The organism is Gryllotalpicola daejeonensis (genome assembly GCF_039538145.1).
Classification (GTDB): domain Bacteria; phylum Actinomycetota; class Actinomycetes; order Actinomycetales; family Microbacteriaceae; genus Gryllotalpicola; species Gryllotalpicola daejeonensis.
The window spans coordinates 1-111,535 of the sequence record NZ_BAABBV010000001.1 but is presented as its reverse complement, the minus strand read 5'-3'; the positions used below and the strand labels follow the sequence as shown (position 1 = coordinate 111,535).

Genomic DNA, 111,535 nt, shown 5'->3' with positions numbered 1-111,535 from the left:
AAATCGTCGGCGTGTTATTCCGGCTGATCGGGCCCTAAATCGGCTGCGTGGACAGCAGCGGATCGGAAGATGCAATGTGCAACTCCTTTACCGCGAGTCGCGCGGCCTGCCACCCCGACTGGCCGTGCACGCCGGGCCCCGGCGCGGTCGATCCGCCGCACAGATACACGCCCGGAAGAGGCGTGCGCCACGGCGACCGGCGCGGCAGGGGGCGCGCCACCAGCTGCAGCGTCGAGGTGGCCCCTGAGGCGATGTCGCCGCCGATGAAGTTCGGGTCCATCAACTCGAGCTCGCGCGCCGAGGTGGCGGTGCTCGCAAGCACGGTGTCGCGGAAGCCCGGGGCGAAGCGCTCAATCTCGGCGGTGATCGCCTCGGTGCGGTCGGCCTCGCTGCCAGCCGGCACGTGCGAGTAGGCCCACAGCACGTGCTTGCCCTCCGGTGCGCGCGTCGCGTCGATCACGGTGGGCTGGCTGAGGAGCAGATACGGATGCTCCGGCAGTCGCCCGCTCGCCACCTCGCCTTCCGACCGCGCGATGTCGGCGCGGGTTCCCCCCGCGTGGATCGTCACGGCATCGCGCAACTCTGCCGCAGCCCACGGCACGGGGTCGCTGAGCGCGAAGTCCACCTTGGCGATGCCGTCGCCGTAGCGGAAGGCGCGCATGGCAGCGAGGTACGGCGCGGGAAGTCGCTCCCCCGCGATCTTCGCGAAGGCGCGCGGCGTGATGTCCAGCAGCACCACGTCGGCGTCGGCCAGCTCCGCGATGTCTTCGATTTCGACCCCGGTCTCGACTCGCCCGCCGTGGGCGCGCAGGTCGTCGACCAACGCCTGCGTGATCGCCCCGCTGCCCCCGCGTGGCACCGGCCAGCCGCGGGCGTGGGCGAACGCCGCGAGCACGAGGCCGGGGGCGGCCGCACCCAGGGCCGGCAGCCGCTTGTTGGTGTGGGCGATCACGCCCGTGAGCAGCGCGGGCGCGGCATCCGTCATGAACGCCGTGTTCCACAGCTGCGAGCCCTGCTCGAGCCCGCGCAGGCCGAGGCGCAGTGCGACGACGAGGTGCGGCGGCGGCAGGAACGAGCCCCCGATGACCTCCGCGACGCGGTCGGCGTCTGCCGCCAGCGGCCAGAGCAGGCGGCGCCACGTCGAGGCATCCGGCCCCAGTCCCTTCGCCGTGCGCTCGAGGTCGCGCCACGCGAGCGCAGCGGTCGCGCCGCCCTTCTGCGCGGCGTCGCCGAGCGCGTGGCCGTACGACAGCTCGGGCGTCAGCAGCTCGACGCGCTGGTCGAGCCCGAAGCGCCGGAAGAACTCGGAGTGCACCGCCATCGGGTGCACCGCAGAGCCGACGTCGTGATGGAATCCCGACAGCGTGAGCTCGCGCGTCGCGGCTCCCCCGCCGATGTGCTCTGAGCGCTCGAACACCGTCACCGCGAGGCCCGCCCGCGCGAGGGTGACGGCGCCCGCGAGCCCGTTCGGCCCCGAGCCGACGACGATCGCGCGGCCGCTGGACATGCCCCCACCCTACGGTCGGCCCCGCCGCGGGTGAAGGGGTGTCATCGCGCGGCCGAGCGCGCTACGGTCGCCCCCGTCATGATCTTCAGCTGGCTGGGAACCGGGGACTACGACGTCGCGCGCGAGGTGCTGCAGCGCGGAGTCGCCGCCGTGTTCCTGATCGCCTTCCTCTCCGCGGCCGATCAGTTCCCGGCCTTGCTCGGCGAGCACGGCCTGCTTCCCGTGCCGCGTTTCCTGCAGCTCGCGTATGCGCGCAAGCAGCCCACTGTCTTTCGCTGGCATTACAGCGATCGGATGCTTCGCCTCATCGCGTGGGCAGGGGTCGCCGTCTCGGCGAGCCTCGTCGCCGGGCTGCCTCAGCGCATCGAGCCGTGGCTGACCACCGTGCTGTTCCTGCTGCTCTGGCTCGCCTACCTTTCGATCGTCAACGTCGGCCAGACGTTCTACGGATTCGGGTGGGAATCGCTGCTCTGTGAAGCCGGCTTCACGGTCGCCTGGCTGGGATCGTCAACGACCGCGACGCCGCTCACGACCCTGTTCCTCACCCGCTGGCTCGTGTTCCGGCTCGAGTTCGGTGCCGGAATGATCAAGATGCGCGGCGGACCGGAGTGGCGCGATCTGACCGCGCTGTACTACCACCACGAGACGCAGCCCATGCCCGGGCCGCTCAGCCGCCAGGCGCACCTGCTGCCGAAGTGGTTCCACCGCAGCGAGGTCGTCGGCAACCATTTCGCGCAGCTCGTCTGCCCGTTCTTCCTGTTCGCCCCGCAGCCGATCGCGTCGATCGCCGCCGCGGTGATGATCGTCACGCAGCTGTGGCTGATCGTGACGGGGAACTTCGCGTGGCTCAACTGGATCACGGTCGTTCTGCTGTTCTCGGGCATCAGCGACGGGGTTTGGCACACGGTGACCCCCTCGTGGGCGTGGCCCGTCGCCGCGCACACCGCGAGCACGGGCGGGATACCGCTCTGGTACGCGGTGCCGGTGCTGCTGGCATCCGCCCTGCTCGTGTATCTGTCATGGTGGCCGACTCGCAATCTGCTCGCGCGCCGCCAGCTGATGAATGCGAGCTTCAACCGCTGGCACCTGGTCAACGCGTACGGCGCGTTCGGAAGCGTGACGAAACGCCGCGACGAGATTGTCATCGAGGGCACGGATGACCCGGCCGGGCAATCCGGCTGGAGGGCATACGAATTCCACGGCAAGCCCGGCGACCCCGCTCGGGTGCCGCGGTGGTTCGCGCCGTACCACCTGCGACTCGACTGGCTGATGTGGTTCCTCGCGCTGGGCGCAGAGGGCGGCGGATGGTTCGACATGCTGCTCGTGCGCCTGTTGCAGGCCGATCGGCCGACGCTGCGGCTGTTGCGCGTCGACCCGTTCGCCGGTCGGCCGCCGGCTTTCGTGCGGGCGCGCGTGTACCGCTATCGCTTTGCGCCCCGCGCAGAGAAGCGCGAGACGGGGCTCGTGTGGATTCGCGAGGACCGCGGCCTGCTCGTGCCGCCGGTCGGCGCCCGCGCCGCGCGCTAAGCGGTCGCGCGGCGGACAGACTCGTGCCGAGCCGCAGCCGCACGTTCTCGCAGGCCACGGCTCAGGCGGCAGCCAGGCGATGACGCTTCATCGGACGCAGGCTGCCGCCCCGAGCGGAACTGCGTGTTCGATGGATGCCTTAAGCGGCTGTGGTGAGGTCGCGTTTCGGGGTGTGGACGGCTTTGACCCAGTCGGTGGCGTGGCTGCCGAAGACCCAGCGGATTTCCGGTGTCCCGTCCTCGCCCATGCGGAGTTGGTAGGGGCCGGTGTCGATGTCGTGGTGGTGGAACCAGCAGAGCAGGGTCAGGTTCAAAATGTCCGTCGGTCCGCCGTCGCGATCGGGTTGGATGTGGTGGACTTCGCACCATCGGGCGGGCATGGCGCAGCCGGGGATGATGCAGCCCTTGTCGCGCACGGCGAGGGCTTTGCGCTGCCAGGGCGTGGCGCATCGTTTCGTGTCGCCGAGGTTGAGGATCTTCCCCGCCTGATCGACCTGGACTTCCTGGTAGCCGCCGCTCTCGGCGATCCGCTTCGCCGTCTTCGCGCTGATGGGTTCGTCTTCGCCGTCGATGCGGGCCGCCCCGTGCCCTGAGTCGAAGTCCTCCTTCGGCACGACGACGAGGATCGTCGGGTGCGCCCCGCCCATGCTCGGTGTTTGTGGCGCCCGTGCGGCGGCGGTGAAGACGGCGTGCATGACATCTGCCCGTTTCTGATCCGGGGTGCGCATGTCCGTCGGCGGCTGCGTCTCGGTCGCCACGAGCATCGGCTTCTGGTCGCCGAGTTCGACCTCATCAGAAGAGTCACTGGTCGGGGTGAGGGCCACCGATGCGCCGGCTCTCGGGTTCACGTATGCGTCCAGTACGGCGCGGATGGCGGCGGCCTGCTCCACGGGCAGGGCGCCGGAGAACTTCACGAGGCCGTCTTTGGCGCGCCCGAGCCGGAAGAACCGTTTCTCGACCGCGGCTTTCTCCACCGGTTCCACCCCGTCGGGGTCGAGCACGAGCGCCCACGCCTGGGCGGCTTCGACGACCGCGGTCGCCGGCAGGACTTTCGACAGGTCCACGAGGTTCTCGCATGCCGCCTCCACGAGGGCGGTGTCGGCGCGCTCTGTGGCCGGCAGCAGCGGCTCGATGATCGCCGCCGCCTGCGCCCGGCCCAGCACACCCTCGTCGACCGCGGTCTCCAGCACGGGCAGCTTCGCAAGCCGGCGCGCCTCGGCCACCCGCTCGCGGGCGTCCTTCGCGGAGGTGCGGGTCACCGTCTCCAGCGCGCCCCAGGGCTTCTTCGCCCCGAGCTTGCGCGCCAGGGAGTCCTCAGCCAAAGTCTCGTCCGTGCGGTTGTCGACCTCGCGGGCGATCGCCAGTTGCATACCCTCGACCTGGCGGGCCAGATCCTCCACCGCCTGCGCGGCGCCGACCAGCTGGTCATCCGTCAAGACCGCGCACGCAAGCGGCGCGAACGGCGCGACAGCCTCAAGCGCCTCGCGCAGACCCCCGCCCACAGCAGCCACAGCTCGACCCCTCCCGGTCAAACTCCGAACACAGCACAGGCCGGGCCTGCGGTGCTCGTACTCTCATCCTCGTGGCGCGGGGACTTACGAATAGTGTAACACAGATTCGATGCCTTAGGAAGATTCTTCCAACGGCTCTCGAACCTGTGATCTATTCGATACTCAACCGGTCGGGCACCTCGAACTGCAACTGCGTCAACCACTTCGGGAACGCATCGGGCCATGGGCGGGCCGTCGGCAGGCTGCGCAGTTGACGCCGCACCTCACGCGACGACGCAGGCAGCGGAAGCACCCGCGTCGGCGCTTTGCTCGACAAAGCCCCGAACCACCAGTGCCGCCAGGTGCCTTCGACGGCCTCTGGGTCGAGCACCAGGTAGTAGTCCGGCAACTGAGCGCGGCCGGCTTGCAAGGCATCCGCCGCCACTTCTGCCTCGATCAGCAGGGTCTCAAGCGACACCTTGTCCTCATAGAACTCGACCCACGCTGCGGCGACGTGAGCGAGGGGGTCGGCGTCGCTCACCACGTACGACGCCTGCGAGCGTCTGATGCGCCGCGCGGCGTCGGCCTCGTCGCCCGCGACGGCGAAGGCGTCAACGTTGTGCAGAGCATTGAGCTCGTCGATCAGCTCGGTCGATCCACTCCCGACGAGGGCGACCACGGTTCCACTCGATGCGGCCATGCCTCAGCGTAAGCACGCAACGGCGAAGTGCGCCGGAACACGCGGGATCAGTGCTTTCCGTGTCCTTTTCCGTGGCCGTTCCCATGGCCGCGCGCGGGTGCCGGCGCACCGGCCTTCTCTTGAGGTCCGGCGCCGGTCTGCACAGAAGCCTGGCCGCCGCCGGCAGGCGGCGCCGCGGGCTGGACCGTCTTCGTGACGACCGGCTGCGGAAGGAAGCGCGTGACGGTCGGGGCCGGAGTCGACGACGGGGTGGATTCGGCTGGCGCACTGACGCTCGGGTGCTGGCCCGTCGTCAGCGCCAGCGCCAGCGCCCCGGCAGCCACGAGGGCGGTGGCCCCCGCTGCGGCGAGTGATCCGCGGCGGCGGCGTGCATCGACTGGGTCGCGGCTGCTCACGACACGGCCCGAAGCGGCGCTGGTGAAGCCCGTGGTTGCACCGGCGCCGGCCGCTCCAGCCATTCCGGCACCCCCGGCCACGCCGGTCGCCCCTTCCAGCGCCAGAGTCTGATCACTCATCGACAGAACCGCCGTCTCGGCATCCCCGGCGCCGCCGACCGCAACGCGCATCAACGCAGGCAGCCCGCTCACCTGTGCTGCGACGGTGGCCGCGCTCGGCCGCTCCCCCGGCGCGCGTGCTGTCATCCCCGCGAGCAACTCGCGCCAACCCTCGGGCAACTCGGTGGGGACGGCGGGGTCGCGTGTCATTCGCGCGACGGCCGTCTCGATCGCGCTGCCGGGGAAAGCCCGCGCGCCGGTGAGGGTCTCGAGTGCGACGAGCGCGAGGGCATACACGTCCGCCGCGGCTGTCACCTCTGCGCCGGCGACCTGCTCGGGGCTGAGATAGGCGGCGGTGCCGAGCACGGCGCCCGTTGCCGTGAGGTGCTCGTCGCCGATGAGCTGCGCGATGCCGAAGTCGACGAGCTTCAGCCTGCCGGTCGCGCCGTCGACCAGGATGTTCTCGGGCTTCAGGTCGCGATGCACGATGCCGCGCTCGTGCAGGTAGGCGAGCGCCGCGGACAGCTCGACGACCACGCGCTGCGCGAGTTCGGGGTCGGCCCCGATCCGATCGATGCGCCGACGAAGGGATTCCCCGTCGACGAGTTCCATCACCAGGAATCCCGGCTGCGGTGGCGCACCGTCACCGGCGCCGACGGCTCCGGCCGCCTCGGCCGCCGGCCAATCAGCGTCGAAAAGCGTCACCAGGTGCGGGTGGTTCGCGCCGGCGAGCAGGCGGATCTCGCGAAGCCGGCGTTCGCCATCCTCCGGCGAGCCGTCGCCCGTGGTGAAGACCTTGACGGCGACCTCGCGTTGAAGCCGCGTGTCCCAGGCGCGGAAGACAGTGGCCTTCGCACCGCGCCCGAGGGCGTCGCCGAGCTCGTAGCGATCGGCGATCAGTGTCATCCGGCTCCCTCAGCTCGTCAGGTGGGTCAGGCTCGTCAGGTGGGTCAGCTGTAAACCATACGAGCGCGCGGCTGAGCAGTCAGGGGCTGGCGGAATGACCGCAGATCTGATTACGGGGCCGCCAAGCACGCCGGTCAGCGGCGACTGACGGCCTCGTCGATCTGATCGCGGCGTGCGCGCACCAGTTCGTCGAACACGGCGAGGGGCAGCGGATGCCGCGTGGTGAAGTGCACCGACCCACTGGTGGTCTCGAGCTCGGGGTGCGCTCTGGCGACAGCCGAGACCGCCACGCCGCTGAAGGGGTACACCGAATAGCCCGCCTTCGTCGGCTGCAGGCTGACGAGCGCCTTTCCGCGGTAGGTCAGCGCCGGCATCCCATAGCTGCGGCCTTCTTCAAGCCCCTCGATGAGCTGGCGCGCCCGCTCGAAATACGGGCGCAGCACCTTGGCGCGCCCCTCATCGATCGAGGCCAGATAGTCCTCGACGTCGCGGCACCGCTCGGCAGCCGGCTCGGGCATGCGAACAGTGTGCACCTCAGCGCACCGCGCGCAACAGCTTCGGCAGGTCTCGATCCGCTACCGTCGTGGCGTGAACCCGCTCTGGCCCTCGCAGTATCCACGCCCGGAACAGCTGATCGTCCACCTCTCCGACACGCACTTCACCGCGGGCCGCGCGCCGATGTTCGGCATCGTCGACTCGGACGAGATCCTCGCGCAGGCGCTGCGGCAGCTCTCGGGCGCCGGCCTCTCCCCCAGCGCGATCGTGATCACCGGCGACATCGCCGACACCGGCGCCGACGACGCGTACGCCCGGGTACGCGCGGCGATCGAACCGGTCGCCGCCGAGCTCGGCGCCGAGCTCGTGTGGGTCATGGGCAACCACGACAACCGCGCCGCGTTCCGCAGCGGGCTGCTCGACGTCGAGGGCAGCGACGAGCCTTACGACCGGGTGATCGACCTCGACGGCCTGCGCCTCGTGGTGCTCGACTCGACGGTTCCCGGGTTCCACTACGGCGCCCTCGCCGACGAGCAGCTCAAGTGGCTGGCATCCGTTCTCGCCGAGCCCGCGCCGCGCGGCACGCTGCTCGCGCTGCATCACCCGCCCATCCCCTCGCCGCAGATCTTCGACGAGCTCATCGAGCTGCGCGATCAGGCGAAGCTGGAAGAGGTCGTCCGTGGCACCGATGTGCGCGGCATCCTCGCCGGTCACCTGCACTACTCGACCCACTCGACGTTCGCGGGCGTGCCCGTGTCGGTCGCGTCTGCCACCTGCTACACGAATGACCCGCTGCTGTCGCAGACGGGGCTGCGCGCGCAGGCGGGCGGGCACGCGTTCGACATCGTCCACGTGTATGGCGATCGGATGCTTCACACGACGATCCCCATCGGTGAGTGGCCCACCGTGTACGAGGTCACGGCCGAGCAGGCCGCGCAGATCTTCGCGCTGCCGGAAGAGCAGCAGCAGGAGCTCGCCCGGCGCTACGTCACGGTCGGTGAGCTTTCGGGGCCGGCGGAGCTGTAGCGCCTGTGCAGCACCCCAGCGACCGTTGCTTGCCGCCTGCTAAGCACTTCCTGCGGATGAACCAAGCGTTCTTCTAGCGGGAAAGTGAGGGCGAGTGTAACTTCCGCGGCATGACCAAACCCACCATCGTGCTCGTCCACGGAGCATGGGCCGACGCCTCCAGCTGGAACCCCGTCGCCACCGCCCTTCAGTCGCAGGGCTTCACCGTCCTCGCCCCGACCAACCAGCTGCGCGGCGTGCACAACGACGCGGACTACATCGCCTCGTATCTCGCGCAGCACACCCGCGGCCCGGTGGTGCTCGTCGGCCACTCCTACGGCGGCTTCGTGATCACCAATGCGGGCTCGCGCGGCGGCGATGTGAAGGCGCTCGTGTATGTCGACGCCTTCGTGCCCGACGAGGGCCAGTTCGTGTTCCAGCTTCTCGGCGGCTCCGGGTCGGCGTTCGACGTGCCCGATCCGAGCGCGGTGTTCGACATTCTCGGCTATCCGGGTGCCCCCGAGGGCGACGCGGAGGCGTTCCTCAAGCCCAGCACGGTGCACACCGCGTTCGCGCAGGACCTGCCCGAGGCCGACCGCTGGCTCATCGCCGCAGGCCAGCGCCCGATCACGCTGCAGGCCAACACGACGCCGTCCGGAGTGCCGGCGTGGAAGACCATTCCGAGCTGGGCCGTCGTCGGCACCGAAGACAAGGTCATCCCGCCGGCTGTTCAGCGCAGCATGGCCGAGAACGCCGGCGCGACGATCACCGAGGTCGCCGGCTCGCACGTCTCGATGATCAGCCACCCGCAGGTGACGATCGACGCGATTCTCGCGGCGTCCGCGTCGATCGAGGCAGCCGAGGCGTCGCCCGAGGCGACCGCGGCACCCGCCGCCGTCTGAGGCGTTGGCGCGCGGTTGCGCCACTGGCTTCCGCTATGCGCTCCTCGGATCCGAGGAGCGCACAGCGGATCCTGGTGGCGCAACCGGCCGTCAGCTCGAGCTGACCTCGCGCAGTCGCGCGGCGAGGAACGCCGCCTCGACGTCATTCGCGGTGAGCAGCAGCGCCTCCTGATAGGCCTCGGCCGCGGCATCCGTCTCGCCCAGCCTGCGCAGCAGGTCCGCGCGAGTCGCCGCGAGATACGGGTAGCTCGCGAGCGCGGGCACATCTGCAAGCTCGTCGACCGCGGCGAGTGCGACTCGCGGCCCCGCCGTGAAACTCAGCGCCACCGCCCGGTTGAGCGCGACGACCGGCGACGGCCATCGCTCGAGCAACAGGTCGTAGAGCGCCAGGATCTGCGGCCAATCCGTGGCCTCCCAGCTGGGCGCCTCGTCGTGCAGTGCCGCGATCGCCGCCATCAGACCGTAGCGGCCGAAAGACCGGGCGGCCCCCGCGGCCGGGCGCCGCAGCGCCGCCTCGACGAGCGCCTGGCCCTCGGCGATCTGCTCCTGGTTCCACAGACCGCGGTCTTGATCCTCGAGCAGCACCAGCGCACCGGACGCGTCGACCCGCGCCGCCCGCCGCGCGTCGCTGAGCAGCAGCAGCGCGAGCAGCCCGCTCACCTCGCCCTCATCAGGCAGCAGCTGCCGCAGCATCCGTGCGAGCGCGATGCCGCGCTCGGCGAGTTCCGGCCGGGTGAGCGCGTTGCCGGCGGCCGCGGTGTATCCGCTCGTGTAGACGAGATGGACGACATCGAGAACGGATGCCAGGCGCTCCGGCAACTCGTCCGGCGACGGCACCCGGTACGGGATCCCGGTGGCCACGATCTTCTTCTTCGCCCGTGTCAGGCGCGCCTGCATCGTCGTCTCGGTGACGAGCAGCGCGCGGGCGACCTCGGGTGTGGCCAGGCCGCAGACGAAGCGCAGCGTCAGGGCGATGCGCGCCTCTGCGGCGAGCGCGGGGTGACAGCACGTGAAGACGAGCCGCAGGCGGTCGTCGGGGAATCCTGCTGCGTCGGCAGCCTCCGGCAGCACGTCGACGGGGTCCGGCACGAGCAGCGGCAGCTTCCGCGCCGCCGTCGCCGCCCGCCGGCGCCCCTCGAGTGCGCGCCGCGTCGCGACCGTCGTGAGCCACGCTCCGGGCTTCCCGGGGACCCCGTCGCGTTCCCAGTGCTCGAGTGCCCGGGCGTAGGCGTCTTGCACGCAGTCCTCCGCTGCATCCAGATCGCCGGCGACGCGCGCGCCGCTTCGGCCCCGGCATCCGTCATGGCATCAGCCCAGGTCGACGAGCGGCCTCAGCTCGACGAACCCGCCCGGCGCCGGCACGTGCTTGGCGATCTCGAGCGCCGTCGCCTCGTCATCGGCCTCGATGACGTAGTAGCCGCCGAGCGCTTCCTTGGTCTCTCCGAAGGCGCCGTCGGTCACGGTGTACTCGTCGCCGGTCGTCCTGATCAACTTGGCGGTGGAGTTCGGCTTCAGCTGCCCGCTGCCGACCAGGTGTCGGCCGTATTCCTCGTGGAAGCGGCCGTACTCGCTGAGGATCGCGCTCGTCGTCGCCTCGTCGCTGTTCAACCAGACATCCTCGTCGCCGAAGATGAGCGCCACATATTTCGCCACTTTCATTCCCCTCTGCCGGCGCCGTCTTCTAGTGCTCGATCGTGAGGTCGTCGGCGGGCTCGCGCTGCGGCCAGACCTCGATCGCGCCGTAGAGGCTCGGCACCTGCTTGGCGAGCGCGAGCGCCTGGTCGTAGTCGGGCGCCTCAATAACGTAGTAGCCGCCGAGCACTTCCTTCGTCTCAAGGAAGGTACCGTCGGTGACCGTCGCGCCGCCCTCGGTGTGGCGGATCGTCGTCGCCGTGTCGCTCGTCGTGAGCTGCGCGCCGCCGACGATCGCGCCCCTGTGGTTCGCGATGAACGCGACGTGCTTCTCGTGCATATCGGCCATGACCTCACGCGGCGTCTCGGCGAATCGCTTCTCGTCGTCGTAGATCAGCACCAGGTACTTGCCCATCTCGGTCTCTCTTCTGCTTGCGTCCCGATCGCTTTTCTTTCGGGATCTTCACTACACCGATGCACGAGCGGGCGTGAGATCGACAGACCGACGGATTTTCATCGATTTACCCCATTCCTAGGCGGGCGCGCCTACCGTGTGCTCATGGCGGGCCGTCGCGCTCTGCGTCGTCTGATCTCGGGCCCCCGCGCGACACTGACGGTCGCCGGGGCACTCATCGCCGTCCTCGTCCTCGTCATCGGCGTTCTGGCGTTCCGCCTCGGCGGCGCGACCGCCGGCGCCGAGCCGCCGCACACCCCGACGCCGACGCCGTCTGCCACCGCCCCGACGGTCGCGCAGCTGTACCGCCTCGCCGGCCCCTCGGTCGTCGTGGTCGAGACCGCGAAGGGCGAGCTGGGCACCGGGGTCGTCGCCACGAAGACCGGCCTCATCCTCACGGCGAACCACGTCGTGGCGGGCGGCGGGGCGATCACGGTCACCTTCTCCGACGGCACCTTCGCCACGGCATCCGTCACCGCATCCGACCCCGCCAACGACATCGCAACACTCAGCCCCAGCAGCCCGCCCATGCCGCTCGTGCCCGCGACGCTCGGCGGCGACACCACGGTCGGCGCACCCGTCGTCGCGATCGGCAATCCGCTCGGGCTGTCGTACAGCGTCTCATCGGGCATCGTCTCGGGCCTCGACCGCAAGGCCGACACCGACCAGGGCTCGTTCTCGGGGCTCATCCAGTTCGATGCGAGCGTCAATCCCGGCAGCTCGGGCGGCCCGCTGCTCGACCAGCGCGGCGACGTCATCGGCATCGTCGTCTCGATCGCCGACCCCGGCCACGACGGCGCGTGGGCGGGCGTCGGGTTCGCGGTGCCGATCGGCGTCGCGCTCGGGGGCAACGAGGACGGCGAGGGCCTGCAGGGCCCGCAGATCTGACCACGCGGTGTGAGCGATACGGATGCCTGAACCGAAAGGACCACGACAGTGACAGACCTTCCCGCGCACCCCCTCGAGCACGTGCTGTTCGAGGTCAAGCGCACCATCGTCGGCCAGGACGTGCTGCTCGAGCGCATGGCCGTCGCGCTGCTCGCCGGCGGGCATCTGCTCGTCGAGGGCGTGCCCGGCCTCGCGAAGACGCTCGCGGTGAAGTCCCTCGCCGCGGCGATCGGCGGCCAGTTCCAACGCGTGCAGTTCACACCGGACCTCGTGCCGGCCGACCTCGTCGGCACCCGGGTCTATCACCAGCACACCGGCGAGTTCGAGACCGTGCTCGGCCCGGTGTTCGCGAACCTGCTGCTCGCCGATGAGATCAACCGCGCGCCCGCGAAGGTGCAGTCGGCCCTGCTCGAGGTGATGCAGGAGCACCAGGTGACGATCGGCCGCGAGACCTTCCGCGTACCCGAGCCGTTCCTCGTGATGGCGACCGAGAACCCCATCGAGTCGGAGGGCACCTATCCGCTGCCGGAGGCGCAGGTCGACCGCTTCATGATGAAGGTCGTGATCGGCTACCCGACGCCGCACGAGGAGCACGCGATCGTCGAGCGCTCGCTGCAGCCGGCCCCGCTCACGCAGGCGATGCTCACGCCGGAACGGCTGATCGAGCTGCGCGCGCACGTCGACCGGGTCTACGTCGACCCGGCGATCACCGACTACGCGGTGAGGCTGGTCGCCGCGACGCGATCACCGGGGCTCGTCGGCCTCGGCGAGCTCGAGCGCTACGTGTCCTACGGCGCGAGCCCCCGGGCATCCATCGCGCTCGTCCTGGGCGGGCGCGCGCTCGCCTTCCTGCGGGGGCGCGGCTACGTCCTTCCGCAGGACCTCGCCGAGCTCGCCCTCGACGTGCTGCGGCACCGCGTCGTGCTGAGCTATGAGGCGCTCGCCGACGATCTCGACGCCGACGCGGTCGTCTCGCGGGTGCTGGGCGCCGTGCCTGCGCCCGAGGTGGTCCTGCAGAGCAGGTAGTCATGACCACCGCGACCGAGAAGCTGCTGCTGCGCCTGGAGTGGCGGGTGATCCGCCGGCTCGAGGGCCGCATTCAGGGCGGCTACCGCACGGTGCACCGCGGCACCGGCATCGACTTCGCGGGCCTGCGTGCGTATGTGCCCGGCGACGACGCCCGGCACATGGACTGGAATGTGACCGCCCGCCTCGGCGAGCCGCACGTGCGCGTCTTCAACGAGGACCGCGATCTCACCGCGTGGCTCGTGCTCGACCGGTCGGCGTCACTCGGCACGGGCACGCGCGGCGCAGATGGCCGCGGTATGGACGACACGCTCGCCGAGCTCGCCCTCGCCCTCGCGCGGCTCTTCGGCCGCGGCGGCAATCGCGTCGGCGCGCTGCTCTATGACGAGGGGGCGACGCGGGTCGTGCCGCCTGGAACCGGCCGAGCCCACGCGCTGCGCATCGGCGGCGAGCTGGCGCGCAGTGCGGCGGGCGGTCTGAAGCCGAGCGCGGCTCGGGGCGCGGTCGCGGGTCCTGCTTCGCGCCCCGGGTCCGCAGCGCGGAAGCGGGCGACACGCCCCGGCGCCACCACCGACCTCGCCGCGATGCTCGACCGCGTGGCGGGGCTGGCGCGGCGGCGCAGCCTCATCGTCGTCGTCTCGGACTTCATCGGCACGGGCGACTGGCCGCACGCGCTGCTGCGGCTGACGCAGCGCCACGAGGTCGTGGCGCTGAGGGTGACGGATGCCGCGGCCGGGGAGCTGCCCGAGGCCGGGCTGGTCATCGTCGAAGACGCTGAGACCGGTGAGCAGCTCGTGGTCGACACAGCCGACCCGGTGTTCCGCGCCGGCTACCGGGCAGGCCTCGACCGGCACGAATCCGAGGTCGTCTCGGGCATGCGGCGCGCCGGCGTCACGCTGCATCGGGTCGGCGCCGAGCGCGAGCTCGACCGCGTGCTCGTCGAGCTCGTGGCGGCCACCCATCACCCAGCCCGGGCAAGCACAGTCGCTACCGCGAGGCTGCCATGACACTCGCCTCTCCCCCGCTGCTCGTCCTCGGCGCCGTCGTCGTCGCGGCGCTCGCCGTGGTCGCCTGGGTCTACGGCCGTCGCCGCGCGGCGGCGCTGGCGCGACTCGGGGTGGCGACACCCCGCCCGGGGCGGCGCGGCACCGGCATCCGCACCACCGGCATCTGGCTCACGATCTCGGGGGTCGCCCTGCTCGCGGTGGGCGCGGCGGGGCCGGCGGCATCCGTCCCCACGCCGCGCGCATCCGGCACCGTGATCCTCGCGATGGACGTGTCGCAGTCGATGATCGCCGACGACGTCAAGCCGAGCCGCATCGCCGCGGCCAAGAAGGCGGCGAAGCAGTTCATCGCCGCGCAGCCGAGCTCGGTCGACATCGGCGTCGTGGCGTTCGAGCAGGGCGCCCTGGTGACCTCTCGACCGAGCGGCGACCACACCCGGGCCGAGAGCGCGATCGACGGATTGACGGTGTCGGGCGGCACCTCTCTCAGCGCCGCGATCATCGGGTCGCTCGGCGTGATCACGGGCAAGACGCCGACGGTCGGAAAGAACGGCGAGCTGCCGCAGCTCGGCTGGTGGGGCAGCGCCACGATCGTGCTATTCAGCGACGGGCAGAACATGGGCGCGGGTGGGGGCTCCGGCGGCGCCGATGTCGACGCCGCAGCGCAGCTGGCCGAGCAATCCGGCGTGCACATCGACACGGTCGGGGTCGGCACCGAGCAGGGCACGACGGTCGAGGCCGACGGCTACCGCGTCGAGACGGCCCTCGACGCCGACGCCCTGAAGGCGATCTCGCAGACGACGGGCGGAAGCTACCACCCGGCGTCCGACGCGCAGCAGCTCGGCAGCGTCGCCGGGTCGATCGACCTGCGGCTCACGATCGTGCACGAGCCGCTGCCCCTCGCCGCCGCGTTCATCGCGGTCGCCCTCGCGTTGCTGCTCGCCGGCGCCATGCTGACCGTCGCCGGCACTGGGCGGGTGGTGTGACATGACGTTCACCTGGCCATGGGCGCTGCTCGCGCTGCTGCTGCTCCCCGCGATCCTGCTGCTCGCGTGGTGGCTGCGTCGGCGTCGCAAGCGGGCAGCGGTGCAGGTCGCGTCGATCGCGCTGGTGCGCGCGGCGCTGCCGCAGCGCGGCGGCTGGGTGAGACGGATTCCTGCCCTGCTGCTGCTCACGGGGGTCGGAGTTCTCGCCGTCGGGGCGGCGCGGCCGCAGGCATCCGTTCACGTCCCCTCGCGCTCGTCGACGATCATGCTCGCGCTCGACGTGTCGGGCTCGATGTGCTCGACCGACGTCGAGCCGAATCGCATCACGGCGGCCGAGAAGCAGGCCACGTCGTTCGTCGAGTCGCTGCGGGGCGGACCGAAGGTGGGGCTCGTGACTTTCGCCGGCACCGCGGGCGCGCTGGTGCCGCCCACCGACGACACCGACGAGCTCACGAAGGCGCTCACGGGGCTCACGACCTCGCGCGGCACGGCGATCGGACAGGCGATCATCACCTCGCTCGACGAGATCTCGAAGGTCGACCCCTCGGTGCCGCCGACCGGCGTCAACGTCGCGCCCCCGCCGTCGCCGCCGTCGCCGAACGGCGGCGGGTTCGCCCCCGACGCCATCGTGCTGCTGACCGACGGCGCGAACACGCAGGGCGCCGACCCGCAGCTCGCCGCGCGTCTCGCGGCCGGCCGCCACGTGCGCGTGTTCACGATCGGGTTCGGCACCACGAGCCCCGCGCCGCTCGTCTGCCCCGGCGACCAGCTGAACGACGGCTTCGGCGGCGGCGGGTTCGGCGGCGGTGCGTTCGGCGGCCCCGGCGGCGGCTTCGACGGGCGCGGCGGCCCGCTGCAGATCGACGAGGACGCTCTGCAGCAGATCGCGAAGGCGACCGGCGGCACCTACCACCGCGCCGAGAGCGCGAACGAGCTGAAGAGCGCGCTCAGCTCGCTGCCCAGCAAGCTCAGCCTCGTGAAGGAGCAGGTCGATCTCGCCTCGTGGTTCGCCGCGGGCGGCGGCCTGCTGGTGGCGGTCGCGGTTGGTCTGTCACTGTGGCTGGGCCGCGTGCGCCGCAGCTGACGCGCCGCGTCACCGGCCCCTGCTACGTTCCCTCCGTGCCTTCCGACACGCCGGCCGCACCGCCGCCACCGACGCCGCCCGCACCGCGCGCCCACCCCGGCACCGCCGTCGAGGTCTTCCGCGTGTTCCTGCGCCTCGGCCTGACCTCGTTCGGCGGCCCGGTCGCGCACCTCGGCTACTTCCGCGACGCGTTCGTCGTGCGCCGCCGCTGGTTCTCCGAGAAGGCGTACGCCGACCTCGTCGCCCTCTGCCAGTTCCTGCCCGGCCCCGCGAGCAGCCAGGTCGGCATGGCGATCGGCCTGCAGCGCGCCGGGTTCCTCGGCCTGCTCGCCGCCTGGTGCGCCTTCACCCTGCCCTCCGCCATCCTGCTCACGGCCTTCGCGTTCGGCGTCACCGCGCTCGGCGACGTGGCCGGCACGGGCTGGTTGCAGGGCCTCAAGGCCGCTGCCGTCGCCGTCGTCGCGCAGGCCGTGCTCGGCATGGCCCGCACCCTGGCCCCCGACGTCGCGCGCGCCACCATCGCCGTCGGCGCCATGATCGCCGCGCTCCTCATTCCCAGCTCGCTCGGCCAGGTGATCGTGATCGCCGCGAGCGCGGTGGCCGGCCTGCTCTGGCTGGTCGCGCCCGAGGCGAGGACGAGCATCGATGAGACGGATGCCTTCGCCGTCCGCGTCCCGCGCGGGGTGGCGATCGCCGCCCTCGCCGCTTTCTTCGCGCTCTTGGCGGCGCTACCGCTCGCCTACGCCGCCACCCACGACGGCGGCATCCGGCTCGTCGACATCTTCTATCGCGCGGGCGCGCTCGTCTTCGGCGGCGGCCACGTGGTGCTGCCGCTGCTGCAGGCCGGCACCGTGCCGACCGGGCTCGTCAGCCACACGGACTTCCTGGCCGGCTACGGGGCGGCCCAGGCCGTGCCCGGGCCGCTGTTCACCTTCTCGGCCTTCCTCGGCGCCGTCACGACCTCGGGCCCGAGCGGCCTCGTGGGCGCGGCGATCGCCCTCATCGCGATCTTCCTCCCGGCGTTCCTGCTGGTCGTCGGCGCGCTGCCCTTCTGGGACACGCTGCGCGGCGCCCCGCGCGTGCGCCGTGCCCTCATGGGAGTGGGTGCGGGCGTGGTCGGCATCCTCGCCGCCGCGCTGTACACCCCCGTGTTCACCTCGGGTGTCGCCGGCGCCGGCCACCCGGCGCTCGCCCTGGCGGTCGCGGCGGCCGCGTTCCTCGCCCTGCAGTTCTGGAAGGCGCCGCCGTGGGCCGTCGTCATCGCCGCGGGGGTGATCGGCTTCCTCATCCTCTGATTCGCGCCGCGCCGGACTGACGCCTCAGCCGCCGAGCGCCTCGATCAGCGCCGCTGCCTTGAGTTTCATCTCGGCGAGCTCCGCCTCGGGGTCGGACGACGCCGTGATCCCGCCGCCGGTGCCGAACGTCGCGCGCTCGGCATCCACGACGATCGTGCGGATCGTCGTGGCGAAGTCCGCCGTGCCATCCGCCGCGAAGTAGCCGAACGCACCCGCGTATGCCCCGCGCGCCACGCCCTCGAGCTCCGCGAGCAGCTCGACTGCACGGCGCTTCGGCGCGCCGGTCATCGAGCCGGCCGGGAAGAGCGCGGCGAAGGCATCCACCGCCGTGAAGCCGGGCGCGAGCCGCCCCGTGACCGTGCTGACGAGCTGATGCACCGTGCGGTACGACTCGACCGCGAACAGCTCGTCGACGGTCACCGAGCCGAGCGCGCTCACCTTCGACAGGTCGTTGCGCACGAGGTCGACGATCATCAGGTTCTCGGCGCGCTCCTTGTCGCTCGCGACCAGCTCTGCGGCGAGCGCGGCATCGGTCGCCGGGTCCGCACCGCGCGGGCGCGTGCCCTTCATCGGCCGCGTCACCGCCACTCCCCCGGCGCGCACCTCGACGAAGCGCTCGGGCGACGCGCTCAGCAGCTCGCGGCCGCCGAGGCGCAGCAGGCCGCCGTGGTGGCTGGGCGCGAGCCGCCGCAGCCGCCGGTAGACGGCGACCGGGTCGGCCGGCCGCGGCGCCGACCACTGCTCGGTGAGGCAGAGCTGGTAGGCATCACCCGCCGCGATCCGCGCCTGGCAGGCGCGCACGAGCGCGAGGTACGCGGCATCGTCGTGCGCACGTGAGATCTCGAGATGGCCGGTGAGATCGCGCGGGTCGGTGAGATCGGGCGGGCCGGTGAGATCGGGCGGGCCGGATGCCTCGGCCGGGCTCGCGTCGAGCACCGCCAGGGTCGCCTCGACCCATTCCTCATCGCCGGCGCGCGCGACCACCCGCACAGTGCGCGTGCCGTGGTCGAAGACGACGGCGCGCTCGACGAGCACCGCCTCGGCGAGCGCTGCGTCGCCCGACGCAGCGCCGAGCCCGAGCAGCGCAGAGCCGAACTCATGCGAGAACCAGCCCACCCACGCAGGAAGCAGCCCGACGCTGCGACGCGCGGGAGGCGCCGTACCCAACGCGGCGAGCATCGGTGCGGCATCCCCTGCGCTCGCCGCACCCCGCCGCCGTGCGCGCGGCCCCGGCCACCCGATCAGGCTCATGCCCGATTCGGCATGAACTCCGGAGTCGAGCCACGCCACCTCACGCGTCCCATCGTCAAGCGCGAGGAACACCGCCTCGGGATCGGCCCAGCGATCGGCGCCCCGCTCGATCAGCGGACTCTGCCCAGGCATCCGGCGCTCACCAGATCACGCTAGCCGCACAGCCGTCGCCGGTGGCGAGAGATGACGAATACCCAACGCGGCGAGTGCTGTCAACGGCCTGTCGCCGCTCAAGGCGCCGACCTACTTTCATCGTGGAGCAGCGCTGCTCCTGGAGGGGAAGGACGTGCGATGAACAGCCAAGCGGTGTACCGGACAGACGCGGGCGACTGGAAGATCGAGAAGCAGACCGAGGGGCTCTACCGCGTGACGAGCGCGGCGGGCAGCGCGCGCCGCAGCGCGGGCTACATTGAGCAGGTGGGGTCTGTCTGGGTCGCTCTCGCAGGGAACCGTCTCGACCACTGCGTCGAGGTGGGGCAGTCGATCACCTTCGACCGGGCCGCGGCGCTGCTGTTGAAGCACGAGGCTGCGTGAGCCCGGGCCACGACTTCGCGCGCCCGTCGCTCGGCGTCCAGCTGACGGGCGACGGCGCCCAGGTCGCGGTCTACAGCGAGAACGCCGATGCCGTGCACGTCTGCGTCATCGGCGATGACGGCTCGGAGACGCGCACCGAGCTCGACCGGCGCACCGGGCACATCTTCCACGGCTTCGTGACGGGCATGCGCCCCGGGACGCGGTACGGCCTGCGCGTGCGCGGGCCGTGGGATCCGGCATCCGGGCTGCGCTTCGACGACGGCAAGCTGCTGCTCGACCCGTACGCGACGGCGACGGTGGATGCCGAGGACGGGACGATCCTCGGGGTGGTGACCGACCCCGGCTCCTTCGATTGGGGCGGCGACCAGCCGCCGCGCACACCGCTCGCCGAGACGGTCGTGTACGAGCTGCATGTGAAGGGCTTCACGAAGCTGATGCCCGGGGTGCCCGAGCAGCTGCGCGGCACCTACGCCGGCCTGGCGCAGCCCGCGGCGATCGACTACCTGCGCGAGCTGGGCGTCACCGCGGTCGAGCTGATGCCGGTGCACCGCTTCGTGCAAGACGGGCACCTGCTCGACAAGGGTCTGCGGAACTACTGGGGCTACAACTCGCTCGCGTTCCTCGCGCCGCACCCCGAATACGCGGCGGCGGCCGACCCGCTCGAGCAGGTGAACGAGTTCAAGGGCATGGTCGCAGCGCTCCATGCCGCCGGCATCGAGGTGATCCTCGACGTGGTCTACAACCACACGGCCGAGGGGAACGACCAGGGGCCGATCCTGAGCCTCAAAGGCATCGACAACCCCTCCTACTACCGTCTCGTCGACGACAGTCCAGAGCACTACTTCGACACGACCGGCACCGGCAACAGCCTGAATGTGGGGCATCCGGCCGCCCTCGCGCTCATCATGGACTCGCTGCGCTACTGGGTGACCGAGATGCACGTCGACGGCTTCCGCTTCGACCTCGCGACGACGCTCACGCGGCAGGGCGGCGACCCCGATGTGCACAGTGCGTTCCTCGCGCTGATCCATCAGGACCCGACGCTCGCGCCGATCAAGATGATCGCCGAGCCGTGGGACACCGCCGGCTACCAGGTCGGCGGATTCCCCGCCGACTGGTCGGAGTGGAACGGCCGCTTCCGCGACGACGTGCGCGACTTCTGGCGCGGGGCCCCAGGCATGCTCGGCACCTTCGCCCAGCGCGTTCTCGGCAGCCCCGACGTCTACGAGTCGTCGCGCCGCTCGCCGCTGTCGAGCGTCAACTTCGTCACTGCCCACGACGGCTTCACCCTCGCCGACCTCACCAGCTACAGCGAGAAGCACAACGAGGCCAACGGCGAGGGCGGCGCCGACGGGGAATCCGACAACCGCTCCGCGAACTACGGCGCAGAGGGCCCGACGGACGACGTCGAGATCAACCGGCTGCGCGCCCGCCAGCGCAAGAACCTGCTGGCCACCCTGCTGCTGTCGGCCGGGGTGCCGATGCTCCTCGGCGGCGACGAGCGGGCGCGCACCCAGGGCGGCAACAACAACGCGTACTGCCAGGACAACGAGATCTCCTGGTTCGACTGGGAGCACGGCGACGACGAGCTCACCGCGCTCGTACGCGCGCTGCTGAAGCTGCGCCGCGAGGAGCCCGCGCTGCGCCCCGACTGGTATCGGGGCGCCCCGGGCACCGGCCCGCGCACCGTCGACCTGCGCCGCGCCGACGGCCGGCGCTTCACGAACAGCGACTGGCACCGACCGGAGCACCGCGCGATCCAGTTCGTGCTCGGCCACCAAGGGCACGCCACCTTCGCGCTGCTCATGAACGCGGCCGAGAACGGCGTCGAGTTCGCGCTGCCCTACCAGCAGCGCCGCGTCTGGCGCCTCGAGCTCACGAGCGACGACCGGCTCGACGTGGACACCGCGCGGAAGCTCACGCTCGCCCCGCGCTCCTTCGCACTGCTGCGCTCGACCCGCTGACGGTCACGACGGCTACGGTTAACAGGTGAACGATTCAGCTCAGGATTCCGCGCAGACCGAGGCCGACGAGGCCCGCGACGCGACGCCGCCCTTCTCTGAGCTCGGCCTCAGCGCGCCCGTGCTCAAGGCTCTGAAAGACGTCGGCTACGAAACCCCGTCCGCGATCCAGGCGGCGAGCATCCCGTTGCTGCTGGAGGGGCACGACGTCGTCGGCCTCGCGCAGACCGGAACGGGCAAGACCGCGGCGTTCGCGCTGCCGATCGTCTCGCGCCTCGACGTCTCGCAGAAGAATCCCCAGGCCCTCGTCCTCTCCCCCACGCGCGAGCTCGCCCTGCAGGTGTCCGAAGCGTTCGAGAGCTACATGGCGCACCTGCGCGGCGCGCACGTGCTGCCGATCTACGGCGGCCAGGGCTACGGCACGCAGCTGTCGGCGCTGCGCCGCGGCGTGCACGTCGTCGTCGGCACGCCCGGGCGCATCATGGACCACCTCGAGAAGGGCACCCTCGACCTCTCCGAGCTCAAATACCTCGTGCTCGACGAGGCCGACGAGATGCTGAAGATGGGCTTCGCCGAAGACGTCGAGACGATCCTCGCCGAGACGCCCGACGACAAGCAGGTCGCGCTGTTCTCGGCGACGATGCCCGCGTCGATCCGGCGCATCTCGAAGACCTACCTGCACGACCCGCAGGAGATCACGGTCAAGACGAAGACCACGACCTCGGCGAACACCACCCAGCGCTACCTGGTGGTGTCGTACCCGCAGAAGGTCGACGCCCTCACCCGCATCCTCGAGGTCGAGAACTTCGACGCGATGATCGTCTTCGTCCGCACCAAGAACGAGACCGAGACGCTTGCCGAGAAGCTGCGCGCCCGCGGCTACACCGCCGCCGCGATCAGCGGCGACGTCGCGCAGGCCCAGCGCGAGCGCACGGTCGAGCAGCTCAAGTCCGGCAAGCTGGACATCCTGGTGGCGACGGATGTCGCAGCCCGCGGTCTCGACGTCGACCGGATCAGCCACGTCGTCAACTACGACCTGCCGATCGACACCGAGTCGTACGTGCACCGCATCGGCCGCACCGGCCGCGCGGGCCGCAGCGGCGCCGCGATCAGCTTCGTGACGCCGCGTGAGCGCCGCATGCTGACCTCTATCGAGAAGGCGACCCGCCAGCCCGTGACGCAGATGCAGCTGCCGAGCGTCGAGGACATCAACTCGACCCGCCTCAGCCGTTTCGACGACGCCATCACGGCGGCGCTCGAGCAGACCGACCGCATCTCGGCGTTCCGCGACATCATCGGCCACTACGTCGAGCACCACGATGTGCCGGAGGCGGATGTCGCCGCTGCGCTCGCCGTCGTCGCGCAGGGTGACGAGCCGCTGCTGCTGTCGCCGAACGACGTGCTGACGCCGCCCGCCGAGCGCGGGGTGCGCGACCGCGACGGCGACCGGGGCGGCCGCTTCGATCGCGACCGTGGCGATCGCGCGGACCGCTCGCGGCCGGGTCGTCAGGGCCGCGGCGAGCGCACCGGCTCCCTCGCTCCCTACCGCATCGAGGTGGGCAAGCGGCACCGGGTCGAACCGCGGCAGATCGTCGGGGCGCTCGCGAACGAGGGCGGCCTCAGCCGCGACGACTTCGGGGCGATCAAGATCTTCCCCGACTTCTCGATCGTCGAACTGCCCGCCGACCTCGGTGACGCGCTGAACCGTCTCGCGGACACGCGCATCAGCGGCCGCCTGATCGAGCTCAAGCCAGACCAGGGGCGGAAGCCGCGCAAGCCCCGCGCTCCCCGCCGGGAGTATTGAGCCACTGAGCGCGCGACCGAGCGCTGAGGCTAGGCGTCCGGCGGCTCCCGTGCAGGTGCGTCGGCCGAGGCATCCGACCGCTTCTGAAGCTCGAGACGCAGCGAGCGGATTTCCTCACGCAGCTCATCGAACTGCAACGCGGTGATCGCCTCTTCCTCCGCCTCCTCCTCTTGCGTGACGCGCTCGACGATCCACGACGCGAGCGTCGCCGAGACGACACCGATCAGGGCGATGCCGCCGAACATGAGGCAGACGGCGACCAGTTTGCCGACGACGGTCACGGGCACGCTGTCGCCGTAGCCGACCGTCGTGATCGTGACGATCGCCCACCACAGCGCGTCGCCGATCGTCTGCACCGCGCCGCCGTGGCCGTACTCCGCCTCGAGCTCGGCGAGCGCCGCGACGTAGATCAGCAGCGCCGCGGCGCCGATCGAGAAGATCACGATGCGCCCGCGCAGGGCGGTGCCGACCCGGCGCTGCAGCACGGTGAACGCGGCGGCCACGCGCAGCAGCCGCAGCGGGCGCAGGATCGGCAGCGCCACGATCGCCAGGTCGACGAGGTGCGTGTAGAACCAGCGCCACCTGGGGTGCGCCAGCGCGAGGCTGACGACGTAGTCGACCGCGAACGCCGTCCAGCTGATCCATTCGACGATCTCTGAGATGCGGCGGGCGACGCCGTGCAGCTCGCCGATGACCTCCCAGGAATACGCGATGAGGAACAGGATCGCGAGCCCGGCGAGCGGCCAGTCGGTCCACCGCCGCCACTCCTGCTGCGTGATGCGCCGCGCCCTGCGCTCTGCCATGCGGCGACTCTAGCGCCGGCGCCGCGTGCCTAGGCTGGCGACATGGCCACCGTCCTGCTCGTGCGCCACGGGCGCACCGACGCGAACGCCCGCGGCGTGCTCGCCGGGCGCGCGGGGGGCGTGGGGCTCGACGAGGTCGGGCGGCAGCAGGCCCTGCGCACCGCTGAGCGGCTGGGGGCCGTGCGACTCGTGCGGGTCGTCTCGAGCCCGCTGATGCGCTGCCGGCAGACGGCGAGGCTCGTCATCGAAGCGCAGGGCGAGCGCCCCGAGGCACCCGTCGAGCGGGGGCTCACCGAGGCGGACTACGGCGACTGGCAGGGGCGCCCCATCAGCGAGCTCGCACGCGAGCCGCTGTGGCAGGTCGTGCAGTCGCGCCCGTCGCAGGCGGTGTTTCCCGGCGGCGAGTCCATGCTCGCCATGCAGGCTCGCGCGCTCGCCGCGGTGCGGCGGCACGACGCCGCGGTCGAGGCCGCGTTCGGACCGGGCGCCGTGTGGGCCGCCGTGACGCACGCCGACCTCATCAAGTCGGTGCTCATCGATGCGCAGGGCCGGCCGTTCGACGAATTCCAGCAAGTCGCTGCCGCGCCGGCATCCGTCTCGGTCATCCGGCATCACGCGGGCGGCGCGCGCGTGCTCGCGTCCAACTCGGACGGCGCGGGCCTTGCGCGCCTGCTGAGCGAGGCAGAGCGATGACGGATGCCGCGGCAGAGCTTCCCTCGGGCGAGCTGCGGCTGCTCGCCCGCATCCCCACGGCATCGAACGCGGCCTTCCTCGCGGCAGTCGGCGAGACGCTCGTGATCTACAAGCCGAGCGCGGGCGAGAAGCCGCTGTGGGACTTCCCCGACGGCGATCTCGCGCAGCGCGAGGTCGCCGCCTATCTGGTCTCCGAGGCTCTCGGCTGGGGAATCGTGCCACCCACCGAGCTGCGCGACGGACCGCTCGGGCCCGGCATGGTGCAGCTGTGGCGCGAGCCGGTCGACGCGCCGCGCGCGGTCGAGATCGTCGCGCCAGACGTCGCCCCGGGCGAGCGGCGGCGCGTGTTCGAGGTCATCGGCGACCCCGAGTTCCCGGTGGCGCTGCTGCATGAGGACTCGCCGCCGCTGCGCCGCATCGCGGTGTTCGACGCGATGGTCAACAACGCGGACCGCAAAGGCGGCCACATCCTCGAGATGGCCGACGGCCACCGGCACGGCGTCGACCACGGCCTCAGCTTCCACGTCGACGACAAGCTGCGCACGGTGCTGTGGGGCTGGGCCGGCGACGAGCTGGCTGAGGCCGAGCTGGCCGGCATCGAGCGGGTCAGGTCTGGGCTCGCGGGCGCCTTGGGGGCGGAGCTCGGCGAGCTGATCAGCCCCTACGAGCTCGAGATGTTCGAGTTCCGGTGCGAGCTGCTGCTGTCGGAGGCGCGCTTCCCGATGCCGCGCGGCAGCTGGCACGTGGTGCCGTGGCCGCTGATCTGAGCACGCCCAGAGCACGCGCGAGCGCGCAGACTGGACCCATGCCTGAGCTCTCCGCCGTCCTCGGCGACATCACCGAGCAGCGCGTCGACGCGATCGTGAACGCGGCGAACAACCGGATGCGGGGCGGGGGCGGCGTCGACGGCGCGATCCACCGCGCCGGCGGCCCCGCCGTGCTGGCCGACTGCATTGCGCGGTTCCCCGGCGGTCTCGCCACCGGCGACGCCGGGTGGACGACCGCGGGCGAGCTGTCCGCGCGGTGGGTCATCCACACCGTCGGCCCGAACTGGGCGGCCGGGCAGCGTGACCGGGCACTGCTGGAATCCTGCTATCGCGCTGTCTCGAGGTGGCCGACGAACTCGACGCGCGCAGCATCGCCTTTCCCCTGATCAGCGCAGGGGTCTATTCGTGGCCGCTCGACGATGCCGTCGCTGCAGCGGTCGACACGATCAGGGGCGCCCGCACACGCGTCGATGAGGTCCGCATCGTCGCCTTCCAGCAGCACCTCTTCGACCTCGTCGAGGCGGCGGTCGAGGCATCCGCCTGAATCGCCGCGCACTACGGCCGATGCTGCACGCCCAGCGGGTACCGTTCGGGTATGCGTACGAAAACCTCGAGAGCGGCTCTGTTCATGACTGGGGCGGCGCTGGTCGCGCTCGCGCTCGCGGGGTGCGCTGGCAACTCATCGCCGGCCGCGACGGAGACCGTCACCCCGTCGCCCACGGCGTCGCCCACGCAGACCTCCGTCAACCCGACGCCGACCCCGACCCCCACCTCGACGGCGGCGGCCGGGGACCTGTGCACGACCGACCACCTCACGGGTGCCGTCGGCGAGCGTGACGGTGCCCCCGCAGGCGCGGGCGACGGCATGAACCAGAAGAAGGAGGCGATCATCGTGACCAACACGGGGTCGACCACCTGCACCCTGCAGGGCTGGCCCGGTCTGTCGCTCGTCGGCAAGGGCAACGGCACCCAGCTCGGCGCCGCCGCGCAGCTCGACCGGACGACGCCGCACCCCACCGTCACACTCGCTCCCGGCGCCAGGGCGCAGGCGCCGTTCACTTATAGCAACGCCCAGGTGTACGCGCCCGAGGAGTGCAACCTGACCGACGCAGACGGCTTCCGCGTCTACCCGCCGGGCAGCACGACCTCGCTCTTCATCTCCGACCTGCTGCAGGCCTGCACGCTCACGACGCACGACCTGCTGACCGTCGGGGCGTTCGTCCCGTACCCGTAAGCCCTCGCCCCCTCACTTGGTCACTTTGATGTCCATGTGATTGACGAGGATGCCGTCGCGGATGCCCGTCGGCAGGTGCTTGTTCAGGACGAAGAACAGCCGGCTCTGGCTGTCGATCTGGTTGAACAGCTTCGGCTTGTCGGCGGGGATCCGGAGATGCGGATGAGTTTCCGGCCGCCCGGCTGCCGACCGCGCAGCCGAGTCAGCCATCGCTCGTCGCCGCGAGCAGCGGCACGACCACGTCGCTGATCGGGGTGGCGACGCCCAGGGCGCGGCCAACGCGTTGCACGACGCCGTTGCGCACGTCCCACTCGAGGGCGCGCCCCGACTCACGGTCGGCAAGGATCGAGGTGCCGCGGTCGATCGGCTGGGCACGGAACCCATCGAGGATCGCCTGCGGCGTCTCGTCGTCGAGCTGCGCGCCGGCGGCTCGGGCGACCGCAAGGCACTCGCGCACGTAGTCGAGCGTGAGCGCGGCGATGTCGTCGCGACGGAATACGCCGGCGCGGCGACCGGTCAGCGCCATGAGCCCAGCGGCCGCGTTCTGCAGCAGCTTGCGCCAGGCCACTGAGGTGAAGTCGCCCGCGGTGTCAACGATGCAACGGGTGCCGCGCAGCGCGTCGAGAACCGTCTGGCTCGCGGGCCTGTCCGGCAGCGTGAGCCGCGCCTCGCCGTGCAAACGGACGGAGCCGTCGGACTGCGTCTCGGCGGGGAACCACACGACTGCCGGGATCACGGTCGCGCCCGCCGCGAGCGGGGTCACGGCTTCCTCCTGCTCTACGCCGTTCTGCAGCACGCAGACCACGGTTTCTGTCCCGCACAGAACTTCGAGCCAGGGGCGCGCGGCTGTCGTCTGGGTTCCCTTGACTGCGAGGAAGACGAGGTCTGCCGGGCCATCGACGGCGGCGGGTTCGGTGAGCACCGGGCCGGGAACCACGATGCGCGTGCCGGCCGCGTCGAGTGCGAGACGATCCCGAGCGGTACGCCCACACAGCAGCGGCGCCCGGCCGGCCTCGTGCAACGCCGCAGCAATCGTCGTGCCGATTGCGCCCGGGCCGATCAGTGCGATGCGTCGGCCTTCAGGCATCCGATCGGCCCTCGCCCTCGTATTTGTCGAGGAACGCCTCGGCATTGAGCGTGCGGAAGTCGAGGAGCCGGGCGTGGAGCGTCTCGTGATCCCAGTCCCACCAGGCGAGACGCTCGAGTCGTGCCGCGATCTCTGGCCGCTGGCGGAACCGGATGATGCGGGCCGGAACGCCGGCGACGATGGCGTAGGGCGGGACGTCTTTGGTGACGATCGCACCCGAGGCGACGACGGCGCCGTTGCCGATGACGACGTCGGGCTTGATCTGCGCGGCGTGGCCGATCCAGGTGTCGTGACCGATCGTGGTGCGCCGTGCGCGGCGCTTGGCGAACCATTCGGCATCGTCGGGCTCGCCTTCCCAATACTTCGCCGAACGGTACATGAAGTGGTGCAGGCTCGCACGGTCGAGCGGGTGGTCGGTCGCGCCGATGCGCACGAAGCTGGCGATGTTGGCGAAGCGCCCGACCGTCGTGTTGGCGACATCGCACAGGCGGTCGCAGTAGCTGTAGTCGCCGAGCTCAACGGCGTCGAACCGCGACCCCGCGCCCACTTCGGTGTACCGCCCCAGGACGCTGTCGACCATCGTCGCGCCCTCGTGCACAAGACCGTCTTCCGGCAGCTGTGGCGTCATCGTTGTTCCTGTCTGCATCGGTTCAAGTTGTCCAGATGACTATACAAATCTCCGCATGACCCAAAGTGAACGTTCGATAGCTGGAATCGAAAGCGATGTGCTTACGCGCGCCCGTGCAGCGTGACGGCGTAGCCGTCGGGGTCGCGGAAGGTGAACATCGGCCCGAACGGTCTGGGCGCGGGCGGCGCGACGATCGGCACGCCAGCGGCGACGAGTTGCTCGTGGGCCGCTTCGGCGTCTTCGACGACGAGCCACAGCACGACGCCGGCACCGGGCGCAGGCTGCACGGCGGCGGGGTCGAAGCCGGGCATCGGCTCGCGCACCGCGAACGGGATGGGCGAGGTCTCGAAGACGACGGCGTGCGGGGGTGCGGCGTTCGAGCGCTTCAGGCCGAGCTGCGTCTCGTAGAAGGACGCTGCGCGCTCGAGATCCGAGACCTGCAGGGCGAGGAAGCTGGGGCCGGTGACGTTCATGATGATCTCCTTTTGATATCAGGCTCCTGATATTCCTCAGTATGTGTCAGGATCTTGATATGGCGCAAGACCCTGAACGGATTCCCCTCAGCGAGAACCTCGGCTACGTGCTCAAGCAGGCCCAGAGCGCGCTGCACTCGGCGATGGACGCCGCTCTGCGCCCGCTCGGCCTCACGGTCTCGCAGTACTCGTGCCTCGAGCAACTGAACCGCGTCCCCGACCAGACGAACGCACAACTCGCGCGCGGCACCTTCGTCACGGCGCAGTCGATGAACGACGTGCTGCGCGGCCTGCAGCGCCGCGGCCTGGTCGAGCGCCCCGACACCGCGCCGGCGGGCCGCGCGCGCCCGACTCGACTGACCGTCGCGGGCCAGGCAGCGCTGGACGATGCACGTCAGGCGCTCACCCCGGTGGATCAGATCATGGATGCCATCGCGGGCGCCCCCGAGAACGCCCACCTGGTCGCAGGCCTGCAGTCCATCGTGGCGGGCCTGGGGCCGGGTGCCCCGGACGATTCCAGCGACGCATAAAGGCCGACATGGTCGGGCACCCCGAGTCGCCCGCGCAAGCCCGTTGATACACCGCCTCCCGCGCCGTCGAATATCAGCAGGGCTTACGGAAAGGAGACCATCGACATGACGGTCCGACTGAACGAAGACGCGCTCTCTCACGCGCGAGGCCTACTCCGCAGCGGCGACTTCGTCGCAGACGAGCGCGACGACTGGAGCGAAGACGCACCCTCGGCCGACGACGGCAATGCCTTCATCGACAAGCACGGCATGAAGGAATACACGAGATGGTTCCTCGGCGAGGACACCGACGAGACAGAGGGCACGAAGGGCCGCTACAAGTTCCCCTACGGCGACTTCAACAAGCTGCACCGCTGCGCGGTGATCTCGGGCGAGAGCCGTGCCGGCCAGTACAAGCATCCGTCGATCGAGAAGGCGTACCGGGAACTGCTGGACGCGCTCGACCGCAAGTCGGGTAACTGATCCGAGCGATCCGCGAAGCCGCCCGTGGCAGAGAAAAGGCCCGGTAGGAAAACCTTCCTACCGGGCCCTTCGCTGGTCGGGCTGACAAGATTTGAACTTGCGACCCCCTGTCATATGTTCAGAACCCCACCAAGGTGCGGTAATCCGCACCCCGACTGGGAACTCGGCCCGTTGTCGCGGAGATCTCGCAGCCAGCAGCAAGATCCTCCCGACCGCGTATTACCGGCCATTCCGTGCCATTTCCGGTTGATTATGCCGGGTTTACGCCGACTAATAGTGCTGCTTGATGTACTCGAACGCCCTATCGAACAGCGGCCCGCTCACCGGGAAGCCGTGGTCTTTCAGTGCTCTGCGCAGCGTGCGCTGCACATCGAGAACCTTCGCGCTGGCTTCGCCGTCGGCCTGCCAACCAGGGAACGTCTTCTTTCTGACGATGCCGTCGATCTCTTCGACGGCTGGCCGAATCTCGGCTGGCGTCTCTGCTGTCTCGAGCTCGACGAAGATCTGCGTCAACGCGCCGACGTCGGGGTTCAGAAGATTGTCGAGCCCCTCCGCCCCTGACTTCTCTTCGGCGTCTTCGGCCGCGGTGAGGTCGCGGGCGATCTCGAGCAGCTCACGCAGGTATTCGATGGAGCTCTGCGCTCGTTCGTCGGCAGCCTGCCGCAGGCGCTCAAGGCGCTCGGACAGCGTGCGGTACACGACGTGGCCGCCGGTCGCGTCAATCCTCTTCCGCAGGCGGTCCGCGATCGAGTCGATGATCTCGTCGGGTGTCTTCTCGATGATCGGTGAGTCCGTGGTCAGCAGGCCGCGGGCGATGAGTTCTCGGATCGTGTCTGGGCCGGCGATCTGAACCGAGACACGGGGGTTCCGGATGCCGTCGATCACGGTGTGCTCGTGGACGAGGGCCAGTGTCTTATCGAGGAGGTCCGCGTCGAGCGGTGTGCCCTTGGGAAGTGACGCCTGGAACACCTGCGCCAGCCACCGATAGTCGTCGGCGTATGGAGCGAGCTGCCGAGCGGTCGGCCACAGCTCTTCCCACAAAGCCTGCGCGGCGCGAAACTCAAGTTGGAACTTGTCGCGGTGAGGGCCCTCGGGAATGCGCGCCAGTGCCTGGGTGAGCGCGTCGGCAGAGGAATCCTGCTTGTCGATGCCGACAAAGCGAACGTCGAGCGCGTCAAACGCCTCTTTGAAGAGCGCCAACATGTGGTCGATATCGAAGTCCTGCGTCTTCCCGTCGGGGTCCGCAGGGACCATCGCACGCGCGAACCCGTCACCCAGCCCGATGTAGTCGACGACGAGACCGAACGCCTTCGACTGCCCGGTGACCGGGTGCTCCCAGGTCCGGTTGGTGCGCGTGATCGTCTGGAAGAGCGTGTGCAGCTTCAGCGGCTTGTCGAGGTACATGACGCCCTCGATCGGGGCATCAAATCCCGTTCCGAGCTTGGACGTCACGATGAGGAACCGCAGGCGGTCGCTGAAATCGCGGAACCGGTTAAGGAGCTGCTCCTCTTCGACCGGATTGAGGTGGAAGCGCTGCCACTCCTCCTCGCCCTTCTCTGCAACGTTCATCACGACCGCAGCCTCGTCCGGTGTCTCACCGAGCCGAGCTGCGCGCTCCTCGAGCAGCTGCGTCAGCTTGTCGTAATACAGCGCGCAGAGTTGTCGCGAGCCGACGACGATCTGCGCCTTCATGCCGAGCGGAGCAACGTTCGCGTAGTAGTGGTCCACGATGTCTTGGCAGACATGCTCGATGCGCTTCGGGTTGGAGAGCAGCGTCTCTACCCGCGTCGCCTTCGACGTCAGGACCTCTTTCTCGTCCTCATCGAGCTGTTCTTCCGCCGCGAGCTCATCGAACGCGTCGTCAAGCTGTTGCTTCTCCAGGTGAGACTCCACAGACCTCGCGCTGACCTTGATCGGGACCGTTGTCCCATCGTGGATGCTCCGGTCGGAGTTGTAGGTGTTGAGCGCCGATCCGTCATCGTCCGGATCACCGAAGAGCTTGTAGGTGTTCTGATTGAGGTTGGCGATCGGGGTGCCGGTGAACCCGAACCAGAACGCCTTCGGTAATGCATCCCGCATGTGAACGCCGAGCAGACCCTCTTGGGTGCGGTGGGCCTCATCGACGAGAACGATGATCTTGTCGCTCTGGTTCAACTCCCCCGCGTCCTTGAACTTGTGCACGGTGGTGAAGATGACGCCACGCTCCGCCGGAGGCGAGAGCAACGACCTGAGGTGAGATGCGGACTGCGCCTCTGTGATCGTGGGCATCGCCGCCGCGTTGAACTGGTTGAAGGCCTGCCGGACGAGCTGCACCCGGTCAGCGACTACGACGATCGTCGGCCGGCCGAGTGCCTCCGCCTGGTTAGAGAGGTTGATCGCCGCCCAGAGCATTGACAGCGTCTTGCCGGCGCCCTGGGTGTGGTAAATCAGCCCGCGGTGTTTCGAGCCGTCGACGACGCGGCTGACGATCCGGTTCACCGTCTCGTATTGGAAGTACCGTGGGACGAGCTTGCGGGGCTGCTGGCCCGGGCGGTTCTCGAACATCGTGAAGCGACGCAGGAACTCGAGGATGGTCTCCGGCGCGAGGAGCAGCTCGGCGGACTGCTTGACGAGGTCCGGACCTACAGGCAGTGGAGCCTCGGTGGTGTCGCCCCATTGCTTCCATGATTTGACGGGCTGGCCGATCGCGCCGTAGCGGAAGTCAAGACCGTCGGTTGCGAACGAGAAGACGTTCGTAGCGAAGAACGCTGCGGCGTGCGGCTCGTAAGTGTCGTGAATGTCCCGAGCACCGTCGATCCAGGATGTCTGCTGGGCGACAGGGGTCTTCGTCTCCCCCACGACCAGCGGAACTCCGTTCACCCAGAGGACGATGTCGAACCGGTAGTCCTTGGCCCCAGAGCGGTACGTCACTTCGTCAGAGACGATCAGCCGGTTGTTGCCCGGATTCTCGAAGTCGATGAAGTGCAGCGGCTGGTCCAGCAGCGGCGGGGCGAACAGTTGGCTACGCTCACCGCGCAGGTAGGCGATCAGCTCCTCGTTCGCCGCGAAGAGACCGGTTGAGCCGGCTGCACCGATGATGTGCTGTCGGACGCGCCGCACCGCTTCGTCGAGGCGATCCGTCTCAGAGGCGAACGCCGGCGTGAACCGGACCAGCGCATCCCGCAGGTCCGGTTCGATGAACGCGTCTTTGAGGTCGCGGGAAAGCTGCGCACCCGGGATGTACTCCCATCCTTGTTTGGACAGCTGCGCAATCAGCGGGGCCTGAACGGTGGCCTTCTCAGAGAAGCCCATCTATGCCTCCAAGAGAGCGTCGTATGAAGCGGGGATCTCATGGTCGCCGGAGAGACATGCCGTGAGGAGCTCGGCGCGGAGGGCGCGAAGTGCCGACACCGTGGTCTCTGCGCTCTGAAGCATGCTCTTGTGTGATTCGAGGCTCGATCCGACAGAGTTCCGCCGTTCGTGACCTGGCCACGGAACTTCCATTACTCCCCATGCAGACTTTGAGACGATGGGCATCGTTGTCTTGCCCGCTCGCCCTTTAAGGCGACTCTGGAACGTTGGACTAGACATCGCACTCGCGAGGAAAACGGCGTCGAATCGGGTACCCAGTGATACAGCGTTGATTTGCTGGTTGTACAGAGCCTCCCCGTGGTGTGTTCCGACCTTACCGATGGTGGCTCCGATGCAGACCTGCAGTACGGCGTGGCCGCGGAGTGTGCGTTTTGATGCTTTCGCAGCTGACGTCGAGACCTTGCGGCTCGTCGATTGCACCTCGGTGCCGAGTCTGTCAACGTCGCCCGGCGTGATAAAGGGGACATCCTCCGGGGTCCAGTTCGCTGGATTCGATGACGCCGGGGTCTCGCCAGTGAAGAGATCGCCCAGCGTGCGAATCTGAGCTCGCTCCGGAACGTCCCAGAGTGACTCCGAGATCGCGACGAGCGACTCGGTTGCGGCGCGGCGCTCTTCGGCTGCCGCCTCGATCGCGTCATCGACGGCGGCGATCAGATCGACGATGCGGCGCTGCTCGGAGATGGGCGGGAGTGCGACTTCCACGTCGGCGATGGCTGATATCGAAAGGGATACGTTCGCAGTCCCCTTCATCCGAGACACGAGAAGCTCGTTGCGAAAGTGGCTTAGAACAAGGTGCAAGTACTTCGTGCTGTACCGCGCAGAATCCTTCACCTGGACCGCGGCGATGATGTTCGCGACAGCGAACTTTCCAGAGGCGTAATGGACTCGCTTGAGGGACGCGTGTCCATGGCCCGTCGAAGAGACCAGCGGGACGCACACTGCTTCGCCCTCTAACTGATAGTCCGCGCTGCTGGCGAACTCTTCGCCTGTGACCACGAGAGGGTACGGCCCGGGAACTGCCTTAAGCGTCGGCGTCGTGCCTTTTGTAATGGTGCAGAAGTCGCGGACACGAACCGTCATCCACCCCTCACGCATCGAAGCCGGCCGCCTTCAGCTTCTCGTCGAGCGCTGCGCGCGCGGCGTCGAGCGCGTCAGCTGCTTCCCGCATGCGGATGATCGCCTCTTCCACGTTCGCTTCAACCGCGGTTTCCCGCTTGATGTAGAGACCGATGTTCAGGTCGTATCTGTGCTCGGCGAGCTCGGTGCGGTCGACGAGGCGCACATCAACGCCGTCGGGCCCGTCCACATCGAGGCCGGTGTGATAGCCGATGGACACGGTTTCGATGTCATCATCGGACATCGTGTTCTGGTTCTTGCCCGGAACGAAGCGCCGGTCAGCGTCGATGAACAGCACCTTGCCGAGCCGCTCAACAGGCTTCTCCGCGCGGAACACGAGGATGCAGACGGGGATGCTCGTCGAGTAGAAGAGGTTCTTCGGCAGACCGATGACCGCTTCCAGCAGGTCCCGTTCGATGAGCTCCTGGCGAATCTTCTGCTCGGCGCCGCCGCGGAACAGGACACCGTGCGGCATGATGATCCCGGCGCGACCGGTGCCGTCCTTCATGGTGGACACCATGTGCTGAATCCAGGCGTAGTCGCCGTTCTTCGCGGGTGGAACGGCACCCAGGGCTCGTCCCCATGGGTCTGCGCTCCATCCGTCAGCACCCCAACCTTGCAGCGAGAACGGCGGGTTCGCTGCCGTGACGTCGAAGCGCATGAGTTTGCCGTCGACGGTGAGTTTCGGGTCCCGGAGCGTGTCGCCACGGTAGATGTGCGGGTCGATTGCCCCGTGCAGGTACAGGTTCATCTTCGCGATCGCGGAGGTCGTGAGGTTGATCTCCTGCCCATACAGGCGGAGCTGCGCCGGGTCTCCCCCGCCCGCTCGCACAGCGTTGGACACCTCTACGAGGATGCCTGCAGAACCACACGCGGGATCTGCAACCGACTCACCTGCCTTCGGGTCCAGGATCTTGGTCAGTAGATGCACAACCGAACGCGGCGTGTAGAACTCGCCAGCCTTCTTACCTGAGGCCTCTGCGAACTCTCGAAGCAGGTACTCGTAGGCGGACCCGAGCACGTCGCCTGAAATCGACGATGGGTCCAACTTGATTCGGTCGAAAGCGTCGAGTAGCTCGAGGAGCGCGGACTCCGGAAGCCGTTCCTTGTTCGCCCAGTTGACGTCCCCAAAGACTCCATCGAGCTTCTCTGGATTCGCTTCCACCAAGCGCAGCAGAACGTCAGCCAGTTTGGCGCCGACGTTCTGCGGAGTGTTGATCACGTCAGCCCAATGGGCGCCATCCGGGATCTGAAAGGTGTGGTCCTCGACGAAGTCCTCATCGAACTCGCTTATCGACCGGTTGTATTCGTAGATCCACGTGTCGCAGATCCACTTGTAGAACATCACCGGAAAGACATAGGCCTTGAAGTCGCCCGGATCGACGGGGCCGCGAAGCGCATTCGCTGCGTTCCAAAGCGCGCGCTCGAGCTGCTGCTGCGTGAGGTGCTGGGGCTGCGTGGGGATCAGTGTCACACGGGGCCTTTCGGGAGTGTTTCTCTCGCGAGACTACAGGCGACGCGCGCCGCTTCATCAGGCGCAAGACCACCCCAGATCGCGCCACGGCGAGCCGTCAAAGCGACCGAAGGTCAGGCTTCGGTTCGCACGCTGAGCAGCATCTCCCGCTCCGCCACCTGGGCTTCGACCGCTGCCCGCGCTTCCGTATAGCTGCCGCCTTCACCAACTACTTCGCGTGTCGCGATCGAACGCGCGAGGACTTCCAGAGTCTGCGATTTTTCGCCAACGCCATGCACACGCACGGCCTCGAACCCGGCCGGGACGCTCGCCAGCAGCTCTGTGCGCAGGCTGCTCTGATCGGGTCCTGATGCCTCCGACGTCCACGTCTCCTTCGACCGAACCACACCCACAACCCGCACGATCATCCACCCTACGAACCGCGGGCGCCGCGGTGCGGACAGGGTCGCAGCGTGTCTTCGCCGGGTTGTGAATCTCGCACGCGTGTTCTACGTTAACCGGGTCGACGGGCGCTTATAGCCCTTCAAGTTTCGTAGAGTTGTGCAACTTCGGAGGTGCCTGATGATCTCGCATGTGGGTGAGCCGGTTCATCTGATTCTCGATGGCGGCCGCCCGGCCCGGTTCTACTGGCATGAGCGGTGGACGATCACGCAGGCGACTGCTGATGCCTTCGACTGGTTGGGCGATGACAGCAGGGTCGCGTCGTGGCACGTCGCCGCTCAGACCGAGGATCTGAGCGACGCGGCAGAGTTCGAGCTCACGCGCGACTACGCGGCCGGCGGTTGGCTGATCGACTCGGTCACCTACGCCTGACGGTGGGCGGCCAGACCCGCTACCCCTCCCGGATCGACCAGGCGATCATCCGCGGTGAGATACGGCCACAGCCCGTCAGCCTCCCTGAGCGGATCAGCGGGCCGCTGCGTGAAGTGCGCCCGGTCCGCGTGTGGGTCACGCTCGAGTTCCTCACACCCCGCGGCCCGACCTGGGTCGAGATCGAAGCGACCGCCCAGCGCTGGAACAAACGCTTCGTCGAGGTCTCGGCTGTCATCCCCGGCGGGGACGCTGTCACAGCCATCGTCTTCGCGTCCGCCTGCCGCCGCTACGACGCTGACGAGGAGTTGGCGAAGCGACGCAAGGCGATGGAGGACAACCGATCCAGGCGGCGGGGACGATGACCGCAGTAGCCTGATCGCACCCGCGAGGAGGTGGTCAATATCTGCGGACGTTTCGCCCTTGACGACAAGGTCAACGCCCTGATCACGGAGTTCGTGCGCGCCGGCGGTCGCCCGAATGACTGGCAGCCCGGCGCTGAGGCTGATGATCCAAGCTCGTGGCGTCACGCGTTCAACCGCTTCAACGTGAAGCCGACCCAATCAGTCCCGATCATCTTCGAGGGGAAGGTCGGCGACGACGAGGTTCAACGCCGTGCAGAGCTCGCGCGCTGGTCACTGGTCCCGTCGTGGAGCAAGACCCTCACGAGCAAGTACCCGACCTTCAACGCCCGCATCGAGACTGCTGCAGAGAAGCCAAGCTTCAAGGCGAGCGTCAAGTCCAAGCGGGCGATCATCTTCTCGACGGGCTGGTACGAGTGGCAGGACCAGGGCGGCCCGAAGAAGGTGCCCTACTTCCACCACGCTCCCGACTATTCGCCGCTCGCCTTCAGCGGCCTGTACTCCTGGTGGAAGGACCCGGCGGCCACGGGCGAAGACGACGGGTGGGTGCTCACCGCGACGATCCTGACCACCGACTCGATCCCATCACTCTCCGTCCACGATCGCGCGCCGGCACTACTCCCTCGATCACTTCGCGAGCACTGGATCGACCCGACCGTCGTGGGCGACCAGCAGCTCCTCGACGAGGTCCGCGACGCAGCCGCAGCGGAAGCCGAAGCGATCATCGTCGATGAGGTCGCGCCGATCCCGGCGAACGGGGACGGGCGAGAGTTGATCGAGCCGGTGCACGCGTCGTGAGTGCCGCCGGGCCCACAAGAGGAGACCTCGACTCGCTCGCGAACCTTCTCAATGTCCATGCGGATGCCGGCAGAATCCTCGTCGATCGAGCGCTGAACAACGCACCGACCCCCGGTTCCATTCGGCAGCAACTTCTGGACCACCAGCGGATGCGCGAAATCTCATGGACCGGTGTCGGGACGGTCGGCAACCGGCTCACGGTGAACTTGATCACAGCGTTCTTTGGGGCGCTCGATCACATCCGCGCGCTCGCGATCTACCTTGCTGGCGCGGAGCGCATCGGCACTTCGCAGGCAACCATCGGCCGAGGTGCAGTGGAAGCTCTCGCCAGAGGCTGGTGGCTTCTCAAAGCATCGGGTCCCGACGACCTCGTCTGGCGAGTCACTTTCCTCGAGCGAGACGACTTAAGCCGGCTGGCAAAGATTGACCCCGCCGGGTCGCTGCAGACGCATGAGAGCCGAACGCTTGACGCGGACGATCTGATCAAGAAAGCAGACGAGTGGGCAGCTGCGCAGCAACTCGGAGCACTCACTAACCGAAAGCGCGGCTCCGGGCCAACTGCTCGCGTCGACGGAATGATGAGTGAACTCGTCGGGCAACTCGGGAACGCCGCAAAGGACCGCAGCCGATTTGCGGTCCGCTACTACCACGACCTCTCGGGCGCGGCCCACTCCATGTCCCACGCTGTCGCCGGCTACCTAAACCATCGCGGGCCCGGCCCAGTGGCGTCGAATCACGTGCATCTCGAGGCCACGCGCTCGCTTGTCATCGACTCAGTCGACACACTCATCCACGTCAGCCGCTTCGTCCACAACGGACTGGCTGCGCTGAGCGCCCTCGACGAGGCGACGATGAAAACGTGGAATGCCGAGCACGACAAGATCTTCGCGACGATACGAGCGCTGCGCGCCTGACCTGTCACACTGGCACGTCGCGGTGCTGAGCCGCGCCGCGGTCTCCGGGATCGGCCAGAAGTCGCTGTCGTGGGCTCGCGTCCTTCAAGCCTCTGGCGGGGAAGTCGGATGGCCCGATCTCCCGACAGCTGTCCGTCGCGCCGCGGAAGAGAACCCGCCGACCCTACCGTGACGCGCGGGCAGCGTCGCCGATGCCCCAGGGAACCAGTTGAGCGGCGCCATGAACGTAGAGCGGATGCTTCGGTGAGCCGTCCTGGTTCGTGCCGAGACACAGCAGCTCACGCCCTGCGGCGAGCTGGCTGAACTCGGTCACTCGCCGGGCTGCGGCGTGCCCACCCCATGCGCACACCATCATCGGCGCTGTCGCCAAGGCTTCGACCAGGTACCGGTCGTTCTCGAGACCGACGGGGTCAGCCGCACGCTTCATTACCCGCGGATTCGTCGCCCGGTAGGCGAACAGATTCACGACGTCGATTCCGCCGTAGCCCCAGCGATCAGCGAATCCCATGCACCGCCCGATCGTGCGGTCGTCTACGAGCGCGTCGGCCACGCTTGGGTTCAGCATGACGAACGTCACTCGGCCAAGTGCGGCATCCCACTCCCTGGTCAGCCGGTACCGGTACGCCCCGTCGGCAGAGAGCTCTGCGGTCCGCACGATCTCGCGCTGCCCGGACTCCGGCTCAGTCGAGGGCATGCGGGTCCATCAGATTGGGTGCATCCGATCGCTCCGAAGCGCGCCTCCACCGCAACGCGCTCAGATCGTCCGCCTCGACCTCTTCACGTCCAGCCGCAGCGAACGGATCGCGATCAGGGTCCTCGGACTCGACAATCGGATCAACGCCGACAACCCGCTCCCTGATCAGCTGCGCGAGCAGCTGAGTCCTCTCCCGCGGCGCCATCGCCTTCACGAGTGCCCGGATCTCCGCATCGAGCTCCCCCGCCTCCACCTCGCGCAGCGCATCGAGTCTCGCTTCGACGTCGACCCGTGCGCGGATCGGTTCGGAGGCCTGGATCAGCTGCTCCCGCTCAGGTTCAGGGCGCGGGGTGATGCCGAGGGCGACCATGGCATTCACGTAGGCGTCGACGATGCGCCGGAACTCGGCCTGGCGGCGCTCGGGGTTGAGCGATCCGAACGCACGAGCTGAGGTATGCCGGACTTCAACGACTCGGAGATCGCGGGCCTCAACCAGCTGCTGGAAGGCGGGGCGCTTCCGGGCACGGCGCACGACGTCGGACGCATTTCCACCGTGCGCGACGACCCAGCGGATGCGGGGATGCAGCTCGAGGAGACGGATCAGCGGGTCGACGCCTTCCTCGCGCTGTGCTGCGGAGAGGCTGTTGTCACCCCCTTTGTCCTCGTGTTGGTACCAGGGGAAGCCGTTCCACGGGCACACATCGTCGAAGGTGAGGCCAGCGGCGTCGAATGCTCGGCCGAGACGCCGCGCAGATTCGTCGTCGTTGCGCACCGACAGCACACCCGAACCTGCACGGCCGGATGCCATCGGACCGGGGTCGGAGAGCAAGCTCAGGATCGCGGCGCCGCTGGCGTCGTAGATCGGATCGACATAGGGAACCGTGGTGCCCGGTCGCTCGGCGCGGAGCTCGTCAACGAAATCATTGACGGCCTGGACGCGCGGCACATGGAAGCGGTCGCTCATGCTCCCAGTTCTCCGAGCCGCTCCACGATCTTCGACGGCAGCTGCGCAGCTGACAGCCTGAACGGCGACCACTTGTCAGCGCTATCAGCTTTCAGGGATGCCGAAAACCGGTAGGTCTTGTTCGTAGTCATCGAGCCCTTCATCGCGTCGAACTCGACGCTCGGAACCAGCCACGCTCTGTCGATCGCACCACGCTCAATATCCACGAGCACGAACAGCATGTCGAGGTCGGCGCGCGGTCGGAACGTCGCGTCGCGAACGAAGGCCATGAACCGGCCTCGGCCCACGACTGCACCGTCGGACATTCGGGCTTTCACCTGCACAGCAAGGGTCGCGGTGGAGTCACGGCGGTGGAAGACGAGATCTACGCCTTCGTCGTCGACCAGGGAGGTCGAGACGTTCAGCTGTCCGCGGGTCCCCAGAATGCAGACCGCGGCGACCAGGAACTCTGCTGCCTTCCCCATACGCCCGGAGTCCGGTGACTTCGTGAGGTAGCTGTCTTCGTCGCTCACGCCTTCATCCTGCCTGCGACCAGCGACACCACGATCAGCGCACGGCGGTGACGACGTGGACAGCGCTTCCTGCAGGCGCCTCTACCGTCAAGCCGCCATCACCGTCGAGGGTCACCGTATAGTCGCCGACCACCGCGCGACGCACGCCGTCTTCGAGAATCTCAACAGCAGCTTCCCCCGTCCGCACGACATCGGTGTCGACGTACTTCACGGGTCGTGCCTGACCGCGCGTCCACGGCGCGACGGGCGGCTTCTGGCCGATCAGCTTCTCGAACTCGACCGACTCGACGCCATCGAAACGGACGCGGCCTTCCTCCACGCGCGCCCACCCCGTGGTGTCGTAGGCGGAGACCACCTCGTCGCCGTAGACGCCGATGACCACGTCTCCGAAGCGCGCCGCAGCCTCGTCAGAAACGCCGGCCCAGTTACCGAGCGTGACGTCTTCCAGCGTGCGGGAACCGTTCTGAACATCGGGGTAAGAGCGTCGCAGGTTGACAGCAATCATGGTGACCTTATCTTTCTCGTTAGTTCCATCATCTTGTTGCTACTATCGGACATTGTCAAGATGTCGCATCTTCGGTGGAAGATGACACACTGGGCCAAGGAGGACCACGCATTGACCGCTTCAGCAACCACATGCCCGGTCTGCGGCCGTTCGACGACCCGCAGCGTCGCGATGGTCTACGCCCAGGGCACCCGCAAAGGCACCGCGAGCTACGCATCCTTTCGCGGAGCCACCGCCACCAGTTGGGGAGTCGCAGACACGTCGAGTTCCTCCCTTCTCGCGAAGTCGGTCGCACCACCGCCGCGCGCCGGAAGCGGCGCGTTCCTCGACGCGTGGCAGCGGAAGGAGCCTGGCAGTCGCCTCATGGTGTGGGCGGTGCCGCTGCTGTTCCCGGGAATCTTCGTCGTGATCCCTGCAATCGCCGGCATCGTGCTGGGCTGGGTCGGTTACGCGCGCTGGCGGCGGTACACCCGCGAGTACAACAGCGCAGTCTGGCCGAAGCTGTACGAACAGTGGCAGCGGCGCTGGGTGTGCACGACGTGTGGGGCGATCTGGACACCGGAGCCCTTTTACGACGCTGACTGACAGGCGCTCTCGTACTCCGTATTCGCGATCGTCTGCTCGCTGTCGATCGTCGCCTTGGTTCTGATCGTTGGCGCTGTCGAGATGGTACTGATCGGCCCCCGGTCGAGCATTCTCGCCCCGGTCGCACTCATCATGTCGATTCCTGGGATCACAATCATGCGCCGCCGGCTGACGCTTCGTCGCGCGATGCGTCAGCGCGTCGTCAGCTGACGGCGCGAGCTGCTCGGCTTCCCGCGACTCCTGCCCAGACAAGGGACAGCACCAGGAAGAAGACGACGCCCCAATACGCCGGGTTGAAGAACAGCCCGGTCAAGGCGCTGGCAACACCACCGGTGAACCCCACCCACGCCGCTGGAATCGCTGCAGCATGCCCCGCGGCCCACGTCTCGTCGCTCCGCATGAGGGCCGGCAGGCGCAGGCCAACCGAGCTGTTCAGCGGGATCGACCCGCGACTGGCGAGGGTGCAGATGAGTACGACGAAGGCGAGGAGCGCGCAAAACACCCAGCCGAGAATCGCCAAGCCGCCCGCGCTGTCGTCCGCCACACGGTCAGCGTCCAGCGGATACCTATGCATTTGCCGACAGCGAAGCGCCCCGAGCCGATTCCTCGACTCGGGGCGCTTCATGAACAGAACACCAGTCTTGATCTGGTTGTGTGCGGGGCCTACGCCGTTTCTGCGGCCAGCCGCGCCCGCAACCTTGCGCCACTCTTCCGTGACTGCCCGAGCTTCTCCCCGAGCACGGGCCCGCTCGGCCACTCCCCCGTCTCCGCGAATCGCTCCTTCGCCCAGGCGATCACCGTCTCCTTCGCCACGGTCGAGGCCATGCCCCGCGGCGCCACCGATGCCGCCTTCGCTTCGACCCGAGCATCGGGCGTCTGCGCTGCGGCGCGCTTCGGCCGCGTCGCGCGCACGGGCGCCTGGCGACCGATCATCCTGACGACGATCTCCAAGCTCGCGAGGAGGCTGACGGGCGGGCAAGCGCCGACGACCATCCTCGCGATGACAGGTAGATGTTCCGCGCCATCCGCGGCGTGGATCGCGTTCGCCGCAAGGCTTATGAGCACGGTGCCGCCGGTCACCGACCAGGCGAAGAGCCGGGTTCGAGCCTCGCGCTGCGTGGAGCTCTGCACGGCAGCAACCGCGGACAGGCAGCCGACGCCGTCGAGGATCAACGGGTACGCCCACGCCAGGTGCGGCGAGATGTTGGAGGCGATCGCCAGTTGGGTGAGCGCATCGAACGACAGCGCGAATGCCAGACCCGCCGTGATGATCAGTCCGATTACAACGGCGATGTTCGAGCGACGCATGAGAACTCCTCCTTGTGAGACGCAGACTGACTCCTATGCGCGGCAGATCGCGGCGGGTGCGCTTGGGTCGTTTCTCTCGGCTCGTATGCTCGCGTCATGGCCGAGCACATCCATCTGGTCTTCCGTCGAACGGACGGCGAGCTGTTCCCCGTCGATGTCGATGCGAACGGAACGATCTCCCCGGGCGCGGCGAGATCGCAGCCCCCGCTTCCCGGCCTTCCGAGATACGAGAGCTCACGCATCATCGGGTTCTCCTCAGACGGCGACCAGCTCGACATCAGTTGGCGGTTCGTCACCGAGTTCCCGGGCCTGGCCGTCGGACTCGTCCCTATCGTCGAGGGTGCGATCCCCTCTGCGACATCCGGGCTGAAAGCGTTGCGACTCGACAAGAGGTTCGAGCTGCCGAAGTAGAGCGTCACCTCGTCAGCCCGCCCGCCCCAGAGCTCGGCACCGCCCACCCTTCGGGCAGCGCCATGCTCTGCTCGAACTTGCCCTCATCGAGTGGCGCATTCGTCTTCGCGTCGTGTCCGAAATCGACGTGCTGATGCGTGCACGAGTCGTCGCCCTGGGTGATGTTGGTGAGTGGCAGCGTCACCCCGCTCGCTGCCTTGCACTGCACCTGCCCGGCCCATGCCCCGACCGCCTTGGGGACCATCGGGTCGAGGATTTGCAAGAGCGCGGCGCTCCGAGCGTCACCGCCGGTCAGGTACTGCCCGCCGAGCTCGCCGAAGTCGACTGCCATCCCGACGAAGTGGGCCGACTGGATCGAGGCATCCGTGCCGTCGTGCTCGCATGTGCGGTTGAGGTCGTTGACTTGGACCGAGCCGAACGCGTGCTGTGCGACGAGAATCGCCTCGAGCACGCTGGTCCCAAGGAAGCAATCGCTGGTCGCCTTCCCGCTGGCGATGTTGTCGACCTCGCTCTTCAACGGGACTGACGAATCCGGGTTCGCCCAATACGACACCTTCCCCTGACCTTCGAGGGTCACGATCTGCTCGGCCAGCGCCTTCTGATCGGTCGCGACATCAGCTCCCGGAGCCCCACACACCGACGTCGAATCGCCCGCCGACGCGCCGTTCGACCCGGTGGACGGTGCGCCGGCGGGGGTGCCGGCGGTTGCGAGCATGGAGTCGTCGAGCGCCTTGATTGTGGTGGATGGGGTGGCTTTCGACCAGAGCTCGTCGACGAGCGACTCTGCGGTCGCGACGTTCGGCGTGTATGCGGTCGGATACGCGGAGACTTCGACTGCCTGCGACGCGGCGTCGGGGGCCAGCGTCACCCAGCCGGGCTGGTCGAGCAGTGTGCTTGTGGAGTGCTCGTCGGCAGGCTTGAACGGGCCGCCGAGGTAGCGGATGACGTTCTGGTCCGCGTCCATGAGCTCGGCGACGGTGCCCCAGTTGCCCCCGTTCGCCCGCATCTGGAAGAAGCCGACCGAGTCGTGATCGGAGCCGACCGCATCGTGCGGGTAGTTCAGCGAGTCGGGGACGGTGGAGTTGGCGTACATCTTCAAACTGCTCTCGGTGAGCGCCGAATCCAGCGCGTCGATGCTCGCGGTCCGTGCCTCATTGTCGTCCGTCAGCAGCCCGCGGATGTCCGAGATGATCTGAGTGGCGTGCGCGATCTGGATCGAGCTGAGGCCGCCGGCGCCTGAGCCGCCCGCCGAGCTCGACGTGGTGCCCGTGTCCGCCGGGCACGAGTTCACTTCACCCGTGATGAGTGCCACCGTCTGCGCCCAGATCGTCGCGGCATCCGCGCCGGAGACGGAGAGGGCCGATTCGAGAGCGGCGCTCCACAGCTTGCCGACTGCATCGACGTCGTCCTTGTGCGAGTCGTCGATCGTCATCGAGTCGTCCGAGACGGTCAGGTAGCTGGTCAGGCTGAGGTCGAGGTTCTTGTCGGAGCTGACACCAGCGGCAAGGTCTTCCGCCTGCGCGTGCGTCATCGACTTCCCCTCAACCTTCGCGTAGGCGAGAGCGAGTGCGACAGGAACATCGGTGTTCTCGACGGCGTCTTCGGCGTCACTCACCTGATCAGCGGTGAAGCCGTTGGTCTCCGCAGCGTCGATCTGCTGCGACTGGATGGATGTCTGCGCGTTCGCGACGAGGGACGTGAACGCCTGACCGATCACCCCGACGACCAATCCCATGGCCACCAGGGGGCTGAGGAGTCCGATCAACCATTTCCTGCCTGCCTTCGAGGTGACCAGCGATTTCGCGGCGCCGACAGCCGCACCGTGAACGCCACCAACCGCGGCACCTTTGATCGCGCCTTTCAGCGCCTCCTTTCCGGCCTCCGCCGCGTCAGACTTCGGCTCGCCGTTCTGGGTGACGGAGTTCACGCCCTTGCTCGCGAGGGCGCCCACCTTGTCCGAGACGCTGCCTCCCTGGCGGCGACGGATAGCTGCAAGCTTCTTCGCTGCTTCGCGCGGGTCGAGAGTGCTCACCGCTGACCGCCGTTCGGATCAGCCGGGCGTGCCGCCTGGGCCGGACGCTGAGCGGTCGGGTTCACGCGCCCGGCGACCGCGGTGCCCTGGTTTGGCTTCGGCTGAGGCTTTGCGGCCGGAGCCTGAACGGCGCGACCGGGCGCGCGCTGAACTTGCCGTTGCTGCGGCATGGCCTGCTGCGCCGGAGTGACGGTCCGCTGTGTGGGCGCCTGAGTTGGCTGCCGAGCAGAGGACTGCGTTGCCCCCTGCGTCCCGGTGGCCTGCGTCGGCGTCTTCGGCTGAGCGCTCGGTGCCACCTTCGGAGCGGTGCGCGGCGTGGGTCGCATCGCGTGCTGTGCGAGTCGCTGCGCCGCCGCTGCGGTGAGCTTCGGACGTGGGGCCGTCGACGCAGCACCGAGGGTCTTGCCTGCCAGGCCGGCGGCAGCGAGCACCTGACCGGTCGTGCGAATGTTGCCGAGCGGCTTCGCCTCAGCGAGCGGCTCGCGAGCGCTGCGCGCGGGCAGTGAAACTGGCTGGCGCCAACCAGGCTTCGCCGCGCCCTTCGCAAGAGGGAGGCCGAGCGCCGTGTGACGCGGGTTCGCCGCGAGCCTGCGGGCCGGTGACTCCTGCACGATCGCCGTAGCGCCGGAGGTGCCTGGGCCCATGATCCAGGCACCGGTCCCGTAGTGGCGCTCGCCGGGCTTCAGCGCCGGACCGAATGCAAAGACCCCATCCTTACCGCGGGTCCCGGCCTCGGTGGGCGCAGGCTTCGGCTGAGGAGTGGGTGCCGGCCCCGGCTTCGGAACCGGCACGTCCTTCGGCTTCGGCTTTGGCGCCGGCGGCATCTCGCCCCGGCGGCGATTGCGGAAGGCGTTCCATGCCGCACCTGCGCCTGCGGCGATCGTGCTGCCGGCCGCCTGCGCACCCTTTGCTGCTCCCTGCCCTGCCGCTTTCGCCCCGGCCTTCGCGACCCGGCGCCCCGCGGCCGCTGCGTTCGCTTCATGTCCGCGCGCGTGGCCCGCGCCAGCTGCGAGCAGAGAGCCGCCGACAGTGGAAGCCGCCCCGCCCCACGCCATCGCCTCGGATACCTTGAAGATGCCAGGCATCCCCATTGATTTGAGCAGGAAGGAGAGGCAGACGAGACCGAGGAGCGGCGAGAAGCCATTCCAGAGCTCGAGCATCGGGCTACCTGACGTGAACAGGGAGCGCCCGAAACCACTCATCATCTGCGCGAAGACGACAATCAGGGACAGGACGAAGGTCGTGGCCCAGGCCATGATCATGCCGCCGACGGCCTTCTTGGCGAACGTCGAAATCTGCTGTGCACCTGAGTCGCGGGCCAGGATCGACTTCACCAGGATGAAGAACAGGGCGATCATCGACAGGACGCTCATGAGCTTCATGAGGCAGGTGGCGAGAGAGATAGCGCCCAAGCCTGCGAGGGTCGCAAGGCCGCCGATGGCGTAGCCGGCCGAAGCGAACCCGGCCCCACTGGCCGAGCCGGCATTCCCGTGAAGCGCGTTCACGAAGTCTGTCGCCGCGGCGACCTCAGCCTTCGTCGGGCTCGACGTCGTCGGTGCGGGGAAGTTCTTGTCGACCTTGTTGCCCGGAATGTCGAAGGGCTTCAAAGTGTCGCTCGAGTCCGAGTCGTTGGCCGCGAGGCCGTCCTTCGACCACCACGACTTGCAGTCGTTGAGATCGGCCACGACCTTCCAGGCCGGCCGGATGCCGGTGACCGAGTCGGTCTTCGGGTCCACGATGCAGGCGGCCCAGGCGACTGCTGCCTGGTCGACGGCGTCCGGGTCGCTCGCGTCGAAGTTCCAGGCAGCGGAGTCGATATTGACCTTGTACTTGGGCCCGATTCCGACCTTCGAGATGTCGTAGCCGGCCCATGCCATCGCCGTGTCGACGGGGGCGATGCCTGACTGGCGGTCCAGTAGCTGGCAGAAGACTTCGCTCGAATAGGGCGTGCCGTCTGCCTTCGTTCCCTCGCGCGCGTCTCCGAACTGTGCGTTCTCGTAGGCCTGCAATCCCCCGACGACCCAAAGTTCAGAGACGGCCTGAGGAATCGCGCCGGCGTTGATCGCGTCGGTCCCGGCGACGGATGCGTACCCGTTGTCATAGTTCGCAGCGAGCTGCGTCATCTCCGTGGAGCACGCCGAGCCCGGGGCGGCGACCTCCTTAATCGTGGAGGCGACGGTTGTGCTCTGGGCGGCGACCGAGGGCAGGGACCCGGCGATCGCCACGGTCTGCTCGGTTTTCTGAATCACCCACCATGGGGACAGGAAGACCGGCTTCTTGTCGGCGCTGTAGACGCCCTCCGAGGCCTTTCCCGCGTCCTCGGCCGCCTCGGACGCGCTCGCTGTGACCATTGTGAAGATGACTGCGAGGAGCGTCGCGAGCCCGAAGAACCGCTTCCACGGGAACTTCTGGGTCTTGCGGGTCTCCCAGAGGGAGGTGGCGACGACCAGCATCACGAGCACGCTGATGACCGAGGCGGTGGTCGCCGTGCTCGTGGTGATCAGCTGGCCGATGGGGCTGATGATGCGGGCGTCGATCTGGAACCCGAGCACGTCCAACGGGTTGAAGACCGTTGCCATCTGCACGAGGTCCCCGGCGATCTTGTATGCCCAGTTGCCGATCGCCATCGCCGCCGAACGGACCACCTGGCCAAGCTGCGCGACCGAGTTCGTGAGGATGTTGCCTGACAACCGCGAGTGCAACTGATCGGTCGCCCCCGACCACCGGTTGAGGGGCAGGTCGACCGACAGCTGGTCCCAGATCGTGCAGCTGCTGTCGCCCTTCGCGCAGGTGTCGGTGTCGACGTCCCCTGTCGCCTTCGCAACCGGCGCCGCCACCACGACGCTCGCCGCAACCTCATGCCCGCCCACAGTCGCCGCGTCCGCCGCGCCAGCGCCGAGGATCGCCCCGCCTACGGCGATGGTCAGGGCGACCGCGAATGCGGTGAGGCGGTGGGCGAGTTTCATGGGGACGGTCCCTTTCGATTGGCGACCGGGCGTCCCCGATCTGAAAGGTTCAAGGCCCGCGGGCGGTAGCACCGACGTCGCCGCACACGACCCAACGCTCAGCTCGCCGTGGCATCTGCGGCCATTCACGCCAAGTTGCGCCGCCCGTTCGCGCCGCGTTGCGCCACGACCCGGCCGCTCGTTTGGCCGCGATCGGGCACGTGTATCGACCCACGCAGGGTCGGCTCGGGCTGCGGCGCTCGCCCGTAGACATGCGGGCGCGAGAGTCCCAGCCCATCCAGCGCGGGAGACGCATGTCGCCAGCCAACCGCCCCTTAATCGCCTCGACCTTTCAGGTGGATTGGAAAGGGGAAGGGTGGGGCTGTTGGAGTCGAAGGTGCCGTAACCCGGAGATCGTTCGGGACGGAGGTCAGCGTTGCTGGTGTCAGGTGTCCCATGGGACATGTCTGTTTCGGTGACGACGTGACAATTCTCAGGTTCCCGTGGTCTCTGTCACCGGGTCCCGGCTTCGCCGTGCCCCGGATGGCCCGTCCTGTGGCCCGTCACGCACTCCTCCGGTCGGCCCGCGTAGCGTCTCGTGTCGCGGCCGTTGAGCGATGCGTCCCGTCGACGTTTCCCGGTTCGCATCCGTCGAACAGCGTGACGGGCCGCCACCGCGCCTTCGGCGCGAGGCCGGCGGTTCCCGCCTCTCGCGAGCTTCGCCCGCTCACCGGCCGACCGTTGGCCGCCCGCGTCAACGTTTCGTGGCCGTCCCGGGGTCGTGTCGAGCTCGGCGGCTCGCACCGGCTACGTCACGCGTGCCGTTTCGACGGCGGGTACCCGCCGCACGTCGACGTGACGGGACCGGCACGAGCCGCTCCGGTCCTCAGGCGACGAAGTCGACTGATCGCGCCGAAGGCGCGGGGAACGATTCGTGACCGGCGCGAAGCCGAATCGCGGTCGATGCTGCTTCGCGGAGCGGACCGCTGACTGTTCGCCGTAACGCGTCGCTGACGCTGGGCGACCGAGCAGGCGAAGCCTGCGACGGAGAACAGGTGAGCGGGCGAAGCCCGCGAGAGGCGCGAAGCGCCGGCACACATCGCACCCCGACTACGCGCGCCCCGGGCCCCGGGGCGCTTGTCCACCTCGGATACGCCTATCGGCGGGCCGGCGGCGCGCGAGCGCCGGGAGGTTGCTGACGCGAGGCGGCTATCGCCAGACCCACGGCACGCGGGTGTCGTAGGAGCGTTGGCGCGCGATGGCAGTCGCCAGCTACCGCTGGCGGGCCTTGACTTCGGCATGATCATCTCCGATGTCCAGGCCGCCGAGATCTCCGGTTCGGCTCCGGTCTCGGCGCTCGAGAAGCTCCGGGAAGTCGAGCGGCGCCGCGCCGAGCTTTCGAGCATCGAGAAGCGAACCGATCTCATCCGGCGTGCTCTCGCCGAAGGCGCGACGGCAGAGGACATCGCGCGGATCTACGGCACGCTTCCGGCCGTGATTCGTCTCGCCTTCCGCTGAAGGTGTCCGGCCGCGCTACCACTCTCGTCCTTGCGCCCGAGGGGACACGGCCCTCACGCCTCCCGCCGCATTTGAGGGGGTGTCGAAGGGCAGTCGCCAGCAGCAGCGCAATCAGCGCAGCGGCTGCTCCAAAGGGAAGCAGAATGTCAGATCTCTCGCTCAGCGAGCAGTACGAAGACGGGGCACCGGTCACTGAGGTCGCGGTGCTTTCCGTAGAGCAGGAACTGGAGAGGGCGGAGCTCTTCGCGGAGCTGTGGTCGCTGGTTGACGGGCTCCCCTCGAAGCCCAGGCAGGCGCTGCTCATGACGGCAGATGGCGCGACCATCTCAACGGTCGCCAACCGCACTCACTCGACCGTCGAGCAGGCCGCCGAGTGGCTCGATCAGGCGGCCAGCGCACTGCGCGTTGCCCTCCTCCAGCGGACGGCGGTCCTCGCATGGCTCTGACCCAGATGCAGGAACGGGTTCGCGACCTGGTCGTCGAGCTCCGCGAGTGTGACGAGCGTCGTGCCTCGCGTGTCACCGGCGAGGTCATGGCCTTGCTGATGGAGGCCGTCGAGCGGGAGTCCCGCGGGTGGTCCCGCGACGTCGGCGACTGGGACGGAATCGAGCGCGAAGACCTCGCGGCTGCCGGCCTCGAAGTGATCCTCGAAGCGCTTGCAGACTGGCGCGCTGGGCGCATCGACTTCGGCGACGGCGCCAACCCAGCGGTATGGCTGCTGCGCCGCGCCGGGAGGGTCGTCGCGAACCGTTCGCGCGGACGTATCGGCAACCACGGGCGCACAGGCACAACAAGCGCCGCCCGTCGCGAGAAGACGATCGCGATCTGGGTCACAGCGAAGCTCGAGGGCGCGTGGCTCTCGGACGGCCGCGTACACCTGGCTGATGGGCCGACCGTTGATGCGGACGGTCTCCTCACGGAGTTCAACGCTCAGATGCGCGCGGGCAACACGGACGCGGTGAAGAACGGGGCGCTGGCATCCGCGGAAGAGATGCGGGCCGCGTTCTACCGGGGCCGTGCCGTGCTCCCTCCGCACCCGGCGAACGTCATCCGCTACTCCCAGCGGGCCTTGGAGCAGGTATGAGCGGAATCGTCAGGCGGGTGCAGGAGCGTCGTCTCGGCGCTCGTCTCGCCGACGACCGCGGCGACACCGACGCCATCGGCGTGGTCGCCGGCATGGTCCTCACCCTTTCGATCCTCATCCTGACGACGGTGATCATCGTCGAGAACATCCACGGTCTGACCCATGACGCCGTTAACCGAGCCACCGTGCAAGCGCTGGAATCTCATCTCACTGCATGGGAGACGGAAGCATACGGCGCCGCTGACCACGCAGCGACATCTTCGCCGCGGCCGATTTCCCTGACTATCGGCAAGCGCACCGTCAGCGGCGTCGAGAAGGTGACGCAGGACTCGGCCGGTGTGCGCACGTTGACCGCGGCCGCGCCCCGCGCGCTGGAGTCTGGCGTCAGCTGCGTCTCAGCGCTCACCACGATGTCGCCGAGCTGCGTGACGTTGTCCGCTGTCTCGTGGCCGTCTGCGACTGATGTTCTCCCGCCGACGCCGTCGGGCGTCACGCTGGGGGTGGCTGCCGCGAGCCGCGGCGTGGAGGTGGCGACCCTCTCGATCAGCAAGCTGCAGGCAGCCGGCGCCCTCGATGTACGGCTCAGCGTCAAGCCGGCGGCATCCGTGAGCGCGGCAACCCTCTCGACCTGGCGCGCGTCGCTCGTGTGCGCTGGTGGCACGGCGCTCACTTCGACCGTGCCTGACGCGCAGCTCTCGCCTGAGGTCTCCGGGTGGTCGAGCGCGCGGCTCACCGTGAAGAAGGTCGCGGGCGCCTGCCCGACCGACGCCGCGCAGATCGACGTGTGGTCGACGAGCTCGACACAGCCGAAGGCAGCGCAGGTCACCTCACCTCACGTCTTCCGAGTGGCAGGAGCAGCCCAGTGAGCCGCATCATGGAGCGCCTGCGGGCGGACGACGGGTTCGGGCTGACCGATGCGATCACGATCATGGTGATCTCGTTGCTCGCGATCAGCGTGATCGGCGGCATCTCTATCGTCGCCACGCTCACCTCGGCGCAGACCGCCCACCAGGCGCAGGCGCGTGACGCCATCGAGCTCGATGCGACCGCGCTCCTACAGAAGGCGAACACGCAGGGCGTCGGGTCGGTCAAAGCTGGCGGCGCACCCGTCACCTACCCGGCGCTCGACGAGAGCGTGTCACTCACGTCGTGGGCTTTGAACTCCAGCGGCGCGATCGTCGCCAAGTTCAGCGCAACCACCACTTCGCTCGCCGGGCGCCGCACCGAGACCGCGACCGTCACCATGCCGCTGACCACCGTCTCGCAGTACACCGGGGCCAGCGGTTCACGTCAGACGTGGACGAGCTCGTCGTCGAGCGCGCCTGCTATCGCCTACCGGGTGCTGCCGCCCGTCGAGCTCCGAGGAGAAAGCAAATGAACGGTATCCGTGAGCGCGTGGCGCGCACTCTTCGTCGAGAGACCGGATCGAGCGATCCGATCTTGGTCCTCGGCGTTATCGCGACCGGACTCGTCCTCATCTCGTTGACGTTCGGCATCGTGAAAGAACTGGTTCAGTTCACCGCGAACTACACCGCTACGCAGCAGGCGTCGACGACATTCGCTCAGGCGCAGCGCGCGTTCGCTGATGAGATGGCCGGCTCCACCTCGGTCACCGTCGCTGATGGGAAGAACGGCGCCGGGCAAGCTGTCACGATCTTCACGCCAATGCCCGCGAACGCCGCAGGCGACGTCTGCCAGGTGAGCACGTGGCAGGCGACCTCAGAGGACGCCGGCGAGCAGGCCGGGCTCGGCCAGGACAAGAATCTGGGCAAGCAGATCGTGCTCGAGGAAACCGTGCGCCTGTCTAAGTCGTCAGCGTGCAACGCTATCCCGTCGGGCAGCGGTACGAGCGTCCTGCGGATTCCCGGATGGACGGCTTTCCCTACATGGACCTTCAAGAACCCCGTCGGCTCGACCGTCACGTGGAAGGCAGGTGCCGTCTCCAAGGTCACCGCAGACGCCGCGACGAAGAAGCAGGGTTACGCGACGGCCGCGGAGATGGCCGACAAGCAGTTGGCAACCGTCACGATGAGCGGGACGCTCGATCTGCCGATCGGCAAGAAGACGACCGAGCAGCTGTCCGGGCACGGCGCACGGAAGCCGGTCGTCTCATCGAGCCCTTCGGCCCCCGAGACGCTCCCTGGACGGCTCCTGTTCGCGCCACAGGGAACGCCGACTGCGAAGGCGGCGACCAGCGGTTTCGCGAAGGTCGCGGGCGAGGTTCAAGGGATCAACGTCGCGGCGACCAGAGGCGCGCCGAGCGAGTGCGGGGCGCTCCCCTACTATTCGGTGAAGCTAACGGTGACCCCCGTGACCCCGAGCGGCACGGCGACCTCATTCACTGCCTCAGACGCCTTCGACGCGACGAAGACGAAGGGCTCCGTGGGACTCGGTGCCGGAGGCCGCGTGAAGGTCGCTGAGACCTTGACTTGCCCACCAGTCAGTGACGGCGGTAACCAGAGTGGGACGCCGAAGGCGGTGACCGTCACCTACACCCAGCCGCTGCCCGCACCGACGGTCACGATCACCGAGATCTCCCCGTCCAAGTGGAAGGCCAGCTGGGACAAGGTCAGCTCGCTGACCACGACCTTCACCATCACCGAGAAGGAGGCCGGGTCGGCGTTCGCCACGGCGACGACCAGCGCGACGTCGGTCACGTTCACGACGCCGGCGCCCGCATATGGGACGACCGTCAGCGTCACCGTGAAGGCGGCGGCGGGCGTGCTCACGTCGAGCGGGTCGGCGAAGAGCGGAGTCGTCAGCTGGCCGGCCGCCACGTGGTCCCCGACCCTGCACGACACGGGGGTGACCGGGGAGCAACCTCAGAACCACAGCCCATATGTCACGGGCAGCGGCTGCCCGAGCGGGACCGGGACCCAGGTCGAGGCCTTCGACAGCGGAATCGGCGCATACTCCGGCTGGGTGAGCGGGACGAGCGCCGGCTACTCGATGAGCGAGGCATACTCCACGAGCTACCTCGCGGTCGGCGAGGTCCGCTGCGCCACCCCGTATTCGATCAGCGGCGAGACGACCACCTCTGTCGCCTGGACAACGCACGCGCCGCCGCCGCCTCCCCCGGTGGCCCACTACGGCGTCGGCGGCGATGTGTGCGCCCCACCGAACTACATCCCACCGAGTGACACACGTGAGCGCCTCAACGAGGTGAACCACGAGTGCTACGTCCAGACCGCGAAGCAGACCTATGACCAGTTCGGCAATCCGCTGGGGTGGAGCGACTGGGAGCCGAGCGATCCCGGAACGCCGGTCGGCCCGTGGCTGTGCAGCGGGGACGATCTGACGGCCGGAGGCTATTGCAAGAACGACTAAACGCAGAGGGGCGCTCGCACGATGCGAGCGCCCCTCTGCGTCTGGCGTCGAGTCAGCCGATGAGGAAGACGACCTTCTTGCCCTCGTAGTTGATGTCGCCGACGGTTTTCTCCTGAGTGTGGGCGATGGCTGCGACCTCGCTCTGCTCCCAATCCTCGTCTCCGCAGATGTGGTGAGTGGACAGGGGCCCGGCCACCTCCCAGTACTTCTTCCCGGAAGTGTCACCCGGGCACGACATCTGAGTGACGTAGGCCAGAACGACGTTCGGCCCGATTCCCTGAGCGATGGTCGCGAGCTTCGCGTCGTAGGCGGTCTCCTCCATTCGAGGAAGAGCGGCAACCTGCGCGGTCACCTGCGCGTACTTCGCGGCGCTCATACCGCTGGCCGTCAGAGCAAGCTGCTTGGGGTCAATCGGCTTCGCCGGCGTGGCGACGGGCTTCGGCGCCTGCGTCTTCGCGGGCGCAGCGGCCGGCGTCGCAACCTGGGTGGCGACCGCCTTGTGCTGCGGCTCGACCTTCGCGGAGCTGCCGGCTGCGGTGCACCCGGCGAGGGTGGCGATGGCGATGGCTGCGGATACCGCGGCGATGGCGATGCGGGTGTACTGCTTCATGGGATGCTCCGATTCTGTCGTATCCGCCGGTTCCACCCGGTGGGGGTATCTACGAGTCGGAGGCCCCTGGCTGCTCATCCCGGTTCGTTATGACCCCTATGCGCGGCACCCCTGACTCGCTGGGATATATGCGGTCAGGGGACACGGCTCCCGCGCCTTCCCGCTACCAGGAGCGGGCCTTGAAACCGATATGACCGTTGAGATCGACATCAGGACGCTGCACAGCGCGGTGCCCGACGAAGCTCTCCGCTCCCACCAGCTCCTCGATCCGGCGTTCGATGGTCTCTGGAACGGCGACAGCACCGGATCGTGGCTGACCGCTGACGAAGCGCGACGCCGTGCACGAGCTGGCGTGCAGAACTTGCCCAGCTGGCTCGATCAGGACCCGGAGCTCGTGCTCCAATCGGTTGTCTCGCCGCGGCGCCGTGAAGCGAGACTCGACGTGCTCGGTGCGGTCGCGCAGTTTCGCACGCTGTCTGTCGACCAGCTGGCTCAGATCACGGGGCGCCCCGGGCTCCTGCGCGAGCACAACGAGATCCTCGGCGAGTTGTTCGCTGCCGGGCTGATCGACCTGGGGACCGCCGGTGGTTCGTCGCTGCTCGGAGGAGTCGGGCGCTCGCTGCTTGTGAGGCCGGCGCGAACGGACGTCTACGACAAGAAGGTCGCGCCTCTGCTGACGCGGGCTGAGAACGCCGGGATCACCGGGGGCAGCGGATGGGCGTCAGATCAGCAGTATCCCCGCCACAACGCGCTGGCCACGACGACGCTCCTCCGACTCGCGGAGTTCGTGGAGACGGGTGGCGTCGCCGGAGAGCTGCTCTCGTCATACGGCGACCTCGCGCAGGTGCGAAGCGGCCTGCCCCGACCGGCATCGCCGGCATCACCCGATGGAGTCTTCCTCCGCTCTGACGGCGTGGCCGTCGCCCTCGAGTTGCAGATCAGCGTCGGCCCCAACGTCCGCTCGAAGATCAGGCGCATCGCCGAGCTTCTCCACTCCGTGCGTCTCGCCGACAGCGGACTCGTCGTTCTCATGGTTACCGCGCGGCGCCGGGCTGCGAGCGGTGACGTCCACCGCCAGCTCCGCTCATGGGTTCGCGAGGCCGTGCGCGACTTCCCGGGAGCCCGCGGTGATCGCACCGCCGACCGCTTCTTTCTTGCGGCTTACGAAGACTGGTTTCCAGACCGCCACCAGGTCTTGCCTGAGTTCCTCGAGATGGTCGCGTGGCGCCCGAGCGGTCCCGTCAACGACCCGTGGACCCAGGCATCCATCCTCGACGTCGTCGGCGACCTGCCATTCGACCCGGCGGACCCGAGCCGAATCGAGGCGGCGCTCACGAACGTGCGCACGCTGCGCGGCACCCCGTACTGGCTGCGAGGCGGTCAACGGCCACCGATCTGGGCGAGCACCGTCGTCGCAGCAGGGTTCCCCAACGGCATCCCTCGGCCACCACTCGCCCGCCCCGAACGCCCCGGCGGCCAACCTGTCGGCTCGGCGCGCGGCGCAGCCGGCGCCACCCAAATCCCCCGACGACTTCGATGAGAGGAATGGCATGAAGACGAAGCGACCTCCGACGGAGCGTGTCACCGTGATCCGCACGGGCATCGACCGACACGCCGCGGCACCCATCGGCGGCGCGTTCATTGCGATCGCCGCAGACGGCTGGTGGACGACCACCGACAAACCCTGGAAGCAGCTGATCAAGCACGCCGAGAAGCAACGGGCCGAGAAGCCGACAACCTCGGCTGAGGCGGTCACCCTCATCCAGTCGATCGCTGACGAGCGCGACGACCTGCTCGAGATCGTCGAGGTGCGCTGATGTGCCGCGCGCGCCACTCAGGCGGCCGCCGCTGCCCGAGCTGTCTCCTACGCGCCGTCCGCGACCGCGCACGGGCCGCCGTCAAACGTGTGAGCGCCGAGCTCGAAGGGGCTGCGCTCACCGCCGCCGTCACCGCACAGGTCAAGAAGATCCTGGCTGGCCAGTCGCCGGCCACCGCAGAGAGTGCGGCGCCAGCCGCTGAAGGAGAAAGCCCGATCGTGGGAACCATCGACGACATCCAGAAGACGATCGGCCGTGGGCCCGGCGCCCGCCTGAAACTGCTCCGGGTTGAGAACCCCGGCGTCGAAGACGGGAAGCTGGTCGAACGCGTCGGCGTCGGCCACGTGATCGTCGAGCAGCTGACTGACGGTGAAGGCGGGCTTGTCGCCGTGATCCTCGACGACGGAACCCGCATCGGCCTCGACAAGCCGTCGTTCCGACAGGGACTGCTCGTACTGCCGGTGGACGGGGACCCGGAGACGCGCGCGGTGTACAAGCTGTTGCCGCCGGAGGAGAAGCTCGCGGTCGTCGATCGCAGCGGACTCGACCCGAAGACCGCTGCGCGACTCGACGACCACCGCGAGCTCGTGGCATCCGTGTCACGGCTCGCGGTCGATGAGACCAGCAGGACGGCCGGGAGCCCCGACGAGCTGCGCGAGCTCGTCGAACGACAGCTCTCAGCCGTCCATCACGAGCTGGCGCTGTACCGAGGGGCCGCCGCCGAAGCCCACGGCGGAACGGCACCCAAGGATGCCGTCATCGACGAGCTCGCAAAGCGCGCGCACGACGCCTGGCGCGAGAAGGTGCAGAAGATGCGGTGGAAGATGAGCGAGCGGCAGGCAGAGTTCGTGAAGAAGTCAGGTGCGGAGAACCCGAAGCTCGCGACGTGGCTCGGTGAACTGCAGTCGATCCAGGACTCGATCGAAAAACAGACGATGCTGATCTGACCGGCGCGGACTGAGCTGCATCAGCTGCGCGGCCGACATCAGTCAGGTTCCAGGATGTGAAAGCGCGACGAAGCGGCGGCACGCTCGGGCCTCGTCACAATGCGTAGCCAGAATGCGTGCTCACGGACATATCGGAGTAGTTCAGTTGGACCGCTCGCATCGTAAGGGAAGGGCGTCGCTCCGGACGGTCGTCCCGCCATGAGCGCGCTGTACTGCCTTCGACGGAGACCTTCACTGTAGGCCACAGCCACCTGCCACGTCGCGAAACCTACAAGGAGGACCAGAAGGCCAGAGCCCAGCATCAGCCAAGTCCGCCCGACTGGCCACCAGCTGAATCGAAAACTCCAAATGGCGGCCTCGATTCCCGCAAGCCCGATTGCGAAGCCGTAGATCGCGGCGACGGCAGTCCACGGCGGGAATGGAATGCTGTTCCTCAGGATTATCAGCGCAGCGTGTCGCGCGATATCCGCGTTCAGCGCATCGCGAAGATGCTGCGGGAGGTCCGCCTCCAGCAACTTCTGGTTCTGCCGTATTCGTAGCCGCGCACGGCTGTTTGCGCTGATCGGGACCCCAGCAGCTGCGAGACCGCCCGCACCTATCAGCACTGAGGCTGCGGTGGCCACCGAGCTAACCCAATCTGCGCCGGTTGCCGCGCTGCTGGTCGCGAGAATGAGCATGGCTCACCGTAACCCGTCCGTGGTAGGGGCGGAAGTGTTGGCGGCCGGAACTGGGCGCCAACGAAACATGTCGCGGTGCGCGGAGGCGTGACGGGAACGTGCCGATGGGCGGGTCGGCGCCGATGCGTGCGAGGCCGCGAAGCGGGCGAGACCGGCCGCAGCGAAGCGGAGGCCGGTGACACGCGCCGGCGAGGGTTCCGAGTTGCGGTGCGTATTACATGACATCATGTATGTATTACTGCAATACGTGCTTTACGAAAGGAACGCACATGGCCACGATCACACTCCGCATCCCTGATGAGCTTCGCGACGGCCTTCAGGCGAAAGCCGACGCCGAGCGACAGTCGCTCAGCGAGTTCGTCCGCGATCGGCTCCAGGATGTCGTCTTCGACTTCCGAGCTCCGGAGAACACTGGGAATAGCACTCAGCCGGAGTCGCTGACCTCGATGGAGCGGCACACGCTGTCGCTGCTGCACCGCATCCTCGCGCGCGTACTTCCCGAGGATGCGAACGATACCGACGGCGACACGGAGTACCAGCTTGAGCGTGCTCGGGTTCTCGAGGAGGGCTTCACCAGCGAGTACTGGGTGGAGTTTGCCGGCCTGCACAGCGAGCTCACCCCGCGCCAGTGCGAGTTCGTCATGGACGTCCTCGATATGTTCAGCATCGTTATCCGCAGCGTCGAGCGTCTCGAGGAGAAGGGCGGCGAGCTCGAGAAGATGACGAAGTACGTACTGCGGTTCCGCGGATTCGATCACAACGATGCAGTCGAGGGGCACATGTCGTCGTTTGTTCAGCACCTGGTCGAGGACGGCCGGTGGGAGGAGCACCGGGAGTTCGTGCTCGGTCGCGAGCGTGGGAACTCGCACTCGCAGATGTTCGAGGCGTACTCGCGCATGCTCACCGCGTATCGCGAGGTGAAGCAGCGCCGCCCACGCTCCTTCGATCCGGAGAGCTATCTGCTGAGCAAGGACGAACTCGAATACGTCGCCCAGGCGCACACGCACCCGTCGAACCGCTAACGCTGAGGCCCGCCGGGGTCAGACGGCGGGCCTCTGTCGAAAGCGTTCCAGCACAGCAGTTGCTGGGAAGGTGTGTCAGCTCCTTCACCTGTCCTATGCGGCAGGTGCAGGGTCGGCTGGGTTCAACGCTTCGGTCGCGCCGGCAGCGGGTAGCGCCACTGCTCTCGGTCTTCGGCGTCTCTCGAAGTCGTCCACGTCACCGTGATCGTCGAGTCGATCGTCGCCATCGAACGTAGGGCGAAGAACTCGACAGCCTCCCCGGGCGCGATCTCCTCGTGGACGTCTTCGGCTCTGACGATCAAGCTCGGGTCATGCTCGATCTTGACGCCGAATGCGGTGCCATCACCGACGTTCGTCAAGAGATACGCGTCGCCGCGAGACCACGTGAGTGACCAAGCAACGCGCCGCTCAATAGCCCTGCTTTCCCCTACTCTCAGCACCGGCCGCTCTGCGAGCTTCTCAAGCGCGTCAGCGATCCGCATCGTCTGGTCGATGCTCAAGGCGGCTGCCGCCTCGGCGCGTTCCGCAGCGGCATCGGCGCGCTCCGCGTCACGGTTCTGACGATGCGCCGTCCAGAAGAACGTCGCGACGACACCGGCGCCGACCACGATGTTCGAGCCGAGCTGAACCCACTCGGCCGCCTGATCAAGACCTGTTGCCACGAGGCGAGCATAGGAGCGGGTGCCGACATTGCCGGGCGCCCCGTTCTGGGGTGGCTCACGCATCGGTCGGCGGCAGTGGTGTCCGAGGCGGATGCCAGGATCGGTTTCATGAGCGTTGGTTACTTCGGCGCACCCCGCCCACGCGTCCTGGCGATCGGTATGTCGGACGATGAGATCGAGGTGATGCGTTCGGCCTCGGGAAGCGTCGTCGCCGTCACGAGTCCCTTTGAGGCGCATCCAGAAGAGCACGACGTCCTCGTGATTGCGAATGCCGAGTTCCACGAGCACTCCGGCCTTTTCCCTAGGCGACTGGTGTTCGCGGGAAAGCCCGTCTCTCCCACCAAAGGCAGAGTCTTCGGCTATGTGGGGAGCGACTCCGGCGCTCGCTCATCCGCCGTTACTCAAAACAGTCCAGCGCGCGACCTGGAGGTCACCGCAGATGCGGGCCTACTGGCCATCGAGGCTCTTGTGCGCAGGAGCTGCATGCCTTCGCCTGGCGCCATCTACAAGGGTCTGCCAGCATCGGTGAACCCGGCCCGCGACGCCAAGATCCTGCTCCGCGAACGTCTCGATCGCCCCCTTACGCTCGCTGCAATCTTCGAGTCCGACGGATGGGGAGATACGCGGGACTCGGCCATCTGGCTGCCGCACACGGCACGGGCGCATCTGAAGGACTGGCTACTCTTCGCTTTCGGTATGTGGCGCGAGCGAAATCCCGAAATGTTCCCAGTCACCGCTGACTGGATGAGCGCCGACGAGTGGTCGGCGCCGGATGAGATCAGAGCGCGGAATGCCCTCACTGCGTTCGATGAAGAAGAAGAGCGCCGTCAGGCACAGGCGGCCGAGCAACGAGCTGAGCTGGTAGCAGCCATGGACAGCACCGCCGACCACGGCACCGCCTGGCGGTCGCTGATCTCCGAGACCGGGGAAGAGCTCGTCGCTGCGGTCAAAGGCGCGCTCGAGTATCTCGGGTTCACAGTCATCGACTCCGATGCCCTGCCTGAGAACAAGGACAAGAAGCAAGAGGATCTGCGCGTCATTGACGACGGGTGGGTCGCGCTTGCCGAGGTCAAGGGCTACACCGGCTCGGCGAAGTCGAACGACCTCCACCAGGTGACGCGCGCCGCGACGACCTTCGCATTGATTGAGCAACGCACCCCAGACGCGCTTTGGTACATCCCGAACACGCAGCGCGAAATCGACCCCTCCCAACGTGAGACGGCTCTCGCCGGCCGGGACGACGACCTGGCGTCATTCGCGAAGGAGCACGACGGATGCCTGATCGACACGAGAGACCTGTTCGCGCTGCGCCAGCGGGTTGCGACTGGCGAATGCACGGCAGAGGAGGCGCGGGCGCTCTTGAAGGACACGAGGGGCAGGTTCACTGCAGAGCTTGCCCCCGAAGTTTCAGCCGAGAACTGACGCGCCTCGGAACGCAGAACGCCCCGCGCCCGGTTCGGGTACCGGGCGCGGGGCGCTGTGGCTCATGCTCAGACGTTGGCAGTGATGCGGACGCCGGCGGGCTCCGACCAGTAGTTCTCGTGCCGATCGTCGTCCCACTTGAGGAGCTTGGGGCCGGTCTCCGAGGGCATCACTTCCAGCCCGGTGGGCAAGTCCACGAGCGTGAGCGCCGAGTGAGCATCGAAGTCGTTCGCGTCGAAGTCCTCGGGCAGCTCGATTTCGGTGTACTCAGTGGTGGGCTCGACATCGCCCGGGCGCGTCGAACCGTAGATGCCCAGGCGGACGAACCACTGTCCTTCCCTCTCGACGAGTTCGGTGTAACCGCGGACTGCGCCCGTTTCGCGAACCTGGTCGCTCAGGCTGTTGTCGCCGAACTCGTCAGCGCCGAAGTTCGGGCCGACGCCGAAGTAGCCTGCAATCTCGGAGACCTGGTTCTCCACTTTCTCGGCTTCGATGCGCGCGTCGTGCTCGTTTTCGAGCCAGTAGTACAGGTCGGCGAAGGTGTCGTCGTCTGCGTTGTCTCCGCTGCACTCCCAGCGGGTGGGCTCACCGTTCCGGAGAACCAGGAAGGACGGCCGACAGCCTTCAATGTGTTCGGCCCGACGCAGCGAGAACTCAGTGGGCGACTCCTCGAAGTCACCGACTGCGTATGCGAGCAGCTCGGCGAGGTCGTCGTGGTCCTGCTTGACGATGGCCTCGCTGAGCTGTGCCGCGGCCGCGGAAGGGTCACGGTCGAGAGCAACCTCGAACTCGCTGCGTCCGTTGCTCACCACTGCCTGGTAGCCGGATTCGGACGGTGTCATCTCGATGTCGAAGAGCTCACTGTCGAGCCCATACGAGTTGGCGACGTCGCTCAGCGCGTGCGCAAGCGCCTCGAGTTCGGCGCTCTGGGTCGCCTCGCCGAGCGAGATGTCGGCCTCGGCGTTCTCACGCTTCTCGGGGACCCGACGCTCGTGCGCTCGGCTCGCTGGCGTCCCGTCTGCGTGCTTGCCGGCGCTCACGGGGATGGTCCTGGTCATGATGACCCACTTTCTGCCGCGTGTGCGGCCGTTCGATTTGCGGTTGCGGGCTCCTGCTGGCCCGACTCCCGCACACGCGGGCAGATGCAGGTGGAGGATGTGGCTGCCCGGCGATGTGAGGCGGGCCTGGTGCGCTGTGTCAGCTGTCGAGACTGACGGTCCCGGCGTGTCCGAAGAAGCGGTCGTAGCCGGTGAAGTCGGCATTCAGGCCGTAGTCGCGAAGAACGGACTCGAGCACGTCGGTTTCTGGCTGTTCCGGGTAGAAGTTGCGCGGGCGCCCGAAGGTCGCGATGTTGCTTGTGGGGTCGCCTTCGCGGTGCTGGACTGCGAACACGACGGAGTCCGGAGTCCACGCCGAGGGGTCGTTGCGCCCCGCGTGAGCTTGAATCTCTGCCTCGTCGAGTGCGAGGACCGCGGCGAGGTAGGCGGTGTCGATGGGCTCGTTGCTGTCGCGTTCGATGAGCTCCGCGGCGTTGGTCGCGGCCGCCTGCAGGCCCGGGTTGAGCGTCGTCGCCCGGGCGATGGCGCTTTCACGCGTGAGCTCCTCGACCCGCTCGTTGAGGCGGTACTCCACGTCCGAAAGGGACTCGTTCGTGTCGACGTCAACGTACTCGCCGTCTTCGATTCGCAGCTTGATAGCGGCGAGCTGCTGCTTCGTCGCGTCGAGCTCGACCGCGACCGTCTCTGCGGCGGACGCATGCTGGGCGTCGAGCTCCGGCGCGTCGTACTCACCGCGTTCCTTGCTCGTGCCGAACTGCCCGTTCTTGCGGCGGTTCGATTCGCGGCGGTTCTCTGCGTTGGGGTTGATGCTGGTCATCGGTTGTCGTCCTTCTCGATTGCTGCCAGCTCCTTCTCGGCGGTCTGCCATTCGCGGGCTGCGGTCAGCGCATCCTGGTAGAGCGCGTCGGCACGCTTGCTTGCGCTGCGGTCGCCGAACAACATGCGGGCCTGGTAGAGGAGCTCGGCTTCACGTGACTTCGCCGACTTGACGATTTCCAGAAGCTCGGTCTTGCGCTCTTCTCGCTCGTCTTGTTCGTGCCAGTCAAGGAGAGCCTCGATGTACCCAGGGTCCTGTTGCCACTCGCGAAGCATTCGGAGGTCGCTCGGGCTGATGTAATCAGGGCGGAGCGAGACGTCGCCCGCGGCGTTCTGATGTCGCTCCGGCATCCTGCGCTGGTGTGCGCGGGCCGCGGGCGTTCCGTCCGCATGACGGCCGGCGGCTACGGGGATGGTTCTGCTCACTGCTGCTGTTCCTGTTCTGCTTGCTTGGCTATCTCGAAATGGATGAGCGCGGCGTCTCGTTGGGCACCGGCCCGCTGCCCTGGTTGTGCGCGGCCAGCACTCCTGAATCGGCTTGGCACGCCGGAACTTCACCCGATTTGGTTAAGAATCCGGCGTTGTCGAGCGATTCTCGCGTCCGAGATGGGTGTGGCCACGCTCACCACCACCTATGCGCCCAGCCCCGTGCCGGCTGTCCCGGAAACGCGAAAGCCCTCCCCGCAGCTTGGGGTGGGCTTCGTGTCGAGTCGACTGCCGCCAAGCAGACGACTCGTTTCGAGATGTGGGAGGGAGCAGAAACGAACCTCACCGACACCAGTCCTATGCGGCGGTGCCGCGTTCGGCTGGGGTCACTGCGCCGGTGAGAGCACGGTGACCGTCGAGTCGCCGGAGTCGGTGACGAAGACCTGCTTCCCGTCTGCGCTCACGGTCACCGAGCGCGGCGACTTGCCGACGGGGACCGTGGCGATGGCCTTCCCGAGCTGGGTGTCCCAGACGACGACGGTGCCCGAGCTCGCGTCGGCGAGGTAAAGCCACCGCCCGTCCGGCGACAACGCGGAGCCCGCCTGCGTCGAGACACCCGAACTCCACTTCCCGACCACCTTCCCCAAGGTCAGATCGACCTCCACGAGGTTGTTGGCGCTGCTCCCGGTCGCGATCCACAGGACATCGCCGTCTACGGCGACCGACGTCGCGGCGCTCAGCCCTGTCGCAATCGTCGATACCGCCATCGTGATCGGGTCGATGATGGCCACGGACGCGGAGGACGAACCGTTGGCGACGAGACGGCCGTCGTCGAGGACGTGAATCTCCGGTCTCGAACCGAAACCGCCGATCGACTTGGTCGAGATGACCGCTCCCGAGCTCCCGTTCGCCACGTCGAGTTCGGTGGAGCTCGCGGAGACCGAGCGCAAGAAATAAACGGTGGTGCCGTCCGCCGACCACGCGCCGGCCACGGCCGCGGATGCCGGAATCGTCGCCAGCGTCGCAAGAGTCTGGGCGTCGAGGATCTGCAGGCCGCCGACGTAGTTGACGACCAGGAGCTTCGAGCCGTCTGGCGACAGGACGACCGACTCCGGTTGCCCGGTGGTCGTCACTGTGTTTACGACGGTTCCGGTGGCCCGGTTGATGACTGAGATTTCCTTGCTGCCGAAGTCGGCAACAAACGCGGTGTTCCCGTCCGGGCTGAGCGCTACCGACTGTGGCGTGGTCCCGACGCTGATCGAGCTCGTCGGGGCCACCGCCGGATTAGCGGCGACGGTGAATGAGACGCTGGCTGTCGCGGTCAACCCGTGGGAGTCGGTGACCCGGACGACCGCCGTCGAGGTACCGGTGCCGCTTGGCGTGCCCGCGATCTGACCGTTGGACAGAAGACGCAGTCCAGAGGGCAGCGAGCCGCCGACGACCGAGAAGGAGTAGGAGCCCCACCCGCCGGATGCCGTGAGCTGCACGCTGGCCGGCGCATACTGCGTCGCAGCCTCAGAATCGTTCGCCATGAGCAGGGGCGTCGGCTGGACCGTGACCGGGATGACGATCTCCTGCCACGCGGGGTCTGGGGACGAGAGGTCTTCGACGCCGACCGTGATCGACCACGATCCGGGGTCGTCGCGCTCAGCGGTCAGCTGCTGGCCGACCAGCGCGAGGCCGGGCGAACTCTGATCGAGGCGGTAGACGAAGCTCGCGTCGGTCGCGCCGTCGTCGGCGTCCAGGGTCATGCCGCCCACCTGCCCGGCGATCAACGCGAGCGTCGCCGGGGTGAGTGCGGGCGTGCGCGGCACCACATTGATCGTGATGTCCCGGGTCTCGGTTGCCCGCCCGTCGGTAGCGGTGACCTCGACCTGCGTCGGACCTTCGGTGAGCGGCGCGGTACCGCGGAGGTCGGAGCCGTCGAACGCAAGCCACTCGGGGAGGTCTGCGACGTCCAACGTCACAGGGAGCCCCGCTGAGCTCGTGGCTGTGAGCGCGTCGTCGAGGGACTCGCCCACGGTCACATGGATTGTGGCCGGCGCCTCGAGTTCGATCGCGTCCGGGGTCGAACCACCGGAGCCCGGCGCGATCTGCCCGGGGTCGGAGCTCGGGTCGCCTGCCGACGGGTCGGAGCCGGGATCAGAAGACGGATCGGAGCTTCCGCCGTCGCCCGGGTCAGAACTCGAACCGCCCGAGCCCTGACCGCCGGAACCGCTGCCCGAGCCTGAGCCCTGCCCGTTGGCGCCGGAGCCTGACGAGCCCGATCCGGGGTCGGGGTCGCCGGACGATCCGTCGCCGGGGCCGGGGTTGGAAGCGCCGGAGCTGCCGGGGCCGGGTGATGAGTTGCCGCCGGAGGAGTCGCCGGGGTTCGAGCCGGCGCCTGACTGGTCGCCGGACGAGGAACCTGAGCCGGGGGCGGTGGACGGGCTGCTGGTTCCCGCGGCGATCACGCGTATCGAGAACCACCTCGAATAGTGCTTGCCGTCTGCCTCGGCGCCGAGCTCGAAGACGAACTCGCCGGGTGGGGTGCTGACGGTGCCTGCGATGATCCCGGTCACCGGGTCGATGCTGAGGCCTGGCGGCAGCGAGCCGGCGAGCACCTGCCAGTTACTCGTCTCTTTCGCGCCGGTCACCGTCATCGGCTGGCGGTATTCGTCGTCCTCGATGCCGACGGGGAGTGGGGTCGCGGTCGCCGGCGTCTCGCCGTCACCGTCGTCGCCACCAGGCGAGCTGGGGTCGGCGATCGTCGGACCGGCGGGGGTGGTGCCGGGCGTGTTCGGGTTGGACGTTGCCGGGTCACCGGGGGCGCCGGATGCGGGGTCCCCTGGTGACGTCGGACTGGTGGCCGTGGAGGTGCCGGGCTCTGCAGCCGAAGCATCCGCGGGCACAGCCGCGGACGCGCTACTGGGCGCCCCGGCGCTGGACGCGATGGAGTCGCCGTCGCTGTTCCGCGCGGAGCTGCGAGGCGGCTGAACCGCGGCCTGCGCGCCTGCGACGGCAGACGGCGCGATCTCCTGCCTCGAATCCGTGGGCTGGGGCCCGGGCGCCTCGTGATGGACCTTTCCGTCAGCTGTCGCGAGCGGGAACGCCAGCGTGCTCGCGGCGAAACCACCGATGATCGCCGTGGACACGGCAGGTGCAATCCTCACAGCTTCCCCTCCCAGTCCTTGTGTGCGGGGACCTCCGGGCGGCGTGCTGCGGCGCGGGCCGCCTTCTTCTGTGCGAGGCGGCGGTCGCTGATCCGGTCCTGGATGAGGCCGGCCGCGACCAGGCCTCCGAAGAACGCGACGAAGGCGGCGACGATGAGCCAGACGGTGACAGGGCTCACCGCGTCGATGCTGTGTGCGGAGCTTGCCCAGACCATCAGAGCCCCTTCCGGATGAGGTCGGCGAGCCCGATCAGGTGGAGAAGGTCGTCGGTGCGAACTCGGCGGGCACCGCTGCGTCCGGTCGACACGGAGTCGCGTTCGACAGGAAGGGGCCAGCGGTTCTGCCGATACATCTGGTCGATGGCCACGGGGGAGACGCCGCAGAGCTGCGCGACCTCCTGGAAGGTCAGCCGGTCGTTCTCTGACACAAGGCGCTCGGCCGAGGTCGTGCCCGGCAGTGCAGCCTGACCCATGAGGTCAACGACGCGGCCGTCAGGGTCGAGCTGGTACCGCGCGCCCCGAGTTCCAAGCGACGACAGGATCGCTGCGGCGTTGCGATCGCCCGCGGATGCTCGGCGAAGAAGGTCGAGCGCCTCATGGGCGGCACTCACGCCACCGCGCCTGGTGTCGCGCGTTCGGACGTAGCGGAGAGCGCCGAACGGGCGCAGGACGGGGATGTCGAGGTTGTCGTTGGCCGCTTGCTTGCGAACGAAGCCGAGGTCCTGTCCGGTGATCGCGGCGTAGTCGCCGGTCGTCACGAGGAGCTGCGCGTCGACAACCCGATCGAAGTCGGCGGGTGTCAGGGTGCTGGGCCGGGTGAGAGTTTCCATTAGATCCTTCTCATTTCGAGGTGGTGTCGGCCTCGGTGCGGGCCGACACTCAGCTACATGCGGCGGTTTCTTATGAAGGTTGAAAAGCGACTTGGGTGACGTCCAGGCAGCGGGTCTACCCGCGAAGGAGCGCGGCTCGATCAACGAGTCGGATCTCGCTGGTCTCCGGGTCGCGAGCCCACGCGCCCGTCCCGGACGCAAGGTCGGCCAGGACGAGCTGGGCGCGCGGCTCACGCCCGGCGGCCTGGTCCCGTTCGATCCACTCCCCGATCAGGAGGTTGCGGCGAGCGGAGTTGCAGGAGCGGCAGGCTGGCAGCCAGTTGGCCGGGGCGTGGTCGCCGCCGCGGTCGAGCGGGACGAGATGGTCCACGGTGAAGGTCGCGGATGCGGGGACGTCACGACCGGAGAAGCCGTCGGCTCGGATTACCAACGGGCTGTCGCACCAGGCACAGGCCCCATCGGTCATCGCCCAAACGGTGTGGCGCTCTGCTGTCGTCCAGGTCGCAGTCTCCCCGGCCTGAGCGTCGCGAACCTCGCGGTTGGCGGCCGCGCGTTCAGCCTCGGCGATCAGCCAGTCGAGGTGTGAGTCGGAGCAGGCGTGGCGAAATCGCACCCCGGGTTCGGCGAGCACGGGACGCGTGCATCCGCGCTTTCCGCAGGTCTCGACATGAAAGCCGCGGGCGAGGAGCCGGCGGCCGATGGCTGCGTGTTCGGCGCTACACCACCGGACACGCCTGGTCTTGGGGTCGATGTGTGCTTGGCAGAGGGCGCACCGGCGGGGTGCGCGGATTGAGGCGTTCTTCGCCACGGGGACTTCCGATCCGGTCGTGGCGCCAGCGGGGTTGCTGACGACGCCCGGTCAGATGCGGCGGAAGCTCGGTGCCCCGGATCAGGGCATGAAGAAGGCCCCCGGCGATGCCGGGGGCCTCTCGAATCGGAAGTACTGGGTTGTATGCGGCGAACCGCGGCAGCCGCTAAGCCGCCGCGAGGATCTCGGCGATCGTCACCTCACGGGCGTCAGGCCGCAGCTCGCTGGCGACGTCGCTCGGATCGCGGTCAGCGAGGCGAGCGCGGGCGACGAGGCGGATGCGGTCTCCGACGACGTCGAGCGCCTCATGCGCAGGCACGCCGCGACGGACGAGCGTGTGGGCGCAGTGCCCGGCGTAGTCCGTCACCGAGACGCTCGCCCACCCGCGACGCGCAGGCGCCCCGTTGAACGGCTCGAGGCGCTGCGTGAGGCGATCGCGCAGGAGGCGGAAGGTGGCGAGCTCGAGGTCGGGGTCGCCGTCGGCGAAGCGCGGGAGCTCACGCTCCGGCATCTCGAGGCCGAGCTCGGCGACGACGCGGGCGAAGACGACGCGGGGAGCGCGCGCCAGCAGGTGCTGCTCGACGCGGTCGGCGAGCTGGGTTGTGGTGAGCATGGCGCATCCTCGAGGTCTCGGGTTGGTGGGGTGCTTTCACCACCACCTATGCGGTGATGTGCGCGGTGGCTGGGTTGGCGGCGCAGATGATGTGCGCAGCGCGACCGCAGGGGACGGCTGTCGCAGCCGTCTGAACCTGTCAAGAGCTGTTCGCAGCTGTCGGAAGGCCTGACGGAGGGGTCGAGCGGGCCGAAATCCCTTGTCGTGACTGGGGTCTCGACCGTTCTGGGGTCGTTGCGTGGGTCCTGTGTCTGGTCCCATTCCGCAGGAGGACGCTATATAGAGATCTGGATTGAATCTAAGTGCCGAAATCGGCGAAATATAGGACGCTCCCAAAATCCCTATGAGAGAGAGTAGAGATCTAATACATAGGACATACTCTCTCTCTCTTACAGTTTTACCCCTGGTCAGGGTCCAAAAATGGATGCGGCCAGGAGGACGCGACTCCGTCGGACAACCGTCGGACGTGGCCCGAATCTGTCGGGCGGCGCCGTGCGTCTATCTGAGGTGGCAAGTGGCTCAGGAGGCCCAACGGGGCGTACTCGGGGTGAAATCGCGCCTACGGGGCGCACAGGGTCGCTGAGAGGCATGTTTGAGCAGCCTGCACCCGTGCTGGGCGCGCGCTGGAGCTATCGTGCCTGGAAGCTGGGCAAGGAAGAACTCAGCAGCCCGACTCAGGGCAGCCGCTCTCCGCGTTCCGCTTCCGATCGTCGATGTAAGAGCCGAGCTGGCTGATCGCGTTCTCGAAGTCGGCGGCCGTCCCTGGCTTCAGCGTGAGCTGTGGGGCGCCCTCCGGCTCGTATTCCGCTGGCAAGAACGAGCTGAGCAGCTGTCCCTCGAGGTCCAGCGCGCTGCTGCTGATGGTCCCGGTGGCCGTGCCGGTCCAGCCGAAGACGCTACCGCCGTTCGATGCGGTCAGACTCACCTCGTCGCCCACCTCAGTGCCTGTCAGCGTGGCGCTCGCTACGGTCACCGGCTGGGCTCCACTGGTCGCTGGGTAGGCGGCCTGCATCTGCCCGCTCAGCTGCCCGTCGTCGTCCACCCACGACAGGAAGATCGTGTAGTCCATCGTCGCGCCGAGCGACTCGGCGCCGATCCACCCGTCTGATTTCGCTGCGGCCGTGGGCGTCGGATTCACGGTCACCGTGACGGCTGGCTTCGGCGTGAGATAGGAGCATCCCGCGAGGAGGGCCACCGCAAAGATCGCGACGAGAGAAGCTCGGATTCGGCGCACGGGCTCAGCGTATTCCGGCCACGTGCGCCCAGCATGGCGGCAGAGGCTCCACGGTTGTGCCCAGTCCGGGGCACAGCGAAGCTGACCAGGGGCCCACTCGCAGCTCAGCTCAGCCTGTGCCCCGCTTGGAGAGCAGCCCCGGGGGACACGCTCATCCCTTCTCCCGTTTCATCGCATCTTCCTCGACGTAGGCACCTCCCGCCTGCCCGGCCCGTCAAGCCGGTGACCCCGTCGAAAGCGATAGCGATGAGCGCCCCCACCCTCTCCCCCGCAGAAGCGCGAGAGCTCCTGCACGTCGAACGTGGTGCAGCGCCCGAGACCATCTCGCGTCGTTTCCGCGAGGCGATGCGCGCGGCGCATCCTGATCTTGGCGGTGACCGCGATCTCGCCGCTCGTCTGAACGCCGCCCGCCAGCTCCTGCTCACCGCGGCACGCGCTGACGAGGCATCCGTCGCCTGGCGCTCGACAGACGCACCTGCCCAGGCTCCCGCCGCTGAGCCGAGCGCCTCGACCCTCGCCCACGAAGCACGTCTCGCAGCGGGCATCGAGGCTCGCCTCGCCGATCCACCCCGACGTCGTGACCCGCGAGCCGCTCGCTTCCTCGGGGCGATCGCCGCTCCCGTCTTCGCAGCGAGCATCACAGCGGAGGTCATCGGCAGCCACCACGGCGAGCTCCCCACCGGCTCGGCGGTCTTCGCGATCCTCGCCCTCGTCGCCGGCATCCGTTTCGGAACGACCCGGGCGCTCGGCGTGCTCTTCGCGGTCGTCGCGCTGGTCTTCGCTGGCGTGGAGGTTCATGACGCCGGAGGTGCTTGGTGGGCGGTCGCCGGCCTCGTTGCGCCGCTCCTCGCACCTCTTCCGCTGCGCGCGGTATCCCGGGGCGAGCGGTGACCGGGTTTCAACCGGGTGCGGGCCTTGAATCCCTCATGAGCGAGAAGAACGGGCTGCTACTTACCGCGGGCCTTGAATCCTCCATGAAGGACGAGACCCAGCTGCTACCTCCCGCGGCACCTCATCAGGGTATGCAGGACAAGAGGATCATCTGGGGCCTTACCGCGGTCGGCGCTGTGCTCCTGACTGGGGTGTTCTTCGCCCATGCTGTGGTCCCCGTGGCCGTCACCTTCACTGTCCTCGCAGCCGTCTTCCTCGGCTCCTTTGCCCTGGTCCCGCTGTCGCGGCGGATCGAAGCATCCGCCGACGCCAGCCTCGAGCGCCGCGGCGTCGTCGGCCGCCGCCTGGCCCATTTCAAGACGGCGATCTTTTCGACCATTGCAGCGCCGGCCCTCGCCGCACTCGCCTTCGCCTGGGCCGAGATCTGGATCACCGCTTTCGGCTCGATCTCGGTAGGCGCGATCGTCGCGCTGGCCACAGCGCCCGCCGCGTTCGCGGTCCTCGCCGCCGCCTGCTGGGCGCGTTTCACGAAGGGCGGTCGCGCATGAGCCCCCTCGCCCCGCAGCCCGTCGCGCAGAGCTATCAGCTGGCGGCTCGCCGTCAGCGCGCCGCCGCGCTCCTCCGTGTCACCGCTGGCGAGATCACGGTCCCCGATCTGATCCGCGAGGCGTGCTCGGAAGCCGGGCGCCCGCTGCTCCGACTCACGCTCAGGCAGGTGCTGCTCGCGCAGCCGAAGTGGACGAAGGGCCGTGTCGAGCGGACGCTCATCCGGCTCGGTCAGGTTCTCGAAGCGGATCTCGGCGAGCATGCCCGCCTCAACCTCGCCTGGCTCGTTGACCCGCGCTCAGGCGGCAGGCGGTTCACCGCTTTCTGTGACTGCCTCGTCCCCTCACAAGCGCCGCCATGGGACGGCTTCCCCTGGACCCCGCGACCGAAGCCCGCCCGACGCGAAGGAGCAGCAGCATGACCGATCCCACCCTCGACGAAGCCCAGAAGGTCCTTGGCGCGCCTCCCGATGCGCTCCCCGCTGATGTGACCCGCGCACATCTCAGCGCGTTCTCGCAACTCCTTCGCCTTCCTCAGTCGGCCCAGCGCACCGCCTTCGGCCGAGAACTCCGTGCGGCGCACGAGCTCGTGCTCACCGACGCGTGGGTCAGATTCTCGACGCCGACCACAGCGACCGCGCGCCCGAAGCCGCGCCGCCGGCGCAAGCCCAAGAAAGGAAACTCATGACCCCGACCTCCGCCCCGTCCCGCGACGTCACCGACGCGCTCCACGAAGCGTCCCGACCCGAGCTCGCGCTCCTCGAGGACGCACGCCGCGTCGCCGCCGGGCTCCACGGTCCTGAGGTGGCGTGGCTGAATGTCGGCGCGGCGGCCGCACGCCGCGGCATCTCATCGGACCAGCTCGAAAACTTCGCCCGGCTTCAAGGGCTGCCGCAGACCGCTGCGGCGCGCGCACTCTTCGACCTGGGTTATGCGGTCCGCAGCGTCGAGCTCGCGCTCGGCGAGCAGCTGATGTTCGACTGGCCTCCGGCCGAGATCGAGGCGGCTGAGAAGCTCGACCAGGCGCTGGGGCTCCTGCGTGCGGCGTTCGACATTCTGGCCGGTGCACGATGATCGCTCACGACCGACAGAACCTCTTCGCGTCGCTCCCGTTTGCTGGCGGCAACCCCGCAGAAATCCGCGAGCTGCGCCTGCTGGTCGCGGAGATCGAAGTCGAAGCGGTGTCCAACGCGCTCGCAGTCCAGTGGGAGCGCCTCGACACCGAGGCCCTCGAGCTTCCAGGCCCGCTGGTCACGCAGGACGCGCAGTTCTTCAAGCTGATGCTCGACAATCGCTTCGCCGTGGTCGAGCACGACGCCTTCGCCCTCAGCCCTTTCAATCAGCTCCTCCCCGCGGCCTTCAAGCTGCACCTCGATAGCGACGGCGACCTCTTCGACAACCTCGACGCGTTGCGCGACCGGCTCGCCATCGGGTCGAACCTCGTCGACGCGGACAAGACCGGCGAGACCTTCGAGCTGGTTCTCGGTACCGGCGACTTCAACGAGTTCGCGTCGGCTCCACGATTCGGTGTTCGTGTCGCCCCTGAGCAGCCGGACTTCTCGACGGGACAGCTCGCCCGCGATCTTGCGGATGCCGTGATGCGAGTGACCGGGTCGCGGCTCGACATGATCCGGCGAGCTCTGCCGCGATCGGTTCATCGCCACGTGATCAACGTCGGGGTTGGAGCGCTCTACGTCGCGGCGACCTCAGACGGTGACCTCAGGTCGTGGTGTTTTGAGGGTGTCGAGGGCGGGCTCACAGATGCGATTCGAGCACGGCATGAGCTGCTCCACGCGGCGTGACGTGCTCACCGAGGCGGATGCGCAGCGCATCGTCTCGGAGGTCGAGGCGGGGCTCTCCGTCCGACGCCGCGGCGCAGGGTTCCAGCCTCGGCCCGGCCCACCTTGAAACCAGCGATATACATGCTCAAGGATCTGGTATATCGTGGATACATGCCGTCTGGTCGCGACCGTCTGCTCACCGCCGCCCGTTCACTGCTTTCTGCGCAGCCTGACCGCGAGCCGAGCACGCGCGAGATCTATACGGCGGCTGGTGTCGGTGCCCCGACCCTGTACCACCACTTCGGAGACAAGGACGGGCTGTTGGACGCAGCCATCGAGGACGCGTTCGGCGATTACCTCTCGCGCAAACGCATGGTTCCGCAGACCGGAGATCTTCTCGCCGACTTCGCTGCGGGCTGGGACATGCACGTGCGCTTCGGCGTCGAGAACCCTGCGCTTTACCGCCTGATGTACTCGGCGAATGACGGCCGGCGCTCCAGTTCCGCTGAGACGGCCGAGAAGGCGTTGCGGGAGGGTCTCGAGCGCCTCGCGGCTGCCGGAATCCTCACCGTCAGCATCGACGAGGCCGTAGCCATGACGACTGCGACGGCCATCGGCTGCGTGACCGAGCTCGTGCGAACCTCACAGCCCGCAGAAGCGCCTGTTGCTCATCGCATGCGCGACACGCTGATCGCCGAGCTGAGTGGCGGTGGCGACCAAGTAGATGACGCCGCAAAGGCCGCCCGAACGCTGCTCTCGCGTATGCCCGAGGTGGAACAGGTCATGACGTCGCCCGAGGCGGCGCTGCTTGGCCAGTGGCTGAGGACTCTCGCCGCTCACTTCGACCAGGCGGCTTCAACTCCGCCGCACCTGAAAGGACACACCGAATGACGAACCCGACGAACTTGACGCTATCCCTGGGCGGAGTAAACGATGTTCCCCGCATCGGCTACGGCGCAATGCAGCTATCCGGAACCGGCGTGATCGGTCTGCCCGACGACATCGAAGGGGCGATCAGTCTCCTTCAAGCCGCCGTTGCAGAGGGAGTCCACTTCTTCGACACGGCGAACGCCTACGGCCCGCGCACCGTCAACCAGCTGATCGGCCGGGCCCTTGCACCCATCGCCGACGACATCGTGATCGGGAACAAGGTCGGGGCCTGGCGTGGGCCTCACGGGGAGTGGCTCACCGACAGCCGACCCGAAACGGTGCGCGCGCAAGTCGAAGACGCGCTTCTGGACATGCGCTCCGAGACCAGCGCACTCACCTATTTGCGGCTGTGGGGCGACAGCCAAGCTCCGGGAAACGCACCTGAAACCGACGTGCCGCTGGAGGACTCGCTCGGCGCGCTGGTCGAGCTTCGCGAGGAAGGCAAGATCCGCCACATCGGAATCTCCGGCGCCTCACCGGAAATGCTCGAGCGAGCACAGCGGATTACCCCAATCGCTGCCGTACAGAACCGCTTCAACCTCGTCGACCGAAGCGGGGTGGAGGTGCTTGCTGCATGCGAGCAGCAAGGCATCGCCTTCGTCCCCTACTTCCCGCTTGCCACCGGCGGACTCGGCGCGATCGCCGCCCTCGAACGGCCGGCTTCGCGTCTCGGCGTTCCAACGTCGACGGTTGCGCTCGCATGGCTGCTCCGCCGCTCCCCCGTGATCATTCCCATCCCCGGCACGAAGTCACTCGGGCACCTACGCAGCAACCTTGGTGCCGCGCAGGTCGCGGACCAGCTCACTCTCGATGAGGTCGAAGCGCTCACTGCCGTGCAGGACGAGAGCGTCGCCCGCCTCGACATCATGCCCGACGAGATGCTTGATTACCTCGCGTCGAGGCGCAGCTAACGCGTTCGGTGTCCGCTCGAGGACGCGGATGATCTGCTCGAAGTGGAGCTCAGTATTCGAGCGGTGGGCGTCCGCCCTCTCCGCGCTGGGAGCGCCGCACATGCAACTGCTGGGCCGTCATTGCGGGCGTGTCCGCCGCGCACATCCACGGCATGAGCAGCACACAGTCGACCATCGCCCGCCGCCGCACCCGCACCCCCACCGGCGAGTTCGCTCGCGAGCCCGAGAAGCCCGGCATGCGCCGCGAGTCTGCGGTCAACCTCCACCCCGACGGTCTCGCCTCTGATCTCGCCAGGGCCGAGGCTCGCGACGAGCACATGCGCGATCACCTCGAAGCGAAGCTCACCGACCTCGACGGCCGCATCAGACTGGCCCGCTCTGGCAGCGAGGCACGACGCCGCCTGAACGTGAACCGCACCTCCCTCGTGCAGATCCTGGACCTCGCCCGCGACTCGATGATCGACAACGCCGCACGTCGCTCGGGCGCCAAACTGTCCGAAGACCAACGCACGCTGCTGCGCGAACGACTCGAAGACGAACCGTTGACGAACGACGAGCTCGCCGCCGAGATGGGAAGCGCGTCAGCCTAAGGGTGGCTCGCTCCGCGTCTCGCCCATTAAGCACAACAGCCGCGTCTCGGCTTTTGGGGTTCCGAGGGCGGCTGCAGTGATTTTCGGGTGGGGTTGGGGGCGACGAACTTGTCGTCTTGAATGAGTCTGCTCGACGATCCACAACTTTCGCGCAGCCTCGGATCAGGGCTGCCGCAGGCATGGCCCTCAGCTACCCCCAGAGTGCGGGTAGCGCGGCTCGCCGCCTCAGCAGACGTCACGTCAGGAGCGGAGCGTCCGCGGGCTCCCCGCACACATCCCCGGTATGAGAACCGTTCGGGTCAGACAGGGTCAGCATGCCGATGGCAGCGTGGCAGCGCGCGCCCACACCCGCCGCTTGCCTAACGCACATGAGAACACGGCGCCCGAGGTCTCGCTCTCAGATTCACCGGCCGCTTCGGCCACGACTCCACTTGCCCACCCCGAACCCTTCGCTGATGACCGAGAGTGGGCTCGCGCGCTCCTCAGCACTGATCCCGACCTCCGCCAACGCGGCGTTGATGCCTACAACGCCGCGTTCGGCCTCGACTGGACTCATGCCCAGATCATGGCCGCGGTCCGTGCCGACGCACGCCGCGAAGAGCGGGAGAACCGGGCCGCGCAGCGTGCGCAAGGTCCCGCCCGAGGCCCCCGAACCCGACCGCGGCGCCGACACGCGGGCGTTCTCGGCGCCTTCTGGGACGGATTCATGGACGAACTCGCCCGCCGCCGCGCATAGGGATAGTGGAGCCGGTCGGCGAACCCGAAGCTGGCCGGCTCCTCTTTTTCGGGAGGAGCGGTCATGGCAGCGGAGCAGGGTGAGGTCACCTTCTGGCTGAAAGGCCGGTGCTTCGTCGTCGAAGCCCCGTACTCCGCGGAGTGGATCGCCGAGGCGAAGCGCCGCTTCGGCCGCTGGGACTCCCTGCGCGGCCACCGCGGCTGGTTCTTCGAGCGACGCCTGGATGACCACCGTGTTCGCCAGATGACCGAAGCCGCCAAGCAGATCTTCGGCACCTCCCCGCGCATCGTCGACCTCGACGCGGTCGCCGCGTGAGCGCGGAGCGGGAGCGCCTGGACGCGCTCATCCTCATGCTTCGCGAGCGCGGTTTCGATTGCCGCCTCGCTGCCGACCTCTTGATGACCCGCCGACCGACAGTTGGAGCTGACCGTGACTGATAGGACCGTCGCCATCTTCATCGACCTCGACGGGGTCTGCGCAACATGGAAAGACAACGAGCCCATCGAGTCGCCTGCGTGGCCCGACTCGCGCCACATCGAGGTGCAGGTGAACCGCGGTCACGGCTACCGCGAGGTCTTCCCCCTCACCTACTCGCCGACGATGGTCTCCGAGCTTCGCGAGATCCTCGACGACCCGCGAGTTCAGCCTGTCGCCCTGACGACCTGGCTCGAGAACGAGATCTACGTCAAAGCTCACCGGATGATGGGCCTCCCGCCGATGCCGGGCGCCAGAATGCCCGCGCGCGATGCCAAGCGTCGCCTCCCACTCGGATGGAAGCACCGCTCCCTGCGCGAATGGCTCGAGCACAACGACGCTGTCGCCGGCGTCATCTGGATCGACGACCAGGACGCGGCATCTGACCTGCCCTGGCCGCGTATCGTCTCCGAGGCGCTCGGCGTCACACCTCTCCTCGCGATCGCCCCGGACGAGAGCATCGGCATCACGCCGGAGCATGTGGTGGCGGTCCGAACGTTCATCGACGAGGTGACGCGATGAGCGCCGATCCGCGCCGCGACGCCCTCGCCGAGGCTCTCGCCGGTCAGGGTGTCGAGGTTGCTTACCTTCACCCGATCGCCCCGCCCTTCATCGTCTTCGTCGGCGCAGCAGGCCGTGATGCGCTGCGTGTCCCGGTGATCCTGCGCGCCGCCCGGCTCGCGCTCGGCACCGACGACGTGCGCATCACCTTCCTCCCCGCATCGGCATCGTTGCCGCCCGATCTCATCCGCATACTCTCGGAGCGCTCATGACCGACGACCTCGAACGGCTCCTCGCGACCCTCGACCCGGACGCCAACGAGCTGCGCCCCGGCCTCACCGACTTCTACGTCGAGCTCGCGTCCGGCGAGACGATCGTCGGCGATACCCCCGACGAGCTGGTCGAGATCCTCGTCGCCCGCGACCTGCTGCCGATCCGCCGCTTCTCGCGCACGTGGAGCGACGATGCGCGCCGGCTCGCCCTTCGCGCTGTCTGGACGGATCGCCTCGTCGTTGAGTTGCGGCGACGCGCCTACCGGCGGTGGCATGGCCAGAACTCGCTCCCCCGTCGTCGCGAGATCCTTGCGGCGATGCCCGCCGGCATCCGCGCGATCGTCCGGGGCAAGCACCCGCGCGCGTGGATCGCACCGAGTGTTCCGTGGCTCCCCGAATGGCCGTTGGCGGTGGCTACTGCCGAGTGCTGGGAGCGTTTCGACGACCGCTTCGATGAGGTGATGAGTCGGGCCGGGTTCCCTGTCGCGCGTCTCCACTCAGCGACGGCTTCGCAGTTCCTGACGTCGGTGCGCTTGGCATTCGGAACTGTTGTCGAGCATGGCGTCCTCATCGACGGCGTGAGGACCGCGATCAAGTAGTCATCCGCGGCGGAGCCCAGCTCGCCGCTCCCTGTCGAAGAACCGGGCACGCCGCAGCGCGAGCCCTTCGAGGACAACCGCCTCGATACACCACGCCGTCACCGCTGCTGTCGCCTGCGCGAAACTCATAACCTCGCACTCCGGCGCCTCCAACACGGTGCCCCACCCCGTGCGAATGAATCGCGTCGTCTCCGACCCGCCCGGCGCGAAGAGCCGCTCGAACATGCCGCCTTGGCGGCAGATCTCGACGACCATTCCTCGGCCGCCGGCGTCGCCACCGACCTGGGCGTCCATGGTCAGCTCGCGGTGTGAGACGAAGGCCCACATGAAGCCGCCCTGGTGAACTCGGCGCAAGACGGTCGGGATCATCGCCACCGTGATCGGCGCCGGAGTGCCGGCCGGTGACTCGTGCGACGCCTCGAGAATCAGCTCGCCTGGGTCCGGCAGCTCGTTCAGAGCGAGGTCGAGATCGGGTTTCCCGAGCCGTCTGAGATCGAGGGCGGAATCGGGCTGGGCGATGGATGAGATCACTCCATACCTATGCGCGGCACCCCGAAGGGCTCGCTAACGCGACCGTCAACATCCGGAAATATCGAATAGCGAACATTCATGTCGGAGGCACCGCGCATAGTCGACGCGTGACTCTCGAACCGCTCCCGCAGACCACCCTGTCTACCTCCCTGTCGCGTCCAGAGGTGCATGCGCAGCGGATCGCAACCGCGATCGAGTCGGCGCTCGCTCCGTCGACGCGGAAGGCGTATGAATCCGCCCTCGCACGTCTCACCCGGTGGGCGCGCCGCGAAGGGTTCACAGACCCAACGTCGTCAGTGTGCCTCGCGGCGTACATCACCGACCTCGAGGCGACCGGCCGCTCCGCATCCACCGTCGGCCAGATCCTCGCTGCGGTCAGCCGCCACGCGTTCGAGCGGGGAAATCCGGACCCGACGGACGACCCAGTGCTCGTCCAGGTTGTCGAGGGCGTGCGCCGGCGCATAGGCCGGCAGCACACGGTGGAGCGGGCCCACGCGCTGACGACGCCGGAAGTTGTGCGCATCCTCGCGGCCATCGACCAGGAAACCGTTGCCGGACGCCGCGACGCATGCATGATCGCGACGTTCCTCTACGCGGGTGCGCTGCGCCGCTCCGAAGTCGGGGCGCTGCGCCGCAGCGACGTGGTGGCCGGGGCTGACGGGCTCCGGGTGACGATCCGATCGTCGAAGGGCGACCAGCACTCGGCAGGTCAGGTGATCGGTATCGCGCGCGGCAAGCACACGGCGACCGACCCTGTGCGCCTGCTCACGCGGTGGCTGGCCGTCCGAGGGAAGATCGGGCCGGATGCAGCGCTGTTCCCGCGCGTCACGCGGACCGGTGTTCCGACCGGAGCCGGACTCACCGGTCACGCGGTCGGGCGGATCATGAAAGAGCGCGCCGCGGTGGCTGGTCTCGACGCCGAGAAGATTAGTGGGCACTCGGGACGCCGCGGTCATGTGAGTACCGCTGTGCTCGCAGGCAGCGATCTCGCGCTCGTCGCGAAGCAGACTCGACACAAGGCGCTGTCTACTCTGATGCTGTACGCCGACGAGCTGCGCGTACTCGAGAAGACGACAAGCGCCGACCTCGGCCTGTGACCCGCCGGCGCGAGTTCGCGTTCCGAGACGCCCCGAGTTCGCGATGCGAGCGCAGCGAGTTTCGCTGCGCCCGTCGTGACGCGGCACGCCTCGGCTCGGAACGCTGCCGCGCGCGCCGGTTGCGGCTTCCCCGAGCCCATCCTCTTTCGGCTCTCTCGGTCTCGTATTCGCTCCCGCTCACCGTCCCGGCTTCGCCGGGTCGCGCATCGTGTCGCCGCGTGTCAGCGCGCCCATCATCGCCACCGCCCCGCCTGCACGTCTCCGTCGCGCCTCAGGCGGCCGGTACCGGCCGCCGTCACGTTGTCGCCACGCTCACGCCTCTGCGAGCCGGGTCGCCGCGACGCGCAGCGGTCACGTGACGCGGGGCGGACGTGCCGGGCTCGTGGCGGGGTTCCGGCGAGAGCGGCGACGAAGTCGGCGCGGCCCGAAGGGTGAGCCGTGGAGGGCGCACGCGAGTTGACGCAAAATCTGCGACAACTGGTCCAGGCCAGCTATCGCGCTAGTCGTCCGCCGGCAGCCCAAGCCGCGCCCGGGTCCGTGCGACAACCTGCTCGGGTGTCAGCTCCCCGCGCGCGAACGCCCCAAGGTCACCTTGCAGATCCTCACTCAGCTCAGCGCCTTCGAGTCGCCACGACGCGATCGCCTGCCGGAGCATGTGCCACCTTCGGACGCCTTCGATCAGCTGCGCGGAGCCGATCTCACCCTCGACGTAGCGGTCGAAGAGCGGGCGGAGCTCTGGCGAGAGCGGAGGCTTGCCGTCGAGCTCGCCAGAGCGTGCGGCCTCAGCCACCGAACGCGCACGGCGCTCACGTTCTTCGTCGCTGATCTTTGGCATCCGGAGCCTCCCTTCACCCGGCCTATGCGCGGCCCGTCGGAAGCGGCGGCCGCCACGATGGGCGGGCCGCCGCTTCCGACGGGCTCGGGGTCAGGCGAGCGTCGGCTGGACGAGGATGAGCTCCGGCGTGATGTCGCCGTCCGCGCGCAGCCGCTCGACGCGCTGGACTGCCTGGCGCAGCGCCTTGGCGAGGGCCTTCGGGGTGGCGTCGTCGGCGACGTGCGCCTCGGCCGAGCACTGCGGGTTATCTCGGTCCCACACGCGGTGCACGAGTACGTCGCGGCCGTTCTCCTTCGCCCTCTGCGACCCGCTCCACTCCGCCCACGTCGGGATGGCCAGGTATGCCGCCAATGACTCGGCGGCCATCTCGCTCGCGTCCGGCAGCTGGGGGTCGCGCCACGGGTTCTCGAGGTCGTCGTCTTCGCGCCAGAGCTCGTGGACCGAGCCGAACAGCGCGGCGCGGACGTGGCGAGCCACCAGTTCGGCTGGCTCGACGTCGGCGTGCGGCTCGACCTCGACGTAGAAGGGCAGCGACTCCTCGTCGTCTGCGCGCAGGGCTGAGACGAAGATGCGGCCTTCGCCGTCGTCGTCCAGGTCGACGACCTGACGCTCGATGCGGCGGCCTCGGTCGATGAACGCGGTCCAGGTGAGACCGCCGCTATCGGTGGTGATGAGACCGAGGGTCGCGTGGATGGTCGAGAGGTTCTCGGTGAGCTCGGCGATGTTGATGATGCTGTGGTTCTTCCTCATGAGGCGCGCCCTCCTTGGGCGCGGTTGGGTTGTTGGAATCGGATGAGTGGCCGCGAGACGGCGCGGCCGGCCGTGGATTCGGGAAAGGGTCGGGTTCACCAGGGCAGGTGCTTGGCGATGTACTCGCGAGCGAGTTCCTGGACGTAACGCGGTGAGCTTGCGCGAGCCCGCGTGATGTCCGCGCGGTGGAGCGGCCGGCGAACCTCCGCGAGCAGCTCCGGCTTGTCAGCGGCCCGGTGTAGTGCTTCGCGTCACGCTCGGTAGTCGTCGTGCAGGCCGACCTTCGACAGCTCGATGACGCCGTCCGCCCTCTGCCAGTAGTGGAGGCGGCGTGCTGACGGGGTGTTGGTCTCGATGTCCACGCGCCAGCAGGTCGCCCCGTCCTCGCGGACGCGGGCCGGCCCTGCGTCTCCGTCTCGAAGCTGGTGCAGGCGACGGCCCCGGACGTCCTTCGCCCGGCCGGTCAGCACATCGACGGCGGCGCGCAGAGCCTTCCCCTGCTGCTCCGGGTCGAACTCCGCCAGAGAGCGCGCAAACGCGTCACCGAGCTCGTAAGCCGGGAGCGGGTAGAGCTCCTTCTCACGCGCCTCGACGCGCTGGACCCACGCGTTGAGGATGGCGTGCCGCGCCGCATCGTCGGCGTTGTTGAACCGCTCCGGCTCGAACGGTGCGGCAGCGCCGGTCGTCGGTCGCGCCTTGCGTGCGGCGGTTGCGGTGCGCCGTTCGACGGCTGCCGCCCTGAGGCGCGCGTTCTCGACGAGCAGGTCGCGGACTCGCGCGTCGTCGGCTGCGCGCGCCTCAGCCAGCTGTCGGCGGAGGCGGGTGACCTCGTCCTCTACTGGGGCGATTGCCGGCCGCTGCTCCGGGCGGCCAGGCAGGTAGCTGCCGCGCAAAGCGAGGTGAATGAGGGCGTCCTCGCGGCGGCGGGTTGAGTCGCTGTCGAAGCCGGGCAAGAACAGTTCAGATGTGGTCGCCGCGTCGCGCATGCTGAAGCCGCGGGGGTAGATGCGCGTAGCGCCGCCGAAGGCGCTATAGGTCTTGCCGACCTCGTCTGAGAGAAGGAAGGCGGTCTTGAAGTCGATGGTGAAGACGTCGGCGCGCGTTCCGGTTTCCAAGTCGATGCGCTCCGCGTTGTAGGGGATTGCGCCGTTCTCGGTCTCGCTCACGAGGACGAGAGACTTCTGCCGGGTGGGCCGATTGACGAGCCCGATGAGCTCGTGCACGTCGTAGATGGAGTGGATGGTCTGGACGGTCATGCTGTGCGCCTCCTGGCGCTTGACCGTTGTATCCGGTAGGTCAGCCGCGGCACCGTCCTTCGGTGCTGCGGTATGTATGCGCGGCCGATTTGCGCGCCGTGCTACCTGTCTGGAAAAACCGGCCCGAACCCTTGAGTTTCCGCGGAAAAGTTCTTGCTTAGGGTTCGGCTCGCCGAGCTATAAGCGCCCAGATACGGGACGTATCCATCAGAAATCGCGCCGGTCATCGTCTGTCGTCTCACGCCCGCCGACTGCAAGGTCCCCCGGCTGCGCTTGGGCGATCCAGTCTCGATACACCCGATGCCGGGGGTGCGATTCGTCGAGGTGGCCGCGGCTTGTCCGTCCAAGTGCTGCGGCGATGGCCGTGGCGGGTATGCCCTTGACTCGCGCTTGGCCTATCGCCAGGTCGATCTCCGCTTCGAGTTGGTCGCGCGATGTCGACAAGAGCGCGAGCATGAGCAGCGATCGGTCGATCTTCACGCGGCTCGACTCGTTCCGGGCAACGAACCACAGGCGCCGCCAGAACTCCCGAGTCTCGCGAAGGGCCCCATTTGACCGGCCATCACGCCACTCGCGGATCGGTGCGACATCGAACGGTTTGCGAGGGCTCACACCATCGACACTATGTGGGAGCCGCACGCTGCCGGCGCGCCCTGCGCCCCGCGCCCTCGTCCCGCTGCCGCCCCGTCATCCGATTCGCCGACGGTGCGCCCGGTGCTCGCCGGCTGTGGCCCGCGGGCGTCACGGAATGCGGGACGTTGGCGCGCCGTGTGTCCTCAGCCGCCGCTACGCTCCACCCATGCCCCTGACCGAGACCGAGCTACTTGTCCTCACCCAGATCCACATCATCGGTCTTCGGCACTTCGACGGGACAACAGCCGAGCTCAACGACTACGTCGGCCTCTCCGTCCAGCCTGACATCGTGCAGCGGCTAATCGACGACCACCTCATCTACCGCTCCGACGATGATGAGCGGCTCTTCCGCACCACCGACGCTGGCCCGCAGGCGCTTGCGGGCTGCCAGGACCTCGTGGACGCCGTGCGATCCCTCTTCCTCCTCCAAGCGGAGCTGTGGAACGCCGGGGCCCGAGACATCCGAGTCCTCGGGCCGAATGACATCGCGCATCGCGTCGACGACATCGAAGTGCGGCACGAAGACGATCTCGTGCTCGATGAGGCGACCGTCGCCCGCATCAAAGCGATCGTCGGGGCGGAGTAGGAGCGCACGCCGAGGCCTGTCGCGGTGGTGCGGACGAGCGCGACGCGCAGCGCCCGCTGAGTGCGCCGCAACACGACGCACTCAGGGTTCGTGCCGCCAGCAGACCCGACCGATTCCCGCCCAGGAAACGAACCGCGTGATCGCTCCGCGATCACCGCAGAGCTCGCAGGTCTGGTCCGCCGCCTGCTTCGCGTAATCGACTGCCTGCTGCCCGACGCCGTCGAAGACGTCCGCCTCCACAGCGAGCCGGCTCCACGGATCGGTGCTCACCGCGTGCAGCACGCCCCGGGGGACGCGGTCTATCTCGCTATAGGGGCCGCCGGCGAGATCGCGGGCGAGGACGTAGGTCAGGTGCAGCCATCCATCGGGGATCTTCGTCAGCACGAGCCCTGGCACGAGCTCGTGGATGTATTTCTTGTCGCGGGCGGTGCCGGGACGTGGCTTGCGAGCACGCGCCAGGACGTCACGGATCTGGACAATGACCGTCTGGTGCTGCTCGCTGGTTTCCCATGAATCGTCCGTCCAGAGCGCGCCGTTCAGGAGCTGCGCCCACTCGTCGAGACGACGGAGCATCGCCCGGCGGTCGTCGGGGATCGACCCGTACTTGCCGCGCGGGGGAATGTCGGCAGCCCTCCGCAGTCGCACGAGCTGGGCACGCAGCTCCTCGTCGTCGATCGGGGTGAGCGGTCGGATCACAGGTCGTCTTCTTCCTTCGCGTCTTCGAGTGATTGCACCGCGTGCTCGACCTCGTGCGCGGCCATGCGCAGCCGCCGAATCCGCCGGCCGAGCACCGCCGCCTCCGTCGCCGCGAACGGTCGGCCGAAATCAGGCTCCACCTGCGCCTCCGCGGCGACCCTGTCCGCCAGTGCTTCGATCCGTTCCTCGACCTCGTCGAGGATCTCGATCAGCTCCTCTATCACGTCATTCACCGGAGCCGGCGCTCGCGTCAGTGCTCGACCCCTCTGATCTGGCAGCGCGCATCCTCGACGACGTCGCCGGGGATCGGGATGCCGCGGTCCTCCTGGACCGCAGCCACGGTCTCGTTGATCCGAGCTTCGCGCTCGTCAATCCACACCTGGACCCGAGCAGCGACCCACGCCGGATCGAGCTGCTGGCTGACCGCCGCGAGGTCCGCGGCGACCCGGCCCCACAGCCGACGGATGTCGGCATCCGGCAGCTCGATCCCGTGCGCCGCCGTGTGGATGCGGAAGATCGAGGCGGCGACCTCGTCGGCATAAGTGAACCTGTGTGCCGCGCCGTCATCGTCCTCGCGGATCGCGATCAGCCGATGGTCGTGCTCGGCAGCGGTCGCGGCGTAATCCGCCGCGATCTCGGCGCGCGCCATGGTCCGCAGATCGAGGAAGATGCCCGGGTGGAGGCGTTCGATCTGAGCGATGCGAGCGGTGAGCTGATAGCGGTCGTCGGTCATGCCATGACTATGCGCGGATTGAACATGTCGGAGGTTCCGACGGGTTCAACGCACCTTCCGCCCAAGGGCCGCCAGCAGCTCGAAGACGGCGACGGAGAGCACCGCGACGAGCGCCGCGGCGTCCACGGGAAGATGCTGCGCGCACGTGAGCGCGACGGCGTCGAGGAGGATGGCGGCGAGACACGCGGCGTGGGTGCGGCGGGTCACCAGGGCCCGTCCCGGTCAGCGTCGGCGGAGCGATCCAAGAGGTGCAGATCGTTGATCGCGGCGATGGATTGCAGCATGCTCAGCTCATCGAGGTCACGGATGATCTCGACCCGGCCGCGCGGCAGGCGAGGCTGGCGGGAGAACAGCACGCTGCTCTCAGCGACGTATAGCGGGACCGGGCCCGGCCACGCACGGATGCCAGACCATCTGCGCTTGTCGGCGCGCAAGACGCGGGCGATGTTGCCGGGAAGCAGGTCGAGAGCGCCAGCACCGTGCTCTTCCTCGTACTGGGAGATCTCACGCAGCTGCAACGCCGTCGCGGCACCGATAGCGAAGTCGCGACGAGCAGCGAACTGGGCGGCCAGATCCGCGATCGTGGGGCGCGGGGTGGCCGGATATCCGGCGATGACGGTAGCGATGAGATCGGATTCCGTGGTCCCGTAGTGAACTCGACCGTGGCGAAGGTCGCGCAGCTCAAACCGGAAGAGCTGGCCGCGCGCGTCGAACTGCGGGTCTTCGCGTAGCTCGCCGTCGAGGATCAGCTTCGTCACGCGGTGACTATGCGCGGACGGCTCGTGGGCGCTGCGCGACGTCAGGAGCCGAGGATCGCGCGGATCGCTTCCAGGTCGTGATCGCGGCTCCGCCGCAGCCGGCCGTTCGGCCTCGCATCGAGCTGAGTCGGTGTGATGATCACGAGGCGCAGGCCATGCTGAGGGATCAGCTGCTCTCGACGCCGGTCGTAGAGCCGGCGTTGCGCGCCTCGATGGACACCTGACACAGTCATCCGCTCGGGCTTGTCAAAGAACGCCACAGCCTCGTTGTGCTGCTTCTCGCGGTACTCCACGACCAGGCCGAGCTCAGGCCAGTAGGCGTCCACCGGAAGCCGGCGGCACGAACCGTTCCGGCCCGGGTCGCCGACGAGCCAGTCGAAGCGATGCTGGCGCGAGCAGGGGGTGCCGAGGACGAGATCGCAGAGGTCGAGGACGTAGTGCTCGTCGGAGTCGGCGCGGGTCATTTGGCCAGCCTGTCACGTCGGTCCGGCACAGCCGGCATCAGCAAGCGCGCATATACATGGTGAGGGATTTGCAGCGGAGGCTGTTCAACCCAGCCCCGGCTTGGGAGCCCGCATAGGGAGGAGGTGAACAGCGATTCCCTTCCCACCTTCCTCTCCGTGGCCGAGCTTGCGGCCCACCTCCGCGTGCCGGTCAAGACCATTTACGACTGGAACACCAAGGACTCAGGCCCCAGGTACCTGCGGCCGCTTCGTGACTGCCTGTATACGCAGGCAGACATCGACTCATGGGCCGATGCTCACGAGGTCGAAATCCGCGGCTACACGGCGCCTCGAGCCGCGTCAACGGCCGAGCGGCGTTACCTGACCGTCGAAGAAGTCGCAGCGTTGACCCACACGAGCAAGCACGCGCTGTACCACTTGAACTGCCACGGTGGCGGACCTCGCTTCCTCCGCCTCGGTCGACATGTCCGATACCTCGAAAGTGACGTTCTCGCCTGGTTGGTCGTGCAATCTGAGGAGCGGTTCGGAGCGGCATCGGATAAGCGGTGGGCTCCTGCGGCCTGACAATCACCTCAAGATACAATCTCGGGGTCGGCGGAAACCTGCCGCATTCAAAACTCGAGATGGAGCCCGATGGCGCGCCCGAAGAACGCTCCCGGCACGTTCGGCAAGATCAATACGACGCTCGTCAAGCTTGCCGTCCCACCCGACGTCGATCTGCTCAAAGGGATCGAGGCACCGGTGCAGGTACTCGGGTGGTTGCGGGAGCACCCCGAGGCTGTGGTGAAGATCGCGTCCGCGGCGCTGCGCAAGAACCGCAAGGTGACGAAGACGTTCGAGGCGGAGACCCGCGTGACGCCAGAGCTTGGCGGAAAGCCGTTCAAGGTCACCGCCTGGGGCGAAGGTAGCGAATCGGCTGCCGAGGTGGCGCTCCGCGCGAAGCTCGCGAAATCCGGCTTCCTCCGCCGCCAACCCGGACGCCGAGACGGTTCGACGGCCCTCACCCCCGAGAGCACGATTGCCGACCTCATGCGTGTCTACGAGGAACGTGTCATCGACGATCCGCACAACGCAAAGAGATGGAAGGAAGCGACGAAGCGCATCAAGCGCGAGGCCGTCGCCCTCATCCGGGAACGGATCGGGAAGCTTGAGCTCGTGGAGACAAGGGCGTCATCCATCGACACCTTTCTGACGGCGCTGCGTGACGAGGAACGCGAGCACGATCGCAAAGAATGTCAGATCGTCCTCAAGGATGCTTTCTTCCTCGCGATCCGCCTCGACGCTGTCTCCCCGGGCAACAACCCCACCGTCGCTCAGGAGCCGCCGCTGCGCAGGTCCAAAGAGGAGATTCAGGGGGGCGTTGTCTGGATGGACGTCGACCAGGTTCAGCAGGTTCGCCTCGATCTCCGCAGATACGACGTCGAACGCATCGGCAAGGCCGGACCGAAGCCGACGCCGAAGTTCCGAGCCCTCTTCGACGTCCTGATCGCGACCGCCACGCGCGTCAACGAAGCGCTGGCCATCCGCAAGCGCGACATCCTCTTCGACGACGAAGGCCGCATGCTGATCTGGATCAACGGGACGATCGCTGTCAACGAATCCACGAGGAAGCTTTTCCGCCAGGACTCCACCAAGACAGGACGCGAGAAGGTCGTCATCCTTCCGCAAGCGACGGCCGAACTCCTAACTGCCCAGCTCGAGACGATCGCCGACAAGCCCGACGACTGGCTCGTGTTCGGGACGAAGACGGGCCAGCCCGATCAAGAAGGGAACGTGCGCCGCGGGCTGGAAACGAGGTCGCAACTGCTCGCCAACGTCGGCAACGACGGGGTGCAACTGCGAACGAACGGCAAGTCGCAGTTCCACCTGCACGCGACACGTTCAACAGCAGCTACCCACGTCGCCCGTAGCACGAGTATCGAGAAGGCCGCCGGGCTGCTTGCGCACGATGGCCTCGGAAGCATCCACCACTACACGCCCGCCGAGATGCCCACCGCCGACGAGTCGATCCTCGATGCGATGGAGGCGTTGCTGCCCGCGCTACCCGAACTCACTTCTACCGGTGACGAGTGAGAACTTCCGAATGATCCTGCCGGGTTTATGCCGAGTTTGCGGAATCTCGGACATAAGATGAGGCCCGGAATCCGCATGATTCCGGGCCTCTTTGGTCGGGCTGACAAGATTTGAACTTGCGACCCCCTGACCCCCAGTCAGGTGCGCTACCAAGCTGCGCCACAGCCCGTTGTCGACTGCGCCGAGGCGCGGACAACTTGACCATCATAACGTGCGGCCCGGGGCTCAGACGAATCGAGGTGCGCCGGCCAGGCGTCAAATCCCCAATGTCGGTCGCCGGGCCTACGGTGTCGACATGGCAGAGACGCTGAGCGACGCGCAGCTGCGCATCGTGCCTGCGAACGAGGCGAGCTGGTCCGACATCCAGGCGATCTTCGGCGCACGTGGCTGGCCGCACACGTGCCAGTGCCAGTGGTTCAAGATTCCGTCGAAAGACTTCAAAGCCGCGTCCTGGCAGCAGCTCGAGCAGTTCCAGCGCGAGCTCACGCACTGCGACGAGCCGAATGCGACCGCGACGACCGGGCTGGTCGCCTATCTCGAAGACCAGCCCGCGGGGTGGGTGGCGGTCGAGCCGCGCGCGAACTACGTGCGCATGCGGGCGCAGCGCATCCCGTGGCTGGGTCGCGATGAAGACAAAGACGATCAGGATGTCTGGGCCATTACATGCTTCGTCACCAGAATCGGTTTCCGCGGCCGCGGCCTGATGGCGGAACTCGCCCACGCAGCCGCTGCCTATGCACGGGAACGCGGCGCGAGGGCGATCGAGGGTTATCCGCTCGTCGTGGCACCCGGCGAGCGCCTCGCATGGGGCGAGCTCTTCGTCGGCGCCCGAAGTGCGTTCGAGGCAGCGGGCTTCACCGAGGTCAGCCGGCCGACCGACCGCCGCGTCGTCATGCGCATCGACTTCTGACGGCTATGCGACCGCCGCGCCCGATTCTCCGCCGACCTCAGCCGATGCCGCGCCTGGCGCCTCCGTCGACTGCCGCACGACCAACTCAACCCCGAGCGTCACCTGCGTCGACGCGACGGGCTCCCCCGACATCAGGCCGAGCAGCATCTCGGCGGCGGCAGCGCCCGACTGCTCGAACGGCTGGCGCACGGTCGTGAGCCCGAGCCCGGCGGCGAGCGGCCCATCGTCGTAGCCCGCGAGCGAGAGGTCCTCCGGCACCCGCACACCCGCGGCGGCGAGGGCGATGCGCGTTCGCGACGCGAGGTCGTCGTGGCTGGCGAACACCGCGGTGGCGCCGCTCGAGCGCACAGCCTCTGCCAGGGCGGCATCGGCCGAGGCATCCGTCGCCCCTGGCGCTTCAACGGGCACGACGCCCGAGCTCAGCCCGGCCTTCTCGAACGCCGCCAGCAGCCCGCCGGCGCGTTCCATGCCGGCCGAGACGTAGTCCAGCGAGCGCTGCGCATCATGCACGAAGGCGATGCGCTCGTGACCGAGCCCGATGAGGTGCTCGGCCACGAGCCGGCCACCCTCACGGTCGTCGATCTGCACCGACGGCGTCTGCCCGTCACTCGCGTCGAGCAGCACGACGGGCGGCCCCCAGTCGGCGAGCTTGGCGCCGCCCTCGCGCGACAGCGGCGCGCCCATCACGATGATCCCGTCGACCCCGGCGCGGATCGGCAGTGTGTCGAGCAGCGGCGCCTCCGCTACCGCGGTTGATTCCAGGTCGTAGACCATCACGTCGATGCCGGTGTCGCGCAGCCTGTCGAGCACGCCGGTGAGTCGTCGCGAATAGCTGGCATAGCTGGTGAACGGTGCCGCCACGGCGATGCCGACCGGTCGCGCGCCCGTGCGCGCACGCCAGGCGCCGTCCGGACGATAGCCGAGCTCGCGCGCAGCCTCGACGATCTTCTTGCGCGTGGCGTCGCTCACACGATGCGGGTGGTTGATCGCGAGGCTGACCGTCGAGATGCTCACCCCCGTGCGCTCGGCGATCGTGTAGATCGTGGCGCGCGCCGCTCTGTCTGGCACCGTTGCCCCTTTCGCTGAATCTGAGCGTACACTCGGCTTCGGCGCTATCGAAGTACTTCGATAGCGCGCACGCCAACTCACGCGACCACGCACCGACCGGCTCAAAGGAGAGTCCGCATGCCGCGCATCAATCCGCTCATGGACCCGTTCATCACGGCCGCCACCGCGAAGCTCGCGAAGTTCAACACCCCGCAGCCGAAGGATCCGGTCGCGCGCCGCCTGCGCCAGCAGGAGCAGAGCCGGCTCTCGGTCGCCGAGCTCGGCATCCCGATCGTCGACGTCGCGACCGAAGACCACACCGTCGCGGTGCCCGGCCATCCCGACGCACGCCTGCGCGTGTACTGGCCGACAAGTGAGCGGGCGGATGCCGGTGCAGGCCTTCCCGTCTTCGTGTACTTCTTCGGCGGCGGCTGGACGATCGCGGGCATCGACGATATCGGCTGGGACGCCACCGAGCGCCGCCGTGCCGCGGCCGCCGGCGCGATCATCATCGCCGGCGAGTACTCGCTGGCCCCCGAGAACCAGTTCCCCACCCAGCCCGATCAGTGCTGGGCGATCTTCGAGTGGGCGGTGCAGCACGCGACCGAGCTCGGTGGCGACCCGGCCAAGCTCGCGATCGGCGGTGCGTCGTCGGGTGGCAACCTCGCGGCGGCCGTGACCCTGATGAACCGCGAGCGCAACAACCATCCGATCCGCCTGCAGGTGCTCGAGGCGCCGTCGGTGGACCTGACCATGAAGCACGCCGACACCAAGGGCCTCAAGACCGGCGTCCCCGACGCGATCCTGCGCCGCCTCGGCGGCATGCTCATCGACCAGTACCTCGGCAAGGGCAACAAGGCGGCACGCAAGGACCCGCTCGCCTCTCCGTTGCGCGCGGCATCACACGTGGGCCTGCCCGAGGCGCTCATCATGACCGCAGAGCTCGACCCGCTGCGCGGCGATGGCGAGGCGTACTACCGCGCGCTGACCAAGGCCGGTGTTCCGGCCACCTGCATCCGATACATCGGCCAGACCCATACCTCGGGCGGACTCGTCGGCCACGTTCCGGCCGCCGACCACATCGACGCGACCGTCGTCGGCGCGATCCGCGCGCTCGCCACGGCTCCGGTCACCTACCCGGTCCTCGCCGATGTCTGAGGTGGATCTGGAACCCGGCGCACTCGCCTGGGTCGCCCGCATCAATGAGACCTCGGCGAGGCTTCCCGGGCTCTTCTCGAGCGATCTCACCGCGATGCGCGCGGCATCGACCCAGCTCGCGAATGCGCTCGCGCGGGAGTTCACGGCGCCGGCTCCCGAGGACGTCGTGATCGACGAGGTCGAGATCGACGCAGGGGGCCGGATGCTTCGCCTGCGCCGCTACGCCCCTGAGGGCATCTCGAGCCCGCGCCCCACCCAGGTCTTCCTGCACGGCGGCGGCTTCATCAAGGGGTCGCCCCGCGAGCTGCAGAACGATCGGATTCTCGCCGCTCGGGCCCGCGGCGCGGGCATCCAGGTCCTCTCCCTGCAGTACGCGCTCGCCCCAGAGCACCCATACCCCGTCGCGCGCGACCAGCTCATCGACCTGCTCGCCGCACTCACCGCGACGCCCGAGCTCGCGGACGTCGACGCAGCCCGGCTCGGTGTCGGCGGAAACTCGGCGGGTGCGGGGGTCGTGGCGACGGCCGTGCTGAAATGGTGTGCAGACGACGGCGCGCCCCTCGCCCACCAGTTGCTCGAGGTGCCGCCCGCGACCGTGCGCGACTTCGGCGAATCCTTCGAGCTCTACGGACGCGGCTTCGGCCTCGACGACATCGACCAGCTCACCGCACTCATCCTGCCCGAGGGTGCGGCCGACGAATACGCCTCCGCGCTTGACTACGCGCGCCGACGCGAAGCCCCGATCTCCGGCTACCCGCGCACGCTCGTGATGACCGCCGAGTACGACCCGCTGCGCGACACCGCCGAAGAGTTTGCGCGCGAGTTGCAGCGGCTCGGCGCACCCGTCGAGCTGATCCGCGGGGCCCGGCAGCTGCACGGCGGCTCGGCGCTGACCGCTGCCACCGACGGCGCGCGCCTCTGGCAGCGCCGGGCGATCGACGAGCTCAGCGCCGCCTACGCCACTGCCGCCACTGCCGCACAGCCCACCAGCGCAGGCTCCGCCTGATCGCAGCCCGCCCGACCGACCACTCCGACAGGAAGCAGACGACGATGTCCGCACCACTCGACCCTGAGGCGCCCGCCGACGGCGCCGCCGCCCTCGAACAGCTCATCGACCAGTCGGCGGCCACCGGCGCCGCATCCAATGGCACGGCGCCAGAACCCGACCTCGACCCGAACGGCGAGGCCATTCTCGGGCAGAAGCAGCGCGGTTGGTTCCTGCCCGTCTTCGTCATCGCCTGGTTCGGCATCAGCCTGTCGGGCGGCACGATCGGCGGCGCCTCGGTGCCACGCGCGCTGGCGGTGATGGACAACGCGCACAAGGACTCGAACCTCGCGATCGTCGCTGCCATCGGCGGCGTCGTCGTGATGATCATCACACCCTTGTTCGGGCGGCTCTCCGACCGCACGCGGTCTCGTTTCGGCATCCGCCGCCCCTGGTTGCTGTGGGGCACGCTGCTCAGCATGGTCGGCATCGTCGTCCTCGCGTTCAGCACGAGCCTGCCGATGGTCATCATCGGCTGGTGCATCGGGCAGATCGGTTTCGGCGCGGTCGCGATGGCCCAGCACGCGATGCTCGCCGACCAGATCCCGAAGCGCATCCGCGCCCGCATCGCCGCAGCCGTCAGCGTCTCGGCCGGCATCGCCACCATCGCCGGCACGCAGCTCGTGGCCCTCACTGCGAACGGTGCGCAGTGGCTGTGGTTCCTCGTGCCCGGCGTGATCGGCACGGTGCTCTCACTGCTGCTCGTGTTCGCGTTCACGGACATCGTGCGCACCGACCATGCGATCGAGCCGCTCGATGTGAAGGCGATTCTCTCGTCCTACTGGCTCAACCCACGCCGCTACCGCGACTTCGCGTTCGCGTGGGCCTGCCGTCTGCTCTTCACGATCTCGATGATCGCGATGTCGCTCTATCTGCTGTACTTCATCATCGACCACCTCGGAGTGCCCCTGAAGCAGGCCTCAGGCGTTCAGGCGACGACGATCGTGTGGAACTTCGCGGGCCTGATCGTCTCCACCATCCTGTTCGGGTGGCTGTCCGACAAGTTCCGCCGCCGCAAGCTCATCGTGTGGGTCTCGTGCATCGTGGCGGCCGCCGGCCTGCTGCTGGCGATCCTCGCGCCCAGCGAGCAGATGTTCTTCGTCGCGGCGCTCATCATCGGCGTCGGCAACGGCGCCTACTCGTCCGTCGACGTCGCGATGATGACCGAGGTGCTGCCCGACTTCAGGAACGCCGGCAAGGACCTCGGCGTCGTCGCACTGTCGTACGAGCTGCCGCAGATCATCGTGCCCGTCATGGCCGTGCCGATCCTCGCGATCGGCGGCGGCAACAACTACGGCGCGCTGTGGATCGCGGCGATCATCGCCGCGGTGCTCGGTGCGATCGCGGTACTCCCGATCCGCTCGGTGCGGTAATACCTATCGCTGGCGCCGCTCCCGAACGCGCATATTCAGCACGATCGGCGACCCCTCGAAGCCATAGAGCTCGCGCAGACGGCGCTGGATGTACCGCCGGTAGCCGGCATCCAGGAATCCGGTCGTGAACAGCACGAATGTCGGCGGGCGGCTCGATGCCTGCGTGCCGAACAGGATGCGTGGCTGCTTGCCGCCGCGCAGGGGGTGCGGGTGCGCCGCGACGAGCTCGGCGAGGAACGCGTTGAACTTGCCGGTGCCGATGCGCGTGTCCCACGACTCGAGCGCGAGCTCGAGCGCGGGCACGAGCTTCTCGAGGTGGCGGCCCGTCTTCGCCGAGATGTTGACGCGCGGTGCCCAGTCGACGTGGCCGAGGTTCTGCTCGATCTCGCGCTCGAGGTAGCGGCGGCGGTCGTCGTCAAGCAGATCCCACTTGTTGTAGGCGATCACGAGCGCCCGGCCGGCCTCGAGCACGAGGTCGACGATGCGCACGTCCTGCTCGCTGATCGGCTGGGTCACGTCGAGCACGACGACGGCGACCTCGGCTTTCTCGACGGCGGCCGAGGTTCGCAGCGATGCGTAGAAGTCGGCGCCCTGCTGCAGGTGCACGCGGCGGCGGATGCCCGCGGTGTCGACGAAGCGCCACACCTTTCCGCCGAGCTCGATCTGCTCGTCGACCGGGTCGCGCGTCGTGCCCGCAAGATCGTTGACGACCACGCGCTCCTCACCCGCGGCCTTGTTCAGCAGCGACGACTTCCCGACGTTCGGGCGGCCGACGATCGCGACGCGACGCGGGCCGCCGACCTCGCGCTTCGCGACGGCCGACACCTCGGGCAGTCCGCCGACGACGAGGTCGAGCAGGTCCGCGACGCCGCGGCCGTGCAGGGCGGAGACCGGGTACGGCTCGCCGAGGCCGAGCGACCACAGGTCGGCCGACTGCGGCTCGAGGCGCGCGTCGTCGACCTTGTTGGCGACGAGATAGACGGGCTTGTCGGTCTTGCGCAGCATCCGCACGACGTGCTCGTCGGTCGAGGTCGCGCCGACATTCGAGTCGACGACGAACATGACGGCGTCGGCGAGGTCGATCGCAACCTCGGCCTGCGCGGCGACCGAGGCGTCGATGCCACGCGCGTCCGGCTCCCAGCCGCCGGTGTCGACGAGGGTGAACCGGCGCGACATCCATTCGGCCTGATACGAGACGCGGTCGCGCGTCACACCGGGCGTGTCCTCGACAACGGCCTCGCGGCGGCCCAGGATGCGGTTGACGAGCGCCGACTTGCCGACGTTCGGCCGGCCCACGATCGCCACGACGGGCAATGCCGGCAGATAGGTGATCTCGTCGACGTCCTCGCTCGCGGCGTCGAGAACGGCGAGGTCCTCGTCCTCGAGCTGGTAGTCGTCGAGGCCGCCGCGCAGCGCAGCCGTGCGCCGCTCGGCCGCGGCGTCGTCCAGAGCGGCGAGCTTCTCGGCGAGGTCGTCGCCGCCGACGGCTGCATCGTCGAAGTCGTCGGTGTCGGACATGGTGATCTCGTTTCTACGTGCGGGAGTGGATGCGGGATTCAATGACTGCGATGACGGCATCCACGGTCTCATCGAAGTTCAACTCGGTCGAGTCGACGGTCGTGACCCCGTCAGCGGCGGTCATGAAGTCGACTACCCGGGAGTCGGCGCGGTCACGCGCCTTGAGCTGCTCGCCGACGACCTCGGGCGAATGCCCGGTCAGCTCGGCAGAACGACGCCCCATTCTAACTTCTTCACTTGCGGTCAGCAGAACACGTACCGGGGCGTCCGGTGCGACGGCCGTGGTGATGTCGCGACCTTCGATCACGATGCCCGGCTGCGCGGTCTCGGCGGCGAGCCGGCGGAAGATCGCGGTCAGCGCCGCGCGCACCTCCGGAACCCGCGCGACGAGGCTCACGACGCCGGTCACGGAGGGCCCGCGGATGGCCTCCGTCACGTCGTGCTCGCCGACGCGCACGAAGAAATCATCGGGGTCCGTCGCCTCCGCCAGGGCGAACGTGGGCAGGGCGGAGGCGACGGATGCCGCGTCCTCCAGTTCCACGTCGGCGCGCTGCGCGTGCCAGGCGAAGGCCCGATACGCCGCACCCGTGTCGAGGTAGGCGTACCCGAGCTTGCGCGCGACGGCCTTCGACACGCTCGACTTGCCGCTGCCTGCAGGGCCGTCCACGGCGACGACGACGCGGTCGTCGAGAGAGACGGGGTCTGTCAGGGGGGTGGTCATCCGGCGATCCTCCAGCCGCGTTCGGTGAGGTCTTCAACGGTGCGGGCGAGCATCTCGGGCACGACCGAGATCTCGGCGATGCCGATCTGCGCGCCCGGAGAGTGCTCCATCCGGAAGTCCTCGATGTTGATGTCCAGCTCGCCGAGTTCGGCGAACAGCCGGCCCAGCTGGCCGGGCTTGTCCTCGATGAGCACGACGACGCTCGCGAAGCGGCGGTCCTGGCCGTGCTTCCCCGGCAGTCGGGCGACACCCGCGTTGCCGCCCGCCAGCGTCTCGGCGATGGTGCGGCGGCTGCCGGGCTCGTCGATGCGCTCGAGCGCGCCGACCACCTCGTCGAGGTCATCGCGGTACGCCCGCAGGATCGAGGCGACCGTGGCGGCGTTCGCCGACAGGATCTGCACCCACAGCGCGGGGTCGCTCGAGGCGATGCGCGTGACGTCGCGCACTCCGCCGCCGGCCAGGCCCAGCGCGGCATCCGTCGCACTCGCGAGCCGGCGCGCGAGCAGCGTCGACACGAGCTGCGGGGTGTGCGAGACCAGGGCGACGGATTCATCGTGCGCCACGGCATCCATCTCGACGGGAATCGCGCCCAGGTCGAGCGCCAGCCCCTCGACGAGCGACACCGCGGCACGGGCCAGCTCAGGGCGTGAGCACACGACCCACGGCCGGCCGAGGAAGAGGTCGGCCCGCGCCGAGATCGGACCGCCGCGCTCGCGCCCGGCGAGGGGGTGCGAGCCGACGTAGCGCGACAGGTCGACGCCGAGCGCCTCGAGCTCGGCCAGCGGTGCCGCCTTCACACTCGCGACGTCGGTGACGATCGCATCGGGGAAGGCCGCGAGCTCTGCCGCGACGACCTCTGCGACGGCATCCGGCGGCACTGCGACGACGATGAGAACGGGCGCATCGGATGCCTCAGGCTCACGCCCCGCGCCGTACTCGACGGCGAGCTGCGCAGCGGTGCGCGAGGCATCCGTCACCACGACATCGACGCCGTACTGGCGCAGCCCCAGGCCCACGGATGCCCCGAGCAGGCCCGACCCGACGATGCGCACCGTGCCGCTCACGCGTGGCTGACGCAACCGTGCTTCCGTCACATCCGGCCCTTCTGCTCCTCGGCCCCGCGTGCGAGGGTCAGCAGCTGGCCGAGTTCGATTTTAGTCAGCTCGCGGGTGCGGCCGAGCTTGAGGCTGCCGAGGTGCAGCGGCCCGAAGCTGCGCCGCACCAGCTCGATCACGGGGTGCCCCGCGGCCTCCATCATGCGGCGAACGATGCGGTTGCGGCCCGAGTGCAGCGTGAGTTCGACCATGGATGCCCCGTCGGAGGCTCCTCGCGTGATGAGCTTGCCCCGGTCGATGCGGATCGGCCCGTCGTCGAGCTCGATGCCGTCCTTGAGCAGCTGCAGGGTGTGCGGCGTGACGGTGCCCCGCACCTTGGCGATGTAGGTCTTCTCGACGCCGAACGACGGGTGCGCGAGCACCTGCGCGAGCGGACCGTCGTTGGTCAGCACGAGCAGACCGCTCGTGTCGTAGTCGAGCCGGCCGACGTTGAACAGCCGCTCCTCGTACTGCGACACGAAGCCGCTCAGGTCGGTGCGCCCCCGGTCGTCGCTCATCGAGCTGATCACCTTGGTCGGCTTGTTGAGCATGAGGTAGCGCTTCGACTGGTCGAGCTGAACCGCGACGCCGTCGACGGCGAGCAGATCGGTGGCCGGGTCGATGCGGGCACCGAGTTCGCGCACCTTCTTGCCGTTCACGGTCACGCGGCCCTCGACGATCATGATCTCTGAGGCGCGGCGGCTCGCGACTCCCGCGGCTGCCATGACCTTCTGCAGCCGCTCGCCGTCTGAGCGCTCTGCGCGCGTGTCGTCAGCGGACATCTGCGTCGAACCCTTCCGTTCCGTCGGCGAGCAGAGGCGAGATGAGCGGCAGCTCGTCGAGCGAGTTGATGCCGAGCTGCGTCAGCAGCAGATCGGTCGTGCCGTAGTTGATCGCGCCGGTCTCCGAGTCGGCGAATAGCTCGGTGATCAGCCCACGGCTCAGCAGCGTGCGCACCACCGAGTCGACGTTCACGGCGCGGATGCTCGCCACCTGCCCGCGCGTGATCGGCTGCTTGTAGGCGATCACGGCGAGCGTCTCAAGCGCCGCCTGCGACAGCTTCGTCGGGTTCTGCGTCACGACGAAGTCGGTCACGACCGCGTCGTACTCCTCGCGCACGTACAGGCGCCAGCCGCCGCCGATCTCGCGCAGCTCGAAGCCACGGCGCACGCCCCCGGTGGCCGGGTCCTCTCCGTCGTAGTCGGCGCGCAGCGCCTCGATCGCCTGCCGCACCGCAGCGACGGGGGCGCCGATCGCGGTCGCGAGGCTCACCAGGCTCTGCGGCTCGTCGGCGATCATCAGGATCGCCTCGAGCTGCCTCCGCACATCCGCTGGTTGAGGAGCACGCGAAGCCTGCCGAGCGCGGGTCTCGAAATCCTCAGCCGTCATAGTCCGCCCCCAGATTCGCCAGGTTCTCTTCCGTCCAATTCGCCGCCGACCACTGCACCGTGAGCTCTCCGAGCGGCTCGAGCTGCTCGAAGTGGATCGCGGCGTGCCGATACAGCTCGAGGATCGCGAGGAAGCGCGCGATGATCACGCCCTTCACCTCGACGCCCGCGATGAGCTCGCGGAACGATCGCGGTGTTCCGTCGCGCAGCAGCGCGACGACCGTCGCCGCCTGCTCGCGGATGCTGACGAGCGGCGCGTGCAGGTGGTCCAGCCCGACGACCGGAATCTCCTTCGGCGTGAACGCGAGCAGCGCGAGCGCCGCGAAATCGTCGGGCGTGAGCGTCCACACCAGCTCGGGCGTTCGCGCCCGGTATTTCTCGTCGAGCCGAACGGTGCGGGCGTGGCGACCGGATTCCTTGGCGAGGCGCTCGTCGAACCAGGCCGACGCCTCCTTGAAGGCGCGGTACTGCAGCAGCCGCGCGAACAGCAGGTCGCGCGCTTCGAGCAGCGCGACGTCCTCCGCGTCGACGAGCTCTCCCTGCGGCAGCAGCCCCGCGACCTTGAGGTCCAGCAGCGTGGCCGCGACGACCAGGAACTCGCTGGCCTGATCGAGCTCCTCAGCGAGGTCGATGCCGCGCAGGTACGAGATGAACTCGTCGGTCACGCGCGAGAGCGCGATCTCGGTGATGTCGAGCTCGTGCTTGCCGATCAGCGAGAGCAGCAGATCGAACGGGCCCTCGAAGTTGTCGAGCGCGACGCGGAACGACGGCGCGCTGGTCTCCTCGGTCTCGTCCACGGCGCCGAGACGGGCGGCGGCGCCGACCCCGTCGGTCCCGCCGATCGCGGTGACCTCGCGCTCGCCCCCGACCGGGTCAGGCGACGGCGCCACGCGCGACGAGCTCCCGGCCCAGGCGGCGGTAGGCCTCGGCGGCCGGGTGGTCCGGGGCGAACTGCGTGATCGGCGAGCCCGCGACCGATGCGTCGGGGAACTTCACGGTGCGTGAGATGACGGTGTCGAGCACCTTGTCCTTGAACGCGTCCTTGACGCGCTCGAACACCTCGCGCGAGTGCAGCGTGCGCGCGTCGAACATCGTCACGAGGATGCCGTCGAGCTCGAGCGCCGGGTTGAGGCGCTCCTTGACCTTCTCGACCGTCTCGATCAGCAGCGCGACACCGCGCAGCGCGAAGTACTCGCTCTCGAGCGGGATGAGCACGCCGTGCGCCGCGGTGAGCGCATTCACGGTCAGGATGCCGAGCGAGGGCTGGCAGTCGATGAGGATCACGTCGTAGTCATCGCTCACGCGGCGCAGCACGCGGGCGAGCGCCTGCTCGCGCGCGACCTCGTTCACGAGGTGGACCTCGGCCGCCGAGAGGTCGATGTTCGCAGGGATCACATCGAGCCCCGGAACGCTCGTCTGCTGGATCGCCTCGCTCGGGTCGAGCTTGCCGTTCAGCAGCAGGTCGTAGATCGTCGTCGCCTCGTGCGTGTTCACCGCGAGGCCGGCCGAGAGCGCGCCCTGCGGGTCGAAGTCGATCGCCAGAACACGACGGCCGTACTCGGCCAGCGCGGCCCCCAGGCTGATGCTGGTCGTCGTCTTTCCGACGCCGCCCTTCTGGTTGCAGAGGGTGATGATGCGCGCCGGCCCGTGCTGCTTCAGCGGTGTCGGCACCGGGAAGTCGGTCTGCGTGCGATCCATCGGCACAACACTACCGCGCACGCGGATGCGCCTGTGTGTACACGTCGCGCAGAGTGTCGGCCGTCACGAGCGTGTACAGCTGAGTCGTGGCGACGGAGGCATGCCCCAGCAGCTCCTGCACCACGCGGACATCCGCGCCGCCCTCGAGCAGGTGCGTCGCGAACGAGTGGCGCAGCGTGTGCGGAGAGATCTCGCTCGCGAGCTCCGCGCGCTCCGCGGCCTTCTTGATGATCAGCCACGCGTTCTGCCGCGAGACGCGCTGTCCGCGCACGCCGAGGAAGAGCGCCGCGACATCGCGCCCCTTCCCCCGGCTCGCGAGTGCGGGGCGTGCGCGCACGAGATAAGTGTCGAGGGCGTCCCGGGCGTAGCTCCCGAGCGGCACGATGCGCTGCTTGTCGCCCTTGCCCGTCAGCCGCACGATCTCGCGGTCGACGACGTCGTCCACATCGAGGTCCACCGCCTCAGACACCCGCGCCCCCGTCGCGTACAGCAGTTCGAGCAGCGCCCGGTCCCGCAGCGCGACCACATCATCGCCCGACGCCGTCTCGATCAGCGCCGTGACCTCCGCCTGCGGAATCGCCTTCGGCAGCCGCATGGGCTTCTTCGGCGTGCGCAGCTCGCGTGAGGCATCCGCCTGCGTGCGCCCCTCGACCGCGAGGAAGCGGTGCAGATTGCGAACGGTCCCCAGCATGCGCGAGACGGATGCCGCAGCCAGCGGCGCCGGGCGACTCGATCCTTGAGGAGCTCGCGGAGCCTGCGTAGCGCGCGTCTCGAAAGGCGCCCGCTCCCCCAGGTACTTCGCATACGCGCTCAACGTCTCAGGCGTCACGTCGTCGAGCGAGCCGATCCCCTGGTCAGCAAGCCAATCCGTGTACGCAGCAAGATCCCGCCGGTACGACGCGATCGTGTTCTTCGCGAGCCGCCGCTCGAGTCCCGCGTAGCGCAGGTACGCGGTGACGTCGCACTCGAGCGCGCTGGGCGGGCGCTGGCTCAGTGCAGGCGCGGATGCCTCGTCCACGGCTCCTCCGGCGAACCGAGGCTCGCCCAGTCCCGCGCTCGGGCGGCGTGCGCGGCCAGCGCCCCGATCGTCAGAGAGGGGTTCTGCAGGCGGCGCGCCAGTACGCCGTCGACGACCTCGTCGAGCGCCACCCAGCGCGTCACGATGTCCGCCTCCTCTGCCTCACGAGCGAACGGGGTGCCGGTCGGGGCAAGACCCCTGGCGAGGTACACCCGGATCGCCTCGTTGCTGCCACCCGGGGTCGTGTAGTACTCCGAGAGCACGTTCCACTGCTCGGCGACGAGGTCGGCCTCCTCGGCGAGCTCGCGCTGCGCGGCGAGCAGCGGCGCCTCGCCGCGCACGTCGAGCAGCCCCGCCGGAATCTCCCACTCGCGGTGCCTGACCGGGTGTCGGTACTGCTGGATGAGAAGCATCCGCCCCTCATCATCGAGCGCAACGACCGCGACCGCGCCCGTGTGGTCGACGAAGTCGCGGGTCAGCTTCGCGTCGTTGTAGACGAAGGTCTCCGTGCGCACATCCCAGACGTGCCCCGCGAAATCGAGCCGCGAATCGGTGATCTCGAGCTCGAGCGGCTCATCGGCGATGAGCCCCTGCTCCCCCGACTCAGGCAACGTTCTCGCTCTCCTGCTCCTCGACGGGGAACAGGCGGGTCGACTCCTGGCGCTCGAGGGCGGCGCCGATCAGCCCGCGGAACAGCGGGTTGGCGCGATTCGGGCGGCTGCGCAGCTCGGGGTGCGCCTGCGTCGCGACGTAGAAGGGGTGCACCTCGCGCGGCAGCTCCACGTACTCGACCAGGTGGTCGTCGGGCGAGGTGCCCGAGAACCACAGGCCGGCGTCGGCGATCTGCTGGCGATAGTGGTTGTTGACCTCGTAGCGGTGGCGGTGCCGCTCTGAGGCCTCGGGCGCGCCATACAGCTCGGCGACGATCGAGCCCTCAGCAAGCTTCGCGGGGTAGAGGCCCAGGCGCATGGTGCCGCCCAGGTCGCCGCCCGCGATGATGTCCACCTGCTCGGCCATCGTCGCGATCACCGGGAACTCCGTCTCGGGGTCGAACTCGCTCGACGAGGCGCCGGGCAGGCCGGCCATGTTGCGGGCGTACTCGATGACCATGCACTGCAGGCCGAGGCACAGCCCCAGGGTCGGGATGCCGTTCTCGCGCGCGAACCGCAGCGCGCCGAGCTTGCCCTCGATGCCGCGAATGCCGAAGCCTCCGGGCACGCAGATGCCGTCGACGTCGGCCAGTGCCTTCGCGGCGCCCTCCGGCGTCTCGCAGGTGTCGGACGCGATCCAGCGCAGGTTCACCTTCGCGTGGTGTGCGAATCCCCCGGCTTTCAGCGCCTCGGAAACCGACAAATAGGCATCCGGCAGGTCGATGTACTTGCCGACCAGCGCAACCGTGACCTCCTTGCGCGGCTCGTGCACGACCTTGAGCAGCTCGTTCCAGCTGCTGCGGTCGGCCTCTCCGGCCTTCTCGCCGAGGCCGAGCTGGTCGATGACGTAGGCGTCGAGGCCCTGCGCGTGCAGCGTCGACGGGATGTCGTAGATGCTCGGCAGGTCGACCGTGTTGATGACGGCGTCCTCGTCGACGTCGCACATCAGCGCGATCTTCTTCTTGTTCGAGTCCGAGACGGGCCGGTCGCTGCGCAGCACGAGGGCGTCGGGCTGGATGCCCATGGAGCGCAGCATGGCGACGGAGTGCTGCGTCGGCTTGGTCTTCTGCTCACCGGAGGCATTCATGAACGGCACCAGCGAGACGTGCACGAAGAAGACGTTCTTGCGCCCGAGCTCATGACGGATCTGACGCGCCGCCTCGATGAACGGCTGCGACTCGATGTCGCCGACGGTGCCGCCGACCTCGGTGATGATCACGTCGGGCTGCGGGTCGGCGTGCGCCTGCAGGCGCATGCGGCGTTTGATCTCGTCCGAGATGTGCGGAATGACCTGCACGGTGTCGCCGAGATACTCGCCGCGCCGCTCCTTCGCGATCACCTGCGAGTAGATCTGGCCGGTCGTGACGTTCGCGGCCTGCGAGAGGTTCACGTCGAGGAAGCGCTCGTAGTGGCCGATGTCGAGGTCGGTCTCCGCGCCGTCGTCGGTGACGAACACCTCGCCGTGCTGGAACGGATTCATCGTTCCCGGGTCGACGTTGAGATACGGGTCGAGCTTCTGCATCACGACGTGCAGGCCGCGTGACGTCAGCAGATTTCCGAGGCTGGCGGCCGTGAGGCCCTTGCCCAACGAAGAAACGACACCACCTGTCACGAAGATGTGCTTGGTAGTGCCGTTGTTGTTTGCCTGCGCCGCGTCAGAAGAATCCACCACGGGCTTCTATGCTATCAACCCGCCAACGGGATTCCTGACCAGAGACACACCGTTCATCGGCCGCTCTGGTCGAGCAGCCCGCGCCGTCCCGCTGGTCGAGCAGCCGGCGCGAAGCCGGGCGTATCGAGACCCTCTCCTGGCCCGCGGCCACCCGGCCGTTCGACTCGGCGAAGCCGAATGGAGACCGCGGCCCGGCGTCTACCCCCGCGCGAGCTCCAGCAGCTCCCGCGCGTGCGCGACACCGCTCTCGGAGTCCGCGAGGCCCGACAGCAGCCGCGCCATCTCGGCCTCCCGCTCGGCACCTTCCAGCTGTCGCACGCTGCTCTCGGTCACCGCACCGCCGGTGTCTTTGACGACGGTCAGGTGGTTGTTGGCGAACGCCGCGACCTGTGCGAGGTGAGTGACCACGAGCACCTGTGACCGCTCGGCGAGCTGCGCGAGCCGCCGCCCGATCTCGATCGCGGCCGCTCCCCCGACGCCGGCATCCACCTCATCGAAGACGAACGTCGGCACCGGGTCCGTACCGGCGAGCACGACCTCGATCGCGAGCATGACCCGAGAAAGCTCGCCGCCTGAGGCACCGCGCCCCAGCGGCCGCGGCTCGCTGCCCGGGTGCGGCTGCAGCAGAATCGCCACCTGGTCGCGCCCCGACGCGCCGAGTTCGCCGCGGTCGCTCACCTCGACGACGATGCGCGCGTCCGCCATCGCCAGCGCGGCAAGTTCTTTGGTGACGGATGTTTCGAGCTTCGCCGCCGCCTCAGACCGCGCCTTCGACAGCTCGCCGGCCAGCGCTTCGGCTTCCTGCGCGTCATCAGCGACGCGCTGCGTGAGCGCTTCGATGCGCTCCGCGTCTCCGTCGAGCTCGAACAGCCGCGCGCTGCCCGCCCCGAGCTTCGCGATCACATCCTCGAGGCTGTCGCCGTGCTTGCGCACGAGCGAGGCGAGCAGCGCCTTGCGCTCCTGCAGCAGCTCGAGATCATGGGCGCCGTCGACGTCGAGACCGGCGAGGTACGACGACAGCTGCGCCGCGGCATCCGTCACCTGGTACTGCGCAGCCTGCAGAGTCTCGGCCAGCGCGCCAAGCTCCTGATCGTGGCGCGCCGCGTGCTCGAGCGCGCGCCGCGCACCGTCCAGCAGCGACAGCGCATCGGGTCCGTCGGATTCCTCCGCGGAAAGCTGCTCACGCGCCTCCGCCGCGGCGACCCGCAGCGTCTCGACGTTCTCGAGTCGCTCGATGCGCTCGTCGAGCTCCACGTCCTCGCCGGGCTGCGGCGCCGCCGCCTCGATCTCCTCGAGCGCCGCGCGCAGCTCCTCCGCCTCGCGCACGCGCCGGTCGCGATCACCGGTCAGCTCCTCGAGCTCGGCGACGCCGTCCTTCCAGCGGCGCCACACATCGTGATAGCGGGCGAGGGATGCCTGCAGCTCCGGCCCCGCGAAGCGATCGAGCGCCTCGCGCTGCGCCGTGGCGCTCTTCAACCTGATCTGGTCCGACTGCCCGTGCACCACGACCAGCCGCTCCCCCAGTTCCGACAGCACAGCCACCGGCGCGCTGCGGCCGCCCGCATACGCCCGGCTGCGGCCCTCCGGCGACACCGAGCGGCTCAGCACGAGCTCCGCGTCGCCGCTCTCGCCGATGGGGTCGACGTCTCCGCCGGATTCCCGCACCCGCTCGCTGACCTCGCCGTCGGCGGGAACGCGCCAACGTCCCTCGACCCAGCTCTGCGAGGCGCCCAGACGCACCACGCCGCTGTCCGAGCGCTCCCCGAGCAGCAGGCCGAGCGCCGTCACGACCATGGTCTTTCCCGCACCGGTCTCGCCGGTGATCGCGGTGAACCCCGGGCCGAGCGGAAGGGTCGCCTCGGCGATGACGCCGAGATCACGAATCGAAATCTCCTCGATCATGCCGGACGCCCCTTTTGCTCGCGGCTCCGCCGCGAGGCGCTCGCGCGCGTCATACACGTCACCGCCTGTTCGCGGCTCCGCCGCGAGGCGCTCGCGCGCGTCATGCCGGCCCCCTCCACCCGACGACCGGAAGATTGAACTTCCGCACGAGCCGGTCGGTGAACGACGCCCGGTGCAGGCGCGCCATCTTGACGGGAATGGGCGAGCGCGTCACGACCACCCGCGCCCCCGGCTGCAGCTCGATCGACCGGCGGCCGTCGCACCACAGGATCCCGGTGGTCTGCACCCGATCGAGCAGCTCGACGGCGATCGCAGAATCCGGCGTCACGACCAGCGGCTTGGTGAACAGCGCGTGGGCGGAGATCGGGGTGAACAGCAGCGCGTCGAGGGTCGGCCACACGATCGGGCCACCCGCAGAGAACGAGTATGCGGTCGACCCGGTGGGCGTCGACATCACGACGCCGTCGCAGCCGAAGCTCGACAACGGTCGCCGGTCGACCTCGACCATGACCTCGATCATCCGCTCACGACTGGCTTTTTCGACGCTCGCCTCGTTGAGCGCCCAGTCCTCATACACGACCCGGCCGTCGTACTTCACGCGCACGGCGAGCGTCATGCGCTCCTCGACCTCGTAATCACCCGCAAGTGCACGGGCCACCGACCGCGAGAGATCGTCGCGCTCGCTTTCGGCCAGGAACCCGACGTGCCCGAGGTTCACGCCGAGGATCGGCACCTCGGCGCCGCGCACCATCTCGGCCGCGCGCAGAATCGTGCCATCACCGCCGAGCACGATCACGAGTTCGAGATCTCCCGGCTTGCACTCGCTGCCGAGCACCTCGAGCCCCATCAGCTCGGGCGCGAACGCGCGCAGGTCCTGCAGCTCGTCGGCGCTCAGCACGGGCACGACGTCGGATTCCTCGAGCAGCTGCCTGCAGACCTGCTGGGCTGCCTCGAGCGATTCCTCGCGCCCGGTGTGCGAGACGACCAGGATGCGGCGACCACTCATGAACGTCACGCTCCCGTCATCGTCGAAACCCTGTCGACCCATTCTGTCGGATTCGCGCCGCGCACCGCCGACATCCAACACAGGTACTCCCGGTTGCCGTGCGTGCCCGCGATCGGCGAGGGAACGAGCCCCGCCGTGCCCAGCCCGAGGTCCCACGCCGCCCACAGCACGCCGGCGACGGCATCCGCCCGCAGCACGGGGTCGCGCACGATGCCTTCTTTGACCCCCGTGCGCCCGACCTCGAACTGCGGCTTGATCAGCATCACGAAATCCGACTCGGGCGCGACCGACGCACGCGCGGCGGGCAGCACGTGCGTGAGCGAGATGAACGACAGGTCGCCGACCACAAGGTCGGGCGATTCCGCGATGCCGGATGCCTGTGCCAGCGCCTCCGCCGTGAGATAGCGCGCATTCACGCCCTCGATATTGCTCACCCGCGGGTCTCCCTTGACCGGGACCGAGAGCTGCCCGTGCCCCACGTCGACCGCGAGCACATGCCGCGCCCCGCGCTCGAGCAGCACCTGCGTGAATCCTCCCGTGGAGGCACCGAGGTCCAGCGCGAGTCTCCCTCGTGGGTCGACGTCGAAGGCATCGAGCGCGGCGATCAGCTTGTGCGCCCCGCGGCTCACGTAGTGGTCGGGCAGCGCGACGACGATGTCGCTCTCGTCGTCGACCTGAGCGGATGCCTTCACCACCGGCTTCCCGTCGACCGTCACACGTCCGTCGGCGATCAGTTTCGCGGCCGCCGTGCGCGAGCGCGCGAGCCGGCGCGCGACAATGGCGGCGTCGAGCCGGCTGGATGCCACGCGCTCAGCGCCCGCCCTGGCGATCGGCCGCGTCGAGCGCCTCGCGCAGCTCATCGTGCAGGTGCGCATACGCCGCTGCCCGACTCTCCAGCGGCTGGTCCTCGATCAGCTTGAGGCGCGGCAGCAGCGCGTCACCGCGCGCTTCCTCGTTCCGCTCGTCTGCCACGCTCCCCACGCTATCAACCCCTACGTGTAGAGCCGCTCCGGCACGTCGAGGGCATAGATCGCAAGACCGGAGTCCCAGATCGCGCGACAGGCCGCGCGCAGCAGATTCAGCGGGTCGCTGCCTTCGCGCACAATCTCGACAGTGGTCCCGTTGACCCGAACGGCGGCGTCGCCCACGACGACCGCACCGCCGCGCCCCTTCTCCGCCGTGGGGTAGGGCTCGTGCAGCCCGCGCAGATCGTCCAGGATGTACGTCGGCCGCGAGTCCGCCCCCGCGGCGAGCAGCTGCTTCGCGCGATCGATCCCGGTCAGCACCAGCACGGAGTCGATGCCCGCTCGATTCGCGCCGAGCACGTCCGTGTCGAGCCGATCGCCGATGAAGATGGGGTGCTTCGCGCCGAATCGGGTGCGCGCCTCGTCGAAGATCGCCACCTCGGGCTTGCCGGCCACCACCGGCAGACGCCCCACAGCGGTGTGCACCGCCGAGACCAGAGTCCCGTTGCCCGGCGCGACCCCCCGCGCCACCGGAATCGTCCAGTCGGTGTTCGTGGCGACCCACGGAATGCCCTCGTCGCCGCCGGCGAGGGCGAAGGATGCCTCCGCGAGCTGCTTCCAGCCGATCTCCGGGGCGAATCCCTGGATGACGGCCGCAGGCTCGTCGTCCGCGGACTCCACCACAGTGAATCCGGCGTCGGCCACGACTGAAGAGAGCCCTTCGCCGCCGATCACCAGGATCCGCGAACCTTCGGGAACGAGTCCCGCGAGCAGCCGCACAGCCGCCTGCGGAGAGGTCACGACGTCCGTCGCCTCGACCGAGAGTCCGAAGCCTTGCAGCTGCTTCGCCACGGCGGCATCCGTGCGCGATGCATTGTTCGTGATGTATGCGACGCGCGCCTGCTCCGCAGCCCTGTTCAGGCTCTCGACCGCGTGCGGGATCGCCTCGTGCCCCTTGTACACGACGCCGTCGAGGTCCGCGAGCACGACATCGACGCCTTCGAGCGGCGTCGGCCCGGCGCTATTCCTTGCCCGGAACAGTGCCATCCGTGCCCTCTCCCTCGTCCGTCTCGCCGAGCAGCTCGGCGACCTCGTCCTCGATGCTGAAGTCATCCTCAGCGCCATCGATATCGACCGCGTCGTCCGCTTCCGCCAAGTCCACGTCCACCGCGTCGTCCGCGGTCTCCACCGGGTCCAGTTCGACGCCCTCTTCGAACTCGAGCCCCTCCTCGATCACGTCGACGGTCTCGTGCTCGGCCGTGGCTGCCGCTTCTTCGAGCACCTCGGCCGCATGGTCGGCGCGGTCCCACCACTGCTGCGCCTCGTCGGTGCGCCCGAGCTCTTCAAGCACATCGCCGTACGCCTGGAACAACGCGGGGCTCCACGAATACGCCACGTCCGGATTCAGCTGCGGGATCTCGAGCTCGCCGAGAGCGAGCTCCGGCTGGCCGAGATCAAGGCGCGCACCCGACATCGCAATGGCAAGGGATGCCTGCACCTCATTGCTCAATGTCGAGCGATCGACCGAGCGCCCGAGCTCGAGTGCACGCTCCGGTCGTCCGACACCGCGCTCGCTATCCACCATCAGCGGCAGCTGATCGTCCCTGCCGGAGATCCGGCGGTACGTCCGCAGCTCGCGCAGCGCCAGCGCGAAATCGCCGATCGCGTATGCCGTGATCGCGAGGGTCTCGCGCACGATCGCCACACGGCCGGCTCGGCGCTCCGCCGAGAGCGCGTGCTGATGCGCGAGCTCCGGGTCCTCGTCGATCAGCCGCGCGGCCATCACGAGGTGGCGCGCCACGTCCTCCGCGTTGTCCTTCGACAGCGTGCGCAGTTCGAGCCGCGCACCGTATTCCAGATCCTTACTGGTGACGGATGCCGGCAGCTCCGGGTCGTTGTGACGGGGCCGCACCGACTTGAGCTCGGCACGACGCTGACGCTCCTCGTCGTCCCGCCACTCCTGGCTCGAGGCGTCCCGGTCCCCGCGCGCGGGGCGACCGTCGCGGGTCCACAGGCGCTGCTCATCTTGACCTCGCCCGCGAGAGCCGGCGTCCGAGCGTGGGCGGTCATTGCGGTCTCCGTATGCCCGACGCTGACCGTCGCGGGGCGCGTATCCGCGCCCGTCACCGTCACGGCGCGGCCGGGCATCGCGGTCACCGTAAAGCCGGCGTTCACCATCGCGCTGTCCGTAGCCTCGCCCATCACCATCACGACGCGGCCGGCCATCGCGATCACCGTAGGGACGACGTTCGGCATCGCGCTGGCCGTAGCCGCGCCCATCACCGTCACGGCCGGAGCGATCGCTTCGATCGCCGAACGAACGCCGCTCACCGTCCCGCGGTTCATACCCGCGCCCCTCACCGTCCCGACGGGGACGACTGTCGCGATCTCCATAGGGCCGCCGCTGACCATCGCGCGGTGCGAACGGCCGGCGATCTCCATCGCGACGCGGTCGATCGCTCCGGTCGCCGAACGAACGCCGCTCACCATCGCGACCACCGGCGCCACCGTGATCCCCGTAAGGGCGACGCTCACCATCGCGTTGCGTGCGGTCTCCGTACCCGGGCCGCTCTCGATCGCGCGGCGCGTATTCCCGTCCGTCGCCTTCACGACGCGGTCGGTCGTTGCCGTACGGCCGACGCTCTCGATCTCGTGGCTCATAGCCACGCCGCTCTCCGCCGCGGGCGTCGCCGCCATACTGCCCCCGCTCGCCTTCGCGCGGAGTGTATTTACCCCGACCAGCGTCACGGCCGGACCGACCATCTCGGTCACCGTAGGGACGTCGCTGCCCGTCACGCTGTGGGCGTTCGTCGTACGCGCGCCGTTCGCGGTCGCGTGGCGTCTGAGCGTCACCGTCGCGACGGGGACGACTGTCGCGGTCGCCGTAAGAACCACGCTGGCCTTCGCCACGAGGACGATCGCCGTAGGGCCGTGACCCGCCGCCGCGCGCCGCATAGCCTCGCCCGTCGCCGTCTCGGCGCGGCCGGCTGCCGCCGCGGTCTGAGCCCCCAGAAGCCGATCCGCCCTCGCGGCCGCGAAACCCTCCGGGCCCGCGGCGGGCGCCGCGCTCCTTGTCGTCTTCGCCTGAGCCATCGCTCACGGTCTGCTCCTCACGCTGCTGTGGATTTATAGGTATTAAACGTGAAAAGGGCCATCCGATAATCGGATGGCCCTTTCCTAATAGGTGTTCGGCGGTGTCCTACTCTCCCACAGGGTCGCCCCTGCAGTACCATCGGCGCTGGGAGTCTTAGCTTCCGGGTTCGGAATGTGTCCGGGCGTTTCCCTCCCGCTATGGCCGCCGAAA

121 protein-coding genes, 1 tRNA gene, 1 rRNA gene and 2 pseudogenes are annotated in these 111,535 nt (G+C 68.5%); 57 read left to right on the top strand and 68 right to left on the bottom strand.

The annotated features are described in order from the left end of the window. Positions 1-34: 34 nt before the first annotated feature. Positions 35-1,507 (bottom strand): phytoene desaturase family protein, encoded by a 1,473-nt coding sequence (locus tag ABD736_RS00625; RefSeq protein WP_344789804.1) that lies wholly within the window; start codon positions 1,505-1,507, stop codon positions 35-37. A 78-nt stretch (positions 1,508-1,585) separates the two neighbouring features. Here ABD736_RS00625 and ABD736_RS00620 point away from each other — a divergent pair, with 78 nt between their 5' ends. Next, positions 1,586-3,034, top strand: coding sequence for a lipase maturation factor family protein (locus ABD736_RS00620; RefSeq protein WP_344789803.1), 1,449 nt, complete (start codon positions 1,586-1,588; stop codon positions 3,032-3,034). 139 nt (positions 3,035-3,173) lie between these two features. Here ABD736_RS00620 and ABD736_RS00615 read toward each other — a convergent pair whose 3' ends face one another. From ABD736_RS00615 to ABD736_RS00600, 4 genes are all read right to left on the bottom strand, one after another. Further along, entirely contained in the window at positions 3,174-4,544 is a 1,371-nt protein-coding gene (locus tag ABD736_RS00615) for an HNH endonuclease signature motif containing protein (protein ID WP_344789802.1), read from the bottom strand. Positions 4,545-4,695: 151 nt separating this feature from the next. Then, positions 4,696-5,223 carry a hypothetical protein gene (locus ABD736_RS00610; protein WP_344789801.1) on the bottom strand — a complete coding sequence of 176 codons (528 nt, stop codon included), beginning with the start codon at positions 5,221-5,223 and terminating at the stop codon, positions 4,696-4,698. Between the two features lie 47 nt (positions 5,224-5,270). Continuing rightward, complete coding sequence (locus tag ABD736_RS00605; RefSeq protein ID WP_344789800.1) at positions 5,271-6,623, bottom strand: serine/threonine-protein kinase; 1,353 nt, start codon at positions 6,621-6,623, stop codon at positions 5,271-5,273. 134 nt (positions 6,624-6,757) lie between these two features. Then, entirely contained in the window at positions 6,758-7,141 is a 384-nt protein-coding gene (locus ABD736_RS00600) for an iron chaperone (RefSeq protein ID WP_344789799.1), read from the bottom strand. 70 nt (positions 7,142-7,211) lie between these two features. On the opposite strand from ABD736_RS00600, the gene ABD736_RS00595 reads away from it, so the two are divergent. Both ABD736_RS00595 and ABD736_RS00590 read left to right on the top strand, forming a co-directional pair. Then, entirely contained in the window at positions 7,212-8,144 is a 933-nt protein-coding gene (locus ABD736_RS00595; RefSeq protein ID WP_344789798.1) for a phosphodiesterase, read from the top strand. Positions 8,145-8,254: 110 nt separating this feature from the next. Continuing rightward, a complete protein-coding gene (locus ABD736_RS00590) occupies positions 8,255-9,025 on the top strand; it encodes an alpha/beta fold hydrolase (protein WP_344789797.1) in 771 nt (256 codons plus the stop codon). A gap of 90 nt (positions 9,026-9,115) precedes the next feature. On the opposite strand, the gene ABD736_RS00585 is transcribed toward ABD736_RS00590, so the two are convergent. The 4 genes and pseudogenes from ABD736_RS00585 to ABD736_RS00570 form a co-directional block, all read right to left on the bottom strand. Next, complete coding sequence (locus tag ABD736_RS00585) at positions 9,116-10,096, bottom strand: RNA polymerase sigma factor (protein ID WP_344792180.1); 981 nt, start codon at positions 10,094-10,096, stop codon at positions 9,116-9,118. A gap of 57 nt (positions 10,097-10,153) precedes the next feature. After that, positions 10,154-10,288 (bottom strand): annotated as a pseudogene (locus tag ABD736_RS00580) (sigma factor); the annotation flags it as partial. 45 nt (positions 10,289-10,333) lie between these two features. Continuing rightward, the gene (locus ABD736_RS00575) at positions 10,334-10,678 is read right to left on the bottom strand and encodes a YciI family protein (RefSeq protein ID WP_344789796.1); all 345 of its coding nucleotides are present in this window, start codon (positions 10,676-10,678) and stop codon (positions 10,334-10,336) included. Positions 10,679-10,706: 28 nt separating this feature from the next. Further along, positions 10,707-11,072 (bottom strand): YciI family protein, encoded by a 366-nt coding sequence (locus tag ABD736_RS00570; protein ID WP_344789795.1) that lies wholly within the window; start codon positions 11,070-11,072, stop codon positions 10,707-10,709. A gap of 144 nt (positions 11,073-11,216) precedes the next feature. On the opposite strand from ABD736_RS00570, the gene ABD736_RS00565 reads away from it, so the two are divergent. From ABD736_RS00565 to chrA, 6 genes are read left to right on the top strand one after another with little or no spacing between them, the layout of a single operon-like run. Then, positions 11,217-11,999, top strand: a complete 783-nt coding sequence (locus ABD736_RS00565) for a S1C family serine protease (protein WP_344789794.1) — start codon at positions 11,217-11,219, stop codon at positions 11,997-11,999. Positions 12,000-12,047: 48 nt separating this feature from the next. Next, positions 12,048-13,025, top strand: coding sequence for an AAA family ATPase (locus ABD736_RS00560; protein ID WP_344789793.1), 978 nt, complete (start codon positions 12,048-12,050; stop codon positions 13,023-13,025). A 2-nt stretch (positions 13,026-13,027) separates the two neighbouring features. Next, complete coding sequence (locus ABD736_RS00555) at positions 13,028-14,032, top strand: DUF58 domain-containing protein (RefSeq protein ID WP_344789792.1); 1,005 nt, start codon at positions 13,028-13,030, stop codon at positions 14,030-14,032. After that, positions 14,029-15,015, top strand: coding sequence for a VWA domain-containing protein (locus ABD736_RS00550; protein ID WP_344789791.1), 987 nt, complete (start codon positions 14,029-14,031; stop codon positions 15,013-15,015). Before ABD736_RS00555 ends, ABD736_RS00550 begins: the two co-directional genes overlap by 4 nt. A 1-nt stretch (position 15,016) precedes the next feature. Further along, on the top strand, positions 15,017-16,099 hold the full coding sequence (locus tag ABD736_RS00545; protein WP_344789790.1) for a VWA domain-containing protein: 1,083 nt from the start codon (positions 15,017-15,019) through the stop codon (positions 16,097-16,099). Positions 16,100-16,134: 35 nt separating this feature from the next. Further along, positions 16,135-17,394, top strand: coding sequence for a chromate efflux transporter (gene chrA, locus ABD736_RS00540; RefSeq protein WP_344789789.1), 1,260 nt, complete (start codon positions 16,135-16,137; stop codon positions 17,392-17,394). A gap of 24 nt (positions 17,395-17,418) precedes the next feature. Here the strand turns inward: chrA and ABD736_RS00535 are convergent, their stop codons facing one another. Further along, complete coding sequence (locus tag ABD736_RS00535) at positions 17,419-18,777, bottom strand: anthranilate synthase component I family protein (protein ID WP_344789788.1); 1,359 nt, start codon at positions 18,775-18,777, stop codon at positions 17,419-17,421. A 159-nt stretch (positions 18,778-18,936) separates the two neighbouring features. On the opposite strand from ABD736_RS00535, the gene ABD736_RS00530 reads away from it, so the two are divergent. From ABD736_RS00530 to ABD736_RS00520, 3 genes are read left to right on the top strand one after another with little or no spacing between them, the layout of a single operon-like run. After that, positions 18,937-19,179 carry a hypothetical protein gene (locus ABD736_RS00530; protein ID WP_344789787.1) on the top strand — a complete coding sequence of 81 codons (243 nt, stop codon included), beginning with the start codon at positions 18,937-18,939 and terminating at the stop codon, positions 19,177-19,179. Next, positions 19,176-21,143, top strand: coding sequence for a glycogen debranching protein GlgX (glgX, locus tag ABD736_RS00525; protein WP_425554977.1), 1,968 nt, complete (start codon positions 19,176-19,178; stop codon positions 21,141-21,143). Before ABD736_RS00530 ends, glgX begins: the two co-directional genes overlap by 4 nt. A gap of 25 nt (positions 21,144-21,168) precedes the next feature. Then, positions 21,169-22,944 (top strand): DEAD/DEAH box helicase, encoded by a 1,776-nt coding sequence (locus ABD736_RS00520; protein ID WP_344789786.1) that lies wholly within the window; start codon positions 21,169-21,171, stop codon positions 22,942-22,944. Between the two features lie 29 nt (positions 22,945-22,973). Here the strand turns inward: ABD736_RS00520 and ABD736_RS00515 are convergent, their stop codons facing one another. Further along, positions 22,974-23,747, bottom strand: coding sequence for a potassium channel family protein (locus ABD736_RS00515; protein WP_344789785.1), 774 nt, complete (start codon positions 23,745-23,747; stop codon positions 22,974-22,976). Between the two features lie 42 nt (positions 23,748-23,789). On the opposite strand from ABD736_RS00515, the gene ABD736_RS00510 reads away from it, so the two are divergent. The 4 genes and pseudogenes from ABD736_RS00510 (at position 23,790) to ABD736_RS00495 (ending at position 26,441) form a co-directional block, all read left to right on the top strand. Next, complete coding sequence (locus tag ABD736_RS00510) at positions 23,790-24,440, top strand: MSMEG_4193 family putative phosphomutase (RefSeq protein ID WP_344789784.1); 651 nt, start codon at positions 23,790-23,792, stop codon at positions 24,438-24,440. Continuing rightward, positions 24,437-25,207 carry an SCO1664 family protein gene (locus tag ABD736_RS00505; protein ID WP_344789783.1) on the top strand — a complete coding sequence of 257 codons (771 nt, stop codon included), beginning with the start codon at positions 24,437-24,439 and terminating at the stop codon, positions 25,205-25,207. Before ABD736_RS00510 ends, ABD736_RS00505 begins: the two co-directional genes overlap by 4 nt. 38 nt (positions 25,208-25,245) lie before the next feature. Next, positions 25,246-25,751: pseudogene (locus ABD736_RS00500) on the top strand (O-acetyl-ADP-ribose deacetylase). Positions 25,752-25,835: 84 nt separating this feature from the next. Next, positions 25,836-26,441: a DUF4232 domain-containing protein gene (locus tag ABD736_RS00495; RefSeq protein ID WP_344789782.1), complete on the top strand. Its 606-nt coding sequence runs from the start codon at positions 25,836-25,838 to the stop codon at positions 26,439-26,441. A 12-nt stretch (positions 26,442-26,453) separates the two neighbouring features. On the opposite strand, the gene ABD736_RS00490 is transcribed toward ABD736_RS00495, so the two are convergent. From ABD736_RS00490 to ABD736_RS00475, 4 genes are all read right to left on the bottom strand, one after another. Further along, positions 26,454-26,651, bottom strand: a complete 198-nt coding sequence (locus tag ABD736_RS00490) for a hypothetical protein (protein WP_344789781.1) — start codon at positions 26,649-26,651, stop codon at positions 26,454-26,456. Then, positions 26,644-27,528 carry an oxidoreductase gene (locus tag ABD736_RS00485; protein WP_344789780.1) on the bottom strand — a complete coding sequence of 295 codons (885 nt, stop codon included), beginning with the start codon at positions 27,526-27,528 and terminating at the stop codon, positions 26,644-26,646. The genes ABD736_RS00490 and ABD736_RS00485 overlap by 8 nt, the downstream gene beginning before the upstream one ends. Further along, positions 27,521-28,174, bottom strand: coding sequence for an LbetaH domain-containing protein (locus ABD736_RS00480; RefSeq protein ID WP_344789779.1), 654 nt, complete (start codon positions 28,172-28,174; stop codon positions 27,521-27,523). Before ABD736_RS00480 ends, ABD736_RS00485 begins: the two co-directional genes overlap by 8 nt. Before the next feature lie 83 nt (positions 28,175-28,257). After that, positions 28,258-28,629, bottom strand: a complete 372-nt coding sequence (locus tag ABD736_RS00475; RefSeq protein ID WP_344789778.1) for a VOC family protein — start codon at positions 28,627-28,629, stop codon at positions 28,258-28,260. 59 nt (positions 28,630-28,688) lie between these two features. Between ABD736_RS00475 and ABD736_RS00470 the strand changes: the two genes are divergently transcribed. After that, positions 28,689-29,159, top strand: coding sequence for a MarR family winged helix-turn-helix transcriptional regulator (locus tag ABD736_RS00470; RefSeq protein WP_344789777.1), 471 nt, complete (start codon positions 28,689-28,691; stop codon positions 29,157-29,159). 105 nt (positions 29,160-29,264) lie between these two features. After that, entirely contained in the window at positions 29,265-29,621 is a 357-nt protein-coding gene (locus ABD736_RS00465; protein ID WP_344789776.1) for a hypothetical protein, read from the top strand. Between the two features lie 270 nt (positions 29,622-29,891). Here the strand turns inward: ABD736_RS00465 and ABD736_RS00460 are convergent, their stop codons facing one another. From ABD736_RS00460 to ABD736_RS00445, 4 genes are all read right to left on the bottom strand, one after another. Next, positions 29,892-32,912: a type I restriction endonuclease subunit R gene (locus ABD736_RS00460; protein ID WP_344789775.1), complete on the bottom strand. Its 3,021-nt coding sequence runs from the start codon at positions 32,910-32,912 to the stop codon at positions 29,892-29,894. Beyond that, positions 32,913-34,067, bottom strand: coding sequence for a restriction endonuclease subunit S (locus ABD736_RS00455; protein WP_344789774.1), 1,155 nt, complete (start codon positions 34,065-34,067; stop codon positions 32,913-32,915). Next, a complete protein-coding gene (locus tag ABD736_RS00450) occupies positions 34,060-35,562 on the bottom strand; it encodes a type I restriction-modification system subunit M (protein ID WP_344789773.1) in 1,503 nt (500 codons plus the stop codon). Before ABD736_RS00450 ends, ABD736_RS00455 begins: the two co-directional genes overlap by 8 nt. A gap of 113 nt (positions 35,563-35,675) precedes the next feature. After that, positions 35,676-35,969 (bottom strand): hypothetical protein, encoded by a 294-nt coding sequence (locus ABD736_RS00445; protein ID WP_344789772.1) that lies wholly within the window; start codon positions 35,967-35,969, stop codon positions 35,676-35,678. A gap of 154 nt (positions 35,970-36,123) precedes the next feature. On the opposite strand from ABD736_RS00445, the gene ABD736_RS00440 reads away from it, so the two are divergent. From ABD736_RS00440 to ABD736_RS00425, 4 genes are read left to right on the top strand one after another with little or no spacing between them, the layout of a single operon-like run. Continuing rightward, positions 36,124-36,375, top strand: a complete 252-nt coding sequence (locus ABD736_RS00440; protein ID WP_344789771.1) for a hypothetical protein — start codon at positions 36,124-36,126, stop codon at positions 36,373-36,375. 2 nt (positions 36,376-36,377) lie between these two features. Next, entirely contained in the window at positions 36,378-36,737 is a 360-nt protein-coding gene (locus ABD736_RS00435) for a hypothetical protein (RefSeq protein ID WP_344789770.1), read from the top strand. 30 nt (positions 36,738-36,767) lie between these two features. Next, complete coding sequence (locus ABD736_RS00430; RefSeq protein WP_344789769.1) at positions 36,768-37,532, top strand: SOS response-associated peptidase; 765 nt, start codon at positions 36,768-36,770, stop codon at positions 37,530-37,532. Continuing rightward, on the top strand, positions 37,529-38,446 hold the full coding sequence (locus ABD736_RS00425) for a hypothetical protein (protein WP_344789768.1): 918 nt from the start codon (positions 37,529-37,531) through the stop codon (positions 38,444-38,446). The genes ABD736_RS00430 and ABD736_RS00425 overlap by 4 nt, the downstream gene beginning before the upstream one ends. Before the next feature lie 163 nt (positions 38,447-38,609). Here ABD736_RS00425 and ABD736_RS00420 read toward each other — a convergent pair whose 3' ends face one another. From ABD736_RS00420 to ABD736_RS00405, 4 genes are read right to left on the bottom strand one after another with little or no spacing between them, the layout of a single operon-like run. Then, positions 38,610-39,140 (bottom strand): DUF1643 domain-containing protein, encoded by a 531-nt coding sequence (locus tag ABD736_RS00420; RefSeq protein ID WP_344789767.1) that lies wholly within the window; start codon positions 39,138-39,140, stop codon positions 38,610-38,612. Continuing rightward, a complete protein-coding gene (locus tag ABD736_RS00415; protein WP_344789766.1) occupies positions 39,127-40,104 on the bottom strand; it encodes a uracil-DNA glycosylase family protein in 978 nt (325 codons plus the stop codon). The genes ABD736_RS00420 and ABD736_RS00415 overlap by 14 nt, the downstream gene beginning before the upstream one ends. Continuing rightward, positions 40,101-40,616 carry a hypothetical protein gene (locus tag ABD736_RS00410; protein WP_344789765.1) on the bottom strand — a complete coding sequence of 172 codons (516 nt, stop codon included), beginning with the start codon at positions 40,614-40,616 and terminating at the stop codon, positions 40,101-40,103. The genes ABD736_RS00415 and ABD736_RS00410 overlap by 4 nt, the downstream gene beginning before the upstream one ends. 34 nt (positions 40,617-40,650) lie before the next feature. Beyond that, entirely contained in the window at positions 40,651-41,121 is a 471-nt protein-coding gene (locus tag ABD736_RS00405) for a hypothetical protein (RefSeq protein WP_344789764.1), read from the bottom strand. Between the two features lie 111 nt (positions 41,122-41,232). On the opposite strand from ABD736_RS00405, the gene ABD736_RS00400 reads away from it, so the two are divergent. Then, positions 41,233-41,706, top strand: a complete 474-nt coding sequence (locus ABD736_RS00400; protein WP_344789763.1) for a hypothetical protein — start codon at positions 41,233-41,235, stop codon at positions 41,704-41,706. Between the two features lie 202 nt (positions 41,707-41,908). Here the strand turns inward: ABD736_RS00400 and ABD736_RS00395 are convergent, their stop codons facing one another. Then, complete coding sequence (locus ABD736_RS00395; protein ID WP_344789762.1) at positions 41,909-42,250, bottom strand: SdpI family protein; 342 nt, start codon at positions 42,248-42,250, stop codon at positions 41,909-41,911. Positions 42,251-42,369: 119 nt separating this feature from the next. Continuing rightward, positions 42,370-43,014 carry a DUF2637 domain-containing protein gene (locus ABD736_RS00390; RefSeq protein ID WP_344789761.1) on the bottom strand — a complete coding sequence of 215 codons (645 nt, stop codon included), beginning with the start codon at positions 43,012-43,014 and terminating at the stop codon, positions 42,370-42,372. Between the two features lie 96 nt (positions 43,015-43,110). Between ABD736_RS00390 and ABD736_RS00385 the strand changes: the two genes are divergently transcribed. Continuing rightward, the gene (locus tag ABD736_RS00385; RefSeq protein WP_344789760.1) at positions 43,111-43,425 is read left to right on the top strand and encodes a hypothetical protein; all 315 of its coding nucleotides are present in this window, start codon (positions 43,111-43,113) and stop codon (positions 43,423-43,425) included. Positions 43,426-43,429: 4 nt separating this feature from the next. On the opposite strand, the gene ABD736_RS00380 is transcribed toward ABD736_RS00385, so the two are convergent. Together ABD736_RS00380 and ABD736_RS00375 are read right to left on the bottom strand one after the other, a co-directional pair. Further along, positions 43,430-45,457, bottom strand: coding sequence for a hypothetical protein (locus tag ABD736_RS00380; RefSeq protein WP_344789759.1), 2,028 nt, complete (start codon positions 45,455-45,457; stop codon positions 43,430-43,432). Then, on the bottom strand, positions 45,454-48,423 hold the full coding sequence (locus tag ABD736_RS00375) for a hypothetical protein (protein ID WP_344789758.1): 2,970 nt from the start codon (positions 48,421-48,423) through the stop codon (positions 45,454-45,456). The genes ABD736_RS00380 and ABD736_RS00375 overlap by 4 nt, the downstream gene beginning before the upstream one ends. A 1,278-nt stretch (positions 48,424-49,701) precedes the next feature. Here ABD736_RS00375 and ABD736_RS00370 point away from each other — a divergent pair. From ABD736_RS00370 to ABD736_RS00345, 6 genes are all read left to right on the top strand, one after another. Next, entirely contained in the window at positions 49,702-49,920 is a 219-nt protein-coding gene (locus tag ABD736_RS00370) for a hypothetical protein (protein ID WP_344789757.1), read from the top strand. A gap of 143 nt (positions 49,921-50,063) precedes the next feature. Further along, positions 50,064-50,366, top strand: coding sequence for a hypothetical protein (locus tag ABD736_RS00365; RefSeq protein ID WP_344789756.1), 303 nt, complete (start codon positions 50,064-50,066; stop codon positions 50,364-50,366). Continuing rightward, entirely contained in the window at positions 50,357-51,004 is a 648-nt protein-coding gene (locus ABD736_RS00360) for a hypothetical protein (RefSeq protein ID WP_344789755.1), read from the top strand. The genes ABD736_RS00365 and ABD736_RS00360 overlap by 10 nt, the downstream gene beginning before the upstream one ends. Further along, positions 51,001-51,870, top strand: a complete 870-nt coding sequence (locus ABD736_RS00355) for a hypothetical protein (RefSeq protein ID WP_344789754.1) — start codon at positions 51,001-51,003, stop codon at positions 51,868-51,870. Before ABD736_RS00360 ends, ABD736_RS00355 begins: the two co-directional genes overlap by 4 nt. Next, a complete protein-coding gene (locus tag ABD736_RS00350; protein WP_344789753.1) occupies positions 51,867-52,382 on the top strand; it encodes a hypothetical protein in 516 nt (171 codons plus the stop codon). The genes ABD736_RS00355 and ABD736_RS00350 overlap by 4 nt, the downstream gene beginning before the upstream one ends. Continuing rightward, entirely contained in the window at positions 52,379-54,331 is a 1,953-nt protein-coding gene (locus ABD736_RS00345; protein ID WP_344789752.1) for a hypothetical protein, read from the top strand. Before ABD736_RS00350 ends, ABD736_RS00345 begins: the two co-directional genes overlap by 4 nt. 52 nt (positions 54,332-54,383) lie before the next feature. Here ABD736_RS00345 and ABD736_RS00340 read toward each other — a convergent pair whose 3' ends face one another. Continuing rightward, positions 54,384-54,941, bottom strand: a complete 558-nt coding sequence (locus tag ABD736_RS00340) for a hypothetical protein (RefSeq protein ID WP_344789751.1) — start codon at positions 54,939-54,941, stop codon at positions 54,384-54,386. A 352-nt stretch (positions 54,942-55,293) separates the two neighbouring features. Here ABD736_RS00340 and ABD736_RS00335 point away from each other — a divergent pair, with 352 nt between their 5' ends. The 4 genes from ABD736_RS00335 to ABD736_RS00320 all read left to right on the top strand — a co-directional run bounded on the left by ABD736_RS00335 (position 55,294) and on the right by ABD736_RS00320 (position 59,404). Further along, entirely contained in the window at positions 55,294-56,481 is a 1,188-nt protein-coding gene (locus tag ABD736_RS00335; protein WP_344789750.1) for a hypothetical protein, read from the top strand. Between the two features lie 10 nt (positions 56,482-56,491). Further along, positions 56,492-56,758: a hypothetical protein gene (locus ABD736_RS00330; RefSeq protein WP_344789749.1), complete on the top strand. Its 267-nt coding sequence runs from the start codon at positions 56,492-56,494 to the stop codon at positions 56,756-56,758. A gap of 89 nt (positions 56,759-56,847) precedes the next feature. Further along, the gene (locus ABD736_RS00325; protein ID WP_344789748.1) at positions 56,848-57,705 is read left to right on the top strand and encodes a hypothetical protein; all 858 of its coding nucleotides are present in this window, start codon (positions 56,848-56,850) and stop codon (positions 57,703-57,705) included. 946 nt (positions 57,706-58,651) lie between these two features. Beyond that, positions 58,652-59,404, top strand: a complete 753-nt coding sequence (locus tag ABD736_RS00320) for a YfbU family protein (protein ID WP_344789747.1) — start codon at positions 58,652-58,654, stop codon at positions 59,402-59,404. 122 nt (positions 59,405-59,526) lie between these two features. On the opposite strand, the gene ABD736_RS00315 is transcribed toward ABD736_RS00320, so the two are convergent. Next, the gene (locus ABD736_RS00315) at positions 59,527-60,012 is read right to left on the bottom strand and encodes a hypothetical protein (RefSeq protein ID WP_344789746.1); all 486 of its coding nucleotides are present in this window, start codon (positions 60,010-60,012) and stop codon (positions 59,527-59,529) included. On the opposite strand from ABD736_RS00315, the gene ABD736_RS00310 reads away from it, so the two are divergent. After that, positions 59,968-61,488: a hypothetical protein gene (locus ABD736_RS00310; protein WP_344789745.1), complete on the top strand. Its 1,521-nt coding sequence runs from the start codon at positions 59,968-59,970 to the stop codon at positions 61,486-61,488. The two genes, ABD736_RS00315 and ABD736_RS00310, sit on opposite strands and share 45 nt — an antisense overlap. Before the next feature lie 68 nt (positions 61,489-61,556). Here the strand turns inward: ABD736_RS00310 and ABD736_RS00305 are convergent, their stop codons facing one another. The 9 genes from ABD736_RS00305 to ABD736_RS00265 all read right to left on the bottom strand — a co-directional run bounded on the left by ABD736_RS00305 (position 61,557) and on the right by ABD736_RS00265 (position 70,424). Then, on the bottom strand, positions 61,557-62,528 hold the full coding sequence (locus ABD736_RS00305) for a hypothetical protein (protein WP_344789744.1): 972 nt from the start codon (positions 62,526-62,528) through the stop codon (positions 61,557-61,559). Between the two features lie 157 nt (positions 62,529-62,685). After that, entirely contained in the window at positions 62,686-63,363 is a 678-nt protein-coding gene (locus tag ABD736_RS00300) for a hypothetical protein (RefSeq protein ID WP_344789743.1), read from the bottom strand. Beyond that, positions 63,360-63,788, bottom strand: coding sequence for a hypothetical protein (locus ABD736_RS00295; protein ID WP_344789742.1), 429 nt, complete (start codon positions 63,786-63,788; stop codon positions 63,360-63,362). The genes ABD736_RS00300 and ABD736_RS00295 overlap by 4 nt, the downstream gene beginning before the upstream one ends. Positions 63,789-64,174: 386 nt before the next feature. Next, positions 64,175-66,940: a YncE family protein gene (locus ABD736_RS00290; RefSeq protein ID WP_344789741.1), complete on the bottom strand. Its 2,766-nt coding sequence runs from the start codon at positions 66,938-66,940 to the stop codon at positions 64,175-64,177. Further along, the gene (locus ABD736_RS00285) at positions 66,937-67,155 is read right to left on the bottom strand and encodes a hypothetical protein (RefSeq protein WP_344789740.1); all 219 of its coding nucleotides are present in this window, start codon (positions 67,153-67,155) and stop codon (positions 66,937-66,939) included. The genes ABD736_RS00290 and ABD736_RS00285 overlap by 4 nt, the downstream gene beginning before the upstream one ends. Continuing rightward, positions 67,155-67,769, bottom strand: a complete 615-nt coding sequence (locus tag ABD736_RS00280) for a hypothetical protein (protein WP_344789739.1) — start codon at positions 67,767-67,769, stop codon at positions 67,155-67,157. The genes ABD736_RS00285 and ABD736_RS00280 overlap by 1 nt, the downstream gene beginning before the upstream one ends. 115 nt (positions 67,770-67,884) lie before the next feature. Next, positions 67,885-68,577, bottom strand: a complete 693-nt coding sequence (locus ABD736_RS00275; protein ID WP_344789738.1) for an HNH endonuclease — start codon at positions 68,575-68,577, stop codon at positions 67,885-67,887. 166 nt (positions 68,578-68,743) lie between these two features. Beyond that, a complete protein-coding gene (locus ABD736_RS00270) occupies positions 68,744-69,190 on the bottom strand; it encodes a hypothetical protein (RefSeq protein WP_344789737.1) in 447 nt (148 codons plus the stop codon). Positions 69,191-69,851: 661 nt separating this feature from the next. Further along, complete coding sequence (locus ABD736_RS00265) at positions 69,852-70,424, bottom strand: hypothetical protein (RefSeq protein WP_344789736.1); 573 nt, start codon at positions 70,422-70,424, stop codon at positions 69,852-69,854. Positions 70,425-70,670: 246 nt separating this feature from the next. Here ABD736_RS00265 and ABD736_RS00260 point away from each other — a divergent pair, with 246 nt between their 5' ends. The 13 genes from ABD736_RS00260 to ABD736_RS00200 all read left to right on the top strand — a co-directional run bounded on the left by ABD736_RS00260 (position 70,671) and on the right by ABD736_RS00200 (position 78,654). Beyond that, positions 70,671-71,315 (top strand): J domain-containing protein, encoded by a 645-nt coding sequence (locus ABD736_RS00260; protein ID WP_344789735.1) that lies wholly within the window; start codon positions 70,671-70,673, stop codon positions 71,313-71,315. Positions 71,316-71,350: 35 nt separating this feature from the next. Then, positions 71,351-71,863: a hypothetical protein gene (locus tag ABD736_RS00255; protein WP_344789734.1), complete on the top strand. Its 513-nt coding sequence runs from the start codon at positions 71,351-71,353 to the stop codon at positions 71,861-71,863. Then, positions 71,860-72,282 carry a hypothetical protein gene (locus ABD736_RS00250; RefSeq protein WP_344789733.1) on the top strand — a complete coding sequence of 141 codons (423 nt, stop codon included), beginning with the start codon at positions 71,860-71,862 and terminating at the stop codon, positions 72,280-72,282. Before ABD736_RS00255 ends, ABD736_RS00250 begins: the two co-directional genes overlap by 4 nt. Beyond that, a complete protein-coding gene (locus ABD736_RS00245; protein ID WP_344789732.1) occupies positions 72,279-72,548 on the top strand; it encodes a hypothetical protein in 270 nt (89 codons plus the stop codon). The genes ABD736_RS00250 and ABD736_RS00245 overlap by 4 nt, the downstream gene beginning before the upstream one ends. Continuing rightward, positions 72,545-72,934, top strand: coding sequence for a hypothetical protein (locus tag ABD736_RS00240; protein WP_344789731.1), 390 nt, complete (start codon positions 72,545-72,547; stop codon positions 72,932-72,934). Before ABD736_RS00245 ends, ABD736_RS00240 begins: the two co-directional genes overlap by 4 nt. Continuing rightward, entirely contained in the window at positions 72,931-73,662 is a 732-nt protein-coding gene (locus ABD736_RS00235; RefSeq protein ID WP_344789730.1) for a hypothetical protein, read from the top strand. The genes ABD736_RS00240 and ABD736_RS00235 overlap by 4 nt, the downstream gene beginning before the upstream one ends. Before the next feature lie 150 nt (positions 73,663-73,812). Next, positions 73,813-74,532 carry a TetR/AcrR family transcriptional regulator gene (locus ABD736_RS00230; protein ID WP_344789729.1) on the top strand — a complete coding sequence of 240 codons (720 nt, stop codon included), beginning with the start codon at positions 73,813-73,815 and terminating at the stop codon, positions 74,530-74,532. Continuing rightward, entirely contained in the window at positions 74,529-75,482 is a 954-nt protein-coding gene (locus ABD736_RS00225) for an aldo/keto reductase (RefSeq protein ID WP_344789728.1), read from the top strand. Before ABD736_RS00230 ends, ABD736_RS00225 begins: the two co-directional genes overlap by 4 nt. A 152-nt stretch (positions 75,483-75,634) precedes the next feature. After that, on the top strand, positions 75,635-76,072 hold the full coding sequence (locus ABD736_RS00220) for a hypothetical protein (RefSeq protein ID WP_344789727.1): 438 nt from the start codon (positions 75,635-75,637) through the stop codon (positions 76,070-76,072). 799 nt (positions 76,073-76,871) lie between these two features. Beyond that, a complete protein-coding gene (locus ABD736_RS00215; RefSeq protein WP_344789726.1) occupies positions 76,872-77,123 on the top strand; it encodes a hypothetical protein in 252 nt (83 codons plus the stop codon). A 114-nt stretch (positions 77,124-77,237) separates the two neighbouring features. After that, positions 77,238-77,804, top strand: a complete 567-nt coding sequence (locus tag ABD736_RS00210) for an HAD domain-containing protein (RefSeq protein ID WP_344789725.1) — start codon at positions 77,238-77,240, stop codon at positions 77,802-77,804. After that, on the top strand, positions 77,801-78,055 hold the full coding sequence (locus ABD736_RS00205) for a hypothetical protein (RefSeq protein WP_344789724.1): 255 nt from the start codon (positions 77,801-77,803) through the stop codon (positions 78,053-78,055). Before ABD736_RS00210 ends, ABD736_RS00205 begins: the two co-directional genes overlap by 4 nt. Continuing rightward, the gene (locus ABD736_RS00200; RefSeq protein WP_344789723.1) at positions 78,052-78,654 is read left to right on the top strand and encodes a hypothetical protein; all 603 of its coding nucleotides are present in this window, start codon (positions 78,052-78,054) and stop codon (positions 78,652-78,654) included. Before ABD736_RS00205 ends, ABD736_RS00200 begins: the two co-directional genes overlap by 4 nt. On the opposite strand, the gene ABD736_RS00195 is transcribed toward ABD736_RS00200, so the two are convergent. Next, entirely contained in the window at positions 78,655-79,185 is a 531-nt protein-coding gene (locus ABD736_RS00195; protein WP_344789722.1) for a hypothetical protein, read from the bottom strand. It abuts the gene before it with no gap. A 107-nt stretch (positions 79,186-79,292) separates the two neighbouring features. On the opposite strand from ABD736_RS00195, the gene ABD736_RS00190 reads away from it, so the two are divergent. Further along, positions 79,293-80,282: a tyrosine-type recombinase/integrase gene (locus ABD736_RS00190; protein ID WP_344789721.1), complete on the top strand. Its 990-nt coding sequence runs from the start codon at positions 79,293-79,295 to the stop codon at positions 80,280-80,282. 499 nt (positions 80,283-80,781) lie between these two features. Here the strand turns inward: ABD736_RS00190 and ABD736_RS00185 are convergent, their stop codons facing one another. The 4 genes from ABD736_RS00185 to ABD736_RS00170 form a co-directional block, all read right to left on the bottom strand. Next, positions 80,782-81,117 (bottom strand): antitoxin VbhA family protein, encoded by a 336-nt coding sequence (locus ABD736_RS00185; RefSeq protein ID WP_344789720.1) that lies wholly within the window; start codon positions 81,115-81,117, stop codon positions 80,782-80,784. A 90-nt stretch (positions 81,118-81,207) separates the two neighbouring features. Then, positions 81,208-81,867, bottom strand: coding sequence for a hypothetical protein (locus ABD736_RS00180; protein WP_344789719.1), 660 nt, complete (start codon positions 81,865-81,867; stop codon positions 81,208-81,210). 251 nt (positions 81,868-82,118) lie between these two features. Next, complete coding sequence (locus ABD736_RS00175; protein WP_344789718.1) at positions 82,119-83,123, bottom strand: hypothetical protein; 1,005 nt, start codon at positions 83,121-83,123, stop codon at positions 82,119-82,121. 207 nt (positions 83,124-83,330) lie between these two features. Then, complete coding sequence (locus ABD736_RS00170) at positions 83,331-83,735, bottom strand: hypothetical protein (RefSeq protein WP_344789717.1); 405 nt, start codon at positions 83,733-83,735, stop codon at positions 83,331-83,333. A 187-nt stretch (positions 83,736-83,922) separates the two neighbouring features. Between ABD736_RS00170 and ABD736_RS00165 the strand changes: the two genes are divergently transcribed. After that, a complete protein-coding gene (locus ABD736_RS00165) occupies positions 83,923-84,342 on the top strand; it encodes a hypothetical protein (protein WP_344789716.1) in 420 nt (139 codons plus the stop codon). A gap of 81 nt (positions 84,343-84,423) precedes the next feature. Here the strand turns inward: ABD736_RS00165 and ABD736_RS00160 are convergent, their stop codons facing one another. The 6 genes from ABD736_RS00160 to ABD736_RS00135 are packed head-to-tail and all read right to left on the bottom strand — an operon-like array spanning position 84,424 to position 86,993. Beyond that, positions 84,424-85,038 carry a hypothetical protein gene (locus ABD736_RS00160; protein WP_344789715.1) on the bottom strand — a complete coding sequence of 205 codons (615 nt, stop codon included), beginning with the start codon at positions 85,036-85,038 and terminating at the stop codon, positions 84,424-84,426. Then, a complete protein-coding gene (locus tag ABD736_RS00155) occupies positions 85,035-85,271 on the bottom strand; it encodes a hypothetical protein (protein WP_344789714.1) in 237 nt (78 codons plus the stop codon). Before ABD736_RS00155 ends, ABD736_RS00160 begins: the two co-directional genes overlap by 4 nt. Positions 85,272-85,288: 17 nt before the next feature. Further along, entirely contained in the window at positions 85,289-85,771 is a 483-nt protein-coding gene (locus ABD736_RS00150; RefSeq protein ID WP_344789713.1) for a hypothetical protein, read from the bottom strand. A 45-nt stretch (positions 85,772-85,816) separates the two neighbouring features. Next, on the bottom strand, positions 85,817-85,978 hold the full coding sequence (locus ABD736_RS00145) for a hypothetical protein (protein WP_344789712.1): 162 nt from the start codon (positions 85,976-85,978) through the stop codon (positions 85,817-85,819). Next, positions 85,975-86,529: a hypothetical protein gene (locus tag ABD736_RS00140; protein WP_344789711.1), complete on the bottom strand. Its 555-nt coding sequence runs from the start codon at positions 86,527-86,529 to the stop codon at positions 85,975-85,977. The genes ABD736_RS00145 and ABD736_RS00140 overlap by 4 nt, the downstream gene beginning before the upstream one ends. A 41-nt stretch (positions 86,530-86,570) precedes the next feature. After that, a complete protein-coding gene (locus tag ABD736_RS00135; RefSeq protein WP_344789710.1) occupies positions 86,571-86,993 on the bottom strand; it encodes a hypothetical protein in 423 nt (140 codons plus the stop codon). A 156-nt stretch (positions 86,994-87,149) separates the two neighbouring features. Between ABD736_RS00135 and ABD736_RS00130 the strand changes: the two genes are divergently transcribed. Both ABD736_RS00130 and ABD736_RS00125 read left to right on the top strand, forming a co-directional pair. Beyond that, complete coding sequence (locus tag ABD736_RS00130; protein ID WP_344789709.1) at positions 87,150-87,557, top strand: helix-turn-helix domain-containing protein; 408 nt, start codon at positions 87,150-87,152, stop codon at positions 87,555-87,557. A gap of 69 nt (positions 87,558-87,626) precedes the next feature. Continuing rightward, entirely contained in the window at positions 87,627-89,066 is a 1,440-nt protein-coding gene (locus ABD736_RS00125) for a tyrosine-type recombinase/integrase (RefSeq protein WP_344789708.1), read from the top strand. 92 nt (positions 89,067-89,158) lie between these two features. On the opposite strand, the gene ABD736_RS00120 is transcribed toward ABD736_RS00125, so the two are convergent. Then, a tRNA-Pro gene (locus ABD736_RS00120) sits at positions 89,159-89,235 on the bottom strand. A gap of 126 nt (positions 89,236-89,361) precedes the next feature. Here ABD736_RS00120 and ABD736_RS00115 point away from each other — a divergent pair. Continuing rightward, complete coding sequence (locus ABD736_RS00115) at positions 89,362-89,976, top strand: GNAT family N-acetyltransferase (RefSeq protein WP_344789707.1); 615 nt, start codon at positions 89,362-89,364, stop codon at positions 89,974-89,976. A gap of 3 nt (positions 89,977-89,979) precedes the next feature. Here ABD736_RS00115 and ABD736_RS00110 read toward each other — a convergent pair whose 3' ends face one another. Then, complete coding sequence (locus tag ABD736_RS00110) at positions 89,980-91,044, bottom strand: LacI family DNA-binding transcriptional regulator (RefSeq protein ID WP_344789706.1); 1,065 nt, start codon at positions 91,042-91,044, stop codon at positions 89,980-89,982. A gap of 117 nt (positions 91,045-91,161) precedes the next feature. Here ABD736_RS00110 and ABD736_RS00105 point away from each other — a divergent pair, with 117 nt between their 5' ends. Genes ABD736_RS00105 through ABD736_RS00095 form a run of 3 tightly spaced genes read left to right on the top strand, consistent with a single transcriptional unit; the run spans position 91,162 to position 94,599 of the window. Next, positions 91,162-92,181, top strand: coding sequence for an alpha/beta hydrolase (locus ABD736_RS00105; protein WP_344789705.1), 1,020 nt, complete (start codon positions 91,162-91,164; stop codon positions 92,179-92,181). Continuing rightward, positions 92,174-93,187 (top strand): alpha/beta hydrolase fold domain-containing protein, encoded by a 1,014-nt coding sequence (locus ABD736_RS00100; protein WP_344789704.1) that lies wholly within the window; start codon positions 92,174-92,176, stop codon positions 93,185-93,187. The genes ABD736_RS00105 and ABD736_RS00100 overlap by 8 nt, the downstream gene beginning before the upstream one ends. Positions 93,188-93,231: 44 nt before the next feature. Beyond that, on the top strand, positions 93,232-94,599 hold the full coding sequence (locus ABD736_RS00095) for an MFS transporter (protein WP_344789703.1): 1,368 nt from the start codon (positions 93,232-93,234) through the stop codon (positions 94,597-94,599). A 3-nt stretch (positions 94,600-94,602) separates the two neighbouring features. On the opposite strand, the gene der is transcribed toward ABD736_RS00095, so the two are convergent. The 16 genes from der to ABD736_RS00015 all read right to left on the bottom strand — a co-directional run bounded on the left by der (position 94,603) and on the right by ABD736_RS00015 (position 110,143). Further along, the gene (der, locus tag ABD736_RS00090) at positions 94,603-96,117 is read right to left on the bottom strand and encodes a ribosome biogenesis GTPase Der (RefSeq protein ID WP_344789702.1); all 1,515 of its coding nucleotides are present in this window, start codon (positions 96,115-96,117) and stop codon (positions 94,603-94,605) included. Positions 96,118-96,130: 13 nt separating this feature from the next. After that, positions 96,131-96,838: a (d)CMP kinase gene (gene cmk, locus ABD736_RS00085; protein WP_344789701.1), complete on the bottom strand. Its 708-nt coding sequence runs from the start codon at positions 96,836-96,838 to the stop codon at positions 96,131-96,133. Then, positions 96,835-97,902: a prephenate dehydrogenase gene (locus ABD736_RS00080; protein ID WP_344789700.1), complete on the bottom strand. Its 1,068-nt coding sequence runs from the start codon at positions 97,900-97,902 to the stop codon at positions 96,835-96,837. The genes cmk and ABD736_RS00080 overlap by 4 nt, the downstream gene beginning before the upstream one ends. A gap of 26 nt (positions 97,903-97,928) precedes the next feature. Next, the gene (locus ABD736_RS00075; RefSeq protein WP_344789699.1) at positions 97,929-98,714 is read right to left on the bottom strand and encodes a pseudouridine synthase; all 786 of its coding nucleotides are present in this window, start codon (positions 98,712-98,714) and stop codon (positions 97,929-97,931) included. Next, positions 98,704-99,321 carry an SMC-Scp complex subunit ScpB gene (scpB, locus tag ABD736_RS00070; RefSeq protein WP_344789698.1) on the bottom strand — a complete coding sequence of 206 codons (618 nt, stop codon included), beginning with the start codon at positions 99,319-99,321 and terminating at the stop codon, positions 98,704-98,706. The genes ABD736_RS00075 and scpB overlap by 11 nt, the downstream gene beginning before the upstream one ends. After that, positions 99,311-100,117, bottom strand: a complete 807-nt coding sequence (locus ABD736_RS00065; protein ID WP_344792178.1) for a segregation and condensation protein A — start codon at positions 100,115-100,117, stop codon at positions 99,311-99,313. Before ABD736_RS00065 ends, scpB begins: the two co-directional genes overlap by 11 nt. Positions 100,118-100,193: 76 nt before the next feature. Next, positions 100,194-101,018, bottom strand: a complete 825-nt coding sequence (locus tag ABD736_RS00060; protein WP_344789697.1) for a ParA family protein — start codon at positions 101,016-101,018, stop codon at positions 100,194-100,196. A 10-nt stretch (positions 101,019-101,028) separates the two neighbouring features. Then, entirely contained in the window at positions 101,029-102,036 is a 1,008-nt protein-coding gene (locus ABD736_RS00055) for a site-specific tyrosine recombinase XerD (RefSeq protein WP_344789696.1), read from the bottom strand. Further along, positions 102,009-102,647, bottom strand: coding sequence for an NUDIX domain-containing protein (locus ABD736_RS00050; protein WP_344789695.1), 639 nt, complete (start codon positions 102,645-102,647; stop codon positions 102,009-102,011). The genes ABD736_RS00055 and ABD736_RS00050 overlap by 28 nt, the downstream gene beginning before the upstream one ends. After that, the gene (gene pyrG / locus ABD736_RS00045; RefSeq protein WP_344792177.1) at positions 102,640-104,355 is read right to left on the bottom strand and encodes a CTP synthase; all 1,716 of its coding nucleotides are present in this window, start codon (positions 104,353-104,355) and stop codon (positions 102,640-102,642) included. Before pyrG ends, ABD736_RS00050 begins: the two co-directional genes overlap by 8 nt. Before the next feature lie 201 nt (positions 104,356-104,556). Continuing rightward, complete coding sequence (recN, locus tag ABD736_RS00040) at positions 104,557-106,260, bottom strand: DNA repair protein RecN (protein ID WP_344789694.1); 1,704 nt, start codon at positions 106,258-106,260, stop codon at positions 104,557-104,559. Positions 106,261-106,360: 100 nt separating this feature from the next. After that, entirely contained in the window at positions 106,361-107,266 is a 906-nt protein-coding gene (locus ABD736_RS00035; protein ID WP_344789693.1) for an NAD kinase, read from the bottom strand. Positions 107,267-107,271: 5 nt separating this feature from the next. Beyond that, positions 107,272-108,126 (bottom strand): TlyA family RNA methyltransferase, encoded by an 855-nt coding sequence (locus tag ABD736_RS00030; RefSeq protein ID WP_344789692.1) that lies wholly within the window; start codon positions 108,124-108,126, stop codon positions 107,272-107,274. Continuing rightward, positions 108,077-108,238: a hypothetical protein gene (locus tag ABD736_RS00025; RefSeq protein WP_344789691.1), complete on the bottom strand. Its 162-nt coding sequence runs from the start codon at positions 108,236-108,238 to the stop codon at positions 108,077-108,079. Before ABD736_RS00025 ends, ABD736_RS00030 begins: the two co-directional genes overlap by 50 nt. Before the next feature lie 20 nt (positions 108,239-108,258). After that, on the bottom strand, positions 108,259-109,278 hold the full coding sequence (locus ABD736_RS00020) for an HAD-IIA family hydrolase (RefSeq protein ID WP_344789690.1): 1,020 nt from the start codon (positions 109,276-109,278) through the stop codon (positions 108,259-108,261). Beyond that, positions 109,253-110,143, bottom strand: coding sequence for a tetratricopeptide repeat protein (locus ABD736_RS00015; RefSeq protein WP_344789689.1), 891 nt, complete (start codon positions 110,141-110,143; stop codon positions 109,253-109,255). Before ABD736_RS00015 ends, ABD736_RS00020 begins: the two co-directional genes overlap by 26 nt. 114 nt (positions 110,144-110,257) lie before the next feature. On the opposite strand from ABD736_RS00015, the gene ABD736_RS00010 reads away from it, so the two are divergent. After that, on the top strand, positions 110,258-111,166 hold the full coding sequence (locus tag ABD736_RS00010; RefSeq protein ID WP_344789688.1) for a hypothetical protein: 909 nt from the start codon (positions 110,258-110,260) through the stop codon (positions 111,164-111,166). Positions 111,167-111,417: 251 nt separating this feature from the next. Here ABD736_RS00010 and rrf read toward each other — a convergent pair. Then, positions 111,418-111,534: ribosomal RNA gene (gene rrf, locus ABD736_RS00005) — 5S ribosomal RNA — on the bottom strand. Between the last annotated feature and the right edge of the window lies 1 nt (position 111,535).

Bases quoted from the DNA above. Each gene is read 5' to 3' on its own strand.
- ABD736_RS00250 (WP_344789733.1), top strand. From the start codon at position 71,860: ATGAGCCCCCTCGCCCCGCAGCCCGTCGCGCAGAGCTATCAGCTGGCG.
- ABD736_RS00225 (WP_344789728.1), top strand. From the start codon at position 74,529: ATGACGAACCCGACGAACTTGACGCTATCCCTGGGCGGAGTAAACGAT.
- ABD736_RS00510 (WP_344789784.1), top strand. From the start codon at position 23,790: ATGGCCACCGTCCTGCTCGTGCGCCACGGGCGCACCGACGCGAACGCC.
- ABD736_RS00470 (WP_344789777.1), top strand. From the start codon at position 28,689: ATGGCGCAAGACCCTGAACGGATTCCCCTCAGCGAGAACCTCGGCTAC.
- recN (WP_344789694.1), bottom strand. From the start codon at position 106,260: ATGATCGAGGAGATTTCGATTCGTGATCTCGGCGTCATCGCCGAGGCG.
- ABD736_RS00420 (WP_344789767.1), bottom strand. From the start codon at position 39,140: ATGCCCTCGACTGAGCCGGAGTCCGGGCAGCGCGAGATCGTGCGGACC.
- ABD736_RS00105 (WP_344789705.1), top strand. From the start codon at position 91,162: ATGCCGCGCATCAATCCGCTCATGGACCCGTTCATCACGGCCGCCACC.
- ABD736_RS00440 (WP_344789771.1), top strand. From the start codon at position 36,124: ATGATCTCGCATGTGGGTGAGCCGGTTCATCTGATTCTCGATGGCGGC.
- ABD736_RS00180 (WP_344789719.1), bottom strand. From the start codon at position 81,867: ATGAGGAAGAACCACAGCATCATCAACATCGCCGAGCTCACCGAGAAC.
- ABD736_RS00550 (WP_344789791.1), top strand. From the start codon at position 14,029: ATGACACTCGCCTCTCCCCCGCTGCTCGTCCTCGGCGCCGTCGTCGTC.
- scpB (WP_344789698.1), bottom strand. From the start codon at position 99,321: ATGACGGCTGAGGATTTCGAGACCCGCGCTCGGCAGGCTTCGCGTGCT.
- ABD736_RS00320 (WP_344789747.1), top strand. From the start codon at position 58,652: ATGGCCACGATCACACTCCGCATCCCTGATGAGCTTCGCGACGGCCTT.
- ABD736_RS00175 (WP_344789718.1), bottom strand. From the start codon at position 83,123: ATGACCGTCCAGACCATCCACTCCATCTACGACGTGCACGAGCTCATC.
- ABD736_RS00310 (WP_344789745.1), top strand. From the start codon at position 59,968: ATGCGCCGTCCAGAAGAACGTCGCGACGACACCGGCGCCGACCACGAT.
- ABD736_RS00260 (WP_344789735.1), top strand. From the start codon at position 70,671: ATGAGCGCCCCCACCCTCTCCCCCGCAGAAGCGCGAGAGCTCCTGCAC.
- ABD736_RS00415 (WP_344789766.1), bottom strand. From the start codon at position 40,104: ATGAGCGACCGCTTCCATGTGCCGCGCGTCCAGGCCGTCAATGATTTC.
- ABD736_RS00240 (WP_344789731.1), top strand. From the start codon at position 72,545: ATGACCCCGACCTCCGCCCCGTCCCGCGACGTCACCGACGCGCTCCAC.
- ABD736_RS00100 (WP_344789704.1), top strand. From the start codon at position 92,174: ATGTCTGAGGTGGATCTGGAACCCGGCGCACTCGCCTGGGTCGCCCGC.
- ABD736_RS00545 (WP_344789790.1), top strand. From the start codon at position 15,017: ATGACGTTCACCTGGCCATGGGCGCTGCTCGCGCTGCTGCTGCTCCCC.
- ABD736_RS00375 (WP_344789758.1), bottom strand. From the start codon at position 48,423: ATGAAACTCGCCCACCGCCTCACCGCATTCGCGGTCGCCCTGACCATC.
- ABD736_RS00060 (WP_344789697.1), bottom strand. From the start codon at position 101,018: ATGGATCGCACGCAGACCGACTTCCCGGTGCCGACACCGCTGAAGCAG.
- ABD736_RS00605 (WP_344789800.1), bottom strand. From the start codon at position 6,623: ATGACACTGATCGCCGATCGCTACGAGCTCGGCGACGCCCTCGGGCGC.
- ABD736_RS00570 (WP_344789795.1), bottom strand. From the start codon at position 11,072: ATGGGCAAGTACCTGGTGCTGATCTACGACGACGAGAAGCGATTCGCC.
- ABD736_RS00480 (WP_344789779.1), bottom strand. From the start codon at position 28,174: ATGCAGACAGGAACAACGATGACGCCACAGCTGCCGGAAGACGGTCTT.
- ABD736_RS00365 (WP_344789756.1), top strand. From the start codon at position 50,064: ATGTCAGATCTCTCGCTCAGCGAGCAGTACGAAGACGGGGCACCGGTC.
- ABD736_RS00165 (WP_344789716.1), top strand. From the start codon at position 83,923: ATGCCCCTGACCGAGACCGAGCTACTTGTCCTCACCCAGATCCACATC.
- ABD736_RS00610 (WP_344789801.1), bottom strand. From the start codon at position 5,223: ATGGCCGCATCGAGTGGAACCGTGGTCGCCCTCGTCGGGAGTGGATCG.
- ABD736_RS00135 (WP_344789710.1), bottom strand. From the start codon at position 86,993: ATGACCCGCGCCGACTCCGACGAGCACTACGTCCTCGACCTCTGCGAT.
- ABD736_RS00485 (WP_344789780.1), bottom strand. From the start codon at position 27,528: ATGCCTGAAGGCCGACGCATCGCACTGATCGGCCCGGGCGCAATCGGC.
- ABD736_RS00465 (WP_344789776.1), top strand. From the start codon at position 29,265: ATGACGGTCCGACTGAACGAAGACGCGCTCTCTCACGCGCGAGGCCTA.
- ABD736_RS00020 (WP_344789690.1), bottom strand. From the start codon at position 109,278: ATGGCACTGTTCCGGGCAAGGAATAGCGCCGGGCCGACGCCGCTCGAA.
- ABD736_RS00475 (WP_344789778.1), bottom strand. From the start codon at position 28,629: ATGAACGTCACCGGCCCCAGCTTCCTCGCCCTGCAGGTCTCGGATCTC.
- ABD736_RS00280 (WP_344789739.1), bottom strand. From the start codon at position 67,769: ATGGAAACTCTCACCCGGCCCAGCACCCTGACACCCGCCGACTTCGAT.
- ABD736_RS00355 (WP_344789754.1), top strand. From the start codon at position 51,001: ATGAGCGGAATCGTCAGGCGGGTGCAGGAGCGTCGTCTCGGCGCTCGT.
- ABD736_RS00455 (WP_344789774.1), bottom strand. From the start codon at position 34,067: ATGCGTGAGGGGTGGATGACGGTTCGTGTCCGCGACTTCTGCACCATT.
- ABD736_RS00035 (WP_344789693.1), bottom strand. From the start codon at position 107,266: ATGAGTGGTCGCCGCATCCTGGTCGTCTCGCACACCGGGCGCGAGGAA.
- ABD736_RS00405 (WP_344789764.1), bottom strand. From the start codon at position 41,121: ATGATTGCTGTCAACCTGCGACGCTCTTACCCCGATGTTCAGAACGGT.
- ABD736_RS00075 (WP_344789699.1), bottom strand. From the start codon at position 98,714: ATGTCCGCTGACGACACGCGCGCAGAGCGCTCAGACGGCGAGCGGCTG.
- ABD736_RS00390 (WP_344789761.1), bottom strand. From the start codon at position 43,014: ATGCGTCGCTCGAACATCGCCGTTGTAATCGGACTGATCATCACGGCG.
- ABD736_RS00330 (WP_344789749.1), top strand. From the start codon at position 56,492: ATGAAGACGAAGCGACCTCCGACGGAGCGTGTCACCGTGATCCGCACG.
- ABD736_RS00625 (WP_344789804.1), bottom strand. From the start codon at position 1,507: ATGTCCAGCGGCCGCGCGATCGTCGTCGGCTCGGGGCCGAACGGGCTC.
- ABD736_RS00555 (WP_344789792.1), top strand. From the start codon at position 13,028: ATGACCACCGCGACCGAGAAGCTGCTGCTGCGCCTGGAGTGGCGGGTG.
- ABD736_RS00185 (WP_344789720.1), bottom strand. From the start codon at position 81,117: ATGCCAAAGATCAGCGACGAAGAACGTGAGCGCCGTGCGCGTTCGGTG.
- ABD736_RS00530 (WP_344789787.1), top strand. From the start codon at position 18,937: ATGAACAGCCAAGCGGTGTACCGGACAGACGCGGGCGACTGGAAGATC.
- ABD736_RS00235 (WP_344789730.1), top strand. From the start codon at position 72,931: ATGATCGCTCACGACCGACAGAACCTCTTCGCGTCGCTCCCGTTTGCT.
- ABD736_RS00345 (WP_344789752.1), top strand. From the start codon at position 52,379: ATGAACGGTATCCGTGAGCGCGTGGCGCGCACTCTTCGTCGAGAGACC.
- ABD736_RS00285 (WP_344789740.1), bottom strand. From the start codon at position 67,155: ATGGTCTGGGCAAGCTCCGCACACAGCATCGACGCGGTGAGCCCTGTC.
- ABD736_RS00270 (WP_344789737.1), bottom strand. From the start codon at position 69,190: ATGCTCACCACAACCCAGCTCGCCGACCGCGTCGAGCAGCACCTGCTG.
- ABD736_RS00220 (WP_344789727.1), top strand. From the start codon at position 75,635: ATGAGCAGCACACAGTCGACCATCGCCCGCCGCCGCACCCGCACCCCC.
- ABD736_RS00230 (WP_344789729.1), top strand. From the start codon at position 73,813: ATGCCGTCTGGTCGCGACCGTCTGCTCACCGCCGCCCGTTCACTGCTT.
- ABD736_RS00205 (WP_344789724.1), top strand. From the start codon at position 77,801: ATGAGCGCCGATCCGCGCCGCGACGCCCTCGCCGAGGCTCTCGCCGGT.
- ABD736_RS00445 (WP_344789772.1), bottom strand. From the start codon at position 35,969: ATGATCGTGCGGGTTGTGGGTGTGGTTCGGTCGAAGGAGACGTGGACG.
- cmk (WP_344789701.1), bottom strand. From the start codon at position 96,838: ATGACCACCCCCCTGACAGACCCCGTCTCTCTCGACGACCGCGTCGTC.
- ABD736_RS00125 (WP_344789708.1), top strand. From the start codon at position 87,627: ATGGCGCGCCCGAAGAACGCTCCCGGCACGTTCGGCAAGATCAATACG.
- ABD736_RS00370 (WP_344789757.1), top strand. From the start codon at position 49,702: ATGATCATCTCCGATGTCCAGGCCGCCGAGATCTCCGGTTCGGCTCCG.
- ABD736_RS00095 (WP_344789703.1), top strand. From the start codon at position 93,232: ATGTCCGCACCACTCGACCCTGAGGCGCCCGCCGACGGCGCCGCCGCC.
- ABD736_RS00620 (WP_344789803.1), top strand. From the start codon at position 1,586: ATGATCTTCAGCTGGCTGGGAACCGGGGACTACGACGTCGCGCGCGAG.
- ABD736_RS00385 (WP_344789760.1), top strand. From the start codon at position 43,111: ATGGCCGAGCACATCCATCTGGTCTTCCGTCGAACGGACGGCGAGCTG.
- ABD736_RS00255 (WP_344789734.1), top strand. From the start codon at position 71,351: ATGAGCGAGAAGAACGGGCTGCTACTTACCGCGGGCCTTGAATCCTCC.
- ABD736_RS00300 (WP_344789743.1), bottom strand. From the start codon at position 63,363: ATGACCAGCATCAACCCCAACGCAGAGAACCGCCGCGAATCGAACCGC.
- ABD736_RS00495 (WP_344789782.1), top strand. From the start codon at position 25,836: ATGACTGGGGCGGCGCTGGTCGCGCTCGCGCTCGCGGGGTGCGCTGGC.
- ABD736_RS00115 (WP_344789707.1), top strand. From the start codon at position 89,362: ATGGCAGAGACGCTGAGCGACGCGCAGCTGCGCATCGTGCCTGCGAAC.
- ABD736_RS00030 (WP_344789692.1), bottom strand. From the start codon at position 108,126: ATGAGCTGCGCGAGGCGCTCGACGCGGCCGATCGCCAGGGCGGGCGCT.
- ABD736_RS00490 (WP_344789781.1), bottom strand. From the start codon at position 26,651: ATGGCTGACTCGGCTGCGCGGTCGGCAGCCGGGCGGCCGGAAACTCAT.
- ABD736_RS00565 (WP_344789794.1), top strand. From the start codon at position 11,217: ATGGCGGGCCGTCGCGCTCTGCGTCGTCTGATCTCGGGCCCCCGCGCG.
- ABD736_RS00200 (WP_344789723.1), top strand. From the start codon at position 78,052: ATGACCGACGACCTCGAACGGCTCCTCGCGACCCTCGACCCGGACGCC.
- ABD736_RS00535 (WP_344789788.1), bottom strand. From the start codon at position 18,777: ATGCCTGGGCAGAGTCCGCTGATCGAGCGGGGCGCCGATCGCTGGGCC.
- der (WP_344789702.1), bottom strand. From the start codon at position 96,117: ATGTCCGACACCGACGACTTCGACGATGCAGCCGTCGGCGGCGACGAC.
- ABD736_RS00215 (WP_344789726.1), top strand. From the start codon at position 76,872: ATGGCAGCGGAGCAGGGTGAGGTCACCTTCTGGCTGAAAGGCCGGTGC.
- ABD736_RS00360 (WP_344789755.1), top strand. From the start codon at position 50,357: ATGGCTCTGACCCAGATGCAGGAACGGGTTCGCGACCTGGTCGTCGAG.
- ABD736_RS00505 (WP_344789783.1), top strand. From the start codon at position 24,437: ATGACGGATGCCGCGGCAGAGCTTCCCTCGGGCGAGCTGCGGCTGCTC.
- ABD736_RS00600 (WP_344789799.1), bottom strand. From the start codon at position 7,141: ATGCCCGAGCCGGCTGCCGAGCGGTGCCGCGACGTCGAGGACTATCTG.
- ABD736_RS00515 (WP_344789785.1), bottom strand. From the start codon at position 23,747: ATGGCAGAGCGCAGGGCGCGGCGCATCACGCAGCAGGAGTGGCGGCGG.
- ABD736_RS00150 (WP_344789713.1), bottom strand. From the start codon at position 85,771: ATGACCGACGACCGCTATCAGCTCACCGCTCGCATCGCTCAGATCGAA.
- ABD736_RS00340 (WP_344789751.1), bottom strand. From the start codon at position 54,941: ATGAAGCAGTACACCCGCATCGCCATCGCCGCGGTATCCGCAGCCATC.
- ABD736_RS00460 (WP_344789775.1), bottom strand. From the start codon at position 32,912: ATGGGCTTCTCTGAGAAGGCCACCGTTCAGGCCCCGCTGATTGCGCAG.
- ABD736_RS00590 (WP_344789797.1), top strand. From the start codon at position 8,255: ATGACCAAACCCACCATCGTGCTCGTCCACGGAGCATGGGCCGACGCC.
- ABD736_RS00245 (WP_344789732.1), top strand. From the start codon at position 72,279: ATGACCGATCCCACCCTCGACGAAGCCCAGAAGGTCCTTGGCGCGCCT.